Origin of the sequence: Cupriavidus sp. DF5525 (assembly GCF_040149425.2) — a bacterium.
GTDB lineage: Bacteria > Pseudomonadota > Gammaproteobacteria > Burkholderiales > Burkholderiaceae > Cupriavidus > Cupriavidus pickettii_A.
In genome coordinates, this window is the sequence record NZ_CP168265.1 from 2,486,305 (window position 1) to 2,596,796 (window position 110,492).

A 110,492-nucleotide genomic window follows, 5' to 3' on the forward strand; every position below is an offset into this window, starting at 1 on the left:
GGCGACGCGGCCGGAATGCTCGTGGCCGCGGTGGAACAGCACCACGGCGCCGCGCGCCGGGCCCTCCACCGCCGGCCAGTGCCGGTAGAACAGTGCCTGGCCATCGTGGGTCTGGAATTGCCGCTCCAGCGGCTGGCGGCTCGACAGTCGGTCCATGCGCTTACTCCGCGGTGCGGGCGCCGGCCTCGGCAACGCCGCGACGCACCCGGTTGGCAATGGTGAACAACGACAGCAGCGACAGCGCCAGCCACAGCCACGAGGCCACCGCGCCGAAGCCCAGCCCCAGGCCGGCCCACAGCGCGATCGCGCCGACCGCGAAGGCGCGGTCGCTCTTGCCCAGCGGGCCGTCGTAGCGGCGGCTGGCACCGGCCAGCGGGCCGATCAGGCCGGCGGCCTCGACCATCACCGCCAGCAGCGCGAAGGTGCCGACCTGCGCCAGCCCGAACGCCGGCAGCGCGGCCAGCGGCAGGATCAGCGCCAGGTCCGAGACGATATCGCCCAGTTCATTCAGGTAGGCGCCGAGCGCGCTCTGCTGGCCGTGCTCGCGCGCCAGCATGCCGTCGATGGCGTTGAGCGCCATGCGCAGGAACAGCCAGAGGGGAAACAGCAGGAACAGCGTGGGCGTCTCGGCCACCAGCATGCCCACCGCGGCCAGCACGCCGACGGCGAGCGAGCCTGCCGCCGCGGCCACGGTCACCTGGTTGGCGGTGGCACCGCGCTGGGCCAGGTCCTGCACCATCGGGCGCAGCAACGCCTGGAATCTGGGCTTGAGTTCGTAGAGCGTCATCGCGCCGGCCTCCCTGCCGGGGTGATGCCGGAAGCAGCGCCGCGCGCCAGGGGCAGCGGCGCATGGCACTGCGCCGTGGCCTGCCGGGACCCCTTCCGTGCTTATTCTTGGTTCTGCAATCGCTTGTCCTGCAATCGCCTGGCGACGGCTGTGGGCCTGGCTCAGCACTCCACCGTCAAAGGCGAAACATTATCAGAAGTGACATTAATGGTGAATCGAACATTTCCTGCCGCCGGGCGCTGGCGCACGCAACGCCCGGCGGGAGGCGGCCCTGGCTAGTATCAGGCCGCGGCGATCGCGCTGCGCACCGCGTCCGAGGTCTGCGCCACCACGCCGTCGCGCCAGTCGTCGGCATCGCCGTAGAACGCCTGCCACATCGCCTGGCGCACCAGCGCGCGCTGGTTCTCGTCAGCCTCCGGGTGGCGGTACAGCCAGTGGTCGCCCCGCAGCGCGTCGAGCACTTCGCCCACCGGCAGCGTGCCGAATTCCAGCGCGATGCCGGCATAGTCCACGCCCGGCAGCGTCTGCGGCACCGCCTGCCAGGCCAGCCCGGTCAGCGCCGCCGAGGTCGACGAACCATCGTAGATGGAGGTCACCCGCTCGCCCCAGATCGCGCGCGTGTGCGCGATCGACTCAGGCGTATCCGGGCCCATCTGGATGGGTTCGCCATAGCCCCGCGGACCCAGCCCGGTGTGCACGTCGATCCAGCGCAGCGCCTGGCGCCCGGCGCCGAAGCGCGACAGGATGCGGCACAGCGTGTAGTTGCTCCAGGTCGCCTTGGTGCCGCCGAAGAACATCCCGTCAGGGTCCTGGTACTGGCCGCCGCTGAGCGCGGCCTGGTACCAGGCCATGCCGCGCTCGGCCACGGCCTTCATCAGCTGCGCCTGTTCGGCGTCGGACGGCGGCCACTGCGGCGGCAGCAGCAACGGCGCGATCTCGGCATAGGGCGCGTTGTACGGCAGCGGCTGGGTGAAGTCCATGAAGTTGCGGTTCAGGTCGACGTTGTCTTCGTTGACCCGGCGCAGGTGGGAAAAGCCGTAGGGATTGACGGCATGCACCAGCAGCAGGCAGGTGTCACCGGTGGCGCAAGCGGCAAGCAGATCGGTATCGTGCAGCATCGTCACCTGCGCACCAGAGCCGGCAAAGCCCTCGGCGCCGTGGATGCCGGAGGTCACCATCAGGCAATGGGGAGCCTCGGGCGAGCCCGCCAGCGCCACGTCGATTGCCAGGTCCTCGCCGGCGCTGCCGCGGCGGGTGGGATGCGGGAATTGCGCCAGCCCGGCCCCGGCCGTGCGCGCGGCGTCGAGGAACTTCTGGCGGGCTTCGGCGTAGCTGCGCGAAAAATGGCTCATGTCGTGACCGGCGGAAGGCGATGCAGGCATTAGACGCCATTCGGCCGGGATTGCCAACTGCGGCCAACCGCGGCTAGAACAGCGGGTCGGAGCGGTCGCCGGGGCGGCTATCGGATCGGTTTTGGGACGGGGCCGCCGGCTCTGCGTCAGACCCTGGCCCCCAGATGCCCGGGGAGGTAAATGCCTGCGGATGCATCTCAATCCCGCCGGCGGCAAGCTGGCTGGCGGACAGTACCAGGTGGCGTGCCAGCCAGTCGTGCAGGCCGCGCAGGAAGCGGATGTTGCCAACGCTGTTGGAGGCGGCGATCAGCCGCTCCAGCTTCACGTGTGCGGTATAGACATCGAGCAGGTTGGTGGCGCGCAGCCGCGGCGGCGTGGTCCGGCTGCGCTCGATCGCCAGGATGCGGCGCACCTGCGGCGCGGCCAGGTCGCCGGTGCGCAGGTACTGTTCATAGACGGGGTCGAGCGCAGGGAAGCGCACGGTCGGCTGCACACGCGGCACCGAGGCCACCTTTTCCATGCGCAACACCAGGTAGCGGATCGCGGCGGCGCGCTCGGCAATTGCCGTTTCCGCCGCGCTGGGGCGGCGGCGCACGCCGGCAGGCACCGGGTCGGGCAAGTCGCTGCGCGGCACCACGTCGCGTTCGGTGTAGTCCGGCACCTGCAGCAGCAGGCCGGGATGGGGCACCGCAGCGCGGGCACAGTCTTCGCCGAACGGGTGCTCGTGCCCGGCGGCGTCCCGCAGGATATAGGCCTGCCCGGCCGCAAAGCCGTGGTGACGGCGGCTGTTGCCGCGCGCATGGCAGCGCGTGGCGGGGTCGACGAAGTCCTTGCGTACGGGGATCCAGCCCCCGTCGGTTGCCTGGGTCATGCGTGGGGTAAGGCCTTGGGTATTGCTCGAACCCGCCATTGTCGCCGATCCGCGGACTACCGCCGGCAAACTGCCCTGCCCGGCCTTACTTCAGCATGAACGACATCGCCGACAGACAGTTCAACATGCGGATTGCCGCCTGCACCGTATCGGCCTGGAAACACAGCGTGACGCCGTCGCGGCGCTCGAGCGCGGGCCACTGGCAGAACAGGTCCGCATGGGCTGGCGTGAGCGTCTGCAGCCGGCAGGTCACGGGCGTGCTCATGCGCAGGCACTCCGCTTGCGCACGATCACGCACCGCCTCGGCCGCGGCAGCCGCGATCGCTTCACGCGCCGCCGCCGGCGACAGCGTGGTGCCGCTGCCGAAGCCAGCTGCGGACTTGGTCTCGACATAGCGCACCCACGGCATCAGCGCATGGGTCTCCTGCACGAAGACATCGTCGCCGCTGGCCATCAGCACCGGCACCCCAAGCTCGCCGGCGAGCGCGCCATACAGGCCGGCCTCGCCCACTTCCTTGCCGTTGAGCCAGACCCGCGCAAACGCGCTGCTGTTGATGGTATGTGCCAGCACGCCGCGGCTCTGCGCGCGGCCGTGGTAGCCGATCATCAGCACGCCGTCGGCGGCACCCTCTACGCCGCCCTCTACGCCCGTCATCATGCCGAGATAGCGCGGCTTGCCCAGCACCAGCCGCGCGCGCGGATCGATCTGGTCCGGCAGCAGGTTGCGGAAACCGCCGTGCGAGTCGTTGACCAGCACTTCGGTGGCCCCGCCGGCAAAGGCGCCGGCGACGGCGGCATTGGCCTCGCCGGTCATCCAGGCGCGGGCGCGTTCATATTCGCCGTTGCCGGGGCGGGTCTGTTCAGCGTGGAAGACGCCGGCCACGCCTTCGATATCGGTGGAAATCAGGATCTTCATCAGGCGGTCTTGCCCAGTTCAGGCATTACATCCAGCAGCGCGCGACGGCAATGGCCGTCGCGGCCTCGTACCGTCGCGGCGTGACAAAGCGCATGCAGGATGGCTTGCTCGACGCTGTCGGCCGCGGCGCGGAACAGTGGGTCGAGCCTGGTTTCGTGCAGCATGGAGACGGCCGGCATGGGCCGGTCGGCCTGGTGCGGCACGGTATAGGCGGTGGAGAATGCGAGCGCGATATCGCCCGAGCCGTGCCCGAACACCGAGCCGGTGCGGGCCAGCCCTGCCCCGGCGCGCAGCGACAGCCGGCGCAACTGGCGCGCGTCCAGCGGCGCGTCGGTGGCCAGGATCATGATGATCGAGCCCTTTTCCGGCTGCGCCGTGGTGTCGGCTTGCGCCAGCCGCTTCACGAGTTCCGGCCCGCGCAGCTGTCCGCCCACGGTCAGTGACTCCGGCGTGCCGAAATTGGCCAGCACCAGCGCGCCCACGCAATAGCCGTCCGCCATCCGCGACGCCGTGCCGATGCCGCCCTTGACGCCGAACGACGACATGCCGCGGCCGGCCCCGACCGCGCCCTGCGCGACGTCCTGGCCGGTGCCGGCGAGCGCGGCATCGTAGTGGCTGCCCTCCACTGCCATGCACTGGATATCGTTCAGGTAGCCGTCATTGCATTCGAACACCAGCGGATTGACAGTCGGCAGTGCGCGGCCAATTTCCGGGTTGGCGGCCACCGCCGCACGGATCTGCGCCTGCGCCACGGCGCCGACCGAGAAGGTGTTGGTGAGCGCAACCGGGGTTTCCAGCACGCCCAGCTCGTCCACCTGCACCAGCCCCACGCTCTTGCCAAAGCCGTTGAGCACGGTCGCCGCCGCCGGCACCTTGTCGCGATAGGGATCGCCGGCGTGCGGCCTGATCACGGTGACGCCGGTCTGCACGGCGTCCTGCGCCAGCGTGCAGTGGCCGACCGTCACGCCGGCCACATCGGCAATGCTGTCCAATGGACCTGCAGGCAGGCCGCCGATGCGCGGCATCGATAGGCTCATCGCTTTAGCGCCGGTCGATCTTGGGATCGAGCGCGTCGCGCAACCCATCGCCAAGCAGGTTGAACGCCAGCACGGTCAGGAAGATCGCCAGGCTCGGGAAGATCGCCACGTGCGGCGCGGTCACCATGTCGGCGCGCGCTTCGTTGAGCATCGCCCCCCATTCCGGCGTGGGCGGCTGCGCACCCAGGCCAAGGAACGACAGGCTGGCCGCGGTGATGATCGAGGTGCCGATACGCATCGAGAAATACACTACGATCGACGACACCGTGCCCGGCAAAATATGCCGCATCAGGATGGTCCAGTCCGACGCGCCGATGCTGCGCGCAGCCTCCACATAGGTCAGCCGCTTGAGCATCAGCGTATTGCCGCGCACCAGCCGCGCGAACGCCGGGATGCTGAAGATGGCCACGGCGAAAATCACGTTGGTCATGCCGTTGCCAAGGATCGCCACGATGCCGATCGCCAGCAGGATGCCCGGGAAGGCAAAGAGCACGTCTGAAATGCGCATCACGATGCGGTCCCACCAGCCCTCGTAGTAGCCCGCCAGCAGGCCCAGCACGGTGCCGATCAGCGCGCCGATGATCACCGACAGGAAGCCCGCCGCCAGCGAGATGCGCGCCCCGGCCAGGATGCGGCTGAAGATATCGCGCCCGAGCGAATCGACCCCCATCCAGTGCGCGGCCGACGGGCCGGCATTAAGCGCGTCGTAGTCGAAGAAGTTCTCCGGGTCGTACGGCACGATATGCGGCGCCACGATGGCAATCACCACCAGCACCAGCACGAACGCGCCGGCGCCCAGCGCCAGGTGTTGCTTGCGGAATTTGCGCCAGAACTCGGTCCAGGGCGTGCGCACGGCCTCCGGCACGGGCGCGGTGGCGGGTGCCGCTTCAGTTGCGGCGGGCGTGGAAAGCTCAGTCATGCCGGCCTCACTTGTAGCGGATGGTTGGGTTGATCACGGTGTAGAGCATGTCCACCACCAGGTTGATCAGGATGAATTCGAGCGAGAACAGCAGCACCTCGGCCTGGATCACCGGGTAGTCGCGCATCTCGACGGCATCGACCAGCAGGCGCCCCAGGCCCGGCCAGTTGAACACCTTTTCCACCACGATCGAGCCGCCCAGCAGGAAGCCGAACTGCAGGCCCATCATCGTCACCACCGGGATCATGGCGTTGCGCAGGCCGTGCTTGGCCACCACCAGCGTCTCGTGCACGCCCTTGGCGCGGGCGGTGCGGATGAAATCCTCTTGCAGCACCTCGACGAACGAGGCCCGCGTAAAACGCGCCATCACCGCGGCCACCGCCGCACCCAGCGTGATGGACGGCAACACGTAGTGCTTCCAGCTGTCGGCGCCGATCGACGGCAGCCAGCCCAGCTGCACCGAGAACACTTCCATCAGCAGCATGCCCAGCGCAAAGGCCGGGAACGAGATGCCCGACACCGCCAGCGTCATGCCGAGCCGGTCCGGCCAGCGGTTGCGCCACACGGCCGAGCCGATGCCGATCGCCATGCCGAACACCACCGCCCATGCCATCGACGCCACCGTCAGCAGCAGCGTGGGCATGAAGCGGTCACCGATTTCCTCGCTCACCGGGCGCTTGGTGCGCAGCGAATGGCCGAACTCGCCGCGGACCGCATTGGAGAAGAAGTTGACGAACTGCTCGTGCATGGGCCGGTCCAGCCCAAGATCCTTGCGCACTAGTTCGACCGTGGCCGAGTCGGCCTCCGGGCCCGCCGCCAGCCGCGCGGGATCGCCCGGCAGCAGGTGGACGAACAGGAACACCAGCACTGCCACGATCAGCAGCGTCGGGATCACGCCCAGCACACGTTTGAGGAAATAATTCAGCATGACACACCAAGAGGAAAGGCCGCGGGCCGCCCGCCTGCGAACCCCGCGTCGCGGGCAGGCGGCCGTCTGTCGGCTTACTGCTTTACTGCTTACTGCTCTGGGATGGGATAGCGTGAATCGGGCGCCTGGGTACTGCCGGCGCCCGACCATCTACCCATTACTGCTTGATATCGATCTCGTCGAAATTGAACGAGCCGTCCGGCATTACGTAGGCACCGGTCAGCCGTTTGCTGCGTGCGAACAGCACCTTCTCGGTCACCAGGAAGGCCCACGGCGCATCCTTCCAGATGCGTTCCTGGGCGTCCTTGTACAGGCGCGCCTTTTCGCCACGATCGGTGGTGCGCAGCGCGCCGGCGATATCGGCATCGACCTGGTCGTTCTTGTAGTACGCGGTGTTCAGCAGCTTGGGCGGCATCGACTCGGAAGCCAGCAGCGGACGCAGCGCCCAGTCCGATTCACCGGTCGACGACGACCAGCCCACGTAGTAGATGCGCACGCCGGCGTCTTCCGGCTTCTGCACGCTCTCCACCTTCTCCACGCGCTGGCCGGCTTCGAGCGCCTGCACCGAGGCCTTGATGCCGACCTGCTGCAGCTGCTGCTGCACGAACTGGATCACCTTCTGCGCGGTGGTGTGGTTGTAGGCCGACCACAGCGTGGTCTCGAAGCCGTTCGGGTAGCCGGCCTCCTTCAGCAGCGCGCGCGCCTTGGCCGGGTCATACGGCCACGGGCCCAGCTTCTCCGCAAAGTCCACGCCCGGCGGCACCACGCCCTCGGACGGCACGGCGTAGCCGGCAAAGGCGACCTTGGCCAGCGCGTCCTTGTTGATCGCGTAGTTGATGGCCTGGCGCACCTTGGGGTCGTTGAACGGCTTCACCATCGTATTCAGGCTCAGGTAGCGCTGGATGATCGACGGCGCCGAGATCAGGTCCACCTTGGTGCTGTTCTTCAGCACCGCGGCCTGCTCGAACGGGATGCTGAAGGCAAAGTCCGCCTCGCCGGTCTGCATCACGGCGGCGCGCGTGTTGTTGTCGACCACCGGCTTCCAGGTGATGGTGTCGATCTTCGGGTAACCGGTCTTCCAGAAGCCGGCAAACTTCCTGCCCTTGAGGTGGTCAGGCTGCTTCCACTCGACGAACTCGAACGGGCCGGTGCCGACCGGGTGGAAGGCAATGTCCTTGCCGTACTTCTGCAGCGCCGCCGGCGAGATCATCACGGCCGACGGATGGGCCAGCACGTTGACGAAGGGCGAGAACGGCTCCTTCAGCGTGACCTTCACCGTGCTGCCGTCCACCACGTCGGTCTTCGCCACGCGGTTGAACAGCGTATATCGCTTGAGCTTGTTGGCAGGGTTGGTCACGCGGTCCAGGTTGGCCTTGACGGCGGCGGCGTCGAACGTGGTGCCATCGTGGAACTTGACGCCCTTCTTCAGCTTGATGGTGTAGGTCAGGCCATCCTTGCTGACGTCATAGCTCTCGGCCAGCACGTTGACCAGCTTCATGTCCTTGTCCAGGCCGAACAGCCCCTGGTAGAAGCTCTTGGACACGGCCTGCGATAGCGTGTCGTTCGAGTCGTACGGGTCGAGCGAGGTAAACGTGGAAGCGACGGCCATCACCGCGTCCTTGGCGGCAAAGGCGGACAGCGGCGCCAGCGCGCCCATCGCGCCGGCCGCAAGCAGCCCGGCCACCAGCCTGGGCGAAACCATCCGTGCAGACATCTCGATTCTCCTTGGATTTACTTCCGTTTCAGTAGGCGCCGCCAACGGCGTGCCGGGCAACAAAATGACCAATCCCGCTACCGCCAGGCACCGGCACCAGCGGCTGCACCACCGGTTCGTCGCCGACCACGCGGATCGGGCTGGGGATCTCGTCGTTCAGCGGCTCGCGCCGCAGGTGGCGCCGCGCCGGGTCGGCGATCGGCACCGCCGACATCAGCTTTTTTGTGTAGGGGTGCTGCGGGTTCTCGAAAATCGCGCGGCGCGGGCCGATCTCGACGATCTGGCCCAGGTACATCACCGCCACGCGGTGGCTCACGCGCTCCACCACCGCCATGTCGTGCGAGATAAACAGGAAGGCGATGCCAAGCTCGCGCTGCAGGTCCAGCATCAGGTTGACGATCTGCGCCTGGATCGACACGTCCAGCGCGGAGACCGATTCATCGGCCACCACCACCTTGGGGTTCAGCGCCAGCGCGCGCGCAATGCAGATGCGCTGGCGCTGGCCGCCGGAGAACTCGTGCGGATAGCGCGCCGCGTGCGAGGGGTCCAGCCCCACCTTGTCGAGCAGCCAGGCCACGCGCTGCTCGGCCTCCTTGCCGCTGGCGACCTTGTGCACCAGCAGCGGCTCCATGATCGAATAGCCCACCGGTACGCGCGGATCGAGCGAGGCGAACGGGTCCTGGAAGATGAACTGGATATTGCGGCGCAGGGTCTGCAGCGCTGGCCCCTCCATCTTGCTGATGTTTTGCCCGGCGAACTCGATCGTGCCGCTCTGGCTTTCCACCAGGCGCAGCAGCGAGCGGCCCGTGGTGGACTTGCCGCAGCCGGACTCTCCCACCAGCGCCAGCGTCTCGCCGGGATAGAGGTCGAAGCTGACCTTCTCGACCGCGTGCACGCGCCGCGTGACGCGGCCGAACAGGCCGCCGGGCACGTCGAAGCGTGTCACCAGGTCCTGCACGCGCAGGATCGGCGCGACGCCAGGCGTCACGGTGTCTTGTGGCGCGACCGGCTCGGCGTTGGCGCTGTCCAGGCGCAGCAGCGGGAACTTGGCCGGCAGGTCGGTGCCGCTCATCGCGCCCAGCCGCGGCACCGCCGACAGCAGCGCACGGGTGTACGGATGCGCCGGCGCGCGGAACACGTCCTCCGAACTGCCCTCTTCCACCTTTTCGCCGCGATACATCACCAGCACGCGGTCGGCCACCTCGGCCACCACGCCCATGTCGTGGGTGATAAAGACCACGCCCATATGCATCTCGGCCTGCAGCCCGCGGATCAGCTGCAGGATTTCGGCCTGGATGGTCACGTCCAGTGCCGTGGTCGGCTCGTCGGCGATCAGGAGCGCCGGCTTGCACGACAGCGCCATCGCGATCATCACGCGCTGGCGCATGCCGCCCGAGAGCTGGTGCGGATAGCGCTCCAGCACGCGGCGCGCCTCGGGGATGCGCACCAGCTCCAGCATGCGCAGCGCCTCGGCGCGCGCAGCGGCGCGGCTCTTGCCCTGGTGCAGCCGGATCGATTCGGCGATCTGCTCGCCCACCGCGAAGACCGGGTTGAGCGAGGTCATCGGCTCCTGGAAAATCATCGCCACGTCGGCGCCGCGCACGCTGCGCAGCGTGGCGTTGTCCGCGCGCACCAGGTCGAGCACCTCGCCGCCGCGCCGGCGCAGCGCCATGCTGCCGGAGACGATCTTGCCGCCGCCATGTTCGACCAGGCGCATCAGCGCCAGCGACGTGACCGACTTGCCCGAGCCCGACTCGCCCACCACCGCCAGCGTCTCGCCGCGGTCGACATGGAAAGACAGGTTGCGCACCGCCTCGACGGTGCGCTCGGACGTGGCAAAGCGCACGGTCAGCCCGTTCACCGAGACGACGCGCTCGGGCGGCAGTGCGATGCCGGATGCGGAAGCGTGCGATTGCGCAGGGGTAGTGGTGGCCACTGGAACTCCTTGTATTGCTGCTTGATGCTCGGACTTGCTGGTGCGGTGCAGGTCAGCCGTAGATCGACACGTTCGCCGCCTCGCCCACCCGGGCGAAACCGCGATACATGCCTTCGGTGTTGAACGGAAGCGTGACGTTGCCGGCGCGGTCCACCGCGATCAGGCCGCCGCGGCCGTTGATGGCGCGCAGTTTTTCCATCACCACGCGCCGGGCCGATTCCTCGAGCGACAGGCCGGCGTAGCGCATCTGCGCGGACACGTCGTAAGCGGCCACGGTGCGGATGAACATTTCGCCGGTGCCGGTCGCGGACACGGCCGCCACGTCATCGGCATAGCAGCCCGCGCCGATCACCGGCGTATCGCCAACGCGGCCCACGCGCTTGTTGGTCACGCCGCCGGTGGAAGTGGCCGCGGCCAGGTTGCCCTGGCTGTCGCAGGCGACCGCGCCGACGGTGCCGAACTTGCTGTCGGGATCGATCGGATCGGCCGGCCGGGCCTTGCCCTGCGCGGCCAGCGCGGCGGCGTCGTGGTCCAGCAGCGCCATGCCTGCGGTGCCGCGCGCGCGCTGCCACTGATCGTGGCGAGCCTGCGTGAAGTAGTAGTCCGGCGCCACCAGTTCCAGGCCCTGCGCTTCGGCAAACGCCTCGGCGCCGGCGCCGGCAAAGAGCACATGCTCGCTGCGATCCAGCACCGCGCGCGCGGCCAGCACCGGATTGCGCAGGCGCGTGACGCAGGCCACCGCGCCGGCATCGAGCGTGGCGCCGTCCATCACCGCGGCGTCCAGTTCAAAGGTGCCGGCATGGGTCAGCACGGCGCCCTTGCCCGCATTGAACAGCGGGCATTCTTCCAGCAGGCGCACGGCCTCGGTGACGGCGTCGAGCGCGCTGCCGCCATCGGCCAGGATGCGCTGCCCGGCTCGCAGCACGTGTTGCAGCGCCTCGGTGTATTCGCGTTCGCGTGCGGGGTCCATCGCGGCGCGGGTAATGGTGCCGGCGCCGCCGTGGATGGCAATGACTGCTTGATGCATGAGAGGGAGCTCAGGACTTCTGGGTGTGAGGGGAACGGCGGCGCGTAGCGCCGGCCTTGGCTTCGATGGGCTGTGCAGCGTCGTCGTGGTCGCGCTCGCTGCGATTGGCGCGGTCCGCACGCTGCGCGCGTTCGACGCCCGCGGCGCCATACAGCCACGGCAGCAGGAATTCGGTCATTTCGGCGGCGGCCTTGACCGGCCGCTCGGCCCGATGCGCCACCGCGCCGCACAGCGCTTCGATCAGCGCCAGCACGGTGGCATCGGAATTGGCGGAGAGCCGGTTGGCCGCCTGCGCGTACAGCGCGATATCGGCAATCGGCGCCAGCGGCGAGGTCGGCCCGTCGGTCAGCGCCAGCAACTGGCCGCCGTGCGCCTTGGCACGCTGGGCAAGCTCGACGGTGTCGGCGACATAGCGCGGGAAGGCGATCACGATCAGCAGGTCGCTCGGCTGCAGCTTGAACAACTGGCGCGCCGCATGCGAGGCGCCACCGGCGCCTGCCACGGAGGTCACCGTGCGGCAGTGCATTTCCAGCCCGTGCTGCAGCAGGCCGGCGAGGAAACCACTCGCGCCGAAACCCGCTACGTATACGCGCTGCGCCCCCAGGATCGCCGAGACCGCGCGCTCGCAGGCTGCAGCATCGATGCCGCGCCGCGTAGCTTCGGCATTGGCGGCGGCGTCTTCCAGCGAGGCGGCAAACACCTCGGCCGCGGTCGCGGGCCGCTCCAGTTCGCTGCGCAGCCGCTCCACCGGGGCCAGCGTGGCTTCATAGCCACGCACCAGTTCGGCCCGGAACTGCGGATAGCCGTCAAAGCCCAGCGCCCGCGCAAAGCGGTTGGCCGTAGCGACCGATACCTCCACTGCCGTCGCGAACTCGTCGATGCGCATCGTCGCCGCGCGGAACAGGTTCGCCAGCACGTATTCCGCCATGCGGCGGTGTGCCGGCGTCAGCGTCGGCAGGCTGCGCGCAATGCGGTCGGAGATGGAATGGCCGTTGGACATGCGGAAGGGTCAGGAAAAATTCGAAAAACGGTGATTTGTATCGTGTAAATGAATTTACACTCAACCCATACCCAAAGAAAATAGAGTTTTACCAGACCGAGGGTAATCCCTAGGCGCGCGGGCGCACCCGGCACCGCGCAGGTGCATGATCGGCACCGCGTCGGAACCGTTTTCACGTCTGCGGGCATGGGCCCGCACCGGAAACGCTACAATGCCGGCCAGCGCAGCAAACCCGCCGCTGACCGCTTTTCTCTGCGTTTTTCCGTTCTTCTTTCAGACGCTTCCCCACTCGTGATCCGAATCGACCAGCTTGTCCTCCAGCGCGGCACCAAGGTGCTGTTCGACCACACCAGCGTGACGCTCAACCCGGGCGAGCGCGTTGGCCTTGTCGGCGCCAACGGCAGCGGCAAGTCGACGCTGTTCGCGCTGCTGCGTGGCGAACTGCATCCGGACGGGGGCGATGTCAGCGTGCCCACGCAGTGGCGCGTCGCACACGTGGCGCAGGAAACGCCGGCGGTGGACCGCAGCGCGGTGGACTACGTGATCGACGGCGACACGCGCCTGCGCGAGATCGAAGCCGCCATCGCCGCCGCACAGGGCACCGGCGACGGCAGCGCCGAGGGCGAGGCCCACGCCGAGTTTGCCGACGCCGACGGCTACACCGCCCCGGCGCGCGCCGAGGCGCTGCTGCTGGGCCTGGGGTTCACGCTGGCGCAGGTGACGCAGCCGGTGGCGTCGTTCTCCGGCGGCTGGCGCATGCGCCTGAACCTGGCGCAGGCGCTGATGTGCCCGTCCGATCTGCTGCTGCTCGACGAACCCACCAACCACCTGGACCTGGACGCCATCGTCTGGCTGGAAGACTGGCTGGCGCGCTATCCGGGCACGCTGGTGATGATTTCGCACGACCGCGAATTCCTCGACGCGATCTGCAACGTCACTGTGCATATCGAGAACCAGCAGTTGCGCCGCTACGGCGGCAACTACACGCTGTTCGAGACGCTGCGCCTGCAGCAGATGGCACAGCAACAGTCCGCCTACGTGCGCCAGCAGAAGGAAATCGCGCACCTGGAATCGTTTATCACGCGCTTCAAGGCCAAGGCGACCAAGGCGCGGCAGGCGCAGAGCCGGGTCAAGGCGCTGGAGAAGATGGAACGGCTGGCGCCGGTGCACGTCGCATCCGGCTTCGCCTTCGAGTTCCGCGAGCCCGACGCCGCGCCCAACCCGATGATGGTGCTCGACGGCGTCGACTGCGGCTATGCCGAGGCCGATCCGCCCGTCACCATCCTGCACAACCTGGCGCTGTCGATCCAGAACGGCCAGCGCATCGGCCTGCTGGGCGCCAACGGCCAGGGCAAGTCGACACTGGTCAAAACTCTGGCCGGCACGCAGGACCCACTCACCGGCAAGCTGCGCCTGGGCAAGGGCCTGCAGATCGGCTACTTCGCCCAGCACCAGCTGGAAACGCTGCGCGACCACGACTCGCCGCTGCAGCACCTGGCACGCCTGGCGCCTGACACCCGCGAGCAGGAACTGCGCGACTTCCTCGGCAGCTTCAACTTCCGCGGGGATATGGCGACCTCGCCGATCGAACCCTTCTCCGGCGGCGAGAAGGCGCGGCTGGCGCTGTCGCTGATCGTCTGGCAGAAGCCCAACCTGCTGCTGCTGGACGAACCGACCAACCACCTCGACCTGGACACCCGCGAAGCGCTGACGATGGCGCTGGCGCAGTTCGAAGGCACGCTGATTCTCGTCTCGCACGACCGGCATCTGCTGCGCGCTACCGCGGATCAGTTCATGCTGGTGGCCGATGGCACGATCAAGCCGTTTGATGGCGACCTGGACGACTATCGCGACTGGCTGCTGCAACAGGCCGCCGCCAAGCGCAATGCTGCGGTGGCCGCGCATCAGGCGGAGAACGGTGGCGATGCCGCTGCTACGGTCAACCGCAAGGATCAGCGCCGCGCTGAAGCGGATGAGCGCCAGCGGCTGTCGGCGCTGCGCAAGCCGTTGACCAAGGAGTTGGAGAAAGTCGAGAAACGCATGGCGGTGCTCCAGACGGCCAAGACGGAAATCGACCAGTTCATGGCCGATGAGACAAGCTATGCCGAAGCCAACAAGGCGAAGCTGATGGAGATGCTGAAGCGCCAGGGCGAGGTCAACGGCGAGTTGGAGACGCTGGAAGAGAAATGGCTGGAACTGCAGGAGCAGATTGAGCAGATTGCGTGAGGGGTCTGACGGGTCCGAGTCCCCTCCTTCGCATCCATCAATCGAAAGCTTTCAAACCGGCGCCTGTTTGCGAACAGTCAGCGTCAAGCCGCGCAGCAGAAAAAAACCGGCGCCTGTGGCGCCGGTTCTCTATTCCGCTGTCCGCGAAGTTCAACGGAAATTCTTCTCCCGCCGGATCAACCCCACCGCCAGCGTCAGCGTCAGGATAAACAGCCAGATCAGCGACCACGCCGGCACCGACAGCCCCAGCACCGGCGGCAGCGGCGCAGCGCAGAGGCCATCGGCATAAAACACCTGCGGCAGCACCTTGGCCGTCGGCAGCGCATTGACCCAGTTCTCCAGCGGATCGATGCCGCAGCTGGCCTTGGGGTTAAGTAGCAGTGCCACGTGGTAAACCGCCACCGCAATGCCGGCGATGCCCGACAACATGCCGAGCCCCTGCCACAGCGAGCGCGTGTTCTGCGCCACCACGGCCAGCAACGAGAAGATGCCGATGCCGATAAAGGCGAAGCGCTGCATCACGCAGAGCGGACAAGGCTGGTAGCCCTTTTCAAACTGGAGGTAGAGCGCAACGCCGACCAGGCCGAAGGAAACGAGGGCGATCAGCAGGAAATAGGCGCGTGAGTTGGCTTGCATAGATGGTGATCAGGTAATCCGGTAAACGGTGCCGTCAGTTCAGGGCGCGGCATTGCTGCGCATTATTACCGATTTTGCAGCGCCAGCCTTGGGCGTCACACTGGGGCCGCATCCCCTGCCCTGCGGCGGATTGACGCAGCGGTGCTAGGCTTCGGCCTCCTGCCACGCCGTGCGCGGCAGACGATACAGGCAATGCGGCCGCAACGGGTGGCTTGGTGGCAGTGCGGGATGCTCGAACACGAGTGCATCCTCGTGCATGCCGAGCCGCTCCATTACGGCACGCGAGCGGCGGTTGTCCAGCGCAGTGAAGGACACGATCTCATCCAGCCCCAGCCGGCCAAAGCCCCAGCCCAGCGCGCCGCACGCGGCCTCGGTGGCGTAACCGCTGCCCCACGCATGGCGTGCGAGGCGCCAGCCGATCTCCACGCACGGCGAAAACGGCAGTGCCGCCGCCGGCTCGTGCAGGCCGACAAACCCCAGGAAGCCACCGTCCATTTTGCGCTCAACCACCCAGAATCCCCAGCCCCGCGTCGCGATCAGGTCGCGGCAGCGGTCCGCCATCGCATCGCTTTCGGCGCGCGTCAGCGTGGCAGGGAAATAGCGCATCACCTCCGCGTCGGCATTGAGCGCGGCGAACGGCGCGTAGTCAGCATCGCGCCACTGGCGCAGCCGCAGGCGTTCGGTCTCGAAGGCAATACCGTCGCCGTCCATGCTCAATCCAGGTGCCGCACGCGGTCGATCGCCTGCTCGATGCGCTCCACCGCGATCACTTCGAGCCCGTCGATCTTCTGCTTGGGCGCGTTGGCCTTGGGGATCACGGCCAGCGTGAAACCCAGCTTGGCGGCCTCCTTCAGCCGGTCCTGCCCCCTCGGGCTCGGCCGGATTTCGCCCGCCAGCCCGACTTCGCCGAACACCACCAGCCCGCGCGGCAGCGGCTTGTTGCGCATCGACGAGTGGATCGACAGCAGCACCGCCAGGTCGGCGGCGGGCTCGGTGATCTTGACCCCGCCGACCGCGTTCAGGAACACGTCCTGGTCGAAGCAGGCGACACCCGCATGCCGGTGCAGCACCGCCAGCAGCAGCGCCAGACGGTTCTGCTCCAGCCCCACGGCCAGCCGGCGCGGGTTGGGCACATGCGCCGTATCGACCAGCGCCTGGACTTCCACCAGCAGCGGCCGCGTGCCCTCCTGCGTCACCAGCACGCACGAGCCCGGCACGGTCTCTTCATGTTGCGACAGGAACAGCGCCGACGGGTTGCTGATGCCGCGCAGCCCGCGCTCGGTCATCGCGAACACGCCCAGCTCGTTGACCGCGCCGAAGCGGTTCTTGAAAGCGCGGATCAGCCGGTGCGAGGAGTGGGTATCGCCCTCGAAGTACAGCACCGTGTCGACGATATGCTCCAGCACGCGCGGCCCGGCCAGGCTGCCTTCCTTGGTCACGTGGCCGACCAGGATGATGGTGATGCCGGTGCTCTTGGCGATGCGCGTCAGCTGCGCCGCGCATTCGCGCACCTGCGCGACCGAGCCCGGCGCGGAGGTCAGCGCCTCGGAATACAGGGTCTGGATCGAGTCGATCACCGCGACTTCGGGCTTCTCTACCTCCAGCGTGGCCTGGATCTTCTCGAGCTGGATTTCCGCCAGCAGCCCAAGCGACGGGCTTTCCACCCCCAGGCGCTGCGCGCGCAGCGCGATCTGCGCGCCGGATTCTTCGCCGCTGACATAGAGCACGCGGCGCTGCCCGGCCAGGTTGGCCAGTGCCTGCAGCAGCAGCGTGGACTTGCCGATGCCGGGGTCGCCGCCGATCAGCACCACCCCGCCCGACACCAGGCCGCCGCCCAGCACGCGGTCGAATTCATCGATGCCGCTGGAAAAGCGCGGCACGTCGGCCGCCTCGATCTCGGACAGCTTGCGCACCGTGGCCGACGCGGCCAGCGGCTGGAAGCGCTTGGTCGAGGCGGTCTCGGCCACCGTCTCCACCAGCGTGTTCCACTGCTGGCAATGCGGGCACTGGCCGGCCCAGCGCGGCGTGGTGCCGCCGCATTCGGTACAGGTATAGACAGTCTTGGTCTTGGCCAACGGATGTCCTTGCAGGAAAAAAGCGGGCCGGGCCCACAAGTGGCCCGGCCGGCAGATGGTAAGGCGGCGGGCCTGCGCCCGCGCTCGCGGCTTGTGCGGGACTGCGCGCTCAGGCCACCACGGGCGCTGCGCTGTCCGACGCCGTGATGGTCGCCACCGTGGTCGGCACGCGCGGCGCCAGTGCGCACATCAGCTCATAGCCGACCGTGCCGCTGGCCTGCGCCACTTCGTCGATCGGCAGGCCCTGCCCCCACAGCGTGACCGCGCTGCCCACCTTGGCCTTCGGGCACGGCGTCAGGTCCACGCACAGCATGTCCATCGACACGCGCCCCACCAGTTCGGTGCGCACGCCGTCGACCAGCACCGGCGCGCGCTGCTCGCCCCAGCCGGAGGCATGGCGCGGGTAGCCGTCGGCATAGCCGCAGGCGACCACGCCGATGCGCATCGGCCGCTCGGCAGTAAACAAGGAGCCATAGCCGACGCTGTCGCCCGGCTGCAGGTCCTGCACCGAGATCAGCTCGCTGTGCAGCGACATGGCCGGCTGCAGCCCGGTGCCGGCGATATCGGCGTCGCGCCCGGTCGGCGAAGCGCCGTACAGGATAATGCCGGGGCGCACCCAGGCCCGGTGCGCCTGCGGATGCCACAGCACCGCGGCCGAGTTCGACAGGCTGGCCTCGCCCGGCAGGTTGGCGGTGGCCGCGTCGAAGGCCTCGATCTGGTGGGCGACGCCTCGGGGACTATCCGCATCGGAAAAATGCGTCATATGGACGATACTGCCCACACAGGGCATCGAGCGGGCGCGTTCCCAGGCGGCACGGTACTGGGCCGGCTGGAAGCCCAGCCGGTTCATGCCGGTATTGAGCTTGAGCTGGATCGCCAGCGGCCCCCGGGGACGTGCGCTTTCCAGCATGCGCAGCTGCTCGTCGCAATGGATGGCGGTGGTCAGGCGGTATTGTTCGATCACGTCCACGTCCTGCGGCTGGAAGAATCCCTCCAGCAGCAGGATCGGGCCCTGCCAGCCGAGGTCGCGCAGCAGCACGGCTTCGTTCAGGTCGAGCAGGCCGAAGCCGTCGGCGCCGCGCAGCGCGGCAAACACACGGCGGATACCGTGGCCGTAGGCATTGGCCTTGACCACCGCCCAGATGCGCGAAGCGGGCGCGCTGCGGCGCACAATGTCGAGGTTGTTGGCCAGGGCGGGTTGGTGGATGACAGCGTGGATGGGTCTTGGCATGGAGTCACATCTCGGAAATAGGACGAGCGGGCGGGCGATCCAGTGGGCAACGCCGATGCGGGCAGCGCGGGCTGGCGGCACGGCGGCGGCTGGAAGGACGGCTCTGTCTCAGTGTCGATGGCGCAAACATCACCTGTCGGTGTGTGCAGCACGTTGGGGCAACCGGCGCGGGTCATCTCGCGCTAATGTGTTCCGGTCGCCATCTTGCCCGACCAGTGCACCAGATCAGGGAAGACCCGGTCGGCTCGGGGTGATCGCAGCCGTTATTTGAACACATTCAGAAGCCGTTGCCGGGGGTCCTTGGGGAATCGGCGCGGCAATTTGCTGTCAAAAAGGCGCCTTGCCGGGGTTCGGGAATGTCATGGTTTCGTGATATAAAGCCGGACGCTCCGGCCATGTTCTAAAAGCGAAGCATTTATGTCAATGACTGCCAGGCAAGCCGCACGTCGCCGCAGCAAAGTGCAACCGACACAATTCGACACGGCCGCGGTACAAGGTTCCCTGCAAACCATGGCCTCCCCGGCCGGCGCCAGCCTGGCCGAGCCGCACGGAGTGCGCGATGGAGAGAAAGTCGAGAGCATGAAGAAGGGTTTTTACACCATCATGGCCGCGCAGTTTTTTTCGTCGCTGGCCGACAACGCCTTACTGATCGCCGCCATCGCCCTTCTCACCGAATTGCATTCCCCGCAGTGGATGACTCCGCTGCTCAAGCTGTTCTTCGTTCTCTCCTACGTCATCCTCGCCGCGTTCGTGGGCGCCTTTGCAGACTCCATGCCCAAGGGGCGGGTGATGCTCATCACCAACGCCATCAAGGTGGTCGGGTGCGCGATCATGATGTTCGGGCTGCACCCCCTGCTGGCGTATGGCGTGGTGGGATTCGGCGCGGCGGCGTACTCGCCGGCCAAGTACGGCATCCTGACCGAGCTGCTGCCCCCCGAGAAGCTGGTGATGGCCAACGGCTGGATCGAGGGGCTGACGGTGGGCTCGATCATCCTGGGCACCGTGGTGGGCGGCGCGCTGATCTCGGTGCATATCTCCGACATCCTGCTGCGGCTGGACCTGCCCCTCATCAACACCGGCATCGACACGCCCGCCGAGGCCGCGATGGTGGTGATCATGCTGTTCTACGTGGTCGCCTCGGTCTTCAACCTGTTTATCCCCGACACCGGGGCGCGCTACCCTCAGCAGGAAAAGAACCCGATCAAGCTGATCGCCGAGTTCGGCGACTGCTTCCTGGCGCTGTGGCGCGACAAGCTCGGGCAGATCTCGCTGGCCGTGACCACGCTGTTCTGGGGCGTGGGCGCCACACTGCAGTTCATCGTACTGAAATGGGCGGAAAAGTCGCTCGGCCTGAACCTGTCGCAGGGCGCGCTGCTGCAGGCGGTGGTGGCAGTGGGCGTGGCCGTCGGCGCTATCCTTGCCGCCGCGCGCATCCCGCTGCGCAAGTCGCTCTCCGTGCTGCCCTTCGGTGTGGCGATGGGCGCGACCGTGATGATCATGGCCTTCTATACCAAGGACGCCATGCCCGAGGTCACGCTGCACATCCTGGGCATGCACATGCCGCTGTACATGTTCATCGCCTATGTGTTCCTGATGCTGGTGGGCGCGATGTCAGGCTACTTCGTGGTGCCGATGAACGCGCTGCTGCAGCATCGTGGGCACGTGCTGCTGTCGGCCGGCCACTCGATCGCAGTGCAGAACTTCAATGAGAACGTGTCGGTGCTGCTGATGCTGTGCCTGTACGCGCTGCTGATCAAGCTGAACGTGCCGATCGGCGTGGTGATCATCGCGCTGGGGCTGTTTATCTGCGTGACCATGCTGCTGGTGCTCAAGCTGCACAAATACAACATGCGTACGTTCAACTCGCTGGCGATGATCGGCGAGGACAAGCACCACTAAGCCTTCACCCTCGCTCGCCCCGCCTGCCGGCTGCACAGCCGGCGCGGGGATCAGGCCGCGTCGTCCGGCGCGGCCCGCGGCCCCGGCCGCAGCTCCTCCGCCGCCCGCGCCAGCGCCCTTTCCTCCCACCCCGGCGGCACCACGAAACCCCGCGAGCATTCGCGCCACCACCCCGGCGCCTGCGGTCCCGCCGGCTCCAGTTCGCATAGCATCACCGGCGCTTCGCGGCGCCAGCCGTGGTCATGGCGCGGATCGGCAAAGCGCTGCGCCAGAAAGGCGTGCAGCCCCTCGACCTCTTCCGTACCGGCATCCGTCACGAACGCCCCCGACAGCCAGCCCGAACGCGGCAACCGGCACCAGCGCGAGCCCGGCCGCGAAGCGGCACGCGCCATCCACCCGTCCAGCGACGACCACCAGCCGTGCAGGTGGTCGGGCGCGATGCCCAGCACGTCCAGCCCTGCCGGCACCTGCCCGTCGCGATAGAACAGCCAGCCCAGCAGGTAGACCTCGCTACGGTCGATCGCATGGCCCAGCAGCGCCTGCGCCTCGGGCGTGCGCCCGAGCGGCAGCTGGCGGTGCACCACGTGGCCGAGCTTGTCGCCGAGCCGGTCGACCAGGTTCGGGCCGACAAAGTCCTGCAACCGCGGCAGCGGCTCCGTGCCGGCCATCAGGTAGAACTTGGCCGCCATCTCCCAGTGGACCACCTCGCCGGAAGCCAGGTCGCGCCAGACGAAATCCAGCTCGCCCAGCGTGCGGATGCCCTGCCTTCCCGCGTGCCGCACCGGCACGTTGGCGGCCAGCAGCGACAGCCCTTGCATATGCCGCAGCGCGAAATGCAGCAGTCTTTCTGCATGGCGGCCCAGACGCAGGCTGCGGCTCGCAGGGTCATGGCTGGAATCGTCGGCGGAGAGCGGATGGCCGTCGGCCAGCTCGTCGATGGTGGCGGGCAACGCGGCGGGGTCGGCCGTCTCCAGCCAGCGCTGCCAGGCAGCCAGCGTGCCGCCGGGCCAGCGCGCCGGGGCCGCGCCCGGTACCGCCGCCAGCAGCGGCGGCGACAGCGTGGTCCAGGCCAGGTCGCGCGTACGCGCCGACGCGGCGCGTCGCCACAGCGGCGGACCCGACGGCAAATTGCCGTCGCCGCCGCGGTTCAGCGCGAGGTCAGGCCCCAGCTCCCGCACGGTCATGCACCTCGCGCGCCAGGCACAGGTCTTCCCAGGCGCGCGCCTTGTCGGTCAGGGTCCGCAGCAGGTAGGCCGGGTGGTAGGTCACCACCACCGGGATGCCTTCGTAGGTATGCACGGTGCCGCGCAGCTTGCCGATCGGCGTGGTCGAGCGCAGCAGCGACTGCGCCGCAAAGCGGCCCAGCACCACGATCACCTTGGGCTTCACCAGTGCGATCTGGCGGCGCAGGAAGGGCTCGCACTGCGCCACCTCGTCCGGCTCCGGGTTGCGGTTGCCCGGCGGGCGGCACTTGAGCACGTTGGCGATAAAGACATTGCGCCCGCGCGCCAATCCGAGCGCGCCGAGCATATTGTCAAGCAGCTTGCCGGCCTGGCCGACAAAGGGCTCGCCCTGCTGGTCCTCGTTCTCGCCGGGGGCTTCGCCGATCAGCATCCATTCGGCCTGGCGGTCGCCGACGCCGAACACGGTGTTGGTGCGCGTCTGGCACAGGCCGCAGGCGGTGCAGCCGGCGACCGCCGCTTCCAGCGCGGGCCAGTCCATGGTGGCGATGTCCGCCTCGCGATCGACCTGCGCCGAGCCGGGCTCCGGCCCCGCCGGCACCAGCGAGGGCATCGCGGGCGCCCTGTCGATGGTGAGGGGCGCCTCGGCTGGCGGCGTCGGCGCGGCGGCCTGGGCCGGCGCGCCGACAGGCGCTTCGGCTACGGGCGGGGCTTCGGCAATCGAAACGGCCGGAGCGGCCGGAGCGGCCAGAGCGGCCAGAGCGGCCAGAGCGGCCGGAGCGGCGCTGAGCGGCGCATCAACCGTGGCGACCTCGCCTGCCTCGGGCAGCGCCAGGGCCTGCGGCTCGCCGCCGGCGCGCTGGCGCAGCACCCACTCCGCGGGGATGCCCAGCACCTCCAGGAATTGCGCGCGGCGGCTCATGCGCGGCCCTCCGTGCCGTCATTGGCGGCGGCATCCTCCGGCCAGCTGCGGCGCAACACCAGCGCGTCTTCACGGGTGCGGCCCTCGGCCGGGTAATACCCCTTGCGGCGCCCGATCTCGACAAACCCGGCGGCCTGGTACAACGCGATCGCGCCGGTATTGGACGGGCGCACTTCCAGCAGCATGGTGCGGATGCGGTGCGCGTGCGAGGTAGCCAGCACGATCGCCAGCATCAGCCGCCCCAGCCCCTGGCGCTGGCGCCGCGGCTCGACGGTGATGTTGAGCAGGTGCATCTCGTCGACCACCGGCATCAGCACGGCGTAGGCCACCAGCGTGCCGGCCGGGTCGCGCAGCGTCAGGCCGAGATGCCCGGCCTTGACCGAGTTCTCGAAATTGCCGCGCGTCCACGGATGGCTGTAGGCGCGTGCCTCGATGCCGGCCACGGCCTCCAGGTCCAGCGCGCTCATGCGGCCCAGCGCCCAGCCGTCCGGCAGCGGCGGCATGGCCGGTACTGCCGGCCACTCGTTGCGCTCTTCCAGCGGATAGGCGGCGCTCACGATGCGCTCCCGGCCTGGGCCGCGGCGCGTGCGGCGGCCACGGCTTCGCGTTCGGCGATGGTCTGGGCGACCTTGTCGCGCAGGTAGATCGGCATGGCTTGGTCGGCGTCGATGGCTTCACCGCGGGCCAGTGCGCGCAAGCCGATGGAGACCATCGGCTGCGCATGCGGCATCGCCTCCGGCAGCACGCGCGACGCGCGCGCCAGGCCCGCCAGCCGCTCGCCGAATACCGTCGAGGCATTGCCCGCGATCCAGAAATCGCCCTCGGGCAACGTTACCGTTTCCGGTGCGCCGACCCGCATCGGCGTGATTTCCGCCCATTCCCGCGCGGCGGCATCCCAGCGGAAGGCGCCGGAATAGGCCTCGTCCATGCGCGCATCCAGCGCCACCAGCACCGCGGTATTATCCGGCAGCGAAGCCTCGCGCGCGCGTTCGGCGCAGGCCATCAGGGTATTGACGGGAACCACCGGCAGGCCGGCCCCGAAGGCCAGGCCCTGCGCCACGCCGCAGGCCGTGCGCAGGCCGGTGAACGAGCCCGGGCCGGCGCCGAAGGCGATCGCGGCGCAATCGGCGAGCACGATGCCGGCCTCGGCCAGCACCTCGCCAGCGGCCGGCAGCACGCGTGCGGACGAGCGTGCGCCGGTGTGCTCATGGCGCACCAGGCACTCGATTCCGGCACCCGCGACGGCACGTCCGAGCGCGACCGAGCACCACTCCGTAGAAGTTTCAACAGCAAGAATCCAGGACATGGCGCGATTGTATCCGCTGGCGCCCGGAACCGAGGGCTTCTTCGGTTTTATACGCACGGTAGGGCACGCTGGCGCGGCTATCATCGGGCTGCACTTTTGCAATCCAGCCAGAACAAACGGAGGAAACCATGAGCGACCTGCAGGCACGCTTCGACCAGGCCCAGATCGACGTCAAGCAACTGAGCGAGCGCCCCAGTAACATGACCCTGCTGCGCCTGTACGCGCTGTTCAAGCAAGGTAGCGAAGGCGACGCCCACGGCGACAAGCCGGGCATGACCGACTTTGTCGGCCGCTACAAGTTCGAAGCCTGGGAAGCGCTGCGCGGCACCGCGCGCGAACCGGCGATGGAACAGTACATCGCGCTGGTGGAAGAGCTGCGCAGCGGCGCCGCCAACTGATCCGCACCCTGCCGCGGGGCGCCGGCATGGCGCTCCCGGCCACGCGATGGCACGGCGCTACCGTCCACTCCCCCGGCGGCTTCAGCCCGCCGGCACCGGCCTCGGCCGGATCCGCCACGCCGCGAACATCGCGCTGGCGATCACGACCCCAACCGCCAGGAAAGTTTCATCGAAGGCCCGGATGCGCGCCGCCTGCAACGCCGCATCGCCGGCCTGGCCCACCACCGCGCCGTGCTCCGCCAGCCGCCACTGCAGGCCCACGCCAGCCAGGCTCACGCCGATGGCCCCGCCCAGTTGCCGCAGGAAGTTGATGCAGCTCGAGCCCTGCGCGATCAGCGAGAAATCCACGCCGCGCATGGCCCCCAGCGTCAGCGACGGCAGGATGCAGCCCAGCCCGATCCGCCCCAGCACCGCCAGCGCCACCAGCACCAGGTATGGCGTGGTGCGCGAACCCAGCGCCATCAGCACGAACGACAAGGCCAGCAGCGCCAGCCCGAACGACACCTGCACGTGCGGCGCGATCCGATTCGTGAAGCGCCCCGCCAGCCCGATCGTCAGGGCCAGCGCCACGCCCGCCGGCAGCAGCACCAGGCCCGCGCGCGACGGCGTGTATTCCAGCGCCATCTGCATGTAGACCGGCAGCAGGTAGGTCGAGCCGAACAAGCCCGCGCCATAGATAAAGGCCACAACCGCCCCGGCCGCGAACTGCCGGTAGCTGTACAGCCGCAGGTTCATCAGTGGATAGGCGGCACGCAGCTGCCACAGCACGAAGGCCGCCAGCATCAGCACGCCGAAGCCCGCCAGCGCCAGGCCCGCGGGCACGCTCTCGCGCATCTGCACCACGCCGTTGAGCAGGCTGACCGTGGCGATGCCGGCCAACCCCAGTCCGCGCCAGTCCAGCGGCTCGCGCTCGCCGATCATGATCGAATCCACCGCCATGAAGCGGCGCGCCATGACCACGCCGATCAGCGTCAGCGGCACCACCACGAAGAAGATCGAACGCCAGCCGAACGCCTCCACCAGGAAGCCGCCCAGGCTCGGCCCCAACGCCGGCGCCAGCACCACGCCGAAGCCGAACGCGCTGATCGCCTTGCCTTGCTCGCGTTCCTCGAACGAGCGCAGGATCAGGATATTGGGCAACGGCTGCATGATGCCCGCCGCCACGCCTTCGGCCGCGCGCATCGCGATCATCACGCCATACGTTGGTGAGAACCCGCCAAAGAAGCCGCCCACGCCCAGCAACACCGACGCGCCGAGGAAGGTGCGGCGCAGCCCGTAGCGATTGAGCAGCCACGGCGTCAGCAGCATCGACAGCGTCATCGCGATCATGAAGCTGGCCGCGACCCATTGGGCGCGCTCCTGGCCCAGCGCGAAATGCTGGCTCAGGTCCGGGATGGCAACGTTGACGATGGTGGACGAGACGATCGACGAGATCGTGCCCAGCATCAGCGTCACCAGCACCAGCCAGCGCAGCCGATCCCCGTAGCGGGCACGCAGCGCCTGCCGCGTCGGTCCGCCCGGCGGCTGGCCGGAGCCCTCCGGCGTGACGGGGCCGCGGTTCACCCCAGCCGCCCGGTGTCGGCGATCTCGCGGATCTTGCGGACGGTGTCGATGTCGGCCTCGTGGTAGGCGGATTTGACGATCTCGGCATAGCGAGCGTCGCCGCTGGCATCGACCGCCGGCATGGTGGTGTCGTAGACAAAGCGAAGCAGCAGCGCGCCGGGGCCCGGGGTCTCGATCGCCATGGTCAGGGTGCCGCCGGCATGCTCGGCTGTGGCGGCGGTTTCATAGCGCACCTGCCGGCGCGGCTCGAATACCACGCGGTCATGGATCGAGGCCGCGCCGAAATGCAGCACGCGGTCGATCCAGTTGTCGCCACGGCCAACCACCTCGGCGCTGTCCAGGCCCAGCACGAACAGTTCGGGCGACTCGGCGCGCAGCACCAGCCCTTGCCACAGCTGGTCAGGCGTCAGCGGATCCAGTTGTGGGTTGCCTGGATCGTTGATCTCAACCAAGTGCTCGAAACGCAACTTCTTTCTCCCTGTCAGCAGTAAGTCGATATTATGAAGTCTCCGCGTGTTCGGAAGACCTTTTTGTCTGCGCGGTGCAACATTTCTGTCACAGCCCGCGGCGGTACTCTGAACGTCGCTCCCATTGCTGCTTATCGACCGCAATCCCGCCGACTGGAACCCCCTCATGCCCGCCGCGCCCTTGGCCGAAGCCGATCCCATCCAGGTCCTTGTCTACGCCGACTCGCTTTCATGGGGCATCGTGCCGGGCACCCGCCAGCGCCTGCCCTTCCCGGTGCGCTGGCCCGGCCGGCTGGAACTCGGCCTGAACGCCGACGGCGGCGCGCCCGTGCGCATCATCGAAGACTGCCTGAACGGCCGCCGCACGGTCTGGGACGATCCTTTCAAACCCGGGCGCAACGGCCTGCAAGGGCTCGCGCTGCGCATCGAGATCCACTCGCCGCTGGCGCTGGTGGTCCTGATGCTCGGTAACAACGATTTCCAGTCGATGCACCCGCACAACGCCTGGCACGCCGCCCAGGGCATCGGCGCGCTGGTGCATGCGATCCGCACCGCACCGATCGAACCCGGCATGCCGGTGCCGCCGGTGCTGGTGGTCACGCCGCCGCCGATCCGCACGCCGCGCGGCCCGCTGGCGCCCAAGTTCGCGGGCGGCGAGCACAAGTGGGCAGGCTTGCCGCAAGCCGTTGCAGAGGTTTGCGCGCAACTGGACTGCCCGCTGTTCGATGCGGGCACTTTGATTCAGAGCAGCGAGGTCGATGGTGTACACCTGGACGCCGACGCTCACCTGGCGCTGGGCGATGCGCTGTGCCCGGTCGTGCGCCGGTTGCTGGAGCGCTGACGCCGCCCTCCAGACACCCCGCCTGCCGGCCGGCTGAAACATCACTCCTGACAGGAATTGTCAGGAGGCCGGGCGCACAATGCGGCCGCCCTCACACAGAACGCCGTCAGGAGGCTGTCATGGAGTTGCTGATCAATATCGACGTCGACGACCTGTCGCGCGGCATCGGCTTTTACGAACAAGCGCTCGGCCTGAAGCTGAACCGCAAGCTGTTCGACGGTACCGTCGCCGAAATGGTCGGCGGCACTACGCCGATCTACCTGCTCGCCAAACCCGCGGGCACCCGCCCCACCACCCGCTCAGATACCCGGCGCGACTATCGCCGCCACTGGACGCCGGTCCACCTGGACTTTGTCGTGTCCAACCTCGAACAGGCTATCGAACGCGCGCTGGGAGCCGGCGCGGAGATCGAGGACTGGCCGCAGGATTACGAATGGGGGCGGCAGGCGACGCTGTCGGATCCGTTCGGGCACGGGCTTTGTTTTATTGAGTGGGCAGGGGAAGGATATGGCGCGGTGGCCGGCTGACGCGGCGCACCGGCTTTCGGACATATCGCCTGTCCAAGACCAGGCTCGGGTGTCACATTTCCATGCAGCATCGCGCTTGACCTAGACCAGGTACGGACCGTGGACAAGTCACGGCTGCTCAAGCGAGCCGGCGGCCTTAACGAAAAGACGATGCTGGAGGCCCTGGGCACCCTGCGCGAGGTGTTTGCGGACTGAGGCAAGGCGCAAAGGCATTTAATGCCAGGCTATCGGCGTCATTGGATTTTCATAAGCATATGAAAAAGAAATAGACGCCAGATTCCTTCCCGCTACGCAGTTTTGACGCAATTGCGTTAATCTGTGGCCTAGCCCGGGCAGGCGATCCCTGACCCGGCGCGCGAATGTCTCACTAGCCACATAGCCAAAAAATTTCCAGCACTCTTATGCGCAGCACGTCTCTCTTCAAGCGCCTGGCAGTTGCCGCGTCCGCCATCGGTTTTATCGCCGCTGGCAGCGCCTCGGCCCAGGAACAGACCATCCGCGTCGGCACCGTCAGCGGCCCGGATGCCGAAGTCTGGCAAGTCGTCCAGAAAGTGGCCAAGCGCAACGGCCTGAACGTCAAGGTCGTGGAGTTCAACGACTACGTGCAGCCCAACGCCGCGCTCGACGCCGGTGACCTGGACGCCAACAGCTTCCAGCACCAGCCCTACCTCGATAGCCAGGTCAAGCAGCGCGGCTACAAGATGACCAGCGTGGGCTACACCTATATCTCGCCGCTGGGCATCTATTCGAAGAACCTGAAGTCGGCAAAGGACCTGCCGCAAGGCGCCAAGGTCGCGGTGCCCAACGACCCGTCCAACGAGAACCGCGCCCTGCTGCTGCTCCAGTCGCAAGGCGTGATCAAGCTCAAGGCCGGCACCGGCACCAACGGTGCCAACGCCACCCCGCTGGACGTGGCCGAGAACCCCAGGAAGCTGAAGATCGTGGAACTGGACGCCGCCCAGCTGGCGCGCGCCCTGCCCGACGTCAGCGCCGCCGTCATCAACACCAACTACGCGCTCGCCGCCGGCCTGCAGCCGACCAAGGACGCCATTGGCCTGGAAGACCTGCGCAGCCCGTACGCCAACATCATCGTCGTGCGCACGCAGGACAAGGACAAGCCGTGGGTCAAGAAGCTGGTCGCCGCGTACCAGTCGGAAGACGTGCGCCAGTTCATGAAGGCCCAGTTCAAGGGCGCTATGGTGCCGTCGTTCTGATCGACGCCGGTACTGCCGGATTGCAGAGGATCGTGTTCCGGCAAGAATTCCTGCGTAAGCCCGCCAGAAGCGCTTGCAAATTCCGCCGCCTTCTGTAGAATGCGGCGCTCACCTTGCCCAGGTGGCGGAATTGGTAGACGCACTAGGTTCAGGTCCTAGCGGTGGCAACACTGTGGAGGTTCGAGTCCTCTCCTGGGCACCACGGTTTCATCGAGAAGCCCGCACGGAAGTGCGGGCTTTTTGTTTTTGCGGCAGCCCAGACAGGCTTACTGCTTCGAAGCCTGTCCGAGCGCAGGAGGCGCCGGTGGCGGCAGAGGCGTGGCGACCGGCTCCAACCCCGTTATTCGTACGATCGAGGCCGCCGCGGGGGACGCAAGGAACCGGACAAAGCGCGCAGCTGCCGCGGACTGCTTGCCCGCGACCATGCCGGCAGAGAAGAAGACCGATTGCTGCAACTCGGCCGGCAATGGCCCGACAAAATCCAGCTCCTTGAATGGCAGCAACTCGCTGACCTGCTGGAAGCCGATTTCCGCATCGCCGCGCGCCACTACGGCGCCGACACGCTCGCTGTAGATCTTGTGCGCCTTGTCCTTGATCTGGTCCGCGACGCCGAGCCGGCTGAACAATTCATTGGAAAGGTAGGTCCCGCTGGCACTGGCGGAATACGCAATCGATTTTGCGTTGAGCAAGGTCTGCCTCAGGCCTTCCACTGTGCTGATATCGGGCCTGGGCGTGCCTTTGCGGACCGACATGCCGATCAGCGACCGGGCCAGGTCCACCCTGCTCCCGGCCGCCACCTTCCCTTCGGATACCAGCTTCTCAAGGCCAGAGTCCGCAAGGATCACCACATCGAAAGTCTCGCCGCGTGCCAGCCGACTGGGAATGGAATCCGGCGCGTTACCCATCGACGCGCCATAGGCGGTGATGATCCGGTCCTGCGTCGCGGCTTCGTACAGCGGCACCAGTTGCTGGTACGCCGCCGTGAAGCCGCCCGAGGTAATGACGCGGATATCGTCTGCCCAGACCGGCCCCGCCAGCCATAGCAGGAAAACAAGCGAGGCCTTGCTGGCGGCCATGGCGGTCAGCTTCATAACGTCTCCATGTTGATTTATGCGGCCCGCCGACACATCCCAGACGCGGGAGCGGCGAGCATTGCAAGGGTATTCGGGCGCGACTATTCTGTGAATTGCAATGTTCTGATGATTTCATGCATGTCGCGCATTAATTTCGCCCTTGAGGATTTGCAGGCCTTTGTCGCCACTGCGGAAATGGGCAGTTTCCGGATCGCTGCCGAGACGCTGCATATCTCGCAGCCAGCGCTCAGCCGGAGAATCGACAAGCTGGAAAAGACGCTCGGCTCGCGCTTGCTGGAGCGGACCACCCGGCGCGTGGAACCGACCCACATCGGCAGGCAGTTCCTGGAGGAGGCCCGGGCTGCGCTGGACATTCTCGATGGCGCCGTGTTCCGGCTTGGTGACGAGGCCGCGCTCCGGCGCGGGCTGGTAACGGTGGCGGCGATACCGTCGGCTGCGGTGCACCTGCTGCCCGATGCCATCAGCGTATTCGCAGGTCGTCATCCGGGTGTACGCGTCCGCGTGATTGATGAAAGTGCAAACGCCGCACTGGCCAGCGTCCTGTCCGGAGAATCGGATTTTGGCCTCAACTTCATGGGCGCCCAGGAACCCAATATCGAATTCCTCACGGTCCGTACTGAGCCTTATTTGCTGGCGTTGCGACGTGACCACGCCTGGGCCGGACGCAAGTCTGTCGCATGGGAGGAGTTGGCCGGGCAGCGGATGGCCGGCGTCTCGAAGCAAAGCGGCAATCGCGCCCTGATTGAAAATGCCATCGCGCATCTTGAACGGCGTCCGACCATTTTTTACGAGGCCAACCACGTGGTCGGCGTATTGGCACTGGTTGAAGCCGGCCTCGGCATGGCAGTGCTGCCGGGCCTGGCGTTGCCGCCGGATCATCCGAGATTGTGCGCCATCCCGCTGGTTGAACCGACCGTGGACCGGGTGCTGGCGTTGATACGCCGTCGCGACCGGGCGCTGCAGCCTGCGGCTAAGGCGCTGTTTGAAATCCTTGCCACTGAAATGCCCGAGGCGTGACTGGTGGAAGCACCGCGCACTTGCAAAATCTGTCGCGCCCTGTAGAATGCGGCGCTCACCTTGCCCAGGTGGCGGAATTGGTAGACGCACTAGGTTCAGGTCCTAGCGGTGGCAACACTGTGGAGGTTCGAGTCCTCTCCTGGGCACCAAGGTTTTTGAAGCGAGAAGCCCGCACGGAAGTGCGGGCTTTTTGTTTTGCACCATCGGACTCTTAATCCGCAGGGCAAAGCTCGGACGTTGCCTGGTCCAACTGCGATTTGACCATCAACAGCAGGCAATGGACGTCATGGGTCGGCTCCGACCGTTCGCTCTCTTTTTCCAACAACGACAAAATAGCGCTCAACCCGGCGCTGACTCGCTCCAGGGATTCCACCGTTCCGGCCGGGACGATATTCAGGACGTCTGTGGTGTCATAGCTGCGCGTTTGCATAGCGTTTTTGCTCCGACTAGAGAAAACCCGCTAGCCCAATCGAAATCGAAGGGTGGCGGGCCTGACGACGGGGGTGACAATACCGGTGCAATAGCGGAGGAAACCGGCCAGCCATGCGGCTGCCCCGCCCGGCCCGCCGTGGAAACAGCTTGCTCGTGCGATTTTTTTTGCCTGATCCGCTACTGCGCTTGCGAGTTGTCACACCCGCTCACCGAGCCCCTCGGTGAGGCATGCAGTCTCTCGCTCCGGCAACGCAGCGTCGATAAGACCCTTCGCATTCGCCTCCCTCCGCCCTCATCGCCTACAGTAGTTCTATCCATGGGCGCGGCCGCGCCGCCTGTCGGGAGAACTGCCGTGGGCAAACTGCAAGAGCGTCGCCGATTCCTGCAAGCCGCGCTGGGCGGCCTGCTCTTCCCTGCCCTGCCCGCCTGCGGCGGCGATGACGCTGCGCCCACCCATCCGCCCGATGCCATACCCGAATCCCAGATCACCGGGGCCATCGCCGAGCTCGACACGCTGGCCGCCAAACTGATGGCAAGCTCCAGCTTGCCCGGCATGGCCGTGGCCGTGGTACGCGGCGATCAAACCGTTTATGCCAAAGGCTTCGGCCGCCGGCTGGTCACCGATTCCGCGCCCGTCGACGCCGACACCGTGTTCCAGCTCGCCTCCGTCTCCAAGCCCATTGGCGCGACCGTGGTGGCGCGCCAGGTCGGCGGCGGCGGCATCAGCTGGGACACGCCGGTGCAGCAGCACCTGCCCTGGTTCGCCTTGTCCGAAGCGGAGGTCACCGAGGCCGTCACCATCGGCGACATGTACGCCCACCGCTCCGGCCTGCCCGACCACGCCGGGGACCGGCTCGAAGACATGGGCTACGACCGCCGCCAGGTGCTGACACGCCTGCGCTATCTGCCGCTCCATCCATTCCGCGCGGTCTACGACTACACCAACTTCGGCATGACGGCCGCGGCCGAGGCGGTGGCCACCGCCGCGGGCATCGACTGGGCGACACTGTCGGAACAGGCCATCTACCGGCCACTGGGCATGACCCGCACCAGTTCGCGCTACGCCGACTTCGCCGCGCGCGACAACCATGCCCTCGGCCACGTGCAGATCAACGGCAGCTGGGTGCAAGGCATGGGCTCCATGCCGGATGCGCAGTCGCCCGCGGGCGGTGTCAGCTCCTCCGTCAACGACATGGCCAAATGGCTGGCCATGCTGCTGGGCAACGGCGAATTCGCCGGCCGGCGCATCGTCGACGCCGCCGCGCTGGCGCCCGCCCTGACCCCGCAGATGCAAAGCAACCCGCCCGCCAACGGCCGCCCCGCCGGCCACTACGGCTATGGCTTCAATATCGGCACGACCGAACTCGGGCTGACTTCGCTTAACCACTCTGGCGCGTTCGTGGTGGGCGCGGCCACCAACTTCACCGCGGTGCCCTCGCTGGACCTGGCCATCGTGACACTGACCAACGGCTACCCCATCGGCATCCCCGAAACGCTCAACGCGCAGTTTTTCGACCTCGTGCAATACGGCGCCATCCGCCGCGACTGGGGCAAGATCTTCGCCGACGCCTTCGCGCCGCTGCTCGCACCGGAAGGCCGCCTGGTCGGCCAGCCAATCCCCGCCAACCCGCTGCCGCCGCGCGCCCTGTCGGCGTACACCGGCACCTACCAGAACGACTACTACGGCCCGCTGCAGGTGACCGACCAGGGTGGCACGCTGGTGATGACGCTCGGCGCGAAGCCGCTGACCCTGCCCCTGACCCATTGGGACGGAGATGTCTTTACTTTCACGCTCCACAATGAGAACGCGACCCTGGGCACGATCTCGCGGGCGGCATTCTCCAGCGAACGGGTGTGGCTGGAGTATTACGATCACGAAGGGCTTGGGGTGTTTGTGCGATGAGGCGAAGCGATTGATTTCACCCTGGCGCCCGCGGGTAGTGCCGAGTTGACACTGCTGGGACCCCTGCCGATACTGCACCTCGCCCCCTGCCCCCGTTGGGCTGGCACGGTTTGAGAGGTGACTCAGCTACCGGAAGGAAGACCATGATCAGACTCCGCTCAGTAGTACTCACCGCCGCCGTTGCCACGCTCGCCGCCTGCGGCACGCCGCCCCCGACGCCAACCGCGGTCACCCAGGCGCCCGGGCCCGCCACGCGTTCCGCCGCTGGCAAGACTGAAGTCCTGTGGCTCGGCCAGGCCGCCATCCGGATCACCACGCCCGGCGGCAAGGTCATCGTCATCGATCCGTGGCTGACCACCAATCCCAAGACGCCCGCCGGCTTCAAGCAACTGCAGGCACTGGGCAAGGTCGACCTCATCCTCGTTACACACGCCCACAACGACCACCTCGGCGACGCGCCCGCGCTGGCCCAGCTGAACAACGCTCCGATCTACAACGGCGGCGGCATGGGCCAGGCGCTCATCAGCCTGGGCATGGTGCCCGCGGCGCTGGTCCAGCGCTTCGGCAAGACCGGCACGGTGATGCCCTTCGGTCCGACCGGTCCCAAGATCACCGCGGTGCATGCCGAGCATTCCTCCGAACTGGTGCTGAAGAACCCCACCACCGGCAAGGACGAAACCCACTACGGCGGTGAGCCCGTGGGCTACATCATCGAGATGGAAAACGGATTCAGGATCTGGCACATGGGCGATACGGGGCTGTTCGGCGACATGCGATTGATCGGCGACCTCTACAAGCCTGACTTGGTGCTCATCCCCATCGGCGGGCACTTTACGATGGGGCCGCAGGATGCCGCGATCGCAGTGCGGGACATGATCCGGCCGAGGTTTGCGATTCCGATCCACTATCAGACGTCGCCGCAGTTGCAGGGGACACCGGCGGAGTTTACGGCGGCGCTGCGTAGCGGCGCGGCGACGCGAGTAATCGTGCCGCAGCCGGGGGAGAAGGTGGATTTCTGATTCAGGTGTGACGGCGCTGGCAAGCGCTGACGCAACTGCCCTCGGTCAGAAGTGATAGCTGAGGACGTTGTTGGCCTTCGCGACCAGCGGGCCAGTAGTGCTGCCGCTGATTGCGAATCATTTTCGCGTGCACTATGCTGAATCCTCCCACCGTAGCGGAGACTTTTCATGCTTAGAATTGGCGCGCTGATGGCAATGATCCTGGTGTCCGGTTCCGCGCTGGCCAGCGCGAAATGTCCCGCGCATCCCAAAAGCGAATGGATGAAGGAAAGCGACGCCCGCGCAAAGATTGAAGCGCAGGGCTACAACATCAAGAAGTTTAAGGTAGATGGAAATTGCTACGAGATCTACGGCACGACCAAGGATGGAAAGAAGGCGGAGATCTACTTCGATACCAAGACACTGGATGTGGTAAAGGCGGAAATAGAGAAGTAACGTCGCACCTTCCTGTAGCCCCGCCGTGAAGCCGCCGCGCCCGACCATCCTGGTCTGGGATCCCGTCGTCCGTATCACGCACTGGAGCGTGGCGGTACTGGTGCTGTGGGACCTGTACGAGGATTCCGGCGGGCCGCTGCACCGCAATCTTGGCTACGCGGCCGCGTGCCTGGTGCTTATTCGCGTGGCCTGGGGCATGGTGGGCAACGGCGCAGGGAATTTCCGCGAATGGGTTCCCGGCCGCGCAGGCGTTGTCGCGTACGTCAAAGCCGCTGTTGCCGGGCATCCGCCCCGCTACCTTGGCCACAATCCACTGGGCGCGATGATGATGCTGGCGCTGTGGATCCTCATCCTCTCACTGGCGGCCACAGGCTGGATATCGCGGCTGGAAAGGTTCTGGGGTGAAGACTTGCCCAAGGACGTCCATGCCATCCTTGCATACGTGCTGCTGGCGCTGGTATGCGTCCACATTGGCGCCGCGAGTCTCATGAGTCGGCTGCACAAGGAAAACCTGATCCTGGCCATGGTGACCGGCAGGAAGCCTGCGGGGGATCAAGGCAACCTATCCCCACAGGACGAATCCGCACGCCCATCGGGCTCAGCCGCGATCCCGAACTCCCCTGCTGTGTCGCCGGACCGCCACCCGTAGTCTTTCCACGAACTGCTGCATGGTATCCGACGGATGGCACGCAGGATAAGCGGCTGCTCTGCCACTTTTCCATCCCAACACGAAAGATATGTTGCAGTGCAACATATATGCACTTATCCTTGAGCATACGTTGGATCCGCGAGAAACAAAGCCTGCCCAGACGCCCTCATGAATACGAGTGCGCCCCCGTGCTTGTTGCGGCCTGACCTGTTCAGTTGTCGGCAAGCTGGGCCTCTACCCGACAACTCTTCGAACGCAGAGCCCCACGATCCTTACCCTCTTCCACTGTCCGTATCAAACGGACACCCAAGGAAAACACCTTGCCTTCCTCCGCTATCTCCCAGCCCGTCATTGACGTTTCCACAAATTGGTCGCGCCTCTTTAGTGAAATGTGCGAATTGCTCCAGGCGACGATCCATGTCGTCACCGTTCGCACGACGCGCATGGCGATAGCGGGTCCGTCGCCTGATGAGCAGGACCGGCACGAATTCAGCCTCATGAGTGTTGAAAAGGGGGAAGCCGCATCCGAATCGCTCCTTGCGATGCAATCGGGATTGATAAATCTGACCCTGGGGCTCGCAAAGGACACCAGCGATCATCTCTGGGCTACATCGGCTGCAGCCACGACGCTGGCGTCGAGTGGTTCGGCCGCGCAATGGTTCGAACGCCAGACCGAACTCTTGAGGTTGGCAACTGACTTCCCCGCCAGTCCCCTGCAATTGGTCAGTTCGGCGACATCCCTGATGCAGGAGATCCTCGCGCCGATTCACGGCCGTGCCACGGCAAATGCGCGACGCCTGGGCGCGGCATGAACGCCATCGCTGGCGGTGCTCGTCGCACCTGCTGAAGTTCAGCTTTTTCGGGCCGTAGCCAGATGCCTGGGCCGGCAAGCCACCGTACCTGCGACCGCATCGCGGCCACTATCCCGGCCGAGACGTTGCAAAAGCGCACCAGCCGGTGAGCGGCAGTGCTTTCCAGCCCTTGCATGCGCGGCAGCTTTTGCTATCCTTCGCCGGTGCGCTGCAACTGACTCCAGCCTGCAGGCGCGCATTTCCAACCAGACACGACTATGGCCACGAAAGCAAAACCTGTAGCAAAGACTGCCACGAAGACCGCTGCGAAGAAGGCTGCTCCGGCGAAGAACGCCGCTCCGGCCAAGAAGGCTGCCGCGCCTGCCCCGGTCGCCAAGCCGCTGAAGGACACGTTCACCAAGTCGAGCCTGCTGGCACACCTTGTCGCCCAGACCGAACTGGACAAGAAGACCGTGCAGACTGTGCTTACCCAGCTTGAAAACACCATGGTGAGCGCGATTCACAAGAAGGGCGCGGGTGAATTCACGCTGCCGGGTCTGTTCAAGGTGTCGGCCATTCAAGTGCCGGCCACGAAGAAGCGCTTTGGGAAGAACCCCTTCACCGGCGAAGATCAATGGTTTGCCGCAAAGCCGGCCAGTGTGAAGGTGAAGGTGCGTCCGATGAAGAAACTGAAGGACGCCGCCCTGTAATCGCGTCCGGCCACCGGCTGTCCCGAAAGAAAAGCCCCGGAATCTCGCGATTCCGGGGCTTTTTTATGGCTGCGACTACAGGTCGCAGCCGCCTCACGGCTCCTGCATCGTCACCCCATATCGCGCAAAGATCCGCTCCAGCTCGCCCTTCTTGCGCAGCGCGTCCAGCGCATTCTCCAGCGATTCCGCCAGGTCCTTCTGGCCGGCCTTGATGGCCATGCCCACGGCCCAGCCGCGCGGCGGCAGCAGCGGCGAGCTGATATCCGCCGTGGCAAAACGGGCGGCGGACTGATCGGCGCCCTTGAGTGCGCTTTCGTATTGCGCGCGCGTCACCATCGCCGCGGCGATATCACCGGCGAACAGCGCGCGCAGCGCGTCCTCGGCTTCGGGGTAGATCCTGACCTTGTTGCGCAAGGCGCCGCCCGCGCCGGCCAGCAGCGCATTGGCGCCGGCTGAGCCGGCGGCTGCGCCGGTCGGCTGCCCGGCCAGGTCTGCCAGGTTGCGGACGGCCGGCAGGCGCTGGCGGTCCAGCACCAGCACGAAGGTCTCGCGGTAATAGGGCGCGAAGATCAGCGCCTTGTCGTTCTCGCGCATGAAGGCCCGGTCGACCGGTACGTGCAGCATCACGTCCGCCGGCCCATAGCCAAGGTAATGGCCGCGCCAGACCATGGCGCGCAGGTCGTCCGACATGTTTTCATCGGCGTCGAACGGCAACAGCGACACGGACAAACCCAGCTCCTTGCCCAATGCCCTGGCCAGCGCCACGTCGATGCCCGCGTACTGGCTGCCCGCCGCCGCGGAGAATGGCGGCAAGCCTTTGTAGACCGCAACTTTCAGGGTGCCGCTCTGGCGGATCCGGTCCAGGTCTGCCATGGCAGGCTGCATGCCGAGCAGTGCGATCGCAGCCAGCAACGCGCCGCACAGCCAGCGCACGGCATTGGCCGCAGACGCCGGCGGTTGGATCACGGAACGCCTCGGGCCACAGGCAGGGCTGGCAGGCATGGGGGTCTCCTCGGGTTTTCATTGGGCCCCGCCGCTGCGGGGCCGGAAGCAGGACGATGGCAAAGGATGCTGACGTGCCCTCCCCTCACTCCCGCCGCGATTCCAGGTAGGTCTTGATCGCCCACACCGCTTCCTGGCTCAGCACGCCGTCAAATGGCGGCATATACACGCGCCCGTCGCGCGTGCGGCCCTTGCGCACGGTGGTGGTGTAGAACTGCGAGATCTCGCTCATGCACGCCTGCTTCTTCTTGGCATCGGCCAGCGAGGTGCAGTCGCTGTCGAGCTTGCGCAGGTCCGGCGCGATCCCGCCCGACACCGCTTCCAGGCCGTGGCAGCGCGCGCAGTTCTGGTTGTAGGCCGAGCTGCCGATGCGCATGGCTTCATCGTGCGCCGCGCCGGTCCGGTAGGGATTGTCCGGACGCCATTCGTCGCCAAGCGGCGGCAGCGCCTTGGTATCGACGGCTTGTGGCGTGACGTCGCCGTGGGCCAGCACGGTCCCGGCCGGGACGAGCGTCAGGGTTGCGCAAAGCGAGAGCAAGGCAAGCAGGCGGCGCTGCGGTTTCATGGATGTCTCCTACGGTGAATGGGTTTTGCTCTGTTGTTTGCCTCCCTTTCCGCAAGAGCCATACCAGCGGGACGGCAACGACACGCGCCTGGTTTTCACGGGCCTGGCGGGGCCTGCGCCGGCATGTGCAACGCAGCATCGGCTGCCCGTGTCCCGGAATGCCACACTCTGGCAAGCGTTTTGCTTCATGACGCAACACTGTCGACCAAGCCCCCGGTAAAGGCGGCGAAGGCGCCGACAGCGACCCGCGCAAAGATCGCGGGCGATTTTCCACAGGAGACACAGAGATGACCTTGCAAGCGGAACCTGTCCGCCCACAGACAGCTGGCGCGGCCCAGCCTGAACGCGCCGACCTGATTGCCCAGGCCCACCAGCGCTCCGCCTCCTACGGCCTGCGTCCCTACGAATCGCCGGACTTCTGTCCGGTACTGCAAAGCGAGCTCAAAACGCGGATCGAGCGCAGCCAGTCCCTGTTCACCTACGCGCTGCCGGTGATGGAAACGCTCTACGACCAGATCGTGAACACGCAGAGCATGGTCATCCTGACGGACGCCGACGGGCTGATCCTGCACTCAATGGGCGACGACGACTTCCTCGCCCGGGCCGACAAGGTGGCGCTGCGCCCGGGCGCGGACTGGTCGGAAGAACGCCGCGGCACCAACGCCATCGGCACGGCCCTGGCCGAGGACCGCGCCACCCTGGTACACGGCGCCGACCACTTCCTGGAGGCCAACCAGTTCCTGACGTGCTCGTGCATGACCATCCTCGATCCCTATGGCAAGACCGTCGGGGCCCTAGATGTAACCGGCGACCAGCGCGGTTTCCACAAGCACACCATGGCGCTGGTACGGATGTCGGCACAGATGATCGAGAACCAGCTCTTCGGCAACGCCTTCCGCGACATGGTCTGCATCCGCTTCCATTCGCGCGCGGAGTTCCTGGGCACGCTGGTGGAGGGCATCGTCTCGTTCACGCCCGGCGGCCGCTTCCTGTCGGCCAACCGCAGCGGGCAGTTCCAGCTTGGCCTGTCCAACGGCGCGCTGCAGGCGCACACGTTTTCCTCGCTGTTCGGCCTGTCGATGTCGCAGCTGTTCGATGCCGTGCGCGCCGGGCAGGCCGGCATGGTGCAGCTGCAGTTGCCGAGCGGCGTCAAGGTCAGCGCGCGGGTCGAGTCGAAAGCCTCGCCAGCCGGGGTGTCCACCGGCGGCGCGTATGCCGTCCACGCAGGCGCCGGGGACACGGCCATCGTGCCACGCAGCCTGTGCGCCGAGCCGGCACGGCCGGCGGGGCTGGACGACCTGGACACCGGCGATGCCCAGATCCGGGCGGTCATCACCAAGCTGCGCAAGGTGATCGGCAAGGACATTCCGGTGATGGTGCTGGGCGAAACCGGCACCGGCAAGGAACTGATGGCGCGCGCCATCCATGCCGACAGCCCGCGCCACGCCGGGCCGTTTATCGCCGTGAACTGCGCTTCGATCCCCGAGAACCTGATCGAGTCGGAGCTGTTCGGCTACGAGGAAGGTGCCTTCACCGGCGCCCGCAAGAAGGGCGGCATCGGCAAGATGCTGCTGGCCAACGGCGGCACGCTGTTCCTGGACGAGATCGGCGACATGCCGCTGCACCTGCAGGGCCGGCTGCTGCGCGCGCTACAGGAACGCGCGGTATCGCCGCTGGGCAGCAGCAAGGTGATCCATATCGACGTGTCGCTGGTCTGCGCCACCAATCGCAACCTGCGCGAGCTGGTGGCCAACGGCCAGTTCCGGGAAGACCTGTACTACCGCCTCAACGGGCTGGTGGTGCGGCTGCCGGCGTTGCGCGAGCGCAGCGATCTCGACGTGGTGGCAAACAAGCTGCTGCGCCTGGGCCAGGCGGAAAGCCACGCCACAAGCGAACCGCCCCGCATCGCCGCCGAGGTCATGGAGCTGTTCCGCCGCTACCACTGGCCGGGCAATATCCGCCAGCTCTGCAACCTGTTGCGTACGGCGCGGCTGATGGCCGAAGGCGAGGCCGAAATCACCCAGGACCATTTGCCCGACGATTTCCTGGACGACCTGCGCGAGCGGCAAGGGACGGCTGCCGTGCCTGTGAGCCAGCTACTGCCAGGCGCGCAACCAGGCGCCCTGCCGGCGCGGCTGGCCGATGTCGAGGCAATGGCCATCGTCGCCACGGTGAAGGCGCACAACGGCAATATCTCGGCGGCGGCCAAGGCGCTGGGCATCTCGCGCAACACGGTCTACCGGAAGATGGAAGAGGCGCGCGGGCTGCCGCACCAGGCGGGCTGATCTTCGCAGCCATCCGCAGCCCCGGCGAGCATCGCATCGGGAAAGCCACGCCGGGCCAGCGCTGTCACCGCTGCCAGCCGGCTGCGCGGATGGCAGCCGCCAGGGCATCGCCCATGACGCCACTGGCAAGGTGCCCGCCGGCCACCCATTCCAGTCGGGCGCCCGGCATGGCCGCCTGCAGGCGCAGTGCATTGGCGGGACGGCACACCGCATCGGCACGGCCATGCAGCACCGTTACTGGCAGGCCTCGCGCGGCGATCCTGCGCGCCGCCTTCAGCAAGGCGGGCTTGCCCAGCCCGGCCCGGTTGCGCAGGTAATGCGCCTGAATGCGGTACTTGTTCACCGTCGCGTCCCGCTCGCGCCGGGACTGGCGGCGGCAACGCAGCCGGGGCGACAGGCCTAGCAGCGCCTGTTCGCTGACTCGCCATGCCGCGGCAGTGTCCCGTTTTTGAACAGTCGTACCACTTTGCAACAGCCGTGACACAGTGAGCAGCCGGGCGCGCGGATCGGGCAGGCGTTCGCCCTGCGGCTTGACGCATTGCAGCATCCGGCGCCCTCCATGGCGCGGCGCGAACAACGCGAACACGTCGTCACGCCCGGTCAGGAAGGTGCCACGCAGCACCAGCGCCGCCACGGCGTCCGGGCATCGCGCCGCATACGCCAGTGCGAGCGCCGCGCCCCACGATCCGCCCACCACCCCCCATCGTTCGATTCCCAGGGTCCGGCGCAACTGTTCGAGGTCGGCCAGCAGCGCGCCCACGCTATTGCGGCGCAGGCCACCTGCCGGCGTGGATCGCCCCGCGCCGCGCTGGTCCGGCATCACCACGCGATGCCGTTCATGGTCGAACCATCCCGCCATCGCGTCAGCGCAGCCGCTACCAGGCCCGCCATGCAGGACGAGCCATGGCTCGCCATCCGCGGGGCCGACCAGTCGTACATGGATGCGCTGCGCGTCCGGCGTACGCAGGCAAAAACGGGCCGATGTCATGGGTGCGTCGGGCATGGATGTTGCCTTGTCAGCGAGGCGGCAGCCGCGCTGCCGTACCAGGACGATATTCACTAACCATGCCACCCAAGGAGACAGACATGACATGGACCACGCCCGCCTACACCGAGCTGCGGCTTGGCTTTGAAATCACGATGTACATCGCCAACCGTTGAGCGTGCGTGCGGTCGGGCAGGCGCAATGCCCGTCTTGCTGGCTGTTCAGCTAACGCATCGGCTTCTGCCGTCATTCCCGCGCAGGCGGGAACGACGGCGGTAAATGCCATGACTCACCACAAAGCGCACGCGCCATGACAACCATCCGGGTACTGGGGTCGGCCGCCGGCGGCGGCTTTCCGCAATGGAACTGCAATTGCCACAACTGCGATGGCGTGCGCCGGGGCTCGGTACGCGCCACGCCGCGCACGCAATCATCGATCGTGCTGCACGGTGAAGGACCGGACGCGATCCTCGTCAACGTCTCGCCCGATATCCTGCAGCAGCTACGCCAGTCGCCTGCGCTGCAACCGGCGCGCGCGCCGCGCGATACCGCCATCGCGGCGGTGGTGCTGATGGATGCGCAGATCGACCACGTGACCGGCCTGCTGATGCTGCGCGAGCACCGCCAGGCGCTGCCGGTCTACGCGACGGCATCCGTGCTCGATGATCTTGGCGCGGCCTTCCCGCTGACGCGCATCCTGTCGCACTACTGCGGGCTGCACACGCACGCCCTGCCCTGCGACGGCACGCCGCTTTCGATACCACCGCTGGACGGCGTGACGCTTGCCGCCGTACCGCTGCAAAGCAAGGCCCCGCCCTACTCGCCCAATCGCCACGCGCCCCGCCCCGGCGACAATATCGGCCTGCGCATCGAAGACCGCCGCAGCGGCCGCCGTGCCTTCTATGCGCCCGGCCTCGGCATGGTCGACGACCACGTCCTCACCGAGCTGCGCAGCGCGGACATCGTGCTGGTCGACGGCACCTTCTGGCGCGACGATGAAATGCAGGCCCTCGGCTTCTCCGGCAAGACCGCCGCCGACATGGGCCACCTGCCGCTGTCCGGCCCCGGCGGCATGATCGAAATCCTCGACCGGCTGCCCGCCAGCCGCAAGATCCTTATCCACATCAACAACACGAATCCGGTGCTGGTCGAAGACTCGCCGGAGCGCGCCGTGCTGACGCGGCACGGCATCGAACTCGCCTACGACGGCATGGAGATCACGCTATGACAGAACCGATCGCATGGAGCCCGGCAGAGTTCGAAGCCCGTCTGCGCGCCAAAGAAAGCGGCTACCACATCCATCATCCCTTCAACCAACGCATGGCCGCGGGGCAGTGCTCGCCCGCGCAGATCCGCGCGTGGGTGGCCAACCGCTTCTACTACCAGGCCTGCATCCCGCTGAAGGATGCCGCGATCCTGTCGAACTGCCCGGATCGCGATACCCGCCGGGAGTGGGTGGTGCGCATCCTCGACCACGATGGCACCGGCGAGCAGCCCGGCGGGATCGAGGCCTGGTTGCGCCTTGGCCAGGCGGTGGGGCTGGAACGCGAGGCACTGGTCCAACACCGGCACGTGCTGCCCGGCGTGCGCTTCGCCGTCGACGCCTATGTCAATTTCGCCCGGCGCGCGCCGTGGCAGGAAGCCGTGTGCTCGTCGCTGACGGAGATGTTCGCGCCCGCGATCCACAAGGAGCGCCTGGCCGGCTGGCCGACGCATTACCCGTGGATCGATGCAGCGGGCCTCGACTACTTCCGCTCGCGCATTCCGCTGGCCCAGCGCGACGTGGACCACGGCCTGCACGTGACGCTGGGCTACTTCCGCACCGCGGCGCAACAGCAACGCGCCCTCGATATCCTGCAATTCAAGCTCGACGTGCTCTGGTCGATGCTCGACGCCATCCAGCAAGCCAACCCATGACAGCCAGCGCTCCCGACCTTGCCAGACCGGTGCTGCAACGGACCTTCCGATTGCAATGGGAGGAGTCCCAGCAAAGCTGGGTGCTGCTGTACCCGGAAGGCATGGTCACCCTCAACGACAGCGCCGCGGCGATCCTGCAGCGCTGCGACGGCGGCCACACGCTGGACATGCTGATCGACGACCTGCAGGCCGCCTTCGGCGTGCAGGGCATCGCCCCGGAGGTACATGCCTTTGTCAAACATGCAATCGAACGCGGCTGGCTGGTCTGAGGTGTCGCCCGGCCCGCCACTGTGGCTGCTGGCGGAACTGACCTACCGCTGCCCGCTGCACTGCGCCTTCTGCTCCAACCCGGTGGACTACGCCCGCAACACGGCCGAGCTCGATACCGTGCAGTGGTGCGACGTATTCACCCAGGCCCGTGCGCTGGGCGCCGTACAGCTCGGCCTGTCCGGCGGCGAGCCGCTGCTGCGCAAGGACCTGGAGGCGCTGGTGCGGCACGCGCACGGCCTCGGCTTCTACACCAACCTGATCACCTCGGGCGTGGGGCTGACCGACGCCCGCCTGGCCGGCCTGCGTGAAGCTGGCCTGGACCATATCCAGCTCTCGTTCCAGGACTCCACCCGCGAGCTCAACGACTTCCTCTCCAGCACCCGCACCTTCGACCTGAAGCAGCGCGTGGCCCGCCTGATCAAGGCGCACGGCTACCCGATGGTGATGAACTGCGTGCTGCACCGGCACAACCTGGCGCATGTCGGCACCATCATCGAGATGGCGCTGCAGATGGGCGCCGAATACCTGGAACTGGCCAATACGCAGTACTACGGCTGGGCATGGGAGAACCGGCTCGCGCTGATGCCCACGCAGGAGCAGCTGCGCGACGCCGAGGCGGTGGTCAACCAGTACCGCGCGCGCATCGGCAGGCAATGCCAGATCCTGTTCGTGGTGCCTGACTATTTCGAGCCGCGGCCCAAGAAATGCATGAACGGCTGGGGCACGACCTTCCTTGGCGTCGCGCCGGATGGCACCGCGCTGCCGTGCCATGCGGCGCGCATGCTGCCGGGGCTGGTGCTGCCGAACGTCACCACGCAGAGCCTGCGCGCGATCTGGACCGAAAGCGATGCGTTCCGCCGCTTCCGCGGCACGCACTGGATGCAGGAGCCTTGCCGCTCGTGCGACCACCGCGAGGAAGACTACGGCGGCTGCCGCTGCCAGGCCTTCCTGCTCACCGGCGACCCTGCCGCGACCGATCCTGTCTGCGATCGCTCGGGCGAGCATGGGAAGGTCAGCGAGATCGTGCTGCAGGGCCGGCTGGCCGCTGTCCAGGCGCGTGATCAGGCGTACCCGATGGTGTTCCGCAGCGACGGCAACTCACTGCGGCTGAGCAGCGGCAAGACGTAAAAAAGGTTCTTTGCTCCAAGTGGAGTCAAATGCTGGCGTCGGGAACCGCGGAAGAGCGATCAGGCGTCGGCCCAGCGCCGCAGCAGATTGTGGTAGACGCCAGTCAGCCCTACCACATCGGGATTGTTCTGCCCAACGGTCTGCGCCACGCGCTGAATCCGCGTATCCAGCTCAAACAGCAGCGCGCGCTGGCCATCGTCGCGCACCATGCTCTGGATCCAGAAAAAGGACGACACCCGCGCTCCGCGCGTGACCGGCGTGACGTGGTGCAGGCTGGTGGCCGGATACAACACCATGTGGCCGGCAGGCAGCTTGACCCGCTGCTGGCCGTAGGTGTCTTCGATCACCAGCTCGCCGCCGTCATAGTCCTCCGGCTCGGTCAGGAACAGCGTTGCCGACAGGTCGCTGCGCACGCGGAAAGCGGTGCCGCGCAGGTAGCGGATGGCGTTGTCGACATGGTTGTCGAACGCCTGCCCGCCCTCGTAGCGGTTGAACAGCGGCGGGAACACCTTGAGCGGCAGCGCCGCCGAGAAGAACAGCGCATTGGCCCCGAGCGCGTCCTGGATCAGGTCGCCCACCTGACGCGCGACCGGCGACCCTTCGGGCAGCTGCAAATTGCGCTTGGCCAGGGCCGACTGGTGCCCGGAGGTCGCATTGCCATCGGTCCATTCGGACGCATCCAGCAGTTGCCGGCATTGCGCCACCTGCGTTTTGGACAGGACGTCAGGAATCTGCAGCATCATCGCTTGGGCCTTCCTTGGAATCGAAGTGAGAGCGGGCGGGCCGGGGCGACATCGCAAGCACAGAAGAGCGAGTTCACCGGCCAAGCCGCCGATTGTAGGAGATATGCCATGCCGGGCGCAAATAGGAATCATTCGCGACTTTAGCCTGGAGGCGGTGCAAAAGCCGCAAATCGGCGCTCCGGACAAGAAATGATCAAGGGGCTCTGGCAATCCTGCGCGGGATGATCCACGCCGCGCTCACAGAGATGCCGTTCCCATCACCTTTCTGTTGTTACTCTGTCTATTTTATTTAATAGGAATGATTCGTATTTGTCTTTTTGTTTCCATCCTTCTACAATCGGCCGCCGTTATGGACGACTAGCATCAACGGCTTTACCGCTGGCTGAACTTGTCTTCATGACCCATGTATGGATCGAGTCAGAACTAGAAAGACGGGGAGTTAGCAGCGTGAAACAAGAACAGGACAAATTGCGGCTGAAGCCGCTCGCCGCGGCATTGGCCGGCGCCATCGCAGCCTTCGCCGTGCAGGGCGCGGCCGCGCAGGAGAGCCAGCCTGCGGCCGGGGCCGCGCCCGCAGCCAGGCCGGTGACACTGCAGAGCGTGACGGTGACGGGCAAGCAGGATGATGGTTACAGGGTGGACGAGGCCCAGTCGCCCAAGTTCACCGCGCCGCTGCTGGACACGCCAAAGTCCGTCACGGTGGTGCCGGCCCAGGTGCTGCAGCAAACCGGCTCGAACTCGCTGCAGGACGCGCTGCGCACTACGCCGGGCATCACGTTCGGCGCCGGCGAAGGCGGCAACCCGATCGGCGACCGTCCGTTCATCCGCGGTTTCGATTCGATGTCGAGCATCTATGTCGACGGCGTGCGCGACACCGCCTCGCAGGTCCGCGACACCTTCAACATCGAGAGCATCGAAGTCATCAAGGGCCCGAGCTCGGCGTTTGGCGGCAAGGGTTCGGCCGGCGGCATGATCAACATCGTGTCGAAGCTGCCGACCGCCGAGAATTTCGTGCAAGGCTCGGTCGGCGTGGGCACGGACTCGTATTTCCGCGCCACGGCTGACGGCAACTACGTGCTCAACGACAACACCGCCGTGCGCCTGAACGCGCTGGGGTACAGCGCCGACGTGCCGGGCCGCAATGAAGTCGATCAGAACTCCTGGGGCTTCGCGCCGTCGGTGACCTTCGGCCTGAATTCGCCCACGCAGGTCACACTGTCGTACTACCACCTGCAGGGCAATGGGATGCCGGACTACAGCATTCCGTATTCCCGCCCCGCCAGCCAGTCGACCAAAGCCAATCCATCGCAGCCGGTCAACGTCAACCGCGACAACTTCTACGGCCTGACCGCCCGCGATTTCCAGAAGACGCAGTCCGACATTGCGACGGCCTCGGTCAAGCATGACTTCCGCAACGGCCTGGTGTTCCGCAACACCACGCGCTGGGGCCGCGCGAGCAACGACTACATTGTCACCAACCCTGACGACAGCCGGGGCAACGTGCCGCGCGGCTTCGTCTGGCGCAACACCAAGAACCGCGACTCTGCCACCGAGACGCTCACCAACCAGACCGACCTAAGCGCCGAGTTCAACACCGGCAGCCTCAAGCACAACCTGCTGTTCGGCTTCGAGTTCAGCCGCGACGATACCAACAACACGCCGTACAACGTGGTCTCGGCCAACCCCGCGGCCGCGGCAGGCACCTGCAACGCGTCGCTGGTGGCCAGCTTCGACTGCACGCCGCTCGCCAACCCGAACCCGAACGATCCGTGGCGCGGCAACATCACCAAGATGCCGTTCACGACCAACACGACCACCAATACGCGCTCCGTCTATCTGTTCGATACGGTGGAGATCACCAAGCAGTGGATGGTCAACGGTGGCGTCCGCTACGACAGCTATGACACGCGCGCATTCACCAACGCCTACACCAACCCGAACACCGGGGCGGCGGTGGCGCAGGTGGACATCCACAACAAGTCACACTTCTTTAACTACCAGGCTGGCGTGGTCTACAAGCCGGTCGAGTACGGCAGCATCTACGTGTCGTACGGCACCTCGTCGACACCGCCGGGTTCCACCAACGGCGACGGTGCCGACAACATCACCGCCGCGCAGCGCAACCTGGAACCGGAAACCGCGCGTTCGGTGGAAATCGGCACCAAGTGGGACCTGCTCGCCCGACGCCTGTCGCTGACCGGCGCCATCTTCCAGATCGAGAAGAACAACGCGCGCGTGGCAGTCGACGCCAACACCACGGTCAACGCCGGCAAACAGCGCGTGAAGGGCTTCGAACTGGGCTTCGCTGGCAACCTGACCGATAAATGGGGCGTGTTCGGCGGCTATACCTACCTGAACAGCGAACTGATCGACAACGGCCCGCAGGCAGCCAACGCGGCCAACAACGGCAACCAGTTCCCCAACACGCCGAAGAACAGCTTCAGCCTGTGGACCACCTACCAGGTGCTGCCGGCGCTGACAGTCGGCGGCGGTGCGTACTATGTTGACAAGGTCTACGCCAACCCGGCCAACTCGCTGTACGTGCCCTCCTACTGGCGCGTCGACCTGATGGCCGCTTATCGCGTCAACAAGAACCTGTCGCTGCAGCTCAATATCCAGAACCTGTTCGACAAGACGTACTACACCAAGGCCCACAACCACTACGGTGCGCTGGGGGCCGGGCGCTTTGGCATGCTGACGGCGAACTTCAGGTTCTGACCGATGTTCTGACGCCGGCAGGCAGGCTGAGATAGCCTTTGCGAGCAACCGCGGGTTCCGGTTTGATGCCGGACCCGCGGTTTTTTGTTTTTGAAGATCGGGCGGCTTTCCCCGGAAATCGGCGATGAACCAAAAAAAGGCCTGGCGCCTGCCAGGCCGGAGTATCGCCCACACCCTGCTTCCTTAACCCACCTTCAACACCCACTCCGCCAGCTTCTTCGCATCGTCCTCGCCAAGACTGCCGTGCGGCGGCATCGGAATCCGGCCCCACACGCCCTTGCCGCCTTCGCGGATCTTCCTGGCCAGCCGTTCGGCCGCCTGCCCATCGCCCTTGTACTTTGCCGCCACCTCGGCAAATCCCGGTCCCACCAGCTTCGACTGCATGCCATGGCAGGAAAAGCAGCCGTTCTTGTCAGCCAGCGCTTGCATATCGGCCGCCGTGGCGCCCGGTGCAGCAAAGGGCAGCAGCACCGCAGCCGCGGCTGCCTGCGCCATCCATTGTTTCTTCATACCTGTGTCCCGCTGTTTCGTGTTGCAACCGCGCCCGCGGCACGCCTGCGTCCACCACCGGCATGCCGCGGACAGCTTCCGTGAGCGCGTTCAGCTCTTATGCAGCTTGAACACCCACACCGATCCGCCCTGCTCCAGGAAATTCACCCGCTTGGCGACCTCGCCACCCCATAGCGGCACGGCGCCGCCCCAGCCGGACACCACGGCCACGTACTGCTCGCCGTTGTCCTCCCACGTGACCGGCGGCGCCACCACGCCGCTGCCGGTCTGGAACTGCCAGAGCTCCTTGCCGGTCTTCGCGTCGGCCGCCTTCAGGTAGCCCTCCGGCGTGCCCCAGAACACCAGCCCGCCGGCCGTGGTCATCGCGCCACCCCACAGCGGCGCGCTGTTCTTGACCTCCCATACGATCTTGCCGGTCTTGGGATTGATGGCGCGCAGCGAGCCGATGTAATCCTCGTTCAGCGGATGGATGGTGAAGCCGGCGCCAAGGAAGGCAGCGCCCTTCTTGTAGCTGACCGGCTCGTTCCAGATGTCCATGCCCCATTCGTTGGCGGGCACGTAGAACAGGCCGGTCTGCGGGCTGTAGGCCATCGGCTGCTGGTTCTTGCCACCAAGGAAGCCCGGCGCCGCGAACACGGTTTTGCCCTTCTTGGGGTCGCCGCCGTTGGCCGGGTCGCCAGGGCGGCCTTCGTTGATGAAATTGGGGCGGCCGGTCTTCAGGTCGATGCCGGTGGCCCAGGTGATCTTCCTGACGAAGGGGAAGGCGTTGACCAGCTTTCCGTTGGCCGCGTCGTTGACGTAGAAGAAGCCATTGCGGTCGGCTTTGCCGCCCATGCGCTTGCCGTCGAGGTCGAAGGTCACGAACTCATTGACCCCGTCAAAATCCCAGCCGTCGTTCGGCGTGTTCTGGTAGTGCCAGACGATCTTGCCGGTGGCCGGATCGATCGCCACCGTCGACGCGGAGTAAAGATTGTCGCCCTTGCGGATATGGCTGTTCCACGGCCCCGGGTTGCCGGTGCCAAAGTAGACCAACCCGGTCGCCGGATCATAGGTGCCGCCGAGCCAGGTGGCCGCGCCGCCGGTCTTCCAGGTCTCGCCCGGCCAGCTCGCGCCCTGGGCTCCCGTTACGCCATTCTCGGACTTGTTGCCGTCCTTGTCGTACTTGTAGCCCATATGGCCTTCGACCACCGGCCGCGACCAGACCAGTTGCCCGGTCTTTGCGTCGCGCGCATCGACCCGGCCCACCACGCCGAACTCGCCGCCGGAGATGCCGGTCAGCACCATGCCCTTGGCGATCAGCGGCGCCGCCGTATAGGAATAACCGGCGGCATAGTCCTCCAGCTTCTCCTTCCACACCACCTTGCCGGTGTTCTGGTCGAGCGCCACGAGCTGCGCGTCGAGCGTGCCGAAGATCACCAGGTTGTCGTAGAGCGCCGCGCCGCGGTTGACCACGTCACAGCACGGCATGATGCCTTCGGGCAGCCGGTGTTCATACTTCCACAGCTTGCGGCCGGTCTTCAGGTCCAGCGCGTAGATGCGCGAATACGAGGCCGTCACGAACATCTTGCCGTCATGGATCACCGGCTGCGATTCCTGCCCGCGTTGCTTCTCGCCGCCGAACGAGAACGACCAGGCCGGCACCAGGTGGCTGACGTTCTTCGTATTGATGCGCGACAGCGTGGAATAGCGCTGGCCTTGCGGGCCCATGCCCCACGACAGCACGTCGCCAGGGGTCTTTGCGTCGTTTTCGATCATGGCATCGGTCACCGCCGCCTGCGCGGCCAGACCTGCCATGGCAGCCGCAACTGCCACCACTGCTCGTAACGTCCTCATTGCCTTCTCCTCTCTTGTTTTGGTTTCCCTGGTGCGCCAACACCAGGCATGCATTTGGCAATTCCCGTGCCAATCGCAAACCCGCGCAAACCGGCCCCTTGGGGCCTGGTTGCGTTGTTGTCGCCGTGCCAGCGCGCAACACTGCGTTGCAGTTGCTCCAGGATTGAACAGTCCCAGAAGTCAGCACCGCGCAACGCCATCGGCCGCTCATGCCTGCTGACGGCGGCGCGCCATACCGCGCTGCGGGTCGTAACCCTGCAGCGCCAGCGCAAAGAACACCACGGCGCAGCCCGCCACCACCGCCAAGCTCACCGGTGCCGTCTGCCCGTACAGGGCAAAGCGGATCGCCTCGACCGCGTGCGTGAAAGGGTTGAAGCGGGCGAGCTGGTACACTACCTCCGCGCCCGACTCCTGCAGCTTCCACAGCGGATACAGCGCCGAGCTGACAAAGAACATCGGGAAGATCACGAAATTCATGGTGCCGGCAAAGTTCTCGAGCTGGCGCACATGGACTGACAGCAGCAGCCCCAGCGCACCCAGCATCAATGCGGCCAGCGCCATGGCGCCCGTCGCCGCCAGCAGGTTCAGCGGCTCGAAGCGGATGCCAAAGGCCATCGCCACCAGCAGGAACGCGGCCATCTGCAACAGCGACAGCACCATGCCCGCCGCCAGCTTGCAGCCCAGCAGCCAGCCGCGCGGCAACGGCGCGGTCAGCAGCAGCCGCATCACGCCCATCTCGCGGTCGTACACCATGGCGAGCGACGACTGCATGCCGTTGAACAGCGCGATCATGCCGAGCAGGCCGGGCGCCACGTAAACCTTGTATTCGATATAGATGTCGTAGGGCGGCGCAATGGCGACGCCCAGCGCGTTCTGGAAGCCGGCGGCGAACACCAGCAGCCACAGCAGCGGGCGCACCAGCGACGACAGCAGGCGCCCGGGCTGGCGCAGGTACTTGCCCAATTCGCGCCCGCAGATGGCGCGCAGCGCGCGCCAGCGATGGATCAGGATCGAGGCCATGGCGAGGTGCCTTAGGTGGATGCCTTAGGTGGACGGGGTGCGGCACGCCGTGTCGGCTTCATCGGCGCCCAGGGTGTCGAGATTGCTCTTTGGATGCAGCACGCCTTCCACCGGTGCCACGCTGACCACGCCGTCCGTGTGGGCGAGCAAGACCGGCTGGCGCAACTGGCGGTCCCAGCGCCGGAACGACAGTGGCGGGCCCTTGAAACCATCCACCACCACATTGCCCGCGGCCAGCGCTTGCGCCTGCGCGGCAAAGCCAGCGTTGGGCTGCCGCGCCACGCTCTCTGCAATCGCCTTGACCGCAACCCATGCAGCCCAGTCGTAGCCCGTCATCGGACGGCCCGCTGCCCGCGTGAAGCGCCGGTTGAGCTGCGGCCCGCCGTTTCGCTCCCAGGCCCAGTGCCACGCCTGCGCGCCGAGGCCGCTGGCGCCGACTACCGGGCGCGGCAGTTGCGTGGCGTAGGGCACGCTGCGGGCGAACTCGCCGTCGGCGTCGGCCACCACCACCACGTCGTAGTCCACGCCGGTGGTCAGCAGGTTGAGGTTGGCCTGGTCGCGCTCGCGCGGATCGTTGGAGAGCCGGAACGTGCGCTGTCCCGACCAGGCGATGCCGAAGCGCCGCGCCGACTTCGCCAGCGCGTCGCGCTGCGCCGCGTCGGCCGCGGACGGGCCGGTGAGCAGCAAGGCGCGGCGCCATTTGCGCAGGGCCAGGTATTGCATCAGGGCATCGGCGTGCATGCGCAGGCTGGGCAGCGTGTGCAGCAGCACCGGCGAACAGCCGGCGCCGCGCAGTTCGTCGTCATCGGCCGAGACGTTGAACAGCAAGGCCTCGCCCGGCCTGACCGAGCCCGCGGCCGCCCGCACCGCTGCGGACGGCAGGTCGAGCAGGATAAAGCGCGTGCCCTGGCGCACCAGGGCGGCGACCGTCGGCCCGATCTCGGCTTCGCTGCGCGCTTCATGCGGGTCGAGCCGGAGCGACTGGCCGGCAGCCTCCAGCGCGAAGCGCGCCTCGGCGGCCGCCACTTGCGCGCCGTCGAGCGCACGGCCTTGCGGCTGGCCGGGCAAGCGCTGCGCGAGGCGCCGCGCTTCATGGCGGGGGTCGCCGGCCAGCGAGACCACTGCCACGCGCACCTCGGCCGCCTGTGCCAGGGCCGACAGCAAGGCCAGCGTGGCGGTGGCAAGCATGGCCCGCCCTCCCCTGCATGCGCGGCGCGACGGGTCAGTCATCGATCGCCACCGAATGCGGCACCCGGCCCGCCTTGAGCGTGGCCACCGCCTTGCCGCTGGCGGTATCCACCACGCTGACATCGTCGGACAGGCCGTTGGCGACGTAGAGGCGGGCGTTGTCGCGGCTAAGCGCCAGCCCCCATGCGCGCCGGCCGACCAGCACGTAGTCCAGCACCCGGCGCGATGCCACCTCGACCACCGCGACATGATTGGCGCGTCCCAGCCCGATATACGCGCGCGTACCGTCGCGGCTGGCCGCCATGCCCACCGGGGTCACGTCCTCCGCGCGGAAGCCTCGCGGCGCGAACGCGATGGTCTGGGCAACCTCCAGCGTATCGGTACGGATCACGCTGACGCTGGCAGACAGCTCGTTGGACACCCACAGCTCCTTGCCGTCGCGCACCAGCAGCAGCCGGCGCGGCCGGTTGCCGACCTGGATGTTCCGGATCACCTTGCGCGCTGCCACGTCGATCACATGGACCAGGTTGGCGACCTCCGAGGTCACGTACACGTGCCGGCCGTCAGCACTGACCTTGACGCCTTCCGGCTCCTCGCCCACCTTGACCGCGAACACGCGCTTGCCCGAGGCGGTATCGTAGGCCGACAACAGCGCGTCTTCCTCGTTCGAGACATAGAGCGTGCGGCCATCCTGGCTCAGGTCGAACAGCTCCGGATCATCTCCCACCGGCAGCGAGGCAAGCGTCTTGCGGCTGGCCACGTCGACCACGTCCACGCGGTTGTCGTCGCTGCACGCCACGTACAGGCGCGCACGGTCCGGTGAAAGCTGCAGGTGGCGCGGCCGCTTGCACTGGCGCCACACCGCCAGCAGTTGCCGGGTGCGCGCATGGTAGGCGGCGACCGCATCGTCCTTCTCGCTTGACACAAAAACCTGTTCGCTGGCGACGCGCGCCGCGCCGCCTTGCGCGGCTTCGGCCAGGCCGGCGGCGACCAGCAAGGTCGTCGCCAGCAGCAGCGTGGCAGCAAACCAGCGCAGCGATGGCATCTCGTTCATGCGGGAACCCTCCTTCTCGCCGGGTTGTCCGAAGGCGGCGTCATTGCGAGGAAAGCGCTTTCGAGGCTGTCGCGCTGCGCGGCGCCGCGCAGCGCCGCAGGCGTGCCGTCGAAACGCACGCCGCCGCGATCCAGCACGATCACGCGGTCCGCGTGCTCCACTTCCTGCACCAGGTGGGTGGCCCACAGCACGCCGGCGTGCGCCTGCGCCGTGAGCCGCCTGGCATCGGCAACTAGCTGCGCGCGCGAGGCCGGATCGAGTCCTGCCGTGGGCTCGTCCAGCAGCAGTACCGCGGGTTCATGCAGCAGCGCGCGTGCCAGCTCCACCTTGCGCCGGTTGCCGCCCGACAGTTCGCGCACCGGCGCACGCGCACGCCCGGCCAGGCCAAAGGCATCCAGCAGCCGTTCAATGCGCTGCTTCGCGACGGCGCGCGGCAGCCCGTGCAGATCGGCATGGAAGCGCAGGTTGGCCAGCACCGGCAGGTCCAGGTCGATGGCCGGCTGCTGGAACACGATGCCGAGCTGCGCCAGCGCGCTCACCGGATCGCGGCGCATATCGCTGCCCATCACCGTCACGCGGCCGGCATCGGCAACGAACAGGCCGCCGAGGATCTGGAACAGCGTGGTCTTGCCCGCCCCGTTGGGCCCGAGCAGCGCCACGAATTCGCCGCGCCGCACGCCAAGCGAAACCCCGTCCAGCGCGGCGCGGCCGCCGAACGATTTGCGCACGCCGTCGCAACACAGCGCCAGCGGGGCTTGCGTGGCTGTCATAGCTGCCCCTTCGGAAGCGCCGTGCCCACGCGCTCGGCAAAGAGCCGCTCGGTGTCCCAGGCCTGACGCAGGTAGGCGTCGTACTGCGCGGTATTCAGGTAGGTAAGTTCCTGGTCGTACCTGGCCAACTCGGCCAGGTGGCGCGGGTGCCGCATGGCGGTGCGGAAGGCATCGTGCAGGCGGCTGACGATCGCCGGGTCCGTGCCGCGCGGCGCGCCGATGCCGTACGGCGAGTGATGGACCGCGTCGGCAAAGCCCAGTTCGCTGACCGTGGGCACGTCAGGCCAGCGCGCCGGGCGCTGCGCGCTGAACACCGCCAGCAACCGCAGCTTGCCGTTCTCCACGAAGGGCGCGAAGCCGGTGGAATTGACGCCCGCCATCAGCGTGCCGTTGGCGACCGCCAGCATCTGGTCGGCGGTGCCGTGGTACGGCACATGGATATAGCGCACGCCGCTGCGGCCGAGCACGTCTTCCATGGCGAGATGCGCGGTGGTGCCGATGCCGGTCGAGCCCACGGTCAGCGCGCCCGGATGCGCGCGGCCCCAGGCGACCAGCTCACGCAGCGAGCGGAACGGGCTGTCGGCCGGCACCACGATGCCGAAGGTATAGCCCGAGATCATCAATACGGGCTGGATGTCCCGCAGCGGCTGCCAGGCGGTCTTCTGCTGGTGCGGGAAACGATAGACCGTCAGCGGCAACTGGCCAATGGTGTAGCCGTCCGGCCGCGCTGCGGCCAGCACGCCGCCCACCAGTGTCCCGCCGACACCGGACCGGTTCTCCACCACGATGGGCTGGCCCAGTTCGCGCCCGGCCAGTTCCGCCAGGATGCGCATGGAGATATCGGTGGCGCCGCCCGCCGGCCACGGCACCACCAGCGTGATCGGCCGCGAGGGGTAAGCCTGTGCGCCTTCGGCCTGCGCTTCGCCCGCATGGGCGAAGCCGAGGCACAGCAACAGCAGGCAGGCGAGGCGTCGGAACATGATCGGGCGAGGTTGAGTGTGGATGCGGGAGAACAACGCAAAGCCGATACCATGTGCGGCGCAGCATGAGCGTGGTGTCCGTGCCGGTTGTTGTCCACGCAGGGCCGGAGGCGCTGCCAGCGGCCATCGCAGGTCCGTGCGTTGTGCGCTGCGCCGTGCATGACTGTCTCGTGGTGGAACACATCGCTGTCCTGCTTTGTGACAGCGATCACCCGAAGCCATGCTCGACCGCATAGCGGTGCATCTCGACGCGGTTGGCCAGCCCCATCTTCTTGCGGATCAGCGTCTGGTAGTTGGCGACGGTCTTCGTGCTCAGGCAGAAGCGGGCCGCCACGTCCTCGATCGCGATGCCGCGCGCGAACTGGCGGAACAGGTCGAACTCCCTTGGCGACAGCGTAAGGTGAGGCGGCGGCGCGCCGGTATCCACCAGCCCTGCCACGTCCGCGGACATCACCTGCTGCCCGGCCGCCACCTTGCGCACGGCATCGACCAGCGCCTCCGGCGCGCTGCTCTTGGTCAGGTAGCCGGCGGCGCCGGCGCGCATGGCCTGCATCACGATCGCCGCGCTGTCATGCATGCTGAACACCAGTGTCCGCAGCGCGGGAACACGCGCGCCCAGCCGATGCAGCATCTCCAGGCCGCCCCGGCCCGGCATCGACAGGTCCAGCACCAGCACATCGGCCGGATGCTGCGTGAGCCAGGCATAGGCGGCATCGCCATCGCCGAACTCGGCCACCACGCGCATGCCGTCCTCCAGTTCGAGCAGGCGCCGGTATCCCGTGCGCACGACCGCGTGGTCGTCCGCGATGACAACATCGATCATGTTCATGCTGGATGTCTCCCAAACGTAAGCGGCGCGGCTGCCGGCGCCGGCAGTGGAAAACTTGCGCTGAGGCGGCAGCCTACTGCTTCGCCCATCACTTCGGCCGGTCCGATGCACAGCGTGGCGCAATGCGCCCAGGCGCGCTCCTGCATGCCGCGCAGGCCATGGCTGCGCTGCTGTGCCGCGGTGATATCGCCGATGCCCCGGCCATCGTCTTCCACGCACCAGTGCACCGCGCCCCGGACCGTCGCGGCAATGCGGATCGCCACGCGGCGCGCGCCGGCATGGCGCATCACATTGGTCAGCGCCTCCTGCGTGATCCGGTAGAGCGTCAGCGTCAGGTCGGGCCCGAGCGCAGCGTCGCCAATGTCGACATCGCAATCGAGCCGCACCGACTGCCCCGGCTGTTCGCGCCAGCTCCGCACCAGGTCCTGCAGCAGCCGCTCCAGCGATGCCAGCCGCCCGTCGGGCCGCGCGCCATGCGGGCGCAGCCGGTGCAGCAGGTGGCGGACTTCGTCCTGGATCCTGGCGCAATGCCCGGCCAGGTCGTTCGCCACGATCTGCAGCATCGGCGCATGGGCGCTCTTGCGCACCAGATAGGTCGCGTCGGCGCGCATCGCGGTCAGCACCTGGCCGAACTCGTCGTGCAGCTCTCGCGCCAGCCGCGCGCGTTCGCATTCCTGCGCGTCGAGCAGCTTGCGGCTCAGCGCGCGGCGTTCGGCCTGGTGCTCGGCCAGCGCGCCGGCCAGGTGGTTCAGCGCGCCGCGGATCAGGTCCAGCTCGCGGATGCGCATGGCAGGCAGGCGCACGCTGTAGTCCTTCTGCTCGTAGTGACCGATGGCGTCGAGGATCTGCTGCAGCGGCGTGAAGGCGCGCCGCACCGTCCACAGCAGGCAGCCCAACAGCAGCACGCCATAGAGCGCCAGCATGGCCAGGTTGCCGGCCACGTCGGCGCGCGCTTCGCGCAGCTCGCTGGCCGGGTCCCAGCGCAGCGCGGCACGGTAGACGGTGCCGTCGCGGGCACCGATTTCCCATGCGCTTTCCGCGGCCGCCATGTCGGCCTGCAAGAAGGTCAGCAAGCGGTCCTGGTCCTCCGCATCCTTGCGCCTGGCCGGTTGCGACGCGTCCACCAGTACGCGGCCAGCGCCGTCCTCCAGGTGCAGCCGCAGGTGCCGCATCTGCCCGGACGCGTTGATGGCGCGCAGCGCCGCCAGGTGCGCCGCGCGCTCCGCCGGCGTGGCGGACTGCAGCGCCGACAGTCGCGGAATGAGCTGCGCCAGCGCGGCCGCGCCGCTGCGTTCTTCGCTGACGGCCTGCCGCGCCAGCCACAGCGCCGCCAGCAGCGCGCAGCACAGGCACGCGGCAGACAGCCCGATGGCTCGGCTGGCCAGGTAGCGCGACATCGTCATGGCAGTGCTCCTCCGGAGGATGGCGGGCGTCGGTACGGGTCGCGGTTTCAGGCCGATTGCAGATCGGGAGTTTTTCCCGATGCCTGAGGTGCGAAAAGTGCTCCCGGTACCGTCAGCTTGTTCCAATTCAGGCGCTACCCAATGCAGGTAATGCGCCGGTATCCAGGAGGAGATGCAAGATGCCAGCCAACCCGTCCCGGGCACAGCAACGACAGCTGCCCAACCACGCCACGGCCCGCTGCGGCAGACCCGGCTGCGGCACTGCCACCGCGATCACGATTGCCGTGGCCCTGCTGGCCCAGCAGCCCGCTGTTGCACAATGGGACACCCCGGTACACCCTGTACCAAACCAGGACAGCGCGGTGCTGCCAGAGGTGCTGGTGGTGGCGGCCGCGCCGCTTCCCGGCATCGGCGTGGACAGCGACCTGGTGCCCTACACCGTGCAGACCGTGCGCGGCGATGCGCTGGACGGGTCGCGCGCCGGCAACCTGACCGACTACCTGGCGCGCAACCTGGCCGGCGTCAATGTCAACGACATCCAGGGCAGCCCGTTCCAGACCGACCTCACCTATCGCGGCTTCCGCGCCTCTTCGATCCCGGGCGTGCCGCAAGGCCTGTCGGTCTACCTCGACGGCATCCGCGTCAACGAGCCCTTCGGCGACGTGGTGAGCTGGGACATGGTCCCGGAAGCCGCGCTCGCGAGCGTATCGATGATCTCCAGCGCAAACCCGGCCTACGGCCTCAACACCCTGGGCGGCTCCCTGGCCATGACCACGCGCTCAGGCCTGGACTCGCCCGGCTTCACGGCCGACCTGTCCTACGGCAGCGGCAGCCGCAAGCGTGCCGACCTGTCCGGCGGCGTGCGCAGTGCCGGCGGCTGGCATGCCTTTGCCGCCGGCACGCTGTTCCAGGAGCACGGCTGGCGCGACCATTCGGATGGGCGGCTCGGCAACGTCTTCGCCAAGGCAGGCTATGCCGGCGACACCGATAGCTGGGACGTCTCCGTGCTGCACGGACGCAGTACGCTGACCGGCAACGGCCTGGTCCCTGCCTTCCGTACCAGCGGCGATGCCACCCTGCCCGACATCTACCAGGCCAATCGCCGTGCCGTATATACCTATCCGGACAAGACCAGCAACCAGGTGACCCAGGTCGCCTTCAACGGCCGCCACTGGTTCGACGACAAGACCAGCGCTGCGGCCCTCGCCTATGTGCGCACCAGCCGCCGCGACACCGTCAACGGCGACGTGAACCCCGACTACGAGGCCTATGCCGAAAACTGCGAGGACGGCTTCAACGCCGACGGCAGCCCCCGCGGCGAAGACTGTGGCGTGACCCGCGCCGAAGGCGCCGCGCTGCATCCCGCCGTGCTCAACTCCACCCATATGCGGCAGCGGACCGTCGGCGTGGCCCTCAGCCTGGCAAAGGAAACCGAGCACCACGTGATGAACGCCGGCGCAAGCCTCGACCGCAGCAACCTGACCTATTCACAGTACGCGCAGCCCGCCACCTTCACCGCCGACCGTGGCGCCGTGGCCGATCCGGACGAACCGAATGCCTTGTTCTCCGGGGTCAGCGGCACCTCACGCACCTTCGGCCTGTATTTGTCCGACACGTGGTCGCTGACGCCCAGCACCTTCCTGACCGCCTCGGCAAGATGGAATCTCGCCACGGTCAGCAATACGCTGCGCAACAGCGACGGCAGCGAACAGCCGCGCGAGCAATTTACCTACCGCCGGCTCAATCCTGCGCTGGGACTTGCGCAGAAGCTCGGCGGCGGCGTCACCGTGTTCGGCGGCTATGCCCAGAACAACCGCGTGCCGACGGTGCTCGAACTGGGCTGTGCCGACCCGACCAGGCCGTGCCGCCTGCCGGCAGGATTGCAGGCCGACCCTTACCTGAAGCAGGTCGTCTCCCACGCCTACGAAGCCGGCGTGCGCTGGCGCCCCGGCAAGGACACCGAAGTCACTGCCACGCTGTACCGCATCGATAATCACGACGACATCCTGTTCCTGCGCGCGCCCAACACCCAGCTGGGGTATTTCGCCAACTTCGACCGCACCCGCAACCAGGGCGCCGATTTCACGGCGCGCCAGCGGCTGGGCGATGTCACGCTGCGGCTTGGCTACAGCTACCTGCAGGCCACCTACCAGGCCGCAGGGCAACTCGCGGCAGGCGAACGCACCATCGACATCCGCCCGGGCATGCGCATGGCCGGCTTGCCGCGCCACACGCTCAAGCTCGGCGTCGACTGGCAGGCAATGGCTGGCCTGACGCTCGGGGCCGACATGGTGGCGGTGTCCAGCACTGTCGCCAGCGGCAACGAAGACGCCCTGCGCAGCGATCCCCAGCCGGGCGCGGCGCCGAAGACCGCCGACTGGCGCGTGCCTGGCTACGCGACCGTCAACCTGCGTGCGGCGTACAAGGTGAACAAGCGGTTCGAGATCTATGCGCGCGTGGCGAACCTGTTCGATCGCCGGTATGAGACCTATGGCCAGATCGCCAACAACGTATTTCCGGATGGCAACCTGGTGCAGCCGCATGTCGCGCCGGGGGATGGCGCCAGCGCATTGTTCGTGGCACCGGGGGCGCCGCGGAGTTTTTGGGTGGGGGTGGTGTATCGGATGTAGGCGATGTGGGGCGCCGTCCCGCGAATTCCTGGCCTGATAGTAAGAGCCGGCTAACAAAATCACTTAACGAATCTTTAAAAATGACGACGCAGTCCCGAGTGTGCAATGCCACATGGATGTCTGACTATCCCCAAGGCCACCGCACCGCTCAAGCCCAAGAGAGTAGCCGTCCTCCTCTGATCAGAGGATTTGCTTGTTGAAAAAAAAGCCCCCGGGGTCCGGGGGGGTGCCCCGAGAGCTTGGAAAAGCGGAGCGAACACCTGCTCCGCATATTCAATGCTGAACGATGGTCATTGAATCGGCATCCGTCAGAGTGTCTACATCCTTTCACATTTAAGTGTGTTTCAAAGGCGAACAGGACAATTCACTGCCATGCAGCGTTCGGAAAACAGCGCTCGGTCAGATAGTGAGGCATCGCACATACGTCATTCAGACGCAGATGGAGGGATGCAAATTTCCATGCCAGAGCGCATGTTCACCTTGAGGATGCGCTCATTCAGCAGCAATTGGTGGACCTGGAATGGCTGGATTCAGTCTGACGCCCCAGTTGGTCGAAGTTGCTGAATCCTTCGCGGATCAGCCGGCCGAAGTTGACGCCAGTGATCGAGGTCAGCGCCTTGATGCGGTGATCAGTCATCGCGGCGTGGATCGTATAGGCACCGCCGCCGCAGACGCCGATGGCGCCGATGCGGTTTTCATCGACATAGGGCAGCGTGACCAGATAGTCGATCGCAAATCGGATGTCGGACTCGCGGATGGGCTATCAAGCGCTATCCATTTGCCAGGAACGCGACACGACCGTCCTTCCGCACATACAAACCTGAAAACGACAGCACAGCGTTCAGTTCATCCCGGCACCAACGAAGCCCGTCGGCTTCACGAGCGGCCTGGTCAATCAGCAAAATTAGATGATTGCCCACCCGATATCGATTCTGTGCACTCGCCAGTGCCTTGAATAAGCGCTTCCACTTGGTCATGGTCTGGCATGGGTCCGGGAGTCCGATTTCCCGAAGCAGCCTCCCTATTTGCGGTCCGGTAAGGCCCCGTTCTGTGTCTCCAAGAACCCGGCATGCCGTTTCGAGATGCTGCGTAGTGAAGGGTACGAAATGCGTCATGAAAATATCTCCTTGCAGCGTTACCCGCCGCCCAAGGGTCCCGTCGTCAGAATGTCCCGATCGTCGGTGCCGCAGCAGTCTGATCTAGTCATCCCCACCCAGAATCACATCAATTGCGGCCCTTCCGGCCAACTCGCCGACGAGATAGGCCCAGCGCCGGCTGAACGCATCCCCTTATACAGAAGTAGGACCGTCTCGGCAGCGGGGCATGGAGCCTGAGGCCGCGGAAATTTCGAGGTAAGGGGTTGTTAACTTCGCCAGACTCGCGTTTACTCTCGGATTTTGGGCAGCAATGGGCAACGAGTCGGGGGCATGGGTGGACGAGGAATTTGAGAGTCTGGATCTTGGCGATCCGCGGCGGGATCGGCGGGCCAAGGAATTGCTCAAGCGGTTTGCGGCCCTGCCTACGGCGAGCATTCCCGGTGCGTGCGATGACTGGTCGCAAACCATTGCGGCGTATCGGTTTCTCGGCAATGAGCAGATCGATTGGCGGGACGTGATGCAGCCGCATTGGGAGCGCACGGCGGAAAGAGTCGCGCAGTTTCCGGTGGTGCTGTGCATCGCTGATACGACCGAGCTGAACTTCAATGGCCAGGAAATGGAGGGGCTGGGGCCGCTGAGCTACGAAGCCCAGCGGGGCATGTTTTTGCATCCGACCTACGCGGTGACGCCTGACCGTGAACCGCTGGGGGTGATCGATGCCTGGATGTGGGCTCGGGAACCAAAGGACGCCGACGGCAACCGCGGCGGGATCAAGGAAAGCGTACGCTGGACTGAAGGGTATGAACGCGTTGCGGAGCAAGCCGCGCTATTGCCCCAGACACGGCTGGTGTATGTGACGGACCGCGAGGGTGATATTGCCGAGTTGATGGCGCGCGCCCAGGAACTTGACCAACCGGCCGACTGGCTGATCCGCAGCCAACACAACCGCAACCTTGCCGAGGGCGGCAAGTTGTGGGATAGCGTCGACGCCAGCCCGGTACTCGGGGAAATCACCTTTATCTTGCCGGGGCGTGCAGGCCAGAAGGCGCGCGAGGTCAAACAGGAGCTACGCGCAAAACGCATGAGGCTGCCCGGTCTGGATGGCCCTGCGCTCACCTGTGTAGAGGCCAGGGAGATCGGAGCGCCCGCAGGCGTCAAGCCAGTGGTTTGGCGGCTGTTGACGAACCGAGAAGCGCAGGACGCCGATGCTGTCATCGAGCTCGTCGACTGGTACCGAGCCCGATGGGAAGTGGAGATGTTCTTCCATGTCCTGAAGACCGGCTGCAAGGTCGAAGCGCTACAGCTCTCGCACATGGACCGTGTAGAGCGGGCCTTGGCGTTGTACATGGTGGTGGCGTGGCGCATTGCCCGCTTGATGCGGTTGGGCAGAACCTGCCCGGATCTGGATGCGTCCCTGTTCTTCGATGCCGACGAGATTCGGGGGGCATATGTGCTCGCCAAGAAGGCCCGCCCGAAGACACCAGTCACACTCAATCAGATGATTCGGTTGGTTGCTTCCCTGGGTGGGTTCCTCGGGCGCAAGAGCGATGGCGAGCCCGGCGCTAAGACGATCTGGATCGGCATGCAGCGAACCATGGACGCCGCGCTCACCATTCAAGCACTGCGGGAAGAGTCATGACTTCTGTATAAGGAAATGGGCTGAACGGCCCCCCGAAGACTTTGACACGCTTTCCCAGCGCGGCCACCCCCGGCGGCTTCGTGGGCCCCTCTATCTGGAACCAGGTTTCGAACATGTCCTTAGAGCAAGCATTAAGGACAACCTGAATGTCGTATCCACGGTAGTGGGTAAGCCGCATTTCATCGATATCCATGTGCCGGGGCCCATAAGGTCGTCCCAAATGTGTCAAATTGTGAAGGTAGACGAGACGCTTCAGCGATGATTACCTGACGAGGCAATTCCCGTGCCGCGGGGCGGCGCGATTATCAAGCAAGGCCACTTTCTCAACCCACCGGTTCACCCGAGGCCGCTGCCAGATACCTTCTCGCTGACTGGGAGCACTGGGCTGTCGCTCCCCGCCAGCTGAAAATTGCGCTGCAGTCCCGGTAACTTAGACGGTGTCTTGTAGAAAGCGGCGTACCGGGGGTGGCTGAACCGAGTGCGGCGAGAGATGCCTGAAGGACTGGCCCTCCGCCGCCCTCGCCGGGCGAAATTAGTACTCTCGGCCATGGTGGCGCCTCACAGGACGATGACCACTACCCAGCGGCGCCGGTATGACGTGGCCGGCGTCGCCCTGGCACGGCGCTTGCGCACCGGGATATGTGGCATTCAGCCGCGCCAGCAAGGCGGTCAGCCAATCGCACCCGGAAAACCCTATGAAGAACCCCTGGAACAAGAAGAATCCGTTCATGAGCATGTGGCTCAGCAATGCCCACCGCATCGCCGGCGCGACACGCGGCCGGATGACGGCGGAGGGCAAGCGTCAGGCTTCAAACGCAATGACGGAAGGGGCGAAACAGGTGATGACGTATTGGTCCGATGCGCTGACAATCAAGAAGCCGGCCCCAAAGCGCAAACGCCGTTGAGCCTCGGCATATCGTTGAAGGAGATGGAGGCGGCTTGGGCCGCCTCTATTTCGGGCTATATTTCCGACTTGACGCTTTGAACATTAAACCGGGGCGGCTGCTTCTCGATGAAGGCGCGGACTCCTTCCAGTGCATCGTCGCTCCTCGTGCAATCCACAAGCAACGCCTGCTCCAGCGCGAGATGCTCCTGCAGATTGCGGTCCGGCAATCGGCGGCACAGCATCTTGATACTGGCCAGCGACCCGCTCGGGGATGCTGCCAGGCGCTGCGCCAGCTTCTCCGCGGCGTCGGCAAGCTCGGCGCCATCCGCGTACAACGCGTCAACCACGCCGTGCTCAAGGCAGCTCCGCGCATCGATGACATCGCTAAGCATCAACCACTGCTGGGCCCGCACTGTGCCAACGCGCCGGGCAAGGAAGTACGAGGCGCCTACGTCAGGCGACAGCCCGATCGCGGCGTAGCCGGTGCGGAGTTTTGTCGAAGCGGTGCCCAGTACGAAATCCGCACACAACGCCAGTCCGATGCCCGCACCGGCTACCGGGCCACCGACTGCCGCCACCACCGGGACGGGCGCAGTCGCCAGCCGGTGAATCGCGGGATGCGCGGCAGCCAGGATCTCTTCCACGTGCACATCCAACGCCGAGCCTGCAGACACAAAGCCATCGATATCGCCACCAGCACAGAAAACGCGTCCCTCGGCCGTGAGTAACACGACGCGTGCCTTGCGGTCCAGGACGTCATCGATGGCGTGCACCAATGTCTTGGTCGAAGCAGCCGTAATCGCATTCGCTCGCTCGGGCCGCACCAGCACGATACGGCCGATGCCATCGGTGACGCCCCAGGCAATGCCATCGGCCCGTTGCATTTGCTGTTCCATGTTCAAGCCTTCTCCTCCGTTGATTTCGCGCTCTTGTTTCCCGCAAGCGTCGATAGCCTGGCCAGCGGCGGTACACCTGCCGGATCGATTAGCATGCCAAAGCGCAGCATGTTGTGGCTGTGCGCGACCTGATGCAAGGCGAACGAGGTTTGCATCGCATTGACGCGCCCCTGGGCATCCTGTGCAGCATTGATCGATTCCTTCGCCAACTTCAATGCAAACAGCGGCTTCTGCGCTATCTTCGCGGCCAGGGCCAGCGTAAAGTCGGCAAGCTTGCCAGGTTCGACGACATGGTTGACCATCCCCATCCGCCATGCGTCCTTTGCGCTGAGCCAAGCAGAGGTGAACAGGAATTCCTTGGCCTGGCGCACGCCCAGCTCCCAGGGATGGGCAATGAACTCCGCGTCGTTGATGCCCATGGTGACGGTCTGGTCCATGAACATCGCGTCTTCCGCAGCCACGATCAGGTCGCACGGCCAGACAAGCATCAGGCCGCCGGCAATGCATTTTCCCTGTACCTGCGCGATGGTGGGCTTGGGAATATTGCGCCAACGCTCCGAAATTCCGACGCGCCTCGCCGCACTCGGCGCTGGAGCCCGAGTGCTGTCCGGAACAGCCTTCCTGCATGTCCGACCGCTTCCGCTGTGCGACCTGCAAAACACCCTGGGTACGACGCGTGCCGATGTGGGAGCCCTTTGCTGTATGGTCAGTCATACAGGACTGACAGAGCCGGCGCCGGCACCAGCATCCCGAGGAACCTCCGGACATGTGGCGGTGCATGCAAGCACGCCTCGCGGGAGTCGGATCCACGCGATGGCTTTGACCTCCGGCCGAGTGCCGGAGTTTTTTTGCTCGTCGCCGATCTGCGGGGAAGTATGAGCGTCCATCTCGGTCAGTCGGCCTGGCAGAAGCCAATGGCAGCGTCGGCCGATGAGCCGCCATCCAGCCTCCGCTCGCAGAACGGCCGGTGTGGGGTGGCTTGGGGTCTTCCAGTTCGAGGTGGGCGATCGCCGTTTCACGGGCCAACGCGGTCATGCGTTAGCGCGGCGTGCGTTCTACGCCTTTGACGGACCGGGTTGCAACGCTCACGACCAGCGCGAAGCGCTCCCGCTAGTGCGTATCTCCTTTCATGCTCTCGGCTTCCATCGCGGCATGCAATTCCTCATACGCCTCGATTGGCTCCATGTCCTGGTCGACGAACGCGGCTGCACGCTCTGCGGCGGCCAACGCGTCGCGCGGGATGTCGCTCTGGCTGTCGTCCTCGGTACTCGGCGGCAGCAGCATGTCCTCAAGCATCCCGCGCAGCTCGGGGGTATTCCATGGCTTGCCCAGCCTAGCCTTCCTGTTCAGGTAGTGACGAATTTCCGAGTCTTGCTCGGCGGTGAGCGGAAGCCCGCGAAAAGTGGGGTCCGTGATGTGATGGATCATGATGCGCCTCCCGAAGCGGTCTGCGCTTTCAATGTAGAGATATCAATTTCCTGCGGTGAACGTTGCAAGTTGCGTGTGATCACTGTGCCGCGTGTCCGCGGCCAACCGATTTACGTCTTCTTCTTGGCGACGCCTCCTTCGTTCCCGACCCTCGGATGAACTGTGCTGAACGGGGTTGCCGGCACTGACGGCTTCTTGGGCTGCTTGGGCTTCTTCGCTTCGCGAGTGCTGCGTAGTTGACTCTTGGCCATGGGTTGCTCCTGGTGCGTTGCTTGCCAAGGTGGCAGTTCCAGCATACGCCCATAGAAGCTCTAACCAAATAACTTTTAATAACGTCCGCACGAAAGCGCCGCTCGGCGCCCGCGTGGTCCCCGGCGCTCATGCGCTCGCGGATCGGTCCCAGCAGATCGGCCTGATGCGTTTCCGATCACTGCCCGACCACGGCCCGGATTTCACAAAGCGCCCGCTGCAGCGTTCCCAGTCCAATGGAGCCCAGCGCCACCCGCAATGCATGAGGGACATGAGGCGTTGTGGCAAATGGCTCGGCGGTCGTCACCAATACCCCCTTGCGCTCAAGTTCGGCCACGACACGGTCGGCGCGCAAGCCTTCGCCGAGTTCCAGCCAAAGGTAATAGGAGCAAGGGTGGGCAATGACCGTGCAGCCTTGCAAGACCTGGCGGGCAAGCTCCTGGCGCTGCCTGGCGTCTTTGCGCTTGCGGTCTTCCAGGGCATCCACCGTACCCGCTTCGATCCAGCGGCAGGCCAGGGCGACGGTCAGCGAAGGGGTATTCCAGGTGGATACGCGAATGGCTTGTTCGAGGGCGGGAATGTGGGCGTGGGGCGCCGCGACGAATCCAAACCGCAATCCGGATGCCACGCTCTTTGAAAGGCCCGACACATAGATGGTCCGATGTGGGGCATGGGTAAACACGGGTTTCGGCGATGGCTCGGCCAGGAAGGCATAGGCGCCATCCTCGACGATCAGAAAATCGTGCGCATCGGCAAGCGACGCCAGGCGGGCGCGATCCTGCTCCGGCATGACCGTTCCCAGCGGATTGTGCAGCGTGGGCATCGTATAGATGGCCCGCACGGGCCGCCGCCTGCAGAGCGCGGCCAGGGCATCGAGGTCAGTGCGGCAGGCGGACTGGGGTAGCGGCTCGAGATCCAGCCGGTACGCGTGCGCCAGCGCCTTCATGCCGGGATAGGTGAGGGCATCGACGGCCAGTACGTCGCCAGGCTTGAACAGGGCCATGACGGTCACGGCCAACCCTTGCTGGGCGCCGTTGACGATCAGTACCTGGTCGCCGCCCACGCGGATATCGCGGTTCCGCAAATGCCTGGCCACGGTCTGCCGCTCGTGCGGCCGGCCGCCCTGGGGCGCCGAATGCAGCAGGGCATCGAGATCGCCCGAGACGGCCAGGCTGCGCAGGCCCTCCCGCAATGTTTCCACCTGGTCCGGCAGCGAGGGGTAATTGAAGGTCAGGTCCACCGCACCGGCCTTGAGCGGATGCTGCTGCAGCCCCAGCCCGCGCGGCAGCGAGGTATCGCGTACGAAGGTGCCGCGGCCGGGTTCGCAGACCACCAGCCCGACCGCCTCGAGTTCGCCGTATACCCGCAAGGCCGTGGCCAGCGCGACGCGATGCTCCCGCATCAGCGCGCGAACTGTGGGCAACTGCGTGCCCGGTAATAGTTCGCCCACGCGGATGCGCGCCGCTATCCGATCCATGATCGACTTGTATCGCGCTCTGGTCATGGTTGTATCTAGAACAATTTTTTGGTTGTATCAGGTGATGGTCTTACTCTACCAGCATTCAACCAACAGGCAGCAGGCATGACGGATCTGGCAACCCTTTCTGTATTCGCCGTGGCGGTGATGCTCCTGCTGATGTCGCCGGGGCCCAATATGATGTTCGTGATCACGCATGGCGTGACCTACGGCTGGAGCGGCGGCGTGGCTTCGGCGCTCGGCATTGGCGCGGCGGATCTGGTACTGACGATACTCACCGCGACCGGCATCGCGGCCGTGGTCGGCAACATGCCGGCGGCCTTCGACGTCATTCGCTATTGCGGGGCCGCGTACCTTTTGTGGATGGCCTACAAGTGCCTGCAGGCACCGGCGGCACCAGGCGGGGCCATCGCGTCGCAGGCGACGCTGACAGCCGTGTTCGCGCGTGCCATGCTGAACAGCCTGCTCAACCCCAAGGCCTTGCTGTTCTTCGTGGTGTTCCTCCCGCAATTCGTCGTGCCAGGCCATGGGCCAGTCGCCCGGCAATTGCTGATCCTCGGGAGCGTGCTGACCGCGATCGCCTTCGTGTTCCACGCCGCCCTCGGCGTGGGCAGCGGCGCAGTCCGCCGCTTCCTGGATGGCAATCCGAAGTTCGCTCGCCTGCAATCGTTGGGGCTCGCCACCGTATTGGTGCTGCTGGCCCTCCGGCTGATCGTGATGGCGCGTCCGGCCTAAGTGGCAGGGCGCGGCAACAAGCAAGGATGACCCCAATGTTCAGCCACATCGCGGTCGGGTGCGCCGATCTGGAGCGTGCCGCCGCGTTCTATGACGCGGTGCTTATCCCCCTCGGCCTGGTACGGCGGGTGGTAGCAGCGGACAGCGGGCCTGCCGCGGCATGCTGGGTGCGCCCAGGACACGCGCTGCCAAGGTTCTACGTCTACCTCCCCTTCGACGGCAATGCCGCCAGTGCCGGGAACGGCAGCATGGTCGCCTTCGCCGCGCCGTCGCTCGCGGCCGTCGACACCGCCTACACGGCAGGGCTGGCCATGCGCGGAAGCTGCGAGGGAGAACCCGGGCCGCGTCCGCACTACGGCCATGGGTACTACGGCGCCTACCTGCGCGACCCGGATGGCAACAAGGTGCACATCGCCTACCGTGGCGATATCGCCGATCCCTGAGAGCTGCTCTGATATCGGAACCGACCGGCACCGACGGCCGCCGCAGTCCGTGGCTCGACGGCGAGCCGGAAGCGGCATCGCCACGCGCAAGGTCCATCCGATGAACGACTAGTGCGGATGGCCGATCTTCTTCTATGCGCCCCCTTGCTGCCTCGCGGCGACGTAAAGCCTCGCAAGCTGGAATGCAGCATCCTCAAGCAACGCCGCCGCATTCTCCATCGCAAAACCGATCGATACCGGCCCCTGCTGGATCGAGATACACCCATCGAAGGCTTCGGCCAAGCCGGCATCGGGCTCGACGGCGCCGGAGAGCAGCGTTACCGGCACGCCAGCCTCGCGCGCCATCCGCGCGATCATCGCCGGCCCCTTCCCCATCATCGTCTGCGCATCGGACCGTCCCTCGCCGGTCATGACCCAGTCGAACGCGCCGAGCCCCGCGTCGAGACCGGCAGCGCCAAGTACGAAAGCCGCCCCGGACACCATCTCTGCGCCAAGCAAGCGCAGCGCAAAGCCTATGCCGCCGGCGGCGCCGCTGCCTTCCGCATCGGCAACATCCTCCCCGACGGCGGCCGCGCATCGCTTCGCAAACCGTTCCAGCCTTGCATCTGCCGTAGCCAGGTCCTGTACGCCCTTCTGCGTGCCAAAGACAAAGGTCGCGCCGTTTGGGCCGCAGAGCGGATTGTTGACGTCTGACAGGCCGAGCAGCCGGACGCGGCCGAGCTGCGCAGGCCGCTGACAGGTTGCGGTGCGGATCGCGTCCAGCGTATCGAGGCTTGGCCACAAGGTCTTGCCATCCGCATCGGTGAAGCGGAAGCCTGTTTCCGCCAGCAGGCCGGCGCCCGCGTCATTGGTGGAAGATCCGCCCAGCCCGATCGCGATGGTATCGACACCCTGACCCGCGATCGCCCGGATGACATGGCCGATCCCCCTGGTCGTGCGTTGCCCCGGCTCCACCAGGGCGTGCGGAAGGCCGACCACTTCGGCCACCTCGAATATCGCGAGTTCGCCAAACTCCGGCGTGTGGCCGCGGAAGTAGCGGACCGGCTTTTGCGCGCCGTTGGCGTCGGTGGCGATCACCTCTTCCCAGACGCCCGGGAGCGTGGCCGCCAGGACCTCGGCGGTGCCCTCGCCGCCATCGGCAATCGGTGCCAGGGTAACGTCGGCACGAGGTACAGCGCGGCGGATGCCGGCGCGGATGCGGTCAGCCACCTCGGTGGCGGAAAGGCTGCCCTTGAACGAGTCAGGGGCAACCAGGACTTTCAGCACTGCTGCTTCCATCATTGTGAGATCGATCCGTCGTTGGCGAGCGCCTGCTCGTTGTGAACCGTCACGGCATCGGGGCTGCGCGGTGCCGTCACCTTTGCCACGTGAAGCAAATTGGTCGAGCCGTGCATGCCAAACGGCATCCCTGCCACGATCACGATTTCCTCGCCTTCGGCAGCAAAGCCTTCAGTCACCGCTGCGTTGCTGGCGACAGCGACCATCTCGTCGACATCCCGGACGTCAGGACTTACCACCGCGTGAATGCCCCATGCCAGGCTGATGCGCCGCGCAACCTCCATCGACGGCGTCACGCCAACGATTGGCGTCTGTGGACGCACGCGCGCGGCGCGCAGCGTGGTTGCGCCAGACGATGTGTAGGCGATGGTGGTCTTGGCGCCCACGGTGCGGGTGATGTCGCGCAGCGCGCCGCATACCGCGTCCTGCCGGTTGGCAAGCGGGGCCACCTGCTGGGCATCCATGATGTTCCGATAGAGTGGATCGCTTTCGACCTCGCGGATGATCCGATCCATCATCGTGACCGCGGCGACCGGATAGCGCCCGGTGGCGGACTCGGCAGACAGCATGACAGCGTCAACGCCGTCATAAATCGCGCTGGCCACATCCGATGCTTCTGCCCGCGTGGGTACCGGCGCGGAGATCATGGATTCGAGCATCTGCGTGGCAACGATCACGGGACGGCCCAACTGCCGGCACAGGCGAGAGATCCGCTTCTGCACCGCTGGCACGCGTTCGGGCGGCAATTCAACGCCGAGGTCGCCCCGGGCCACCATGACGGCGTCAGACAGCGTGGCGATCGCTTCCAGATGTTCGATTGCGGAAGGCTTCTCGAGCTTGGCGATGACCGCCGCCCTGCCGCCGATCCGCTGCTTCGCGGCTGCCACATCGCCCGGCGTCTGCACGAAGCTCAGCGCTACCCAGTCCACGCCGAGCGCCAGGGCGAATTCCAGATCGGCAAGATCCTTGTCGGTCAGTGCGGGAATGGGGATCACGGCATCCGGCACATTGATACCCTTGCGCGATGACAGCGCGCCGCCGGTGACAACGGTTGTCACCAGTCTTGCCGGCTCGACTGCGTCGATACGCAGATGCAGCTTACCGTCGTCGAGCAGCAGGGTTCTTCCTGGCTCGGCACAGTCGAACAACTCCCGATGCGGCAGGAAGACCCGCGATGCATCGCCCGCTTCCTGAGACTGGTCCAGGATAAAGCGCTGTCCTTCCTCAAGCATGCCGGGTTGGCCCATCATGCCGACGCGAAGCTTGGGGCCCTGCAGGTCGGCCAGCACGGCGATCGGCCTTCCCACCTCCTTTTCCACTTGCCGTACCACGTCATAGGTATGACGATGGTCGTCGTGCGTGCCATGGCTGAAATTGAAACGGAAGACATCCGCGCCAGCGAGGAACAGCGCGCGGATGGCGTCCGCGGAGGAACTGACGGGTCCCAGCGTGGCTACGATCTTGGCCTTGCGAAATCGTCTCATCAGAGAGCTCAGCTTGTTGGTTGACGAACCGTGTTCCTACCCGACGACAACATTCCTGGGCGTTCCCTCCGCGAAGGCACGGATGTTGTCGATCAGCTGGTCGGCCAGGCCTTGCACTGCCTCGTCGCTCGCCCATGCCACGTGCGGCGTCAGGATGAAGTTGGGCGCATCCTTCAGTTGTTGGAATGGGTGGTCCGCGCCGGGCGGCTCTTCCGTCGCGACGTCAAACCCGGCCCCGGACACCTTCCCGGATTGCAGCGCTTCCACCAGCGCCGCTTCGTTGACCAGCCCACCGCGCGCGGTGTTGATCAGCAACGGACGCCGTTCCATCTGCGCGAACTCGGCCGTGTCGATCAGGTTGCGTGTCTGCGCCACCAGCGGGCAATGCAAGGTGATGATGTCGCTACGGCGCAGAACTTCCTCGAAAGGCGTATAGAGCGGACCCATATCCTGGCGTCCCTTGTAGGCGGCAAACAGCGGTTTCATGCCCAGCGCACTCGCCATCCGGGCCACCGATTGTCCGAGCACGCCGTCGCCGATAATGCCAAGCACCGATCCGTGCAAGTCCTTGATCGGGTAGTCAAAGAAGCAGAAGGCCCCGGATTCCTGCCAGCGGCCACGCCTGACGGCATCGTGGTAGGCCGCGAGGCTGCGCCGCAGCGCGAAGATCAGGGCGAAGGTATGCTCCGGCACCGTATGGACGGCATAGTTGCGGATGTTGGATACGACGATGCCGCAGGCGGAACAGGCTTTCAGGTCGACGATATCCGTGCCGGTCGCCGCGATGGCGACAAGCTTCAGGTTCGGCGCCTGCTCGAGCTGCCGGGCATCCAGCTTCACCTTGTTTGTGATGACCACGTCCGCGCCGGCGATGCGTGCGGCGACGTCCTCGTCAGCCGTTTCTCCGTGGAGTTCGAGCTCATGCGGGAACGGCAGCGCTCGCAGCGTGGTCTGCGGTGAGATGGTGGAACGGTCCAGGAATACGATCTTCATTGGAGTCACTTCGAGGTTTGGTGGTCTGCACGCAGCGTGCCGATGTGCGACACGAGTCATCCCACTGGCTTTGTATCGACGAGCGGCGGTCGATGGGCGGCGTTGAACCGCCCCCTTGCCGCGGTAAAGACATGATGAGGGGAAGGCGGGCCGAGGTGGAACCGCGGCTTTCTCCACCTTCCTTTCTCAAATGGAAAGGGACAGTGGCCACACCAGGCGCCGCGTCGGCCGCCCGGAGGCGGCGTGTTCAGTCGACGGTGGCGCCAGATGCCTTGACGATCCTGGCCCACTTGTCCATGTCGGACCTGAGCATGGCCGACAGTTGCTGAGGCGTGGCGCGCGGCAGCTCGGCGCCCTGCGCCTTGAGCTTGTCCTGGACGGCCTTGTCGTCAAGCACCTTGTCCACTGCCGCCGTCAGCTTGCTGGTGACATCCTTTGGCGTGCCGCGCACGGCGAACAGGCCGACCCAGAGATCTCCGCTGTAGTTGGGCACGGTTTCACTGATCGCCGGGATCTCCGGCGCAGCACTTGAACGCCTGGCCGAACTGATCCCGAGCGCCTTCAGCTTGCCGGCCCTGATGTGCGGCAGCACCGACGGCAGGCTGGCGAAGGCAAGCGGAACCTGGTTGCCCAGCAGGTCATTGAGTGCAGGCCCGATGCCCTTGTACGGCACATGTTCCAGCGAGATGCCGGCCATGCTGTTCAGCATCTCGCCAAGCAGGTGATTCAGCGAGCCGTTGCCGGCCGAGGCGTAGCGGAACTCATTCGGCTTGCGCTTGGCCAGCTCGATCAGTTCCTTCATCGACGATGCCGGGAACGACGGGTTGGCAACCAGCACATTGGGCACGCTGGCGACCAACGCGATGGGCTCGAAGTCCTTGACGGGGTCGAACGGTATCTTCTTGTACACCGCCGGATTGATCGCCTGGGTACTGCTGATCGTCAGCAGTACGGTGTAGCCGTCGGGGTTGCTCCTGGCGGCGTGCTGGCTGCCGATATTGCCGCCAGCCCCGGGACGGTTGTCGACGATAAACTGCTGGCCGGTCGACTGCGACAACGCCGCGGCCAGGATGCGCCCGACGATGTCGTTGGTCCCGCCCGGCGCCTGTGGCACCACGATCGTGACCGGCTTGGAAGGATAGGCATCGCTGGTGGGCGCTGCCTGTGCGAGGGAAGTGCCAAATACCAGGCACGCGAGTGCGGTCCGGATTCGTCGGTTCATACTGAGTCTCCTGGATTGATTCCGGCCATCTGTGGCGGCCGGTTGATTGGGTGATGACTGGCTACGCGCCGGCTCGGCCACGCATGCCGACGACCTTCATCGCCATCCTGATATTGGCGTAGTCGACCAGCTTGCCGTCGAGCTGCACCGCTCCGCGGCCCTCCCGCTCGGCATCGGCCAGCGCGGCCACCACGCGCTGCGCGGCCTGGAATTCATCATCGGTGGGGGTAAAGGCGCGGTTCGTGCTGTCCAGCTGCATCGGGTGAATGACCTGCTTGCCGTCATAGCCGAGCGCCGCGGCTTTCAGCGCGCTGGATTCGGTCAGCCTAGCGTCACGGAAGGCACCGCAAGGTCCGTCGATCGCACGCAGGCCAAACGCGCGCGCGGCCACCAGGATGCGCATCATCGGATAGGCCCACATATCAAGGGGGGTGTCGGCATAGCCCTCCGTGGCGCGCGCGGTCATGGCATAGCCCGGGTCGGACAGGCCGATTTCCACGCCCTTGGCCCCAATCGATGCGCCAAAATCGCCGACACCAAAATGCAGGGATTCGAGATTGCCGCCAGCCGCGGCGATCTGCTCGCAGAAGACCAGGCCTTTTGCGGTTTCGATCATTGCCTCGATGCCTATCCTGGTGCCGTCGAGCTGGCCCTGCACCTGGGCGATCTCCTGCGCCGACTCGACCTTCGGCAGCAACACGGCATTCAGGCGGCCGCAGCGTTCCACCAGCGCCTGGATCTCCTTGCGCTGCCGCTCCCCTGCCCCGTTCACGCGCACGACCACCACCTTGTCGCCCCAATCGAGCCCGTTGAGGGCCTCGATAGCGGCCGTCAGCGCGGCGGCTTTCATCGACTCCGGCACCGCGTCTTCCAGATCGAGGAAGACGGCATCGGCCTCGGATCGCGCTGCGGATGCCACCAGCCGATCCTGGTGGGCCGGCACGGCCAGGTAAGTCCGGGTGACTTTCATTGTGCGCACCCATATGCGCGGGCATCCGTCTCGCCTGGTTCCGCCGCGTCCAGGCCAAATTCTGCAAGTACCGCAGCGGTATGCTCGCCGATCGCCGGGACTGGTCCCATTACCGGTTCGATACCATCGATGATGAGGGGCGGCTTGAAGACATGGAGCGGCCCGACCGGGCTGGCAACCTCCTGGACCCGCCCGCGCTCGTGCAATTGCGGATGCTGCAGGAACTCGGCCACGTCATTCAGCCTGGCGTTCGCGATCGACGCCGCTTCCAGCTTCTCTGCGACCTCGGCGCTCGACCACCTGGCAAACCGTTCGGTGATGATCGCCTCGAGCGCCTCATGGTTGGCAAGGCGCTGGGGGTTGGCGCTGAAACGTGGGTCCGAAGCCAGCGCTTCATCCTCAAGCACGCGCGCGCAGAATGCCTGCCATTCGCGCTCGTTCTGGATGCCAAAGAAGACCGCCTTGCCGTCGCCTGCCTTGAATGGCCCGTACGGCGCGATGGTGGCGTGGCGGGCGCCCGCACGCGCAAGCGGGCTGCCGCTGTCGCGCGTGTAGTAGGCGGGATAGCTCATCCATTCCGCCATGCTGTCGAACAGCGAGACTTCGAACGCCGTGCCGCTGCCGGTGCGCTCGCGCCGGTACAACGCCATCAGGACCCCGTTCAACGCATACATGCCGGTCGCGATATCCACGATGGAGAGCCCGCATTTGGCCTGCGCCTCGGGCGTGCCGTTGATCGACAGGAAGCCGGTCTCGCACTGGACCAGCAGGTCATAGGCCTTCTTGTTGCGGAACGGCCCGGTTGAGCCGTAGCCGGAGATGTCGCAGGCAATCAGGGCCGGGTGACGCTCCACCAGCGTCCTGGCGTCCAGGCCGAGCTTGCGGGCCGCTCCGGGCGCCAGGTTCTGCAGGAAGACATCGGCCTTGCCGAGCATTGCATCCAGCGCGCGCCGGCCTTCCTCGGTCTTGATGTCGAGCGCCACGCTTTCCTTGGTCCGGTTGGCCCATACGAACTGGCTCGACATGCCTTGCATGACCTTGTCGTATCCGCGTGCAAAATCGCCGGCACCGGGGCGTTCGACCTTGATGACACGCGCGCCCCAATCGGCGAGGTGGCGCGTGGCCAGAGGGGCCGCTATGGCCTGCTCCAGCGCTACTACGGTGATACCGGTCAGAGGGAGATTCATGGGACGCCAGCCGTTTCGTTGCTCGAGTGGCTAGTGTCCGCAACTGTGGGGCGGCCGTAAATTATTGGATTTCGATGGCGGCCGTTCCTGATTCTGATGGCCGGCTCAGGCGGAAGCAGCGATGGACGGCGACAGGCTCTCGACGAAGAGCTGCGCGGCGCGCGGCAGCTCGGCAAAGTCCCGATATCCGACCAGCATGGCCAGCGAGGCCCAGTCGTCCAGAAGGGGTACGACATGGAGCCCACCGCTATTGGGCTGCGCAGCAACCGTCACGTCGGACATGATTCCAAGCCCCACGCCTGCAGACACCATGGTCCGCATAGCGTCGAAACTCGTGACCTGCAAGCGTGTCCGGATCGACCTCTGCAGCGCGGCCGCGCCCTGCTCCGTCAGCCGGTAGAGCATGCTGCCCTCATGGAAGGCGACGTGATCGTAGTTCAGGGTATCGCCGAAGAAGACTCCGGATTTGCCTGCCAGCGGGTGGCCGGCTGGCATTACCACCACCAGGCGAGCGGAACGGTAAGGCACCGTTGCCAGCCCCGCATGCGGGGTGTCGGCCCAGAACAGGCCGACGTCAGCCAGGCCGTCCTTCAGCGACCGCACGATGTACGGGCTGCTCCATTCTTCCAGGCGAACCTCCACCTCCGGATAGCGCCGCAGGAACGCCGGCAGATCGCTGCCGAGGAAGCCGACAATCGATGTACTGTTGGCGAAGACGCGCACGTCGCCCTTGGTGCCCTCGCTGTAACGGCTCATGTCAGCGCGCAACCGCCCCAACAGATCGACGATGCCTTTGGCGTATGCCACCAGTTCAAGCCCGGCCGCCGTCGGGCGCACCCCACCGCTGTGCCGGTCAAGAAGGCGTGCGGACAGCACGTCCTCCAGGTCGCTGATGCGCTTGCTGACCGCAGAGGCGGCCATGAAATGCCGCTCCGCCGCCCGCGCCAGGCTCCTTTCTTCCACGACCGTCAGGAAAATGGTCAGGGTGGTGGGGTCGATACGCACTGTGAATGCCCGCTGGTGGATGTGTTGGTAAGCAGCCAGCGCAGAGGATAAACCATGGAGGGCCGTATCGTGGGCTGGCCGCCGGAGCCTGGGCTCTGGCCTACCCGGTTCGTAGCATCTGCACTTTCAACCAGCGCTGACCCGGGCGGCAGCCCAGCCGATGCGCCATGGCATCGTCGCAGACGACCGCGCTGATCGTCCGGACATGCCGTTCGGTTATGGCCGCGTATTGCACCAGGTCGTTGACCGTCATCACGGACCCCGCGTAGTTCGTGGTCGGCTGCGCGCTTTCAGCAGGATTGGCGGCGGGTATGTGGAGCCGACGGATGCGCCAGGTTCTGGATTGGAAGAGAATGAGGGTCTCGCCGGAACGTTCGCCGGCCTTGCCCTCCAGGGAGAGGGGGTGAACAGCGCCACAAGGCACGAGGTACTGCCATCAGACAGTGTTCGCCCTTTGCAAATACTCCGGTCGCGCAAGCCTCGGGAACTGAGGCTTACGCCTCAGTTACGTCTTCTCCGGCATGGCCGACGAGTGATGACTTGTAATTAGCCATTGCGCACCATCCCAGCGATAGGTGTACGTATAGCGTGCCTTAACAACGGTTCCCGTTCGTGCGAAGGTGAATGTGTAGAGCCCGGAATCCACAGCAGAATTGCATCCCAGTTCAATGCTGCGGGAGTCGATCTTTCCGGACGGACCATCCTTCAGGAAGTGCTGGAAATAGTCTTCTTTCTCTGCGACCGTCAGCCGAGGCTTGTTGGATACTGTCGGAAGAAGAATTGACCGCTGTGCATAGTTGGCCACCACCTTGCGTGGATCGCCTGTCTGCAGTGACTGATTCCATCGATCAAACAACGCCGCAATCTCCTGCTCTGACGTGGCTTTACAAGGTTCTGTGCGCGACGCCTGCGTAGTGCCTGGCGTGCCCTGGTTCGTGGCGCATCCCGCGAGCGCTAGCGCCAGGACAGCGATGCGAAATGGCTTCATGGCGGAACTCCTCAGGTCAGGGGTTGAGAGCCAAGGTACACGGCTGAAGTATGGTACATCCCGCAAGCGTTAGCCATCTCCGACAACGCCTTGCAGCGCGGCCTTGTCACGAAATGCGATAGCGCCGGACGACCTCCGGATCCGGGTCGATGCCAAGACCCGGACCATCTGGGACTGCGATCACGCCGGCTTTCGGCACGATGGTATCGCCCAGCACCTGCGCTTCCATATCGAAGTAGCGCCACTCAATCATGGCCTCGGCGTCCCCTAGCGCTGCCGTGGCATGAATGCTGGCCAGCAGGCCCGGGCCATCGTAGAAGGTGTGGACCATCACCTGGGTGTTGTGCGCCTCGGCCAGTGCAAAGACCTTGCGCAGCGCGCTGATGCCGCCCATCTTCGCCGGGCTGGGTTGCAGGATATCGACGGCACCCGCGCTGAGCATCTGCTGGAACTCCAACAGCGTGGTGGCATTCTCTCCGGCGGCGATCGGGATAGCACAATGCTGGCGCAGCGCAGCAAGCCCGCTGAAGTTTTCCGGCGGCCAAAGGGGTTCTTCCAGCCATCGTAGCGACAACGGCGCCAGCGCTCGCGCCATCCCGATCGCCTCATGGAGTGTCCACGGGCAGTTCGTATCCAGCGTGATCTCAACGTCCGGGCCTGCGGCATCGCGGGCGGCCCGGATCACCGTGAGGTCGACTTCGTGCAGCTTCAGGCTCCGGTAGCCGTCTTCAATGGCGCGCCTGACGTTGGTCGCAATCGATTCCGGGTTCGCATACCGGATCAGGCTGGCATATGCAGGCAGGCGATCCCGACGTGCACCGCCGAGCAGCCGGTGGATGGGCAGTCCGGCCACTTTGCCGCAGATATCCCACAGCGCGATATCGAGCGCCGACAGGCCGTAGAAGATTGCGCCGCTGCGCCCGAAGACATGGAACCTGCGCTGGAGGTCGAGGCCGAGCGCGTCGATCTGCGCCGCGTCCCTGCCGATGCAGGCCGGCGCCAGCATCTGTTCAATCGCCACCTTGACCGCAGGAATGCCAACGAATCCGAAGGTCTCCCCCCAGCCAACCAGGCCATCGTCCGTGGTCACCTTGACGAGCAGCGAATCGGCGGCCTGCATCCCGGCACCGCCCCACACGCCGGCAGCGGAAACACCGCCCACCGCAAACGGAATGCGCAGGACGATGGCTTCGATGTTCCCGATCTTCATGGCGCAGGCACTGAACCGAGGTCTGCTACGCAGCGGTGCACGATCGAAGGCGGTTCAAGACTTCGGTTGTGGCGTGCTGATGAACCCCTGTCGCTTGTGCGAGCCATCACAGAAAGGCTTGTTTTCAGAATGGCCACACCGGCATAACCAGACCTGATCACCTTCGAAAGCAAAGGTGGCGCCTGCCGGGGTCACGATCCTGACGGGACCCTTTATGCGGTAGGGGCCATTGTCCTGTACCGTAACCGTGACGACGGTGTCTTCATCCATGATGCCCCCCATTCCCGAGCGGCGGCGACGCTGGCGCCTTTGGCAGGTAGCCAGCGCAACCTTGTGTGAGCCGGTCTTTCTTAATCTACTCCAGTTTGTGGCGGACCGGCGTCGAAGTTGTGCCTTGCGCGGCAGTCCCTTGCAAAGCACTTTTGGGCCAGGGACGGCCAGCTTCACGCACTCCGCCACGGCTGCCCAGCCCGGGTGTCACTTCCGGGCCACAATCGCATCGGGTGGCCTCCGATGAAATCTCGTCACGGTCCGCAGGTATCGCGCGGCTTCTCTATCCTTGATGAGAAGAGCCGGCCAGTACAGTCAGCCGAACACCAGCCATCCGGGCGACGTCTGGCTGCCCGGACGAGCACGCACCTTACCTGAGCCTCGGTGACTGTCGCACCGCGAGTGATCATGCGTCCCTTGCTGGAAGCCCGCCTCGTCAACGATGCCTTCGGCGACCCGGGACTGTTCGTAGACTTCCTGGACGAACGGCGCGCGCTGCTATTCGACCTGGGCGACATCACCAGGCTGATGCCGCGCGAGCTGATGCGCCTGTCGCATGTGTTTGTCACGCATGCGCACATGGATCATTTCTCTGGCTTCGACCATCTGCTGCGGGTGCTGCTCGGACGCAAGCCGCACATCGTGCTGTACGGCGGGCCAGGATTCGTGGCGCAGGTCGAGCACAAGCTGCTTGCCTATACGTGGAACGTGGTGCATCGCTACGCGATCGGGCTGGTCGTCGAAGCGATCGAACTCGGACTGGACGGGCAGATGCGGCGCGCATGCTTTTCCAGCCGTCACGGCTTCGCCAGGGAGGCCGAGGCGCCCATCGAAAGGACCGGCGATATCGTTCACGACGAGACTACGTTTCGGGTGCGTGCCTGCTTTGTCGATCATGGGATTCCATGCCTGGCCTACCTTGTCGAGGAAAAGGTCCGGCTCGGCATCAACAAGGAGCGCCTGGCTGAATCTGGCTTGACCACCGGCGCCTGGCTGCGCGAACTGAAGCATGCCGTCCTGACCGGCGCCGCCGGCGATGCGCCGATTCTTGTGCAGTGGCGGGACAGGAGCGGCGACCATGCGGTGACGCGAACGGTCGGCGAGCTAAGCCGGCTGATCCTGGATGTCGAGCCCGGCCGGCGCATCGGCTACGTTACCGACCTGCGCTATACGAGCGAGAACGTGAAAGCACTGTCGCACCTGATGCAAGGCGTCGACCAGCTCTTTATCGAGAGCGTGTTTCTGGATGTCGACAGCGCGCACGGCCTGCGCAAGAACCACCTGACCGCTACCCAGGCCGGCCTGATCGCGCGCAGCGCAGGGGCCCGCGCGGTCACGCCATTCCATTTCTCGCCACGCTACCAGGGCCGTGCCACCGCACTGGCCGCCGAGGTACGGGATGCCTGGGGTGGGAGCAATCAGACGCCTTGCTGACCAAGCTGTGCAGACCCAGGACGGCATGGTCGGCAGGCGGCATGATCGCGCTGCGGTGTGCCACACCACAGCACGACAACGAGGCTGGCTGCTATTTGGACTTCGCGCCGTCCGTGTATGGATCCGCCTTGCCGGCCTTGGCGCCGTCGGTGTACGGATCGGCCTTGCCAGCCTTGGCGCCGTCCGTATACGGGTCGGCCTTGCCTTGTGTGGGATTGAGGGTTGATTGCGTGGATTGCTTTGCGCCGTCGGTGTAGGGGTCGAACTTTCCGGATTTTGCACCATCGGTATAGGGATCGGCTTTACCCGCCTTGGCCCCATCGGTGTACGGGTCGGCCTTCTTCTGCTGACCATAGCTCAAGCCTGAAGCCGTTGCAGCGGCAATAAGAAGCGTCATCGTGAGTGCTCTGCGCATGAGTTGCTCCAGTAGTGAACAAGTGTGTTGCGATTCCCCGGTCATTTGACAAGCCCTGGCTGCGCCGACACAAAGCTTCGGGCAGGCACCTCAAAACGCCCGCGGCGTACGCAGGTGATGCTTGCGGAATTCCTGCACCACCCACACGTATGCTACGCGCTTTACCCGCTGTCGAAGCGCCGCCTTTTTTGTAAACAAGCCGCTCTCCGGCAGAGAGTGCGCCATGGATTACTCGCTGTGCGCAAAGCCGCCCCATCCTGATCAGGCCGAGCGTTCGCGTAGCGCTTTCTCATTGATCTCGCCGACACTGGTTCGCGGAATCTCGGAAACAAAGACCATGCGGTCCAATTCCGGGACGGCATATTTGCTGATTCGCTTCGATTCGGCATGCTCCAGCAGTCGTTCGCAGATTGCGCCTGGCTCCAGCCGGATACCAGGCTTGCAGACGATGAACGCCATCGGGCGCTCGCCCCAGCCGAGTCTGCCGGCCTCTATCCCGGCCACTTTCGATTTTGACCTGACTCTGGCGACAGGTCGGTCTGGTCAGCGAAGACGCAGCGCTTCATCGAGTTCCAAAGGGAGCGTTCAGGGCCAGCCGGGCGTGCCGAAGCGAAGCGCGCACATCGCACCGCAGCATTTCTACGTAAGCATATGTAATTTATATGCCTCTTAAAGCACTTATATTGTCCGGCTTTCAATACTTTTTGGGTATATACCTAGGGATCGAATTAGAAGAAACACTCTAGGATTCGCACTCGGATGGTGCGCCGTAGGATTGGCGGCACTGCCAATCCGGAAACCGTACCTTGCCGGGTAACATTTGCAGCACTTTTGCGAGAATCCGGTCGATCAATCCACAGGAGATTACGCATGTCCCCTTTTATGCCCGATCAGTTTGCTGCAGTGCAAAAGGCCAATCTGGGCCATCTGTTCACGCTGACGAACATGGCTTTTGAAGGCTTCCAGAAGTTGACCGAGCTGAACCTGCAGGCAGTCAGGACGACGCTAGCCGAAGGCCAGGGCAATGTCGAAGCGGTGCTGGCCGGGAAGGACCTGCGTGAAGTGTTCGCCGTGCAGGGCAATCTGGCCCAGCCGGCGGCGGAGAAGGCTGTTGCGTATGCACGCGATGTATACGAAATCGCATCGAACACACAGGTGGAACTGACCAAGGCAGTCGAGGCCCAGTACGAGCAGCACAGCCGTAACGTGCAAGCCTTCGTTGACACCTTCGTGAAGAACGCGCCGGCCGGGTCTGAAGCGATCACCGCGCTGCTGCAATCGAGCGTAGCAGCCGCCAGCAGCACCTATCAATCGATCCAGAACGCGGCAAAGCAGACGGCTGAAGTTGCCAAGGCCAACTTTGCCACGACGGCCGCAGCCGCCTCTGGCGCGGCCCAGCAGGCAGCGCCCCGCGCTTCCAAGCAGTAACGGCGTTCCGCTGGCAAGGCAGGCCAGGCCAGCGCGCAAAACGGAGATCGCAGGCTTGCAGGCCAGGGACATCAACGCTCCTGGCTTGCGGCACCGCGACGCCAACCTTCCCGCATAAGCATACAAAGCGGGGCCGGAATTCATCCGGCCCCGCTCGCCCTCGCCTTTTGCGCTCCAGGGCAACGGGAACTTGCTCGGGACAACCGGGGCAAAAGCCCTTCCCGGCAAGGCAGGGGTCTTTCAACTTTACGAGAACGAAGCAAGCAGAATGACGAAGAAAATCGCACTAGTAACAGGTGGTATGGGTGGGCTGGGAGAAGCCATCAGCATCAAGTTGCACGACGCCGGCTATGCCGTGGTGGTAACGCACTCGCCGGGCAATGCCACCGCTCAGGACTGGCTTGCCGCGATGGACGCCACCGGCCGCCAGATGCGCGCCTACGAAGTTGACGTATCCGACTACGATGCCTGCCAGGCTTGCGCTGCGCAGATCCTGGCTGACGTAGGCCGCGTGGATATCCTGGTGAACAACGCCGGCATTACCCGCGACATGGCCTTCAAGAAGATGGACAAGCCGAACTGGGATGCCGTGATGCGGACCAATCTCGACTCGGTATTCAATCTCACCAAGCCGCTTTGCGAAGGCATGGTCGAACGCGGCTGGGGCCGCATCATCAACATCTCGTCGGTCAACGGATCCAAGGGCGCCTTCGGCCAGACCAACTATGCTGCCGCCAAGGCCGGGATGCACGGCTTCACCAAGTCGCTGGCGCTGGAAGTGGCAAGAAAGGGCGTGACGGTCAACACCGTCTCTCCGGGCTACCTTGCCACCAAGATGGTCAACGCCGTGCCCAAGGAAATCATGGAGACCAAGATCCTGCCGCAGATTCCGGTCGGCCGCGTCGGAAAACCGGAAGAAGTCGCAGCGCTGGTTGCCTACCTGTGCTCGGAGGAAGCGGCCTATGTGACCGGGTCCAATATCGCCATCAACGGCGGGCAGCACATGCAGTAAGGGCTGGTCGAGTGCTGGGCCGCTTGCGTTCGGCTACCCCCCGTACCCGAGCGCGCCCTCACCGCCTCTCCAGGCTACCCAAAAGCGGCCAATCGGTCCGGCGGAGTCGCGTTCGATGCGACGTTCTAATGTTCGCGCGCGAAGCGACCCGGCGCCTGGCCCACGTGCCGGCGGAACGCGGTGCTGAAGGTGCTCGCCGAGCCGTAGCCGACGCGTTCGGCGACCTCGGCGATCCCGAAGTCATGGCGACGGAGCAGATCCTTCGCGATGGCCATGCGCCAGGCGAGCAGGTATTCCATCGGCGGCATTCCCACCGCACGCGTGAAGCGATCGAAAAAAGCCGAGCGCGAAAGCGCGGCCTTCTTCGCGAGCTGGGCCACCGTCCACGGGCGCGCGGGATCGGCATGCATATGCCGCATCGCTGACCCGAGTCGCACATCGGCCAGTCCGCGCAGCAACCCCGGAGGCGCTTCCTCACCCGACGTCGAGCGTAGCGCTTCGATGAGCAGCACCTCCACGAGGCGCGTGAGCACGAGCTCGCGGCCCGACCTCCGTTCACCCGACTCCTCGCCGACGAGGCGCACCAGTACGGAAAGCCGCTCGGCGCCGCGCACGTGCACGAGCGCCGGCAACAGCGACACCAGCAAGGCCGCATTGGACGAGTCGAAGACAAAGTAGCCACCGAGCAAACGCACGTCGGGACGTCCGCCGCGCGTACCGTGGCGAACCTCACCCGTCGGCGCGGGCGTCACCTTCGGGTCGATGCGCTCGGGCGTCACCGGCTCAAAGCCCGACAGGATGAAGCCCGGCGTTGCCGGCAGGAGCACGAAGTCGCCCGCCTCGAGCGTGAGGGCATCCTGGCCGTCGACGGCGAGGCGACAGCTACCCTCGAGCACGGCACAGAAGCTTGGCTGGCCGAAGTCAGCGTAGCGAACCCCCCAGCGACCTGCGCCGCTGATGAGCTTCGAGAACACGGCACGCGGCTGAAGCAGTGAGATGACTTGCGAGAGGGGGTCGCGCATGGTGGACGATTGCAAATCAAATCTGGACTTCTCATTGTAGAAAGTCCGTCGCGTCCCCGCTATCGTTTCTGCCATCGAAACCACCATCGAAAGCCCCATGAAAACTGTACTGATTACTGGCTGCTCTTCTGGCTATGGCCTTGAAACCGCGCGCCACTTCCACTCGCAGGGCTGGAACGTCATCGCCACCATGCGTACGCCGAACGAAGACCTCCTGCCCCGATCCGACCGGATCCGCGTGCTGGCGCTCGACGTGACGAAGCCCGACAGTATCGCCGCCGCGCTTGAAGCGAGCGGGCCCATCGACGTCCTCATCAACAATGCAGGCATCGGCCTCTTTGGCGCCTTCGAAGCCACCCCGATGGCCACGACGCGCGAGGTGTTCGAAACCAACACCTTCGGTGTGATGGCGATGACGCAGGCGGTCCTGCCCCAGTTCCGTGCGCGCAGGTCTGGCGTGATAGTGAACGTGACTTCTAGCGTGACGCTGGCGCCGATGCCGATGGTGGCCGTCTACACCGCGAGCAAGATGGCCATCGAAGGGTTCACCGCGTCACTGGCGTTCGAGCTCGAAGCGTTCAACGTGAGCGTGAAGCTGGTCGAGCCTGGCTACGGGCCGACCACGCGCTTTACCAGCAATGGGATACCGCGCATGGAGGGCCTCGTCCCCGAGGCGTACGCACCTTTCGCGCAGCGCATCTTTACTTCATTCGCGCATCCGGCAGCGGTGACAAGCGAGGCCGATGTGGCCGAGGTGGTGTGGCGCGCCGCGAACGATACGTCCGGGCTGCTTCGATTTCCGGCAGGTGCGGATGCGGTGGCGCTGGCTCATTCAGGCTGAACTCCACGCAATTGGCCTGCTCGAACAACGCGTCTTCGTCGCAGGAACCGAATGGCTACTTGATTGAGAAGCGGACCACCAGCAGCCACAAGCACGTGGGCCTGCATCGGCATCAACATCTCTTCGCTCATTCGGTGCCTGCCTTTTCTCAAGCTTGCAGCGCCCCCATCAGCACCTGTACCAACTGGCCACCTTCTGGCGTGGCCCAGCTACCGGCAAGTTCCGCGATCAATTGATTGGTGCTGGTCAGGGTTACACCGCCGCGCTCCATCCGGCGCAGGGCGATGTCGTCGGCCATCTTGCTCGGCGAGCCGCCTGCATCAGCGACCACCTGTACCTCGAAACCATCGCGCACCAGGCTCAGCGCCGGATAGACCGTGCACACGTCGTTGGTGACGCCGGCAATGATCAGCTTCTTGCGCCCGGTCGCCTTGACGGCCGCGGCAAAATTCTCGTCGTCCATGGCATTGACGATGCCAAGCCGCTGGATGCGGGCAGCGAATTCGGACGGCAGGATCGATTCCAACTCTTCCAGTAGCGGCCCCTGCGCATGCTCCTCCATGCTGGAGGTCAGCACAACCGGCAGCTTCAGGATGCGAGCCGCCTGCGCCAGCATCAGCGCATTGCGTTTCATCTCCTCGAAGGAGATGGAATGTACCCAGCTCATGGTGCCGACCTGGTGGTCGATCAACAGAAGCGCGGCGTTATCTCCGGTGAATCGTTCGTAAGCCATGATGAGACTCCTTTGTGGTCATGTGGCAGTGGAGTGCAGCGGCGGGCCGGCAAAAAGCATGACCTTGGCGCTGCCGTGAGGGGCTTGAAGCGTGATCGCGCGAGGCGTGTCCCGTGCGGGAAAAACAGGGAGCTTGAGATCGTTGTGCTCGAAGCTTTGGCCGTCCACCATCGCCGTGCCGAAAATCGGCATGACGAAGGCGCAATGGCCCGCCGCGACGGGCACCGCCAGTTCGGCACCCTCCTCCAGCGAAATGTCGAGCATCGTCACTTCGGTTGGCGGGTTCAGTGGGGAACGTGCATCTCCGAAGCTCCCCACGGGCACGCGCACCCTGGCGCCTGGCAACTGCACCACCGGCACATCCTGCGGTTCCACGGTCAATGCGAAAGGCGCGATGCTCTGTCGCTCCGGGGCGAGGTTGACGAAGATCTGCAGCGAATGGACGGTCTTGCCGGTCTCGGCCGGAACTTCCTCATGGACGATGCCGCTCCCGGCCGTCGCCCAGTGCAGGCCACCGGGCCGGATCAGGTTGCGGGTACCGAGCGAGTCACGGTTGTCGATGCCGGTTTCCGAATCGAGGAACAGGTAGGACACCGCGGAGAAGCCGGCATGGGGATGCGGCGGAAAGGTCGGCGCGCTCATCCAGGCATGATCGACCCCGATGAAGGGGTCGATCAGCGCGACCACGCCACGCAGGCCATAGGCCCGGAAGTGGCTGCCGTGGTTGGCGCGCTGGAGCGGGGCAATGACGGACATGTTGGTGGCCTCAGGCAGCCTGCGCTTCGCTCAAGGTCGGGTAATCGGTGTAGCCCTGCGCCGTACCGCCGAAGAAACCATTGCGGTCCGCCTCGTTCATCGGCGCGCTGTCCTTCAACCGGGCGACGAAATCCGGGTTGGCAAGAATCAACTGACCGTAGGCTTCCAGATCGGCCAGCCCCGATGCCAGGTCGGCCCCGATCTGCTCACGCGGGCGGCCCGGCCGGTTCAGGATCAGCGTGCCCTGCCAGAGCTTGCGGATGTCGGCCAGCAGCGGTTCGTTGCCCTGGTGCATGATGTGCAAATAGGCCAGCCCCAGCTTGTCGAGTTCGGCGACCAGGTAGCGGTAGAGATCCGGCCCTTCAGCGCCTTCGTCGATGCCCCACATCGTCGTGCCGGGCGACAGGCGGATGGCGGTGCGATCCGCACCGATTTCCTCGGCAATCGCGGTGGCCACTTCGATGGCAAAGCGGGCGCGGTTCTCGATCGACCCGCCGTATGCATCGGTGCGCGTGTTCGCGCTCGGGGCGAAGAACTGCTGGATCAGGTAGGCGTTCGCACCGTGGATTTCGACGCCATCGGCACCGGCCTCGATCGCGCGGCGCGCCGCGTAGCGGAAATCCTGGACGGTCTGGCGCACTTCCTCGGTAGAGAGCGCACGCGGCACGGGAATATCCTGCATGCCCTTGGCCGTAAACATTTGCGTGCCCGGCGCGATGGCCGAAGGCGCGACGCCCGGGCGATGATGCGGCGTGTTGTCCGGGTGTGACATGCGCCCGGCGTGCATGAGCTGGATGAAGAGGTGGCCACCCTTGTCATGCACGGCATCGGTGGTCGTCTTCCAGCCGGCGACGTGCGCGTCGGTGTAAATGCCCGGCGTGGTCAGGTAGCCCTGTCCGTCGTCCGACGGCTGGGTGCCTTCGGTGACGATCAGGCCGACGCCGGCGCGCTGGGCGTAATACTCGGCGGCCAGCTCTCCCGGCGTGCCGTCGTACTGGGCGCGGCTGCGGGTCATCGGTGCCATGACCAGGCGGTTTTGCAGGGTGTCGCGGCCGACGCGGACGGGATCGAACAGTTTGCTCATGATGGAATGGCTTCCTCTGATTTGGATGGAAGCATCATCGCCTGCTTCTCGCGTGGGATAAACATGGTAACTTGGATAACATTGATCCACTGATGGAGCAGTGAGCGTGGAACTGCTGAACGACATGGCCTTGTTCGTGGAGGTCGTCAAAGCCAAGGGCTTTCGCAGCGCATCGGAGGCGATGGGAGTGCCGAATTCCACCCTGTCGCGGCGAATCAGCGCATTGGAGAAGGCGATCGGGCTGCGCCTGCTGCATCGCACGACGCGCAAGATCGAATTGACCGAGGCCGGCCAGATTTACTTCGAGCGATGCAAGCGCATCGTCGATGAAGCCCGGCTGGCACATGAGCAACTCGGCGAAATGGTCGCCCAGCCCAGCGGCGTGCTGCACGCGTCACTGCCGGTGGATTTCGCCAATGTCTTCCTCGCCCCCCTGATCGCGGAATTCGCGAACCGATATCCCGGCATCAGCTTCGAATTCGACCTCACGCCGCGGCGCGTCGATCTGGTGGCCGAGCCGTTCGATGTCGCGATCCGCATGGGGGAGCCGCCAAGTTCGAACCTGATCGCGCGCCGGCTCGCCCGCCTGCCCCGCTATCTATACGCTTCGCCGCAATATATCGAACGCTTCGGCGAGCCAGGCCAGCCGGCCGACCTCGTGCGGCATGAGTGCCTGCGGCTCCGCACGACGGAGGCCAGCACATGGACACTGCACGACGCGACGAAAACGGTTGACGTCACAGTCGGCGGCCGGTTCTTGCTCAACAGCGTCGGCATGATCCGGCGCCTGGCGACGCTCGACCTCGGCATCGCCGTATTGGCGGAAGAAATCATCGGGGACGACGTGGCCAATGGGCTGCTGCGTCGAGTGCTGCCACAGTGGCAGGCCACGCCCATCCCCGTCTATGCCATCACCGAGACGCGCCTGCTGCCGGCGAAGACGCAGCGCTTTATCGAGTTCCTGCGAGAGCGCCTGGTGCAGTGATACCGCTCTCCCCGGAGGCGCTCGCAGCGAACTACTATTGATGCAATCAATTCGCCCACCCCGATGCAACGATGAACAAGCTCTACTCACTGGACCTGAATCTCCTGCTGGTGTTTGATGCGATGCTCCGCGTCGGCAGCGTGTCCAGGACCGCAGAGGAGATCGGACTGACCCAGCCTTCCACGAGCAACGCGCTCGCGCGCCTGCGGAACTTCTTTGGCGACCCGCTGTTCGTGCGTTCTGACGGCGCCATGAGGCCGACGCCGCTGGCCTTGCAAATGGCGGAACCGGTCCAGGAGGCGCTGGGACAACTCCGCCGTGCGATCGAGGACAAGCGGCACTTTGACCCGATGACCTCCTGTCGGCGTTTTTCCATCTGCATGAACGAGATGGGACAACGCGTCTTCCTGCCGAAGATCGTCACCCACTTCGCCGAGATCGCGCCCGGGGTAGACCTCGAGGCGATCGAAATGACATCGCAGCAGGCCCAGGCGGCGATGCCCAATGGCGACGTGGACCTTGTGATCGGCTATTTTTCAGATTTCGGGCCGAGCTTTTTCCGCCAGCGCGTGACGACAGGTCATTACGTCGCCGTTGCGCGCAAGGGGCATCCCCATATAGACGGGACCCTGACCCTGCCCGCCTACCTGAACGCCTCGCACATTTCCTACGTGCCTGCACTCGGCAATCATGCTGCGCTGGAGGCGCTCCTCGCGGAAGAATTCATGAAACACGGCGTGCGGCGCCGTGTCGCGTTGCGCGTAGCGAATTCGCTCGGCATTCCGAGGATCATCTCCAGCACCGACCTGATCATGACCATACCGTCTGTGCTGGCGCAGGCGTTCTGCGAAACGGCCCCCGTACAGGTGTTCGACCTGCCGTTCGATATTCCGGATATCGAGATATTCCAATACTGGCACGCACGCTATCACCACGATCCCGCCAATCAGTGGCTGCGCGCCCAGTTCAAGAGCTTGTTTCCCGCCTGACACTCCGAACGCTATTGGCAGGATCAATCCTCTGCAGATGCTTGCAGGGCACATTTCATCCTCAGACCGTCCTGATCCCGGCGACTTCTCCCGCGCGCCTTCCGACTTCCTCCCCCGGTATTCACTGCGCCAATAACTTACATTGACGCTACTGCATAGACGCCCCGAGGGTCGCGCTCTAACCTCCCTTCACATTCCGGAAGAAGGAGGAGACGCAATGAAGATATCTGAGCTGCGGCCGTCAGCGCGTGTTACGGCAGCGCCCAAATCCGCGATCGCAGTGGCCTTGGAGCTTTTGCCATGACCAGGCACACGATCACCCTGCTGCCCAGTGGCAACCAGTTCGAGTGCGATGACGGCGAGACCATCCTGAAGGCCGGCCTGGCCGCCGGCCTGCTCATGCCTTTCAGCTGCCGCTCTGGTGTCTGCAACACCTGCCGCGGCACCGTCAGGCAAGGCACGGTGGATTTCGGCAATGTCCACCCGACCTACCTCAGTGAAGACGACAAGCGTGCCGGCAAGGCGCTGCTGTGCTCGGCCAAAGCCATCGGCGACTCCAGCATCGAAGTCGGCGAGCTGGACCCCGCGGAGGCTTTCCCGGTGCGCCGTTTGCCGTGCCGCGTACTGCATCTCGAACGGGTAGCGCCAGACGTCATGCTGATCACCATCGGCCTGCCGCCCAACGAGCCAACCGCCTTCAAGGCCGGCCAGTACGTTGACTTCGTGCTCAAGGACGGCACGCGCCGCAGCTACTCGATCGCGACCGCCCCCGCCAGCGAAGGGGTAAGGCAGTTCGACCTGCACGTCCGCCTCGTTCCCGGTGGTCGCTTCACGGAACACGTGTTCAGCACGATGAGGCTGCGCGAAACCATGATGCTGGAAATGCCGCTCGGGTCTTTCTATTGGCGCGCACGCAGCGACAAACCGATGATCATGCTTGCTTCGGGCACCGGCTTCGCACCGATCAAGTCCATCATCGACCACAGCATCGCTTGCGGAAACAAGCGTCCCATCACCCTCTACTGGGGCGGTCGCACACGTGCATGCATCTACATGGCGGCGCTTGCCGAGAAATGGGTCGCCGAGCACGACCACATCAAGTTCATTCCTGTCGTGAGTGACGCCACCCCGGAATGCAACTGGACTGGTCGCAGCGGATTCGTGCACGAGGCGGTCATGGAAGACTTCCCCGACATGTCCGCCTGCCAGGTGTATGCCTGCGGCGCGCCGGTCGTGGTCGATTCCGCCCGCCGCGATTTTACGGCGCGGTGCGGCCTTCCGGAAGGCGAGTTCTACGCCGATTCTTTCATCAACGAAGCAGACCGGCAGAAAGCCGCAGCTTGAGCCGACCGGCAATACTGAGGAGACAACACCATGGAAATCAATATCGAGGACGCCATTCCCGCGGACTTCACTGCGCCCGTCCCAGAGCGCAATTCTCACGTGAAACCCTTCTGCCTGGGACATGGCACCCTGGAATGCTACAGCCTGAAGGAGTCACGCAAGTTCTACGAGGAGTTCCTCGGCCTGGAGTGCCGCCGTCACGCCAAACCGTCGATGTCGGTTCGACTGGGTATGCGCTTCCACATTGTGTGCGTGGAAGTCGGCGACGCGGTCCACCCCTGCAACGTGCTTAACCACTGGGGGCTGGACGTCACGTCGCGCGAGAGCGTGGACGCTGCCTACCAGGCGGCGCTCAAGCACAAAGACCAATACAAGATCCGGCAGGTGCTGGAACCGCACGAACAGCACAGCGTGTACTCGTTCTACCTGGAAGACCTGGACCACAACTGGTGGGAGATCCAGTACTACCCGAACGGGTTCCAGCATGACGACTTCTTCGATTTCGGTGACCGATTCTCCGACGACGAAAAAGCCGACCTCAACGCGCTCCCTGAACTCAATATCTTCGGAAAGGCAGACTAAATGATCCAGCTCGTTACCTTCAAGGTGCCCGAGGGCGTGCGCACCGGCATGCTGACCAACGGCAAGATTTACCAGTCCCGCGCTTACCACGACATGCTCGAAGTGCTCGCGGACTGGTCCAACGCCTCCGCAAAGCTCGCGACGCTTGGCTCCAAACTGGCCGAGCGAGAAGACGTGAAGAATGCCGAACTGGTTGCGCCGCTTCTGGCGCCGCGGAACATCTATTTCGCGGGTGCGAACTACAAGGACCACGTAGAGGAAATGAGGGAGCGCCTCAAGCTCAATATCAACCCCGATCCGAAGGGCAGCGGCGAGAAACCCTGGCACTCACTCAAGGCGACCGGCTCGAGCGTGGTGGGTCCCGGCACCAGGGTGGCGCTGCCCGGCGGGTCGAAGATGCTCGACTGGGAGGTGGAACTGGCGGTCATCATCGGCAAGCCCGCAAAGGATGTGTCGCGGGACGAAGCGCTTGGCCATGTCGCTGGCTATACCGTTGCCAACGACCTGTCCGCTCGCGACCACATCTTCCGCCCCGAAGCGGCAGAGACCTCGCCCTTCCGCTATGACTGGATCGGCCAGAAGTCATTCGACGGTTCCTGCCCGATGGGCCCGGCAATCACGCCCGCGCAATTCATCGGCGACCCGATGAACCTGGGCATGAAGCTGTGGGTCAACGGCAGGCTCAAGCAGGATTCCAACACCAACCAGATGCTGTTCGACATCGCCGACCAGATCTCCCATCTGTCCTCGCGCGTCACGCTCCTCCCGGGCGACGTTGTCCTGACGGGTACGCCGGCCGGAGTTGGCATGCCGAACAGCGACTTCCTGAAGCCGGGCGATATCGTCAAGCAGTGGATCGAAAACATCGGCGAGTTCGAGTTCACGATCGCATAAGCGGCATCGAGATTGGCGGACCGCGCCGGCGCACCCTGGCGCCGGCGCTCGCATTATTGGAGAGGACTTAAAGATGTATCAGAAGATCAGTCTCGGTATGGCGGAACTGAAGCAGGTGGCCGACGCTGCCCTCGCCTATGCCAGCGCGAAGCAATGGGTCGTGACGATTGCCATCGTCGACGATGGAGGCCATCTGCAATGGCTGCAGCGGGCTGACGGTGCCCCGCCGGCGACCGCTTACATCGCAGCCGCCAAGGCCCGCACGGCGGCGATGGGCCAGCGTGAAAGCAAGTTCTATGAAGACATGGTAAATGCCGGCCGGCAGGCGTTCTTGTCGGCGCCCGGCCTGGATTGCCTGCTGGAAGGCGGCGTGCCGATCATGGTCAGCGGCAGCTGCGCGGGGGCGATCGGTGTGAGCGGCGTCCGCTCCAACGAAGACGCTGAAATCGCGCACGCCGGCATCGCTGCGCTCGCATAGCCCGTCTGCACGGGCGGCCAGGTTGGCCCGCACGGCAAGCGTCGACGCCAGATAACGACGCAGTTTGCGCACACGTGTTTCTGCAATGAAAAAGGCCGGAAATGTTTTTGGCAACATTTCCGGCCTTTCCTCGTTCACGCGGCTCCTACAGGCGAACGATCAAACGCCAAGATATCGCTCCCAGATCTCCGGTTGCTCACTCAGCTGTGCGCTGCTTCCTGTCCATCCGATCCGTCCGTTTTCGATGAAGTAGTGACGATCCGCGAGGCCGATCAGGTTCTGGACATACTTATCGATCACCAGGATCGACTGGCCTTCCTTCTTCACCTCGTGCAGGCAGTGCCAGATCTCCTGGCGGATCAGCGGCGCCAGCCCCTCGGTCGCCTCGTCGATCAGCAGCAGCCTGGCGTTGGTCAGCAGCGCCCGCGAAATGGCCAGCATCTGCTGCTCGCCGCCAGATAGCTGGAAGCCCATGTTGTCCTTACGCCTTTCCAGTACCGGAAACAGCTTGTATATCCGCTGCAGGGTCCACTGGCCCCGGCGGGCGAACGCAACGAGGTTCTCGTATACCGTCAGGTTGGAAAAAATCCGGCGGCCTTCCGGCACCAGGCCGATCCCACTTCGACTGATGCGTTCCGGCGCCATCCCGGCCACCTCGCATCCGTTGAAGCGCACCCTGCCGCGCCTCGGCCGTAGCAGGCCGGAGATGGCCTTGACAGTCGTGCTCTTGCCCATGCCGTTGCGGCCGAGCAGCGTCACCACTTCGCCTTCATCGATGAAGAGGTCGACACCGAACAGCACCTGGCTCGCGCCGTAGCCGGCCTCAACCGACGTCAGTTCCAGCAGGCTCATATCACTCTCCCAGATAGGCGCGCTTTACTTCCGCGCTGTTCTTGACTTCGTCGGGAGAACCGTTGAAGATCCGCTTTCCCGACACAAACACCGAGATCCGGTCGGACAGCCTGAAGACTGCGTCCATGTCGTGCTCGATCAGCAGGATGGACAGGTCCTTGCCCTTCAGGCTCCTGATGAAGTCGACAAACCAGGGCACCTGGTTCGGGGACAGCCCGGCCATCGGCTCATCAAGCAGCAGCAGGCGCGGCCTGAGCGCCAGTGCGAGCCCGATTTCCAGCTGGCGCTGCTGGCCATACGACAAGTGGCAGGCCAGGGTGTGAAGTTCGTCCGCCAACTGGATGCGGTGCGCAACCGAAACCACTTCCTCGCGCAGCTGTTCGACCAATGCCTTGCCAAAGAAGCGGAAGCTTGCCTTCAGCCGCGACTGAATGCTGATGGCGAGATTCTCGAATACCGAGAGGTTGCGGAAAATGCTGGTGATCTGGTAAGAGCGCACCAGGCCCATGTCGGCACGCTCGGCCATGCTCAGGCGGGTTATGTCGGTTCCGTAGAATGAAATGGATCCCTTATCCGAAAGCAGACCGCCGGCGAGCTGCGATATGAACGTGGTCTTGCCTGCTCCGTTTGGCCCGATCAGCGCGTGGATCTGGTTGTCCGTAATGTCGAAGTCGACATGATCGGTGGCCATCAGTCCGCCAAAACGCTTGACGAGGCCCCTTACCGCTAACACTTGCTCAGCCATTACCCACCTCGCTCGACGAACGGCGCTGCGCCGCATGCGGGACGCGGACGCGCCACCGCAGGCCGGTCAATCCTTCCGGCACACGCATGACAACCAGGATGACAAAGACGCCCATGGCGATCTGCCAGTACCTGGTCAGGTGTGGCAGCACTTCTTCCAGCGCACAAAAGACGATGGCACCTACGGCGCCACCCCAGAAGTTCACGCTGCCTCCGAGGATCACCATGATGAGCAGGTTGCCGGACTGCAGCCAGCTGAACAGGCTCGGGCTGGCATAACTGTTCTGGTTGGCCAGCAGTGCGCCGGACAGCCCGGCTGCGGCGCCGGCGATCGCGAACACCATCAGCTTGTACCAGTAGGTGCGGTAGCCGAGCGCCTGCATCCGGGTTTCGTTCTCCTTGATGCCTTTCATCACGCGCCCTAGCGGCGACCGGATCAGGAAGCGGAAGAGCAGGTTCACCAGGACCACGGTAGCGAGGACCACGTAGTAGAACGTGACGTTGTCACCAGTATCGAGACCGAAGCCAAGCCTGGAGCGGTGCGCCATGTTGATGCCCTCGTCGCCACCGTACATCTTCAGTGATTCGAACAAATAGAACGTCATCTGGGCGAACGCAAGCGTGATCATGATGAAGTAAGCGCCCTTCGTGCGCAGCGAGATCATGCCGATCACCACCGCCAGCAACGCCGACACCATGACGGCAATCGGCCAGGCGATCCATGCGGAATCCGTACCAGGCAGCAATCCGACTGGTGCCGTCAGTTCCTTTGACAAGATGGCGACCACGAAGGCGCCGGTGCCAAAGAAGGCGGCGTGTCCAAAGGAAACGAGGGCCAGCTCGCCGACCAGCAGTCGCAGGCTGGTTGCGGCCAAGGCCAGGATCAGCACGCGCGTGGCGAAGCCGACGTAGAAGCTGCCGCCGAACGCCTGTGCCATCGCAGGGAAAGCGATCAGAAGGACGGCAAGCAGTGCCCAGGCAATGAGAGATTGGGATTTCATGACAGCCTCAGCGGGAGAATAGACCTTGCGGCCGCCAGTACAAGACCAGCGCCATCAGTAGATAGATCGAAACGGCGGACAGCGTGGATGCCAGCGAATCGGCCAGCCCCTGATCCGGCAAGCCGCGCAGCGCCATCGGAATCAACGCCCGGCCCAGCGCGTCGACAACGCCGACGAGCACGGCGCCGGCAAGCGCGCCCTGGACGGAACCGATGCCACCGATCACCACCACCACGAAGGCCAGGATCAGGATGCTCTCGCCCATGCCGACGTTGATCGACAGCAGAGGACCGAGCAGGCCTCCGGCGATGGCGCACAGCGCCGCGCCGAGACCGAAGACGAGCGAGAACACAAGGTTGATGTTCGCCCCCATGGCGCAGGCCATCTCACGGTCGGACGCACCCGCCCGGATCCACATGCCCACCCGCGTCTTCTTGATGAGCAGCGCCAGCAGTGCGGCGATCAGCAGGCCGACGACGATAATGAACAGCCGGAAGACCGGATATTCGAAGCTGCCGACGAGCGGCACAGACTCACTCAGCGAGGCCGGCATGCTGGTCATGATCGGCTGCGCCCCCCAGATCTCCTGCACCGCCTGGTTGGCGATCAGGATGATGCCGAAGGTGACAAGCACCTGGGTAAGATGGTCCTTGTCATAAAGCCGGCGCAACAGGCTCATTTCGAGCAGGATGCCAATCGCCGCGGTCAGCGCCACGCCGCCGATCAGCCCGAACAGGAAGCTGTCCGTCTTCAGGGTCAGCGTGGCGACCAGATAGGCGCCGATCATGTACAGCGACCCATGCGCCAGATTGATCATGTTCATGATGCCGAACACGAGTGTCAGGCCCGCCGACAGCAGAAACAGCATGAGCCCGAACTGCACGCCGTTGAGGAGCTGTTCGAACAGAAAAACCAGCATGATGTACTCCTTCCAACGGTTGTCCTATTTCGCCGCGAGCTTGCATTCGCCCATGTAGGGATCGCTCTGGTCGGCATATACCGGCGTGCTACTGACAGTCTTGTTGGTCAGCTTGCCCTTCTCGTTTTTCACCACCTGGCGCAAGTAGATGTGCTGGGTCGCGTTCTGGTTTGAGGAGAACTTGAAGTAGCTGCGTACCGATTCGTACTTTGCCGACATGATCGCGTCGTGCAGTACCTTGTCATCCTTGAACTTGCCCTTGCTGTCGCGAATCGCGGCATCCAGAAGCAGCCCAACCTCGTAGCCCTGCGAGGCGTAGCTCGATGCCGGACGCTTGAATTCCTTCTCAAAATCCTCGACGAATCTCCTGTTGACCGCGTTGGGAAAGTCCGGGCTCCACTGGCTGGTGTTGTAGATGCCGACAGCTGCATCACCCAGCGCAGGCAGGATGTCGGCGTCGACGGCGAAGCCGGCCGTGACCAGGTCGATCGTCTTGTTCAGGCCGGCCTGGTTGAACTGCTTGACAAAATTGATCGCCATCGGCCCCCACAGTGCGAAGAAGACCGCGTCAGGCTTGGCGGCGCGGATCTGGCCGATTTCTACCGAGAAATCCAGCTGGCCCACTTTGTTGCGGGCGCGGCCTGCGATCTCGCCCTTGTATTCTTTCTCGAAGCCCTCGGCATGCTCGCGACCTGCCTGGTAGTTCGGCGCAATCACGAATATCCGCTTGTACCCCTTCTGGGTGGCGAAGCGGCCAGCGGCCTCGGACAGCGCGCTGGTATGCCAGGTGGGATTGAAGTAATAGTAGTTGCACGAGGCCCCGGCGAGTTCCTTGGGGCCTGCGTTGGAATTGACGAAGAAGATCTTGTCCTTGAATGCCGTTGGCGCCACGGCCAGCATCACGTTGGTGAATGCCATGCCGGTGATGATGTCGACATTCTCGCTTTTGGCCATGCGCTCGTAGACCTGCTTGCCGGTATCCGGGTTGGCCTGGTCGTCGCCGTAAGCCACGACTGTGTCGACACCGCCCAGCTTGCCCCCCTTGTGCTTGAGCGCGAGATTGAATCCGTCTTTCATGTCGGTCGACAGCGTCGACAGTGGTCCGGTGAGGGAGCCGATGAAACCGATCTTGATTGGGTCAGCGGCCTGTGCACTCGGCGTGCAGGACAGGGCGATGGCAGCGAAGGCGATCCATCTCTTTGCTTGAAGCATGTGTGTCTCCTCTTTGTGTATTTGTGGTCCGTCTATTCCCGGCGGCCACTGTGTGCAAAGCGCATTGCGTACGGCAATACGGAATGCATGCGGAATGATTCTGTGGGGACCAGATGTAGCCTGAAGGCTGGCTGGATCCTCAAGGGGCGCCGCTCCCCGGCGCCAGGCAAAATGACTTGCCTAAAAGATGTGCTTCACGCCGACCATTGCGCCGAACTGGTTCCCACCTGGCGCCGGGTTGGTGCCGGCCTGACCACTGTTGACGGACAAGGCGAGGTTGCCGAGATTGTCGATAAAGCCTGCGGTCGCATACGCGGATGTCCGTTTTGAGAACGCATAGGTGCCGCGGCCTGCGAACATCCATGCCTTGTTCGGACTGTTGTGAAAGCGAAGGTGGAAGGCCTCAGCATCGACGCTGATCCTCGGCGTGATCGGGTAGGACGTCCCAAGGTAGTAGAGATCGCTGCGCGGTGTCGCGCTTGCCCGGTTGTCGCGGCGCAGCCATCCGCCCCCGATCTTCGCCTCTCCCACCATGAAGTACCCGTTGAGCGAAAGCCGGTCGTCGGTCAGGGCGCTGCTTGTCAGGCCACCAAAGGCACCAGGTCCGCCTCGCAACGAATCGTAGGCCGCCGCTACGCTCCAGCGCGCCGCATCGTATTTCAGGAGCACCGACCACTCGCGACACGCGCGCTGGTCTGCCGGGTTCTCCCCCGCGCAATTGGTGCCGCCCGGACTCGGGCCGGCATTGACCGTGTCGCGACCGAAGCTGTAGGTGGCGCCAACCGTCAGGCCACCAAAGGTGCCCTTGTAGGACACGGCATTGTCCGCGCGCGTATTGGGTATGTAGCTGTCGAGCGATCCGGAACCAAAGAGATTCGGCCCAAGCATGTCGGGCTCGGCCATGGCCCAGAACAGCATCGTGTACTGGCGCCCGATGGCCACCTGCCCCCAGCGCCCGGACAGGCCTACCAGCGCCTGGCGGCCGAACAGCCGCCCTCCCTGGCTCGACGCGCCGCTGTCTGGCAGGAAACCCGACTCCAACCAGAAGATCGCCTTGTTACCGCCACCGATGTCTTCGCTCCCGCGCAAGCCCCAACGGGACGGAACGGTACTGGTCAGGCCAGGCATGAAGGTTTGTGTGTCGCGTGCCTGACCGACTCCATTGACGAAGGCGATGCCGGTGTCAATGACTCCATATAACGTCACGTTTTGCGCGGCGGCCAATCCGGGAACTGCCATCAGAAGCGCAGCGGCCATCTTACGAATCTTCATGTCTCCTCCATTACTCTCATATAGTTATTGGCAGACGTTGCGGGAGCGCCACCAAGCCCCCGTCAAGGTGGGCAAATGCCCCGCCATACGTGCCTGCAATGCCTGTCAACGGGCGCGAGAATACGGAGCCCCGCGGCGAGCGCGGCGCCTTCTTTTTCTTGTTTCCATGCGATTTAAGCCCGGCCCGTTCGGCGGTCGTTCCAGCCTTCAGCCGCTGCGTGACCCGGCTCGCCTGAAGTTCGCCGCGTCAGCAATCCACGGCGAAGGATGTCCCTAAACCTCAGCGGGTTCCCCGCCTCGCTGCGCAACCAGGTCGAGCGCCACATCGACGATCATGTCCTCCTGGCCACCCACCATGCGACGCTTCCCCAGTTCCACCAGGATGTCGACGGTTTTCAGCTTGTAGCGTGCCGCTGCGGCTTCGGCGTGGCGCAGGAAGCTCGAGTAGACGCCGGCGTAGCCCAGCGCCAGGGTTTCCCGATCCACGCGTACGGGCCTATCCTGCAACGGGCGTACGATGTCGTCTGCAGCATCCATCAGGGTGTAAAGGTCGCAACCATGCTTCCAGCCCAGCCGGCTGGCGGCTGCGATGAACACCTCCAGCGGCGCGTTCCCTGCGCCCGCGCCCATGCCGGCCAGGCTCGCGTCCACGCGGTCGCAGCCCTCTTCCACCGCGACGATGGAGTTGGCCACACCCAGGCTCAGGTTGTGGTGGGCGTGAATGCCGGTCTGGGTCTCTGACTTGAGCACGTCCTTGAAGGCGCGGAAACGATCGCGCACATCGTTCATGTTCAGCGCCCCACCGGAATCGACCACGTAGATGCACTGTGCGCCATAGCTTTCCATCAGCTTCGCCTGCTGCGCCAGCGCGGCGGGATCGGTCATATGACTCATCATCAGGAAGCCGACGGCATCCATGCCGAGTTCACGCGCGAATTCAATGTGCTGGCGCGAGACGTCCGCCTCGGTGCAGTGCGTGGCTACGCGCACGACCCTCGCGCCGGCATCGTAGGCAGCGCGCAGGTCGTGCACCGTGCCCACTCCGGGCAGCAGCAGCGTCGCCACCTTGGCGCGACGCACGGTATCGGCTACCGCGGCGATCCACTCGACATCGGTATGCGCGCCGAAGCCATAGTTGAAGCTCGAACCCGAGAGGCCGTCACCGTGCGCGACCTCGATCGAGTCCACGCCCGCTGCGTCCAGCGCGGCGGCAATGCGGCGCACGTGGTCCAGGCTGTACTGGTGGCGGATGGCATGGCTGCCGTCGCGCAGGGTGACATCCGAGATATAAAGCTTCTTGTTCAGATCCATGTCTGTCTCCTTCTGCACGGTCAGGCGGCTGCCAGGCTGGTCTCGGCCAGGCGTTCGGCGCAAGCCAGCGCGGCGCTGGTCATGATGTCAAGATTGCCGGCATAGGCCGGCAGGTAGTGAGCGGCGCCCTCCACTTCCAGGAACACGGTGGTCTTCAATCCGCTGGCAGGCCCGATGCCCGGCACGTTCAGCGGCGCGGAAGCGGGAATGCGCTCAAACTGCACGCGCTGCTTGAGTCGGTAGCCTGGCACATAGGCCTGCACGGCCTGCACCATCTGCGCAATGCTCGCCTCGATCTCCGCCTCGTCGGCAAGATCGGACAGCGTGAACACCGTATCGCGCATGATCAGCGGCGGCTCGGCGGGGTTCAGCACGATGATGGCCTTGCCGCGCGCGGCGCCGCCTACCGAGCAGATCGCCTGGCTGGTGGTCTCGGTGAACTCGTCAATATTGGCGCGCGTGCCCGGCCCGGCCGACTTGCTGGAGATCGACGCCACGATCTCTGCATAGTGCACCTTCGCCACGCGCGATACCGCGGCCACCATCGGAATGGTGGCCTGGCCGCCGCAGGTGACCATATTGATATTGCTGGCCTCCAGGTGCTGGTCCAGGTTGACCACCGGCACCACATAGGGGCCGATCGCCGCTGGCGTCAGGTCGATCACCCGCACGCCGTGTTGCTGCAGCAACTGGTTATGGTGCGCGTGCGCACCTGCCGAAGTGGCGTCGAAGGCGATGCGGATATCGCCAAAGCCCTCCATCGCCAGCAGGCCTTCGATGCCCCCGGCGGTAGTCGGCACGCCCAGGCGCGCGGCGCGCGCCAGGCCGTCGGAGGCGGGATCGATGCCGACCATCGCGCCCATCTCCAGATGACGGCCGTGCCGCATCACCTTGATCATCAGGTCGGTGCCGATATTGCCCGAGCCGATGATGGCAACCTTGTGCTTGCCTGCTTTCATGTCCATCTTGATTCTCCCTTGCCGCCGCTGTCCGTTAGCGGCCTGATTAGCGGCCCAATTCCTTGGCGGATTTCCCGCCGATGCCGAAATGCGCCTTGGGCATTTCGGTGATCAGCACACGCACGGATTCGCGCGGGACGCCGATCGACGCCACCGCCGCGTCAGTGAGCGCGCTGATCAGGCCCGCCTTCTGTTCCTCGGTCCTTCCTTCCATCAGGAAAACTTGCATGATGGGCATTGCCTTACTCCTGTCATTTGCCATTGGAAGCACACAGTCTTGCTCCCGCCGGCTGTGCTGCGATCAGACAAAGCGCATCGATACCGTCCCCAGGTGCTGGTAGCGCACGGTGACGTTGTCGCCCGCCTGCACCGCCACCGCCTCGGTCACGCCGCCGGTCATGATGAAGGTGCCGGCCGGCAGTTCGCGCCCCCGCGCACCCAGCATGTTGGCCAGCATGGCCACGCTGCTGGCCGGGTGGCCGAGCACGGCGGCGCCGGCGGCGGTGGCGACCACGTCGCCGTTCTTTTCCATCACCACGCCGAGGTTCTTCAGATCGATGCCATCGGCGCTTCGATGTGTGCCGCCCACCACGAAGCGGGCCGATGAGGTGTTGTCCGCGATCACGCTCTTCAGGTCGAAACGGAAGTTCTCGTAGCGCGAGTCGATCACCTCCACCGCCGGCAGCACGAAGTCGGTCGCGGCCAGCACGTCGCCGATATGGCAGCCGGGCCCCTTGAGCGGACGCTTAAGGACGAAGGCGATCTCCGCCTCCACCTTGGGATGGATCAGCGATGCGGTATCGATGGCGCCGCCATCCATGCAGGCGCCGTAGTCGGTCACGAAGCCATAGACCGGCTCGGTTACGCCCATCTGGCGCATCTTGGCGAACGAGGTCAGCCCCATCTTGAGGCCGGCAATGCGCGTGCCGCGTGCCTCCTTGCGTGCCCGGATCGCGTCCTGGATCGCATAGGCGTCGTCCCAGTCCATGTCGGGATGGTCGTCGGTGATCTTGCGCACCGGTTCGCGGTTGAGTTCGGCGGTCTCCAGGTGCTCAGCGAGCTGCTGGATGATGTCTTGGGTGAGATTCATGGCGATGTCGTGGGCTGCTATGTGGAATCCGTTCAGATGAAGCGCACGCCGGCCGAGCCGATGCCGCCCAGGCTGATGCGAAGCTGGTCGCCGGCCTTGACCGGCACCATCGCGGCCAGCGAGCCGGACAGGATCACCTCGCCCTTCTTCAGCCCCATGCCGAGGCGGCCCAGCGTATTGGCCAGCCACGCCACGGCGTTGGCCGGATGGCCGAGGGCGGCGGCACCGGCGCCGGTGGCAACGATCTCGCCGTTCTTCTCCAGCGTCATCCCGACCGTGCCGAGATCCAGCCCGCGCGGGTCCACGGCGGCGTCGCCCAGCACAAACACGCCGGACGATGCGTTATCCGCCACCGTGTCCTGGATGCGAATCTTCCAGTCGCGGATGCGCGAGTCGACGATCTCGAAGCACGGCAGCACGTAGGCGGTGGCGCGCAGCACATCGGCATTGGTCACGCCCGGGCCTTCCAGGTCTTCCTTGAGCACGAAGGCAATCTCGCCCTCGGCCTTGGGCGCGATCAGCGTGTCGGCGGCAATGGCGGCGCCATCGCCGTAGACCATGCCGGACAGCAGGTGCCCGAAGTCCGGCTGGCGCACATCGAGCATGTCCATCACCACCCGGCTGGTCACGCCGATCTTCTTGCCGATGACACGCTCGCCGGCATCCAGCCGATGCTGCACCATGGCGAGCTGGATGCCGTAGGCGTCGTCGAGGGACAGATCTGGATAGCCTTCGGTCAGCGGTGCGATGGCCTGGCGCGCGGACAGCGCGTGGTGAAGGCCAGCAGCGATGTCGAGGATTTGTTCTGGTTTCATGGCCTGGCTCACAATTTCACGCACACATTGCGCAGCTCGGTATAGAACTCCAGCGAATGCACCCCGCCCTCGCGGCCGATGCCGGATTGCTTGGCGCCGCCGAAGGCGGTGCGCAGGTCGCGCAGGAACCACGCGTTGATCCAGCAGATGCCCACCTCCAGGGCGCTGCCCATGCGGTGTGCCGTGCCGAGATCGGACGTCCACACCGTCGCAGCCAGGCCGTAGGGCGTGTCGTTGGCGAGCCGGACGGCTTCTTGCTCGGTATCGAACGGCGCGATATGGCAGCAAGGGCCAAAGATCTCTTCGTGGATCACGGCCGCATCCTCGGGCAGGCCTGTCCAGATGGTGGGCTGCACCCAGGCGCCTTCGGCCAGCGCTTCGGGCATCTCGGGCACGCCGCCGCCGGTGACTACGGTGGCGCCTGCGTCAGCCGCCTTCCTGTAGTAGGACAGCACCTTGGCCTGATGCTCCAGCGAAACCAGTGGGCCCATGTTCACACCGTCGGCGTCCGGGGAGCCCAGCCGCAAGCCTTCGGCCTTTGCCTTGAGCGCCGCGACGAAGCGCTCGAAAATCGGCCGCTGCACGTAGACGCGCTCGGTGCCCAGGCACACCTGACCGCTGTTCTCGAAGGCCGAGCGCGCAATGCCGGCGACGGCCTTGTCGAAATCCGCGTCGGCGAACACGATGCCGGCGTTCTTGCCGCCCAGCTCCAACGAAACCGGACGCACGCCATGGGCAGCTGCCTTCATGATGGCCTCGCCGGTACGGGTTTCGCCGGTGAAGGTGATGCCGTTCACATCCGGGTGCGAGGTCAGGAAGGCACCGGCAGAATCCGGGCCAAAGCCGTGGACGACGTTGTACACGCCAGGAGGCACGCCAGCCTCGTTCATGACTTCGCCGAGCAAGGTGGCTGTAGCCGGGGTTTCCTCGGACGGCTTGACCACTACCGTATTGCCGCAGGCCAGCGCCGGGCCAACCTTCCAGGTCATCAGCAGCAGCGGCAGGTTCCACGGGCACACCACGCCGATCACCCCGCGCGGCGAGCGCACCGCGTAGTTGATGGCCTCGCCGCCATCGGGCGTGGCCATGGCGAAACTCTCAGCCGGTACGTTCCTGATCAGGTCGGCGAACACCTTGAAGTTGGCCGCGCCGCGTGGAATGTCGACATGGCTGGCGAGCGACAGCGGCTTGCCGGTGTCGGCAATCTCGGCCTGCAGGAATTCGTCGAAGCGGCGGTTGATGCCGTCGGCCACGGCGTGCAGCAGTTCGACGCGCCGGGCCACCGTCATGCGCCCCCACTCGCCCTGCAACGCGCGGCGCGCGGCCGCCACGGCGGCGTCGACCTCTGCCTGGCCGGCCTCGTGGACATGCCCGATCAGGCTGTTGTCGACCGGATTACGGTTCTCAAAGGTCCGTTCGGTGCCGACCCATTCGCCGTTAATGAAGTTGCGAAATTGTTTCATGCAATTGCCTCGGTGACTGATTTTGAAAGGGATTGGGATCCGCACCGTCCAGGGCGCGTCGGAGCCGAGCAGCACGGCCTCTCGCCTGGAGCGCTAGGCTGGTCCGATTGCCGTGCCCTCCGAATCGCCGGCGGTCAGGTATTCCCACATCCGTTCGAAGATCCGGCCAACGCGAGTCGCGCGCAATTCGGCGTCCGCCTGCGGGATGACCGCGGCATGGTCGCTCAGTCCCGCACCGCGCAACGCGAGATCCATGCGTGCCGCATCTTCCAGGTACCACGTCAGCACCACCGCATCCTCCAGCGAGGCGCCGGCAACCACGGCGCCGTTGCCCCGCATCACCACCGCGCTGGCCGTACCCAGGGTTTCGACCACCGCTGCCGCCTGCCCAGGCGTGCGGACCAGTTGCGGGTTGTCCCACAGCGGCACCCCGGCGGAGAAATACGTGCCAATGCCGTGCAGGCAGCGCGGTGTCAGGCGTGCTGCCGACAACGCCATCACGGCCGGTGGCATGCTGCGCACGACGCCGCCAATGTGCGGATGCTGCCGGTAGATCTCCTGGTGAATGCGGACTTCGCCCAGCACGCCTTCAGGAAGCGTCCCGTTGACGCTCACCACCGTGCCGGTGTCGCTTGCCCCGATCAGCCCCATCGGCTTGGCCGCACACACCAGAAACTCGCCCGGGCTGAGGCGCACACTGCAATGTCCATAGGCATGGGCGAGATGAGCCCGACCGATCGCCCGTGCTGCTACACGCACGAGGCGTTGTTGCGCGTCAATGAGCGTGGAGGTCGTGCTCATGAACGAAACTCGGCAATGTCCGGCTTGGCACCCCACATGCAGAAGGATGACGAAGTCCCGGTGGGAAAATGCCGAGGGCGGTAGGTCTTCTCGTCTTCCACCGAGATGGTCCTGACGCCTGTCGAGTACTCGTAGATCATGTCGTCCGGACCTTCGAAATAGAGGAACACGGCGCCCGAGGTGGGATGCCGTCCCGGGCCGAACAGGATGCGTACGCCCCGTTCGCGCAGCAGGTAGTAAGACCGCATCAGGTCGTCGACACTCTCCACCTGGTGGTTGATATGCTGGACGCCGGCGTAACTCGAAGGGAACAGCGCGATCTTGTGGTGGATCTCGTCGATTCGCAGCAATGGCGCCTCGCCGATCCAGTCACTTACCTTTGCATTGCAAAGCCCCGTCCAGAACGTTTCGTCGCGCGCCGGATTGGTCGAGCGCAAGCCGATGTGGCTGAAGCCGGTGATGCCGGCATCGCGCGACGGAAAATAACGACGACCGCTGTGGTCGGGCGCGACCACGAGATCGATGCTGTTGCCGGACGGATCACGAAAGTTGATGAAGGCACCAACGCGTCGTAACTCGCACTGCTCTTTCGAGCCCGTGACGACACGCACGTCGTTGCGATCGAGCAAGTCGGCGGACGCGGCAAGCTCGGCGGGAGACGCTACCTCGAAGGCGGAAGTATGGTCTTTGGGGTCGCCCTCGAAATAGCACAGCGTGTGGTCGCGACTGTCCGAGCGGAAGTAGAGGGCGCCTCTCTCGCGATGCGCGACCTCCAGGCCCAGCACCTGCGTAGCGTACTGCTCGCAACCTTGCAGGTCGCGCGTCCCAAGGCGCACATAGCGGATATCGGAAAGGTGAATCATCTGGTCTCCTGTTGATCGCCGCCGGCAGATCACGAGGCAGGAGTCCTCAGGCATGTGCTTCCCGGTCACAGCGGGAACCTGCCTGCCTACGTTCGTCTCCTGCCCCGCAGGCATCGATGCTGAGCATCCCGCCGGCTGGTTTTCGGAAAATGTAGCGGCGCCGAACGCATAAACAAAGCAAATTGTTATAATTCGGATTATTTGATTTTCAAATATCCATGCGACTCGATCTGAATTTGCTGCGGGTTTTGCTGGCGATCTACGACACCGGCAGCGTGACGGCAGCGGCCAAGCGTCTGAACATGAGCCAGCCGGCGGCCAGCGCCGCTCTCGCCCGGTTGCGCGAGTCATTGGGAGATGCCCTGTTTATCCGCCAGGTCGATGGCATGTCGCCTACGCCCCGCGCGCAAAGCCTGGCGGGCAAGGCAAGGGAAGTCCTGGACGCCATCGATCACGATATCCTGCGGGCGCCGGAATTTGATCCGGGGGTGTGCGGCGATGAATTCGTCTTTTGCCTGAGCGCGATCGGAGAGATCGTGTTTCTGCCGAAGCTGGTGCAACACATCCGTGCTACGGCCCCGTCGGCGCGCATTCGTGGCGTCAGCCTCGCCCCTGCCCAGTTGGAAGAAGCCTTGCGGGTTGGCGAGGTCGATCTGGCGCTCGGCTATTTCCCGGATTTACGCAAGGCCGAATTCTTCCAGCGGCGCCTGTTCTCGCATGACCTTGTCTGTATGGTGCGCACCGGGCACAGGATCAAGGGACCGCGCATGACCCTGACGCAGTTCCAGGCGGCAGAGCATGCCTTCGTCAAGGATGGAAGTCGTAGCCAGGAGATGTTTGAAGAGGTTCTCGCCAAGCAGGGCATCCAGCGCAATATCGTGTTGCATACCGCGCACTATATGAGCATCCCCACCATCATCGCCGAATCCGACCTGGTGGTGGTGCTGCCGCGTACGGTCGCCAACGTGTTTGCCGACTCAAAAAGGGTGCGCATCGTAGCGCCTCCGGTTGAAATTCCGCATTACGATCTGAAGGTGTACTGGCATCGGCGCTTTGCCAAGGATCCCAAATCGAAATGGCTGCGCTCCGTGGTCACGGAGGTTTTCGCCACCGACGCCGACTGAGCAATTGGGTCGTAAATCGCTATCTGTTAACCGGCGACCAACCCGATTTTTCCAGTGCTCTCGATAACGCATATACCTGCGCACTGCAAAGCAGCCCGGGCATGGCGGCTACTCGAACCGTACGGATCCCGCACCGCTTCGGTCTACCGATCGCCTGGCAGGATTGCCGGAAATATGAACATTGCCAGCGCCACTCAACTCCACTTGCGCGGATTCAGAAGCATATGCCGAGACTAGCCCGGCTCCCGATACCTCAGCGGAAATCGACTTCGCGCGGAGGTTGGCCAGTTCCACACTGCCTGAGCCCGACACCGTAGCCTTGACTTCGCTGGCAGTGCCGTCGGCTACGATCGTGCCCGAACCGGACACCTGGAGCATGACGGCATTGACGTGCAGGCCGTTGGCCACAAGCTTGCCCGACCCAGAGATGACCGCGCGCGACAACTCCGGTCCTTCGACCAGCAGCCTGATTGGCTTTTCCGAAGAAAACGAGCCATCGGGGGCGATCACCAGAGTGCCGCCCTCAACGGTCGTTTTGATCTTCGACATGATGTCGGACTGGGCCAAGACGGTAATGCTTGGGTCGGGAGCGAACCGGTACGTCGCATCTGCACTCAGCATCATGTCAATGCCCTGAAACGCAGGTAGCGAACGGCGCTGGCTGACGACTGGACCCTTCGCTTTCACCATATTGGCGCCGCCGTAGACCTTGCCGTTGATGATAGCGACCGAGTCGCCCGTCACTACAACGTTCGAGCCATTGACGATCACGGTGCCGTCGCCATGCGCAATACCGGAGACCGCCGCAAGCATCGAAACACACAACTTGACGAGTTGCTTCACGGTGGTCCTTTTGTTAGTCCGCACTGAGCTGCGCGGGACTTGCACGCCGATAGCGCTCAAGCGCTTTACAGACGATAACCGGTAGCACGGTCGCTATTGCCACTTCGACCCAAGTGTTCCCAGTCCTGCCTTCCTGAGGTCCTCAGGGGCCATCACCACGCGAAACTCGCAATCAGCGTTGAACATCAGAAACCAGGGTTCTGCGAATGCGGGGATCTGCGATGGTTCGTCGAGATTGACGACGAGAATCGCTCCGCGCGCTCCGTTCTGCTCGGTAAAGTAGACGGCCTCCGGTTTCGTCTCTGCCAGAATCCTCTCTATAACGTCACCGATCGTGCCATCGCGCACAAAAGCATTGAATGGCTCGTGAGGTATTCGGATGTTGAGAAGCATGCGCATGTTAACCCTCCTTGATGGAACGATCTCTTCCGGCAGACTCGGGCGCGCCAGTGCCTTCCCATGACGAGCGCGTTTACTTCAAACCAAGCGTGAACGGCAGCAACAGTGCATTCACAAAAAGCAGGACATAGGCGATAACCATGACCGCCCGGACGGTGGAACGTGGCCGGTCCTGTGCGCGAGCGTTATGGCGAGTCCACAGGAAACCCACGCCCATGCCCAGGACGGCAAGCCCGGAAAACAGGCTCTCCACGGCAAGCGCGGCCGGACGGGATTTGCCAGGGCTGCTGTGCATGCCGTCTGCAATGGGGCGCGCCGCCGCTTGCCGGGCAGCCGGTGTTTCAACGGGGGTTGCAGTCAGCAGAGTGAACTCGGTGAGTTCCGGTCCGACCTGCATGGCAAGCGACGCAGTCGACGTCGGCTGTTCTTGCGCGCTCTGTGTCGGCGTAGTTGCCGGTGCCGGCTCATGCGTGGCCGGGCTTGAAATGGGGGCTTCGGTCGACCGAGTGAACTCGGT

Annotated in this window: 113 protein-coding genes, 2 tRNA genes and 2 pseudogenes (2 of these 117 only partly in view); 39 read left to right on the plus strand and 78 right to left on the minus strand. The window is 65.2% G+C overall.

Annotated elements, in window-relative coordinates:
* The 12 genes from ABNX08_RS11555 to ABNX08_RS11610 all read right to left on the minus strand — a co-directional run.
* Positions 1 to 156, minus strand: the 5' portion of a protein-coding gene (locus tag ABNX08_RS11555) for a bifunctional alpha/beta hydrolase/class I SAM-dependent methyltransferase (RefSeq protein WP_022535378.1). Its footprint begins 1,614 nt before the window's first position; the window shows 156 of its 1,770 coding nt (coding positions 1–156); its start codon is at positions 154 to 156; its stop codon lies off the left edge, out of view.
* A gap of 4 nt (positions 157 to 160) precedes the next feature.
* Complete coding sequence (locus ABNX08_RS11560) at positions 161 to 787, minus strand: CDP-alcohol phosphatidyltransferase family protein (RefSeq protein ID WP_022535379.1); 627 nt, start codon at positions 785 to 787, stop codon at positions 161 to 163.
* A gap of 281 nt (positions 788 to 1,068) precedes the next feature.
* Complete coding sequence (locus ABNX08_RS11565; protein ID WP_022535380.1) at positions 1,069 to 2,139, minus strand: M14 family metallopeptidase; 1,071 nt, start codon at positions 2,137 to 2,139, stop codon at positions 1,069 to 1,071.
* Between the two features lie 73 nt (positions 2,140 to 2,212).
* On the minus strand, positions 2,213 to 3,010 hold the full coding sequence (locus ABNX08_RS11570) for a hypothetical protein (protein WP_022535381.1): 798 nt from the start codon (positions 3,008 to 3,010) through the stop codon (positions 2,213 to 2,215).
* Positions 3,011 to 3,095: 85 nt separating this feature from the next.
* Positions 3,096 to 3,926 (minus strand): M55 family metallopeptidase, encoded by an 831-nt coding sequence (locus ABNX08_RS11575; RefSeq protein ID WP_349607318.1) that lies wholly within the window; start codon positions 3,924 to 3,926, stop codon positions 3,096 to 3,098.
* Positions 3,926 to 4,963, minus strand: a complete 1,038-nt coding sequence (locus ABNX08_RS11580) for a P1 family peptidase (protein ID WP_349607317.1) — start codon at positions 4,961 to 4,963, stop codon at positions 3,926 to 3,928. Before ABNX08_RS11580 ends, ABNX08_RS11575 begins: the two co-directional genes overlap by 1 nt.
* Before the next feature lie 4 nt (positions 4,964 to 4,967).
* A complete protein-coding gene (gsiD, locus tag ABNX08_RS11585) occupies positions 4,968 to 5,882 on the minus strand; it encodes a glutathione ABC transporter permease GsiD (RefSeq protein ID WP_022535384.1) in 915 nt (304 codons plus the stop codon).
* 7 nt (positions 5,883 to 5,889) lie between these two features.
* On the minus strand, positions 5,890 to 6,810 hold the full coding sequence (gene gsiC / locus ABNX08_RS11590; protein ID WP_022535385.1) for a glutathione ABC transporter permease GsiC: 921 nt from the start codon (positions 6,808 to 6,810) through the stop codon (positions 5,890 to 5,892).
* A gap of 157 nt (positions 6,811 to 6,967) precedes the next feature.
* Positions 6,968 to 8,524 carry a glutathione ABC transporter substrate-binding protein GsiB gene (gsiB, locus tag ABNX08_RS11595; RefSeq protein ID WP_349607316.1) on the minus strand — a complete coding sequence of 519 codons (1,557 nt, stop codon included), beginning with the start codon at positions 8,522 to 8,524 and terminating at the stop codon, positions 6,968 to 6,970.
* A 28-nt stretch (positions 8,525 to 8,552) separates the two neighbouring features.
* On the minus strand, positions 8,553 to 10,460 hold the full coding sequence (locus tag ABNX08_RS11600; protein WP_022535387.1) for a dipeptide ABC transporter ATP-binding protein: 1,908 nt from the start codon (positions 10,458 to 10,460) through the stop codon (positions 8,553 to 8,555).
* Positions 10,461 to 10,512: 52 nt separating this feature from the next.
* Positions 10,513 to 11,487, minus strand: a complete 975-nt coding sequence (locus ABNX08_RS11605; RefSeq protein WP_022535388.1) for an isoaspartyl peptidase/L-asparaginase family protein — start codon at positions 11,485 to 11,487, stop codon at positions 10,513 to 10,515.
* A 10-nt stretch (positions 11,488 to 11,497) separates the two neighbouring features.
* Positions 11,498 to 12,487, minus strand: coding sequence for a MurR/RpiR family transcriptional regulator (locus ABNX08_RS11610; protein WP_349607315.1), 990 nt, complete (start codon positions 12,485 to 12,487; stop codon positions 11,498 to 11,500).
* Positions 12,488 to 12,778: 291 nt separating this feature from the next.
* On the opposite strand from ABNX08_RS11610, the gene ABNX08_RS11615 reads away from it, so the two are divergent.
* Positions 12,779 to 14,713, plus strand: coding sequence for an ATP-binding cassette domain-containing protein (locus ABNX08_RS11615; protein WP_022535390.1), 1,935 nt, complete (start codon positions 12,779 to 12,781; stop codon positions 14,711 to 14,713).
* 150 nt (positions 14,714 to 14,863) lie between these two features.
* Here the strand turns inward: ABNX08_RS11615 and ABNX08_RS11620 are convergent, their stop codons facing one another.
* The 4 genes from ABNX08_RS11620 to alr form a co-directional block, all read right to left on the minus strand.
* Positions 14,864 to 15,349 carry a disulfide bond formation protein B gene (locus ABNX08_RS11620; protein WP_022535391.1) on the minus strand — a complete coding sequence of 162 codons (486 nt, stop codon included), beginning with the start codon at positions 15,347 to 15,349 and terminating at the stop codon, positions 14,864 to 14,866.
* A gap of 144 nt (positions 15,350 to 15,493) precedes the next feature.
* Positions 15,494 to 16,060, minus strand: coding sequence for a GNAT family N-acetyltransferase (locus ABNX08_RS11625; RefSeq protein WP_022535392.1), 567 nt, complete (start codon positions 16,058 to 16,060; stop codon positions 15,494 to 15,496).
* 2 nt (positions 16,061 to 16,062) lie between these two features.
* A complete protein-coding gene (gene radA, locus ABNX08_RS11630; protein WP_022535393.1) occupies positions 16,063 to 17,424 on the minus strand; it encodes a DNA repair protein RadA in 1,362 nt (453 codons plus the stop codon).
* Positions 17,425 to 17,533: 109 nt separating this feature from the next.
* Complete coding sequence (gene alr, locus ABNX08_RS11635; RefSeq protein WP_022535394.1) at positions 17,534 to 18,655, minus strand: alanine racemase; 1,122 nt, start codon at positions 18,653 to 18,655, stop codon at positions 17,534 to 17,536.
* A gap of 579 nt (positions 18,656 to 19,234) precedes the next feature.
* Here alr and lplT point away from each other — a divergent pair.
* Entirely contained in the window at positions 19,235 to 20,554 is a 1,320-nt protein-coding gene (gene lplT, locus ABNX08_RS11640) for a lysophospholipid transporter LplT (protein WP_041681475.1), read from the plus strand.
* A gap of 50 nt (positions 20,555 to 20,604) precedes the next feature.
* Here the strand turns inward: lplT and ABNX08_RS11645 are convergent, their stop codons facing one another.
* From ABNX08_RS11645 to tsaB, 4 genes are read right to left on the minus strand one after another with little or no spacing between them, the layout of a single operon-like run.
* Entirely contained in the window at positions 20,605 to 21,738 is a 1,134-nt protein-coding gene (locus ABNX08_RS11645; protein WP_349607314.1) for a DUF1853 family protein, read from the minus strand.
* Positions 21,713 to 22,657, minus strand: coding sequence for a uracil-DNA glycosylase (locus ABNX08_RS11650; protein ID WP_349607313.1), 945 nt, complete (start codon positions 22,655 to 22,657; stop codon positions 21,713 to 21,715). Before ABNX08_RS11650 ends, ABNX08_RS11645 begins: the two co-directional genes overlap by 26 nt.
* The gene (rimI, locus tag ABNX08_RS11655; protein ID WP_349607312.1) at positions 22,654 to 23,214 is read right to left on the minus strand and encodes a ribosomal protein S18-alanine N-acetyltransferase; all 561 of its coding nucleotides are present in this window, start codon (positions 23,212 to 23,214) and stop codon (positions 22,654 to 22,656) included. The genes ABNX08_RS11650 and rimI overlap by 4 nt, the downstream gene beginning before the upstream one ends.
* The gene (tsaB, locus tag ABNX08_RS11660) at positions 23,211 to 23,963 is read right to left on the minus strand and encodes a tRNA (adenosine(37)-N6)-threonylcarbamoyltransferase complex dimerization subunit type 1 TsaB (RefSeq protein WP_349607311.1); all 753 of its coding nucleotides are present in this window, start codon (positions 23,961 to 23,963) and stop codon (positions 23,211 to 23,213) included. Before tsaB ends, rimI begins: the two co-directional genes overlap by 4 nt.
* A gap of 128 nt (positions 23,964 to 24,091) precedes the next feature.
* Between tsaB and ABNX08_RS11665 the strand changes: the two genes are divergently transcribed.
* Positions 24,092 to 24,361, plus strand: coding sequence for an acyl-CoA-binding protein (locus tag ABNX08_RS11665; RefSeq protein WP_349607310.1), 270 nt, complete (start codon positions 24,092 to 24,094; stop codon positions 24,359 to 24,361).
* Positions 24,362 to 24,442: 81 nt separating this feature from the next.
* Here ABNX08_RS11665 and ABNX08_RS11670 read toward each other — a convergent pair whose 3' ends face one another.
* Together ABNX08_RS11670 and ABNX08_RS11675 are read right to left on the minus strand one after the other, a co-directional pair.
* A complete protein-coding gene (locus tag ABNX08_RS11670) occupies positions 24,443 to 25,924 on the minus strand; it encodes a DHA2 family efflux MFS transporter permease subunit (RefSeq protein ID WP_349607309.1) in 1,482 nt (493 codons plus the stop codon).
* A complete protein-coding gene (locus tag ABNX08_RS11675) occupies positions 25,921 to 26,391 on the minus strand; it encodes an SRPBCC family protein (RefSeq protein WP_022535402.1) in 471 nt (156 codons plus the stop codon). The genes ABNX08_RS11670 and ABNX08_RS11675 overlap by 4 nt, the downstream gene beginning before the upstream one ends.
* A gap of 166 nt (positions 26,392 to 26,557) precedes the next feature.
* Here ABNX08_RS11675 and ABNX08_RS11680 point away from each other — a divergent pair, with 166 nt between their 5' ends.
* The 5 genes from ABNX08_RS11680 (at position 26,558) to ABNX08_RS11700 (ending at position 29,175) form a co-directional block, all read left to right on the plus strand.
* Positions 26,558 to 27,232, plus strand: a complete 675-nt coding sequence (locus ABNX08_RS11680; RefSeq protein WP_022535403.1) for an SGNH/GDSL hydrolase family protein — start codon at positions 26,558 to 26,560, stop codon at positions 27,230 to 27,232.
* A 119-nt stretch (positions 27,233 to 27,351) separates the two neighbouring features.
* Entirely contained in the window at positions 27,352 to 27,759 is a 408-nt protein-coding gene (locus ABNX08_RS11685) for a VOC family protein (RefSeq protein ID WP_022535404.1), read from the plus strand.
* A 99-nt stretch (positions 27,760 to 27,858) separates the two neighbouring features.
* Entirely contained in the window at positions 27,859 to 27,954 is a 96-nt protein-coding gene (locus ABNX08_RS11690) for a hypothetical protein (RefSeq protein WP_374063599.1), read from the plus strand.
* Positions 27,955 to 28,160: 206 nt separating this feature from the next.
* Positions 28,161 to 28,973 carry a MetQ/NlpA family ABC transporter substrate-binding protein gene (locus ABNX08_RS11695; protein WP_022535406.1) on the plus strand — a complete coding sequence of 271 codons (813 nt, stop codon included), beginning with the start codon at positions 28,161 to 28,163 and terminating at the stop codon, positions 28,971 to 28,973.
* 115 nt (positions 28,974 to 29,088) lie between these two features.
* A tRNA-Leu gene (locus ABNX08_RS11700) sits at positions 29,089 to 29,175 on the plus strand.
* 64 nt (positions 29,176 to 29,239) lie between these two features.
* On the opposite strand, the gene ABNX08_RS11705 is transcribed toward ABNX08_RS11700, so the two are convergent.
* Complete coding sequence (locus ABNX08_RS11705) at positions 29,240 to 30,064, minus strand: substrate-binding domain-containing protein (protein WP_022535407.1); 825 nt, start codon at positions 30,062 to 30,064, stop codon at positions 29,240 to 29,242.
* Between the two features lie 120 nt (positions 30,065 to 30,184).
* On the opposite strand from ABNX08_RS11705, the gene ABNX08_RS11710 reads away from it, so the two are divergent.
* Together ABNX08_RS11710 and ABNX08_RS11715 are read left to right on the plus strand one after the other, a co-directional pair.
* Positions 30,185 to 31,084 carry a LysR family transcriptional regulator gene (locus tag ABNX08_RS11710; RefSeq protein ID WP_041681477.1) on the plus strand — a complete coding sequence of 300 codons (900 nt, stop codon included), beginning with the start codon at positions 30,185 to 30,187 and terminating at the stop codon, positions 31,082 to 31,084.
* Between the two features lie 62 nt (positions 31,085 to 31,146).
* Positions 31,147 to 31,233, plus strand: a tRNA-Leu gene (locus ABNX08_RS11715).
* Positions 31,234 to 31,295: 62 nt separating this feature from the next.
* Here ABNX08_RS11715 and ABNX08_RS11720 read toward each other — a convergent pair.
* Positions 31,296 to 31,514, minus strand: coding sequence for a DUF1484 family protein (locus ABNX08_RS11720; RefSeq protein ID WP_022535409.1), 219 nt, complete (start codon positions 31,512 to 31,514; stop codon positions 31,296 to 31,298).
* Between the two features lie 354 nt (positions 31,515 to 31,868).
* Between ABNX08_RS11720 and ABNX08_RS11725 the strand changes: the two genes are divergently transcribed.
* The 6 genes and pseudogenes from ABNX08_RS11725 (at position 31,869) to ABNX08_RS11750 (ending at position 37,023) form a co-directional block, all read left to right on the plus strand.
* Positions 31,869 to 33,419, plus strand: a complete 1,551-nt coding sequence (locus ABNX08_RS11725; protein ID WP_022535410.1) for a serine hydrolase — start codon at positions 31,869 to 31,871, stop codon at positions 33,417 to 33,419.
* 143 nt (positions 33,420 to 33,562) lie between these two features.
* A complete protein-coding gene (locus tag ABNX08_RS11730) occupies positions 33,563 to 34,438 on the plus strand; it encodes a metal-dependent hydrolase (protein ID WP_022535411.1) in 876 nt (291 codons plus the stop codon).
* A 168-nt stretch (positions 34,439 to 34,606) separates the two neighbouring features.
* On the plus strand, positions 34,607 to 34,873 hold the full coding sequence (locus ABNX08_RS11735; RefSeq protein ID WP_022535412.1) for a PepSY domain-containing protein: 267 nt from the start codon (positions 34,607 to 34,609) through the stop codon (positions 34,871 to 34,873).
* A gap of 25 nt (positions 34,874 to 34,898) precedes the next feature.
* Positions 34,899 to 35,414 (plus strand): annotated as a pseudogene (locus tag ABNX08_RS11740) (cytochrome b/b6 domain-containing protein); the annotation flags it as partial.
* 428 nt (positions 35,415 to 35,842) lie between these two features.
* Positions 35,843 to 36,334, plus strand: a complete 492-nt coding sequence (locus ABNX08_RS11745) for a polyhydroxyalkanoate granule-associated phasin (RefSeq protein ID WP_022535414.1) — start codon at positions 35,843 to 35,845, stop codon at positions 36,332 to 36,334.
* A gap of 257 nt (positions 36,335 to 36,591) precedes the next feature.
* Positions 36,592 to 37,023 (plus strand): HU family DNA-binding protein, encoded by a 432-nt coding sequence (locus tag ABNX08_RS11750; RefSeq protein ID WP_022535415.1) that lies wholly within the window; start codon positions 36,592 to 36,594, stop codon positions 37,021 to 37,023.
* A 93-nt stretch (positions 37,024 to 37,116) separates the two neighbouring features.
* Here the strand turns inward: ABNX08_RS11750 and ABNX08_RS11755 are convergent, their stop codons facing one another.
* Both ABNX08_RS11755 and pedF read right to left on the minus strand, forming a co-directional pair.
* A complete protein-coding gene (locus ABNX08_RS11755) occupies positions 37,117 to 38,025 on the minus strand; it encodes an ABC transporter substrate-binding protein (RefSeq protein ID WP_022535416.1) in 909 nt (302 codons plus the stop codon).
* 85 nt (positions 38,026 to 38,110) lie between these two features.
* A complete protein-coding gene (pedF, locus tag ABNX08_RS11760) occupies positions 38,111 to 38,590 on the minus strand; it encodes a cytochrome c-550 PedF (protein WP_022535417.1) in 480 nt (159 codons plus the stop codon).
* A 287-nt stretch (positions 38,591 to 38,877) separates the two neighbouring features.
* Between pedF and ABNX08_RS11765 the strand changes: the two genes are divergently transcribed.
* Positions 38,878 to 40,875: a sigma-54-dependent Fis family transcriptional regulator gene (locus ABNX08_RS11765; RefSeq protein ID WP_022535418.1), complete on the plus strand. Its 1,998-nt coding sequence runs from the start codon at positions 38,878 to 38,880 to the stop codon at positions 40,873 to 40,875.
* 64 nt (positions 40,876 to 40,939) lie between these two features.
* Here ABNX08_RS11765 and ABNX08_RS11770 read toward each other — a convergent pair whose 3' ends face one another.
* Positions 40,940 to 41,878, minus strand: coding sequence for an alpha/beta fold hydrolase (locus ABNX08_RS11770; RefSeq protein ID WP_349607308.1), 939 nt, complete (start codon positions 41,876 to 41,878; stop codon positions 40,940 to 40,942).
* An 83-nt stretch (positions 41,879 to 41,961) separates the two neighbouring features.
* Between ABNX08_RS11770 and pqqA the strand changes: the two genes are divergently transcribed.
* From pqqA to pqqE, 5 genes are all read left to right on the plus strand, one after another.
* A complete protein-coding gene (pqqA, locus tag ABNX08_RS11775; RefSeq protein ID WP_012355514.1) occupies positions 41,962 to 42,036 on the plus strand; it encodes a pyrroloquinoline quinone precursor peptide PqqA in 75 nt (24 codons plus the stop codon).
* Between the two features lie 134 nt (positions 42,037 to 42,170).
* Positions 42,171 to 43,088, plus strand: a complete 918-nt coding sequence (gene pqqB, locus ABNX08_RS11780; protein ID WP_022535420.1) for a pyrroloquinoline quinone biosynthesis protein PqqB — start codon at positions 42,171 to 42,173, stop codon at positions 43,086 to 43,088.
* A complete protein-coding gene (pqqC, locus tag ABNX08_RS11785; RefSeq protein WP_349607307.1) occupies positions 43,085 to 43,777 on the plus strand; it encodes a pyrroloquinoline-quinone synthase PqqC in 693 nt (230 codons plus the stop codon). The genes pqqB and pqqC overlap by 4 nt, the downstream gene beginning before the upstream one ends.
* The gene (gene pqqD / locus ABNX08_RS11790) at positions 43,774 to 44,046 is read left to right on the plus strand and encodes a pyrroloquinoline quinone biosynthesis peptide chaperone PqqD (RefSeq protein WP_022535422.1); all 273 of its coding nucleotides are present in this window, start codon (positions 43,774 to 43,776) and stop codon (positions 44,044 to 44,046) included. Before pqqC ends, pqqD begins: the two co-directional genes overlap by 4 nt.
* Positions 44,018 to 45,175 carry a pyrroloquinoline quinone biosynthesis protein PqqE gene (pqqE, locus tag ABNX08_RS11795; RefSeq protein WP_374063675.1) on the plus strand — a complete coding sequence of 386 codons (1,158 nt, stop codon included), beginning with the start codon at positions 44,018 to 44,020 and terminating at the stop codon, positions 45,173 to 45,175. Before pqqD ends, pqqE begins: the two co-directional genes overlap by 29 nt.
* Positions 45,176 to 45,234: 59 nt before the next feature.
* Here pqqE and ABNX08_RS11800 read toward each other — a convergent pair whose 3' ends face one another.
* Complete coding sequence (locus tag ABNX08_RS11800; RefSeq protein ID WP_022535424.1) at positions 45,235 to 45,918, minus strand: Fe2+-dependent dioxygenase; 684 nt, start codon at positions 45,916 to 45,918, stop codon at positions 45,235 to 45,237.
* Positions 45,919 to 46,365: 447 nt separating this feature from the next.
* Here ABNX08_RS11800 and ABNX08_RS11805 point away from each other — a divergent pair, with 447 nt between their 5' ends.
* Complete coding sequence (locus ABNX08_RS11805) at positions 46,366 to 48,636, plus strand: TonB-dependent siderophore receptor (protein WP_349607306.1); 2,271 nt, start codon at positions 46,366 to 46,368, stop codon at positions 48,634 to 48,636.
* Between the two features lie 183 nt (positions 48,637 to 48,819).
* Here ABNX08_RS11805 and ABNX08_RS11810 read toward each other — a convergent pair whose 3' ends face one another.
* From ABNX08_RS11810 to ABNX08_RS11850, 9 genes are all read right to left on the minus strand, one after another.
* Complete coding sequence (locus ABNX08_RS11810) at positions 48,820 to 49,146, minus strand: c-type cytochrome (protein ID WP_022535426.1); 327 nt, start codon at positions 49,144 to 49,146, stop codon at positions 48,820 to 48,822.
* A 90-nt stretch (positions 49,147 to 49,236) separates the two neighbouring features.
* Positions 49,237 to 50,979, minus strand: coding sequence for a PQQ-dependent methanol/ethanol family dehydrogenase (locus tag ABNX08_RS11815; protein WP_022535427.1), 1,743 nt, complete (start codon positions 50,977 to 50,979; stop codon positions 49,237 to 49,239).
* Between the two features lie 207 nt (positions 50,980 to 51,186).
* Complete coding sequence (locus ABNX08_RS11820) at positions 51,187 to 51,999, minus strand: ABC transporter permease (protein WP_349607305.1); 813 nt, start codon at positions 51,997 to 51,999, stop codon at positions 51,187 to 51,189.
* Positions 52,000 to 52,023: 24 nt separating this feature from the next.
* Positions 52,024 to 53,187, minus strand: coding sequence for an ABC transporter substrate-binding protein (locus ABNX08_RS11825; RefSeq protein WP_022535429.1), 1,164 nt, complete (start codon positions 53,185 to 53,187; stop codon positions 52,024 to 52,026).
* A gap of 34 nt (positions 53,188 to 53,221) precedes the next feature.
* Positions 53,222 to 54,241, minus strand: coding sequence for a PQQ-dependent catabolism-associated beta-propeller protein (locus tag ABNX08_RS11830; protein ID WP_022535430.1), 1,020 nt, complete (start codon positions 54,239 to 54,241; stop codon positions 53,222 to 53,224).
* Positions 54,238 to 55,011 (minus strand): ABC transporter ATP-binding protein, encoded by a 774-nt coding sequence (locus ABNX08_RS11835; protein WP_022535431.1) that lies wholly within the window; start codon positions 55,009 to 55,011, stop codon positions 54,238 to 54,240. Before ABNX08_RS11835 ends, ABNX08_RS11830 begins: the two co-directional genes overlap by 4 nt.
* On the minus strand, positions 55,008 to 55,991 hold the full coding sequence (locus tag ABNX08_RS11840; RefSeq protein WP_349607304.1) for a tripartite tricarboxylate transporter substrate binding protein: 984 nt from the start codon (positions 55,989 to 55,991) through the stop codon (positions 55,008 to 55,010). The genes ABNX08_RS11835 and ABNX08_RS11840 overlap by 4 nt, the downstream gene beginning before the upstream one ends.
* Positions 55,992 to 56,199: 208 nt before the next feature.
* On the minus strand, positions 56,200 to 56,820 hold the full coding sequence (locus tag ABNX08_RS11845) for a response regulator transcription factor (RefSeq protein ID WP_022535433.1): 621 nt from the start codon (positions 56,818 to 56,820) through the stop codon (positions 56,200 to 56,202).
* Complete coding sequence (locus tag ABNX08_RS11850) at positions 56,817 to 58,223, minus strand: histidine kinase (RefSeq protein ID WP_349607303.1); 1,407 nt, start codon at positions 58,221 to 58,223, stop codon at positions 56,817 to 56,819. The genes ABNX08_RS11845 and ABNX08_RS11850 overlap by 4 nt, the downstream gene beginning before the upstream one ends.
* 179 nt (positions 58,224 to 58,402) lie before the next feature.
* Here ABNX08_RS11850 and ABNX08_RS11855 point away from each other — a divergent pair, with 179 nt between their 5' ends.
* The gene (locus ABNX08_RS11855; protein ID WP_022535435.1) at positions 58,403 to 60,853 is read left to right on the plus strand and encodes a TonB-dependent receptor; all 2,451 of its coding nucleotides are present in this window, start codon (positions 58,403 to 58,405) and stop codon (positions 60,851 to 60,853) included.
* A gap of 496 nt (positions 60,854 to 61,349) precedes the next feature.
* Here ABNX08_RS11855 and ABNX08_RS11860 read toward each other — a convergent pair whose 3' ends face one another.
* The 3 genes and pseudogenes from ABNX08_RS11860 to ABNX08_RS11870 form a co-directional block, all read right to left on the minus strand.
* Positions 61,350 to 61,490 (minus strand): hypothetical protein, encoded by a 141-nt coding sequence (locus ABNX08_RS11860; protein WP_022535436.1) that lies wholly within the window; start codon positions 61,488 to 61,490, stop codon positions 61,350 to 61,352.
* Between the two features lie 9 nt (positions 61,491 to 61,499).
* A pseudogene (locus ABNX08_RS11865) lies at positions 61,500 to 61,610 on the minus strand (alpha/beta hydrolase); the annotation flags it as partial.
* A 13-nt stretch (positions 61,611 to 61,623) separates the two neighbouring features.
* Positions 61,624 to 61,830: a hypothetical protein gene (locus ABNX08_RS11870; RefSeq protein ID WP_349607302.1), complete on the minus strand. Its 207-nt coding sequence runs from the start codon at positions 61,828 to 61,830 to the stop codon at positions 61,624 to 61,626.
* A 475-nt stretch (positions 61,831 to 62,305) separates the two neighbouring features.
* On the opposite strand from ABNX08_RS11870, the gene ABNX08_RS11875 reads away from it, so the two are divergent.
* Both ABNX08_RS11875 and ABNX08_RS11880 read left to right on the plus strand, forming a co-directional pair.
* Complete coding sequence (locus tag ABNX08_RS11875; RefSeq protein WP_374063676.1) at positions 62,306 to 63,589, plus strand: IS4 family transposase; 1,284 nt, start codon at positions 62,306 to 62,308, stop codon at positions 63,587 to 63,589.
* Positions 63,590 to 64,284: 695 nt separating this feature from the next.
* On the plus strand, positions 64,285 to 64,494 hold the full coding sequence (locus ABNX08_RS11880) for a hypothetical protein (RefSeq protein WP_041681069.1): 210 nt from the start codon (positions 64,285 to 64,287) through the stop codon (positions 64,492 to 64,494).
* Positions 64,495 to 64,549: 55 nt separating this feature from the next.
* On the opposite strand, the gene ABNX08_RS11885 is transcribed toward ABNX08_RS11880, so the two are convergent.
* The 4 genes from ABNX08_RS11885 to ABNX08_RS11900 form a co-directional block, all read right to left on the minus strand.
* Positions 64,550 to 65,371, minus strand: coding sequence for an enoyl-CoA hydratase/isomerase family protein (locus ABNX08_RS11885; RefSeq protein WP_022535440.1), 822 nt, complete (start codon positions 65,369 to 65,371; stop codon positions 64,550 to 64,552).
* Between the two features lie 2 nt (positions 65,372 to 65,373).
* Complete coding sequence (locus ABNX08_RS11890) at positions 65,374 to 66,033, minus strand: enoyl-CoA hydratase-related protein (RefSeq protein ID WP_022535441.1); 660 nt, start codon at positions 66,031 to 66,033, stop codon at positions 65,374 to 65,376.
* Between the two features lie 448 nt (positions 66,034 to 66,481).
* Positions 66,482 to 66,799, minus strand: a complete 318-nt coding sequence (locus tag ABNX08_RS11895) for a hypothetical protein (protein ID WP_022535442.1) — start codon at positions 66,797 to 66,799, stop codon at positions 66,482 to 66,484.
* Between the two features lie 427 nt (positions 66,800 to 67,226).
* Complete coding sequence (locus ABNX08_RS11900; RefSeq protein ID WP_022535443.1) at positions 67,227 to 68,552, minus strand: PLP-dependent aminotransferase family protein; 1,326 nt, start codon at positions 68,550 to 68,552, stop codon at positions 67,227 to 67,229.
* A gap of 78 nt (positions 68,553 to 68,630) precedes the next feature.
* Here ABNX08_RS11900 and ABNX08_RS11905 point away from each other — a divergent pair, with 78 nt between their 5' ends.
* Complete coding sequence (locus ABNX08_RS11905; protein ID WP_022535444.1) at positions 68,631 to 69,260, plus strand: LysE family translocator; 630 nt, start codon at positions 68,631 to 68,633, stop codon at positions 69,258 to 69,260.
* A 35-nt stretch (positions 69,261 to 69,295) separates the two neighbouring features.
* Positions 69,296 to 69,703, plus strand: coding sequence for a VOC family protein (locus ABNX08_RS11910; RefSeq protein ID WP_022535445.1), 408 nt, complete (start codon positions 69,296 to 69,298; stop codon positions 69,701 to 69,703).
* Between the two features lie 132 nt (positions 69,704 to 69,835).
* Here ABNX08_RS11910 and ABNX08_RS11915 read toward each other — a convergent pair whose 3' ends face one another.
* The 11 genes from ABNX08_RS11915 to ABNX08_RS11965 form a co-directional block, all read right to left on the minus strand.
* Positions 69,836 to 70,984: a glycerate kinase gene (locus ABNX08_RS11915; protein WP_022535446.1), complete on the minus strand. Its 1,149-nt coding sequence runs from the start codon at positions 70,982 to 70,984 to the stop codon at positions 69,836 to 69,838.
* Positions 70,981 to 72,465: a pyruvate kinase gene (pyk, locus tag ABNX08_RS11920; protein ID WP_349606016.1), complete on the minus strand. Its 1,485-nt coding sequence runs from the start codon at positions 72,463 to 72,465 to the stop codon at positions 70,981 to 70,983. Before pyk ends, ABNX08_RS11915 begins: the two co-directional genes overlap by 4 nt.
* 36 nt (positions 72,466 to 72,501) lie before the next feature.
* The gene (locus tag ABNX08_RS11925; protein WP_022535448.1) at positions 72,502 to 73,458 is read right to left on the minus strand and encodes a D-2-hydroxyacid dehydrogenase; all 957 of its coding nucleotides are present in this window, start codon (positions 73,456 to 73,458) and stop codon (positions 72,502 to 72,504) included.
* 247 nt (positions 73,459 to 73,705) lie between these two features.
* Positions 73,706 to 74,680: a tripartite tricarboxylate transporter substrate binding protein gene (locus tag ABNX08_RS11930; RefSeq protein WP_022535449.1), complete on the minus strand. Its 975-nt coding sequence runs from the start codon at positions 74,678 to 74,680 to the stop codon at positions 73,706 to 73,708.
* 61 nt (positions 74,681 to 74,741) lie between these two features.
* On the minus strand, positions 74,742 to 75,650 hold the full coding sequence (locus tag ABNX08_RS11935) for a CoA ester lyase (protein WP_349606014.1): 909 nt from the start codon (positions 75,648 to 75,650) through the stop codon (positions 74,742 to 74,744).
* A complete protein-coding gene (locus ABNX08_RS11940) occupies positions 75,647 to 76,837 on the minus strand; it encodes a CaiB/BaiF CoA-transferase family protein (protein WP_022535451.1) in 1,191 nt (396 codons plus the stop codon). Before ABNX08_RS11940 ends, ABNX08_RS11935 begins: the two co-directional genes overlap by 4 nt.
* A gap of 105 nt (positions 76,838 to 76,942) precedes the next feature.
* Positions 76,943 to 77,842: a LysR family transcriptional regulator gene (locus ABNX08_RS11945; RefSeq protein ID WP_022535452.1), complete on the minus strand. Its 900-nt coding sequence runs from the start codon at positions 77,840 to 77,842 to the stop codon at positions 76,943 to 76,945.
* A 100-nt stretch (positions 77,843 to 77,942) separates the two neighbouring features.
* Positions 77,943 to 78,095 carry a hypothetical protein gene (locus ABNX08_RS11950; protein WP_349606012.1) on the minus strand — a complete coding sequence of 51 codons (153 nt, stop codon included), beginning with the start codon at positions 78,093 to 78,095 and terminating at the stop codon, positions 77,943 to 77,945.
* A 252-nt stretch (positions 78,096 to 78,347) separates the two neighbouring features.
* Positions 78,348 to 78,830 (minus strand): DUF4440 domain-containing protein, encoded by a 483-nt coding sequence (locus tag ABNX08_RS11955; RefSeq protein WP_022535454.1) that lies wholly within the window; start codon positions 78,828 to 78,830, stop codon positions 78,348 to 78,350.
* A gap of 106 nt (positions 78,831 to 78,936) precedes the next feature.
* Positions 78,937 to 80,040 carry a mandelate racemase/muconate lactonizing enzyme family protein gene (locus ABNX08_RS11960; RefSeq protein ID WP_022535455.1) on the minus strand — a complete coding sequence of 368 codons (1,104 nt, stop codon included), beginning with the start codon at positions 80,038 to 80,040 and terminating at the stop codon, positions 78,937 to 78,939.
* 54 nt (positions 80,041 to 80,094) lie between these two features.
* Positions 80,095 to 80,310, minus strand: coding sequence for a CDGSH iron-sulfur domain-containing protein (locus tag ABNX08_RS11965; RefSeq protein WP_022535456.1), 216 nt, complete (start codon positions 80,308 to 80,310; stop codon positions 80,095 to 80,097).
* 408 nt (positions 80,311 to 80,718) lie between these two features.
* Between ABNX08_RS11965 and ABNX08_RS11970 the strand changes: the two genes are divergently transcribed.
* Positions 80,719 to 81,744, plus strand: coding sequence for an MBL fold metallo-hydrolase (locus ABNX08_RS11970; protein ID WP_349606011.1), 1,026 nt, complete (start codon positions 80,719 to 80,721; stop codon positions 81,742 to 81,744).
* Positions 81,745 to 81,835: 91 nt separating this feature from the next.
* On the opposite strand, the gene ABNX08_RS11975 is transcribed toward ABNX08_RS11970, so the two are convergent.
* Positions 81,836 to 82,159 (minus strand): hypothetical protein, encoded by a 324-nt coding sequence (locus ABNX08_RS11975; protein WP_022535458.1) that lies wholly within the window; start codon positions 82,157 to 82,159, stop codon positions 81,836 to 81,838.
* Positions 82,160 to 82,420: 261 nt separating this feature from the next.
* The gene (locus ABNX08_RS11980; protein ID WP_041681072.1) at positions 82,421 to 82,618 is read right to left on the minus strand and encodes a hypothetical protein; all 198 of its coding nucleotides are present in this window, start codon (positions 82,616 to 82,618) and stop codon (positions 82,421 to 82,423) included.
* A 411-nt stretch (positions 82,619 to 83,029) separates the two neighbouring features.
* Here ABNX08_RS11980 and phaP3 point away from each other — a divergent pair, with 411 nt between their 5' ends.
* Both phaP3 and phbB read left to right on the plus strand, forming a co-directional pair.
* A complete protein-coding gene (phaP3, locus tag ABNX08_RS11985; RefSeq protein ID WP_022535460.1) occupies positions 83,030 to 83,587 on the plus strand; it encodes a TIGR01841 family phasin PhaP3 in 558 nt (185 codons plus the stop codon).
* 268 nt (positions 83,588 to 83,855) lie between these two features.
* Positions 83,856 to 84,599 (plus strand): acetoacetyl-CoA reductase, encoded by a 744-nt coding sequence (phbB, locus tag ABNX08_RS11990; protein WP_041681073.1) that lies wholly within the window; start codon positions 83,856 to 83,858, stop codon positions 84,597 to 84,599.
* Positions 84,600 to 84,724: 125 nt separating this feature from the next.
* On the opposite strand, the gene ABNX08_RS11995 is transcribed toward phbB, so the two are convergent.
* The gene (locus ABNX08_RS11995) at positions 84,725 to 85,621 is read right to left on the minus strand and encodes an AraC family transcriptional regulator (RefSeq protein ID WP_022535462.1); all 897 of its coding nucleotides are present in this window, start codon (positions 85,619 to 85,621) and stop codon (positions 84,725 to 84,727) included.
* A 97-nt stretch (positions 85,622 to 85,718) separates the two neighbouring features.
* Between ABNX08_RS11995 and ABNX08_RS12000 the strand changes: the two genes are divergently transcribed.
* On the plus strand, positions 85,719 to 86,462 hold the full coding sequence (locus ABNX08_RS12000) for an SDR family oxidoreductase (protein ID WP_022535463.1): 744 nt from the start codon (positions 85,719 to 85,721) through the stop codon (positions 86,460 to 86,462).
* 148 nt (positions 86,463 to 86,610) lie between these two features.
* Here the strand turns inward: ABNX08_RS12000 and ABNX08_RS12005 are convergent, their stop codons facing one another.
* The 3 genes from ABNX08_RS12005 to ABNX08_RS12015 are packed head-to-tail and all read right to left on the minus strand — an operon-like array spanning position 86,611 to position 89,035.
* A complete protein-coding gene (locus ABNX08_RS12005; RefSeq protein WP_022535464.1) occupies positions 86,611 to 87,195 on the minus strand; it encodes an isochorismatase family protein in 585 nt (194 codons plus the stop codon).
* 18 nt (positions 87,196 to 87,213) lie between these two features.
* The gene (locus ABNX08_RS12010) at positions 87,214 to 87,951 is read right to left on the minus strand and encodes a pirin family protein (protein WP_022535465.1); all 738 of its coding nucleotides are present in this window, start codon (positions 87,949 to 87,951) and stop codon (positions 87,214 to 87,216) included.
* 10 nt (positions 87,952 to 87,961) lie between these two features.
* Positions 87,962 to 89,035, minus strand: a complete 1,074-nt coding sequence (locus tag ABNX08_RS12015) for an alkene reductase (RefSeq protein WP_022535466.1) — start codon at positions 89,033 to 89,035, stop codon at positions 87,962 to 87,964.
* Between the two features lie 106 nt (positions 89,036 to 89,141).
* Here ABNX08_RS12015 and ABNX08_RS12020 point away from each other — a divergent pair, with 106 nt between their 5' ends.
* The 6 genes from ABNX08_RS12020 (at position 89,142) to ABNX08_RS12045 (ending at position 94,307) form a co-directional block, all read left to right on the plus strand.
* Positions 89,142 to 90,020, plus strand: a complete 879-nt coding sequence (locus ABNX08_RS12020; RefSeq protein WP_022535467.1) for a LysR family transcriptional regulator — start codon at positions 89,142 to 89,144, stop codon at positions 90,018 to 90,020.
* Positions 90,021 to 90,091: 71 nt separating this feature from the next.
* Positions 90,092 to 91,009 (plus strand): LysR family transcriptional regulator, encoded by a 918-nt coding sequence (locus tag ABNX08_RS12025; RefSeq protein WP_022535468.1) that lies wholly within the window; start codon positions 90,092 to 90,094, stop codon positions 91,007 to 91,009.
* A 300-nt stretch (positions 91,010 to 91,309) separates the two neighbouring features.
* Positions 91,310 to 92,353 (plus strand): CDP-6-deoxy-delta-3,4-glucoseen reductase, encoded by a 1,044-nt coding sequence (locus ABNX08_RS12030; RefSeq protein ID WP_022535469.1) that lies wholly within the window; start codon positions 91,310 to 91,312, stop codon positions 92,351 to 92,353.
* 30 nt (positions 92,354 to 92,383) lie between these two features.
* The gene (locus tag ABNX08_RS12035) at positions 92,384 to 92,935 is read left to right on the plus strand and encodes a VOC family protein (RefSeq protein WP_022535470.1); all 552 of its coding nucleotides are present in this window, start codon (positions 92,384 to 92,386) and stop codon (positions 92,933 to 92,935) included.
* A complete protein-coding gene (locus tag ABNX08_RS12040) occupies positions 92,936 to 93,829 on the plus strand; it encodes a fumarylacetoacetate hydrolase family protein (protein ID WP_022535471.1) in 894 nt (297 codons plus the stop codon).
* A gap of 73 nt (positions 93,830 to 93,902) precedes the next feature.
* On the plus strand, positions 93,903 to 94,307 hold the full coding sequence (locus ABNX08_RS12045; RefSeq protein WP_022535472.1) for a heme-binding protein: 405 nt from the start codon (positions 93,903 to 93,905) through the stop codon (positions 94,305 to 94,307).
* A 159-nt stretch (positions 94,308 to 94,466) separates the two neighbouring features.
* On the opposite strand, the gene ABNX08_RS12050 is transcribed toward ABNX08_RS12045, so the two are convergent.
* The 14 genes from ABNX08_RS12050 to ABNX08_RS12115 form a co-directional block, all read right to left on the minus strand.
* Positions 94,467 to 95,159: an ABC transporter ATP-binding protein gene (locus ABNX08_RS12050; RefSeq protein WP_349606007.1), complete on the minus strand. Its 693-nt coding sequence runs from the start codon at positions 95,157 to 95,159 to the stop codon at positions 94,467 to 94,469.
* Position 95,160: 1 nt separating this feature from the next.
* Entirely contained in the window at positions 95,161 to 95,904 is a 744-nt protein-coding gene (locus ABNX08_RS12055; protein WP_022535474.1) for an ABC transporter ATP-binding protein, read from the minus strand.
* Positions 95,897 to 96,904, minus strand: coding sequence for a branched-chain amino acid ABC transporter permease (locus ABNX08_RS12060; protein WP_022535475.1), 1,008 nt, complete (start codon positions 96,902 to 96,904; stop codon positions 95,897 to 95,899). The genes ABNX08_RS12055 and ABNX08_RS12060 overlap by 8 nt, the downstream gene beginning before the upstream one ends.
* A 7-nt stretch (positions 96,905 to 96,911) precedes the next feature.
* Positions 96,912 to 97,823 (minus strand): branched-chain amino acid ABC transporter permease, encoded by a 912-nt coding sequence (locus ABNX08_RS12065; RefSeq protein ID WP_022535476.1) that lies wholly within the window; start codon positions 97,821 to 97,823, stop codon positions 96,912 to 96,914.
* Positions 97,824 to 97,847: 24 nt separating this feature from the next.
* On the minus strand, positions 97,848 to 99,035 hold the full coding sequence (locus ABNX08_RS12070) for an ABC transporter substrate-binding protein (RefSeq protein ID WP_022535477.1): 1,188 nt from the start codon (positions 99,033 to 99,035) through the stop codon (positions 97,848 to 97,850).
* Between the two features lie 180 nt (positions 99,036 to 99,215).
* Positions 99,216 to 100,307: a porin gene (locus ABNX08_RS12075; protein WP_022535478.1), complete on the minus strand. Its 1,092-nt coding sequence runs from the start codon at positions 100,305 to 100,307 to the stop codon at positions 99,216 to 99,218.
* A 273-nt stretch (positions 100,308 to 100,580) separates the two neighbouring features.
* Positions 100,581 to 101,618, minus strand: a complete 1,038-nt coding sequence (dmpG, locus tag ABNX08_RS12080; RefSeq protein ID WP_022535479.1) for a 4-hydroxy-2-oxovalerate aldolase — start codon at positions 101,616 to 101,618, stop codon at positions 100,581 to 100,583.
* Between the two features lie 20 nt (positions 101,619 to 101,638).
* Entirely contained in the window at positions 101,639 to 102,583 is a 945-nt protein-coding gene (locus ABNX08_RS12085; RefSeq protein ID WP_022535480.1) for an acetaldehyde dehydrogenase (acetylating), read from the minus strand.
* Positions 102,584 to 102,623: 40 nt separating this feature from the next.
* Entirely contained in the window at positions 102,624 to 102,815 is a 192-nt protein-coding gene (locus tag ABNX08_RS12090; protein ID WP_022535481.1) for a 2-hydroxymuconate tautomerase, read from the minus strand.
* 63 nt (positions 102,816 to 102,878) lie between these two features.
* Positions 102,879 to 103,667, minus strand: coding sequence for a 2-oxo-3-hexenedioate decarboxylase (gene dmpH, locus ABNX08_RS12095; RefSeq protein WP_022535482.1), 789 nt, complete (start codon positions 103,665 to 103,667; stop codon positions 102,879 to 102,881).
* Positions 103,668 to 103,699: 32 nt separating this feature from the next.
* Positions 103,700 to 104,482 carry a 2-oxopent-4-enoate hydratase gene (gene dmpE / locus ABNX08_RS12100; protein WP_022535483.1) on the minus strand — a complete coding sequence of 261 codons (783 nt, stop codon included), beginning with the start codon at positions 104,480 to 104,482 and terminating at the stop codon, positions 103,700 to 103,702.
* 8 nt (positions 104,483 to 104,490) lie between these two features.
* On the minus strand, positions 104,491 to 105,945 hold the full coding sequence (locus ABNX08_RS12105) for a 2-hydroxymuconic semialdehyde dehydrogenase (RefSeq protein WP_022535484.1): 1,455 nt from the start codon (positions 105,943 to 105,945) through the stop codon (positions 104,491 to 104,493).
* A 93-nt stretch (positions 105,946 to 106,038) separates the two neighbouring features.
* Positions 106,039 to 106,746 (minus strand): class II aldolase/adducin family protein, encoded by a 708-nt coding sequence (locus ABNX08_RS12110; protein WP_022535485.1) that lies wholly within the window; start codon positions 106,744 to 106,746, stop codon positions 106,039 to 106,041.
* Entirely contained in the window at positions 106,743 to 107,609 is an 867-nt protein-coding gene (locus ABNX08_RS12115; RefSeq protein WP_022535486.1) for a VOC family protein, read from the minus strand. Before ABNX08_RS12115 ends, ABNX08_RS12110 begins: the two co-directional genes overlap by 4 nt.
* Positions 107,610 to 107,827: 218 nt before the next feature.
* On the opposite strand from ABNX08_RS12115, the gene ABNX08_RS12120 reads away from it, so the two are divergent.
* Positions 107,828 to 108,733 (plus strand): LysR family transcriptional regulator, encoded by a 906-nt coding sequence (locus tag ABNX08_RS12120; protein ID WP_022535487.1) that lies wholly within the window; start codon positions 107,828 to 107,830, stop codon positions 108,731 to 108,733.
* A gap of 108 nt (positions 108,734 to 108,841) precedes the next feature.
* Here the strand turns inward: ABNX08_RS12120 and ABNX08_RS12125 are convergent, their stop codons facing one another.
* The 3 genes from ABNX08_RS12125 to ABNX08_RS12135 form a co-directional block, all read right to left on the minus strand.
* Positions 108,842 to 109,576, minus strand: coding sequence for a head GIN domain-containing protein (locus ABNX08_RS12125; RefSeq protein ID WP_022535488.1), 735 nt, complete (start codon positions 109,574 to 109,576; stop codon positions 108,842 to 108,844).
* A 93-nt stretch (positions 109,577 to 109,669) separates the two neighbouring features.
* Positions 109,670 to 109,975: a hypothetical protein gene (locus tag ABNX08_RS12130; RefSeq protein WP_022535489.1), complete on the minus strand. Its 306-nt coding sequence runs from the start codon at positions 109,973 to 109,975 to the stop codon at positions 109,670 to 109,672.
* A gap of 73 nt (positions 109,976 to 110,048) precedes the next feature.
* Positions 110,049 to 110,492: the end of a hypothetical protein gene (locus ABNX08_RS12135; RefSeq protein ID WP_022535490.1), read on the minus strand. It continues 552 nt past the right edge of the window; the window shows 444 of its 996 coding nt (coding positions 553–996); the start codon falls outside the window, past its right edge — the gene reads right to left on this strand; it ends in the stop codon at positions 110,049 to 110,051.

Excerpts from the sequence above, each read along its gene's own strand:
- ABNX08_RS11560 (WP_022535379.1), bottom strand. The coding sequence starts at position 787 with ATGACGCTCTACGAACTCAAGCCCAGATTCCAGGCGTTGCTGCGCCCG.
- ABNX08_RS11565 (WP_022535380.1), bottom strand. The coding sequence starts at position 2,139 with ATGAGCCATTTTTCGCGCAGCTACGCCGAAGCCCGCCAGAAGTTCCTC.
- ABNX08_RS11570 (WP_022535381.1), bottom strand. The coding sequence starts at position 3,010 with ATGACCCAGGCAACCGACGGGGGCTGGATCCCCGTACGCAAGGACTTC.
- ABNX08_RS11575 (WP_349607318.1), bottom strand. The coding sequence starts at position 3,926 with ATGAAGATCCTGATTTCCACCGATATCGAAGGCGTGGCCGGCGTCTTC.
- ABNX08_RS11580 (WP_349607317.1), bottom strand. The coding sequence starts at position 4,963 with ATGAGCCTATCGATGCCGCGCATCGGCGGCCTGCCTGCAGGTCCATTG.
- gsiD (WP_022535384.1), bottom strand. The coding sequence starts at position 5,882 with ATGACTGAGCTTTCCACGCCCGCCGCAACTGAAGCGGCACCCGCCACC.
- gsiC (WP_022535385.1), bottom strand. The coding sequence starts at position 6,810 with ATGCTGAATTATTTCCTCAAACGTGTGCTGGGCGTGATCCCGACGCTG.
- gsiB (WP_349607316.1), bottom strand. The coding sequence starts at position 8,524 with ATGTCTGCACGGATGGTTTCGCCCAGGCTGGTGGCCGGGCTGCTTGCG.
- ABNX08_RS11605 (WP_022535388.1), bottom strand. The coding sequence starts at position 11,487 with ATGCATCAAGCAGTCATTGCCATCCACGGCGGCGCCGGCACCATTACC.
- ABNX08_RS11610 (WP_349607315.1), bottom strand. The coding sequence starts at position 12,487 with ATGTCCAACGGCCATTCCATCTCCGACCGCATTGCGCGCAGCCTGCCG.
- ABNX08_RS11620 (WP_022535391.1), bottom strand. The coding sequence starts at position 15,349 with ATGCAAGCCAACTCACGCGCCTATTTCCTGCTGATCGCCCTCGTTTCC.
- ABNX08_RS11625 (WP_022535392.1), bottom strand. The coding sequence starts at position 16,060 with ATGGACGGCGACGGTATTGCCTTCGAGACCGAACGCCTGCGGCTGCGC.
- alr (WP_022535394.1), bottom strand. The coding sequence starts at position 18,655 with ATGCCAAGACCCATCCACGCTGTCATCCACCAACCCGCCCTGGCCAAC.
- lplT (WP_041681475.1), top strand. The coding sequence starts at position 19,235 with ATGAAGAAGGGTTTTTACACCATCATGGCCGCGCAGTTTTTTTCGTCG.
- ABNX08_RS11645 (WP_349607314.1), bottom strand. The coding sequence starts at position 21,738 with ATGACCGTGCGGGAGCTGGGGCCTGACCTCGCGCTGAACCGCGGCGGC.
- ABNX08_RS11650 (WP_349607313.1), bottom strand. The coding sequence starts at position 22,657 with ATGAGCCGCCGCGCGCAATTCCTGGAGGTGCTGGGCATCCCCGCGGAG.
- tsaB (WP_349607311.1), bottom strand. The coding sequence starts at position 23,963 with ATGTCCTGGATTCTTGCTGTTGAAACTTCTACGGAGTGGTGCTCGGTC.
- ABNX08_RS11665 (WP_349607310.1), top strand. The coding sequence starts at position 24,092 with ATGAGCGACCTGCAGGCACGCTTCGACCAGGCCCAGATCGACGTCAAG.
- ABNX08_RS11680 (WP_022535403.1), top strand. The coding sequence starts at position 26,558 with ATGCCCGCCGCGCCCTTGGCCGAAGCCGATCCCATCCAGGTCCTTGTC.
- ABNX08_RS11685 (WP_022535404.1), top strand. The coding sequence starts at position 27,352 with ATGGAGTTGCTGATCAATATCGACGTCGACGACCTGTCGCGCGGCATC.
- ABNX08_RS11695 (WP_022535406.1), top strand. The coding sequence starts at position 28,161 with ATGCGCAGCACGTCTCTCTTCAAGCGCCTGGCAGTTGCCGCGTCCGCC.
- ABNX08_RS11705 (WP_022535407.1), bottom strand. The coding sequence starts at position 30,064 with ATGAAGCTGACCGCCATGGCCGCCAGCAAGGCCTCGCTTGTTTTCCTG.
- ABNX08_RS11710 (WP_041681477.1), top strand. The coding sequence starts at position 30,185 with ATGTCGCGCATTAATTTCGCCCTTGAGGATTTGCAGGCCTTTGTCGCC.
- ABNX08_RS11720 (WP_022535409.1), bottom strand. The coding sequence starts at position 31,514 with ATGCAAACGCGCAGCTATGACACCACAGACGTCCTGAATATCGTCCCG.
- ABNX08_RS11730 (WP_022535411.1), top strand. The coding sequence starts at position 33,563 with ATGATCAGACTCCGCTCAGTAGTACTCACCGCCGCCGTTGCCACGCTC.
- ABNX08_RS11735 (WP_022535412.1), top strand. The coding sequence starts at position 34,607 with ATGCTTAGAATTGGCGCGCTGATGGCAATGATCCTGGTGTCCGGTTCC.
- ABNX08_RS11750 (WP_022535415.1), top strand. The coding sequence starts at position 36,592 with ATGGCCACGAAAGCAAAACCTGTAGCAAAGACTGCCACGAAGACCGCT.
- ABNX08_RS11755 (WP_022535416.1), bottom strand. The coding sequence starts at position 38,025 with ATGCCTGCCAGCCCTGCCTGTGGCCCGAGGCGTTCCGTGATCCAACCG.
- pedF (WP_022535417.1), bottom strand. The coding sequence starts at position 38,590 with ATGAAACCGCAGCGCCGCCTGCTTGCCTTGCTCTCGCTTTGCGCAACC.
- ABNX08_RS11765 (WP_022535418.1), top strand. The coding sequence starts at position 38,878 with ATGACCTTGCAAGCGGAACCTGTCCGCCCACAGACAGCTGGCGCGGCC.
- ABNX08_RS11770 (WP_349607308.1), bottom strand. The coding sequence starts at position 41,878 with ATGCCCGACGCACCCATGACATCGGCCCGTTTTTGCCTGCGTACGCCG.
- pqqB (WP_022535420.1), top strand. The coding sequence starts at position 42,171 with ATGACAACCATCCGGGTACTGGGGTCGGCCGCCGGCGGCGGCTTTCCG.
- pqqC (WP_349607307.1), top strand. The coding sequence starts at position 43,085 with ATGACAGAACCGATCGCATGGAGCCCGGCAGAGTTCGAAGCCCGTCTG.
- pqqD (WP_022535422.1), top strand. The coding sequence starts at position 43,774 with ATGACAGCCAGCGCTCCCGACCTTGCCAGACCGGTGCTGCAACGGACC.
- pqqE (WP_374063675.1), top strand. The coding sequence starts at position 44,018 with ATGCAATCGAACGCGGCTGGCTGGTCTGAGGTGTCGCCCGGCCCGCCA.
- ABNX08_RS11800 (WP_022535424.1), bottom strand. The coding sequence starts at position 45,918 with ATGATGCTGCAGATTCCTGACGTCCTGTCCAAAACGCAGGTGGCGCAA.
- ABNX08_RS11810 (WP_022535426.1), bottom strand. The coding sequence starts at position 49,146 with ATGAAGAAACAATGGATGGCGCAGGCAGCCGCGGCTGCGGTGCTGCTG.
- ABNX08_RS11815 (WP_022535427.1), bottom strand. The coding sequence starts at position 50,979 with ATGAGGACGTTACGAGCAGTGGTGGCAGTTGCGGCTGCCATGGCAGGT.
- ABNX08_RS11820 (WP_349607305.1), bottom strand. The coding sequence starts at position 51,999 with ATGGCCTCGATCCTGATCCATCGCTGGCGCGCGCTGCGCGCCATCTGC.
- ABNX08_RS11825 (WP_022535429.1), bottom strand. The coding sequence starts at position 53,187 with ATGCTTGCCACCGCCACGCTGGCCTTGCTGTCGGCCCTGGCACAGGCG.
- ABNX08_RS11830 (WP_022535430.1), bottom strand. The coding sequence starts at position 54,241 with ATGAACGAGATGCCATCGCTGCGCTGGTTTGCTGCCACGCTGCTGCTG.
- ABNX08_RS11835 (WP_022535431.1), bottom strand. The coding sequence starts at position 55,011 with ATGACAGCCACGCAAGCCCCGCTGGCGCTGTGTTGCGACGGCGTGCGC.
- ABNX08_RS11840 (WP_349607304.1), bottom strand. The coding sequence starts at position 55,991 with ATGTTCCGACGCCTCGCCTGCCTGCTGTTGCTGTGCCTCGGCTTCGCC.
- ABNX08_RS11845 (WP_022535433.1), bottom strand. The coding sequence starts at position 56,820 with ATGAACATGATCGATGTTGTCATCGCGGACGACCACGCGGTCGTGCGC.
- ABNX08_RS11850 (WP_349607303.1), bottom strand. The coding sequence starts at position 58,223 with ATGACGATGTCGCGCTACCTGGCCAGCCGAGCCATCGGGCTGTCTGCC.
- ABNX08_RS11855 (WP_022535435.1), top strand. The coding sequence starts at position 58,403 with ATGCCAGCCAACCCGTCCCGGGCACAGCAACGACAGCTGCCCAACCAC.
- ABNX08_RS11860 (WP_022535436.1), bottom strand. The coding sequence starts at position 61,490 with ATGACTGATCACCGCATCAAGGCGCTGACCTCGATCACTGGCGTCAAC.
- ABNX08_RS11870 (WP_349607302.1), bottom strand. The coding sequence starts at position 61,830 with ATGACCAAGTGGAAGCGCTTATTCAAGGCACTGGCGAGTGCACAGAAT.
- ABNX08_RS11880 (WP_041681069.1), top strand. The coding sequence starts at position 64,285 with ATGAAGAACCCCTGGAACAAGAAGAATCCGTTCATGAGCATGTGGCTC.
- ABNX08_RS11885 (WP_022535440.1), bottom strand. The coding sequence starts at position 65,371 with ATGGAACAGCAAATGCAACGGGCCGATGGCATTGCCTGGGGCGTCACC.
- ABNX08_RS11895 (WP_022535442.1), bottom strand. The coding sequence starts at position 66,799 with ATGATCCATCACATCACGGACCCCACTTTTCGCGGGCTTCCGCTCACC.
- ABNX08_RS11900 (WP_022535443.1), bottom strand. The coding sequence starts at position 68,552 with ATGACCAGAGCGCGATACAAGTCGATCATGGATCGGATAGCGGCGCGC.
- ABNX08_RS11905 (WP_022535444.1), top strand. The coding sequence starts at position 68,631 with ATGACGGATCTGGCAACCCTTTCTGTATTCGCCGTGGCGGTGATGCTC.
- ABNX08_RS11910 (WP_022535445.1), top strand. The coding sequence starts at position 69,296 with ATGTTCAGCCACATCGCGGTCGGGTGCGCCGATCTGGAGCGTGCCGCC.
- ABNX08_RS11915 (WP_022535446.1), bottom strand. The coding sequence starts at position 70,984 with ATGATGGAAGCAGCAGTGCTGAAAGTCCTGGTTGCCCCTGACTCGTTC.
- pyk (WP_349606016.1), bottom strand. The coding sequence starts at position 72,465 with ATGAGACGATTTCGCAAGGCCAAGATCGTAGCCACGCTGGGACCCGTC.
- ABNX08_RS11925 (WP_022535448.1), bottom strand. The coding sequence starts at position 73,458 with ATGAAGATCGTATTCCTGGACCGTTCCACCATCTCACCGCAGACCACG.
- ABNX08_RS11930 (WP_022535449.1), bottom strand. The coding sequence starts at position 74,680 with ATGAACCGACGAATCCGGACCGCACTCGCGTGCCTGGTATTTGGCACT.
- ABNX08_RS11935 (WP_349606014.1), bottom strand. The coding sequence starts at position 75,650 with ATGAAAGTCACCCGGACTTACCTGGCCGTGCCGGCCCACCAGGATCGG.
- ABNX08_RS11940 (WP_022535451.1), bottom strand. The coding sequence starts at position 76,837 with ATGAATCTCCCTCTGACCGGTATCACCGTAGTAGCGCTGGAGCAGGCC.
- ABNX08_RS11950 (WP_349606012.1), bottom strand. The coding sequence starts at position 78,095 with ATGACGGTCAACGACCTGGTGCAATACGCGGCCATAACCGAACGGCAT.
- ABNX08_RS11955 (WP_022535454.1), bottom strand. The coding sequence starts at position 78,830 with ATGAAGCCATTTCGCATCGCTGTCCTGGCGCTAGCGCTCGCGGGATGC.
- ABNX08_RS11960 (WP_022535455.1), bottom strand. The coding sequence starts at position 80,040 with ATGAAGATCGGGAACATCGAAGCCATCGTCCTGCGCATTCCGTTTGCG.
- ABNX08_RS11965 (WP_022535456.1), bottom strand. The coding sequence starts at position 80,310 with ATGGATGAAGACACCGTCGTCACGGTTACGGTACAGGACAATGGCCCC.
- ABNX08_RS11970 (WP_349606011.1), top strand. The coding sequence starts at position 80,719 with ATGCGTCCCTTGCTGGAAGCCCGCCTCGTCAACGATGCCTTCGGCGAC.
- ABNX08_RS11975 (WP_022535458.1), bottom strand. The coding sequence starts at position 82,159 with ATGCGCAGAGCACTCACGATGACGCTTCTTATTGCCGCTGCAACGGCT.
- ABNX08_RS11980 (WP_041681072.1), bottom strand. The coding sequence starts at position 82,618 with ATGGCGTTCATCGTCTGCAAGCCTGGTATCCGGCTGGAGCCAGGCGCA.
- phaP3 (WP_022535460.1), top strand. The coding sequence starts at position 83,030 with ATGTCCCCTTTTATGCCCGATCAGTTTGCTGCAGTGCAAAAGGCCAAT.
- phbB (WP_041681073.1), top strand. The coding sequence starts at position 83,856 with ATGACGAAGAAAATCGCACTAGTAACAGGTGGTATGGGTGGGCTGGGA.
- ABNX08_RS11995 (WP_022535462.1), bottom strand. The coding sequence starts at position 85,621 with ATGCGCGACCCCCTCTCGCAAGTCATCTCACTGCTTCAGCCGCGTGCC.
- ABNX08_RS12000 (WP_022535463.1), top strand. The coding sequence starts at position 85,719 with ATGAAAACTGTACTGATTACTGGCTGCTCTTCTGGCTATGGCCTTGAA.
- ABNX08_RS12005 (WP_022535464.1), bottom strand. The coding sequence starts at position 87,195 with ATGGCTTACGAACGATTCACCGGAGATAACGCCGCGCTTCTGTTGATC.
- ABNX08_RS12010 (WP_022535465.1), bottom strand. The coding sequence starts at position 87,951 with ATGTCCGTCATTGCCCCGCTCCAGCGCGCCAACCACGGCAGCCACTTC.
- ABNX08_RS12015 (WP_022535466.1), bottom strand. The coding sequence starts at position 89,035 with ATGAGCAAACTGTTCGATCCCGTCCGCGTCGGCCGCGACACCCTGCAA.
- ABNX08_RS12025 (WP_022535468.1), top strand. The coding sequence starts at position 90,092 with ATGAACAAGCTCTACTCACTGGACCTGAATCTCCTGCTGGTGTTTGAT.
- ABNX08_RS12030 (WP_022535469.1), top strand. The coding sequence starts at position 91,310 with ATGACCAGGCACACGATCACCCTGCTGCCCAGTGGCAACCAGTTCGAG.
- ABNX08_RS12035 (WP_022535470.1), top strand. The coding sequence starts at position 92,384 with ATGGAAATCAATATCGAGGACGCCATTCCCGCGGACTTCACTGCGCCC.
- ABNX08_RS12040 (WP_022535471.1), top strand. The coding sequence starts at position 92,936 with ATGATCCAGCTCGTTACCTTCAAGGTGCCCGAGGGCGTGCGCACCGGC.
- ABNX08_RS12045 (WP_022535472.1), top strand. The coding sequence starts at position 93,903 with ATGTATCAGAAGATCAGTCTCGGTATGGCGGAACTGAAGCAGGTGGCC.
- ABNX08_RS12050 (WP_349606007.1), bottom strand. The coding sequence starts at position 95,159 with ATGAGCCTGCTGGAACTGACGTCGGTTGAGGCCGGCTACGGCGCGAGC.
- ABNX08_RS12055 (WP_022535474.1), bottom strand. The coding sequence starts at position 95,904 with ATGGCTGAGCAAGTGTTAGCGGTAAGGGGCCTCGTCAAGCGTTTTGGC.
- ABNX08_RS12060 (WP_022535475.1), bottom strand. The coding sequence starts at position 96,904 with ATGAAATCCCAATCTCTCATTGCCTGGGCACTGCTTGCCGTCCTTCTG.
- ABNX08_RS12065 (WP_022535476.1), bottom strand. The coding sequence starts at position 97,823 with ATGCTGGTTTTTCTGTTCGAACAGCTCCTCAACGGCGTGCAGTTCGGG.
- ABNX08_RS12070 (WP_022535477.1), bottom strand. The coding sequence starts at position 99,035 with ATGCTTCAAGCAAAGAGATGGATCGCCTTCGCTGCCATCGCCCTGTCC.
- ABNX08_RS12075 (WP_022535478.1), bottom strand. The coding sequence starts at position 100,307 with ATGAAGATTCGTAAGATGGCCGCTGCGCTTCTGATGGCAGTTCCCGGA.
- dmpG (WP_022535479.1), bottom strand. The coding sequence starts at position 101,618 with ATGGATCTGAACAAGAAGCTTTATATCTCGGATGTCACCCTGCGCGAC.
- ABNX08_RS12085 (WP_022535480.1), bottom strand. The coding sequence starts at position 102,583 with ATGGACATGAAAGCAGGCAAGCACAAGGTTGCCATCATCGGCTCGGGC.
- ABNX08_RS12090 (WP_022535481.1), bottom strand. The coding sequence starts at position 102,815 with ATGCCCATCATGCAAGTTTTCCTGATGGAAGGAAGGACCGAGGAACAG.
- dmpH (WP_022535482.1), bottom strand. The coding sequence starts at position 103,667 with ATGAATCTCACCCAAGACATCATCCAGCAGCTCGCTGAGCACCTGGAG.
- dmpE (WP_022535483.1), bottom strand. The coding sequence starts at position 104,482 with ATGAAACCAGAACAAATCCTCGACATCGCTGCTGGCCTTCACCACGCG.
- ABNX08_RS12105 (WP_022535484.1), bottom strand. The coding sequence starts at position 105,945 with ATGAAACAATTTCGCAACTTCATTAACGGCGAATGGGTCGGCACCGAA.
- ABNX08_RS12110 (WP_022535485.1), bottom strand. The coding sequence starts at position 106,746 with ATGAGCACGACCTCCACGCTCATTGACGCGCAACAACGCCTCGTGCGT.
- ABNX08_RS12115 (WP_022535486.1), bottom strand. The coding sequence starts at position 107,609 with ATGATTCACCTTTCCGATATCCGCTATGTGCGCCTTGGGACGCGCGAC.
- ABNX08_RS12120 (WP_022535487.1), top strand. The coding sequence starts at position 107,828 with ATGCGACTCGATCTGAATTTGCTGCGGGTTTTGCTGGCGATCTACGAC.
- ABNX08_RS12130 (WP_022535489.1), bottom strand. The coding sequence starts at position 109,975 with ATGCGCATGCTTCTCAACATCCGAATACCTCACGAGCCATTCAATGCT.